Origin of the sequence: Streptomyces sp. NPDC051180, assembly GCF_040689545.1 — a bacterium.
Classification (GTDB): domain Bacteria; phylum Actinomycetota; class Actinomycetes; order Streptomycetales; family Streptomycetaceae; genus Streptomyces.
In genome coordinates, this window is the sequence record NZ_JBFBBC010000001.1 from 279,676 (window position 1) to 395,018 (window position 115,343).

Consider the following 115,343-nt stretch of genomic DNA (forward strand, 5'->3'; position numbering starts at 1 on the left):
ACGAACACCGCCGTCGCCCCGACTACCGCCGACACGAACGGCGGACGGCGGAACAGCCCCAGGTCCATCAGGGGCTCGGCGCGGCGCCGTTCGACCGTCACGAAGCCCGCCACCACCGCCGCGGTGACGGCGTACCCGGCCAGGGCCGCGGGCGAGGTCCAGCCCACGCGGGGGCCCTCGATGAGCAGCCCGACGGCGAGGCACAGGACCACCGTGAGGAGCGCCTGGCCGGGCAGGTCGAGGCGGCGGGCGCGTTCCCCGCGCGACTCCGGCACGAAGACGGCGACCAGGACCAGCGCGGCGACCACGACCGGCGCGTTGATCCAGAACACCGAGCGCCAGCCGAACGCGCCGATCAGCGCACCGCCGGTGACCGGGCCCGCCGCCATGCTGAGCCCGAAGACCGAGGCCCACACCCCGATCGCGCGAGCCCGTTCACGGGGGTCGGGCATGGCGTTCACGACGATGGCCAGGGCCACCGGACTCAGCATCGACGCCCCGATCCCCTGCACCGCGCGGGCGGCGACGAGCACCCCGGGCGACGGGGCGAGCGCACACGCCAGGGACGCCAGGCCGAAGACGAGCAGCCCGCACCGGAAGACCCGCCGGCGCCCGAAGCGGTCCGCGAGCGCGCCGGAGACGATCAGCAGACCGGCCATCACCACGGTGTACGCGTCGACCACCCACTCGAGACCGCGGGTGCCCACCCCGAGCCCCCGTCCGATCTCGGGCAGCCCCACGTTGACGATGGTGGTGTCCACCCCCACCAGGAACATGCTGAGGGCGCAGACCGCCAGCACGGTCCAGCGCCGGCGCGCGCCCAGGGGCGCGGGTGGAGCGGTCAGGGATGTGGTGAGCACGGGAGTTCCCCCTTCGACGGGATCGGTACGCCGTCAACCTCAACTCCGCGGGACACCCGCGACCAGGAACTTTGCGAAGACCGCAAAATGGCCCCATGGACGCCGAACTCGCCGACATCCTCGACAGCATCGGGCCACGCCTGCGCTCCCTGCGGCGCGACCGCGGCCTCACCCTCGAAGCCCTCGCCCAGGACACCGGGATCTCCGTCAGCACCCTCTCGCGCCTGGAGTCCGGCCTCCGGCGCCCCACCCTTGACCTCCTCATCCCGCTCGCCCGGGCCCACCGGGTCGCGCTGGACCAGCTGGTGGCCGCCCCCGCCACCGGCGACCCGCGGGTCCACCTCACCCCCCGGAGCCGCGGGCCCGGCAGCGTCCTCGTCCCGCTCACCCCGTACCCGGGCCGGGTCCAGGTCTTCAAGCAGGTCCTCTCCCACCGGGAACCGAGACTGGTCACCCACGCCGGATACGAGTGGCTCTACGTCCTCGCCGGAGAGCTCCGCCTCATCCTGGGGGAGCGCGACGTCACCCTCCGGCCGGGAGAGGTGGCCGAGTTCGACACCGCCGAACCGCACTGGTTCGGACCCGCCGGCCCCGGAGCGGTCGAGATCCTGCACCTGTTCGGCCCCCACGGCGACCAGGCGGTCGTCCGCACCGGCCCGGCGGCGGACGCCTGAGGACGGAGGGGGTCGGCCCGCCTGCACCGCCCCCGGTGGCGTCGGCGGGGTACCGGCGGCCGCGCCCCGGACCGGGCGCCGGTGCGGGCGTGTTGCCCGGGCGGGTGATCGCGTCGGTCATCCGGCCGAGGCCCCGCGGCCCGGGCCGTGTCTTCCGCGCGCGGACGGCCACAGTGGTCGGTGTGGATGTCGAGAAGGTCACCGACGAGCTGTACGGGCTCACCCCGGCCGCGTTCACGGCCGCGCGCGACGCGTACGCGTCGCGCGCCCGGAAGGAGAAGGACGCCGCCGGGGCCAAGGCGATCGCCGCACTGCGCCGGCCGGCGCTCGCCGCCTGGGCGGCCAACCTGCTCGCCCGTCAGCGCCCGCGGGAGAAAGAGGAGTTCCTCGCCCTGGGGGAGAGCCTCCGCGAGGCCCACCGCACCCTCGACGCCGAGCGACTGCGTACGGAGGGCAGCCGGCAGCACCGACTCGTGGCCGCGCTCGCCCGCATGGCCGCCGACCTCGCCCGGGAGGCCGGACAGCCCGTCGGCGGCACGGTGGCGCACGAGGTCGAGCAGATCCTCCACGGCGTGCTCGCCGACCCGGAGGTCGCGGCCCTGTGGGCAAAGGGGCGGCTGGTGAAGCCGCCCGCGGCCGCCGTCGGCTTCCCGGCCGTCGCCCCGGAGGCGATGGCCGCCCGCCCGACGGCGGGGAGGGAGGAAGGGGGGTCGGAGGCAGCCGTGGGAGGGGCCGCTCCCCGGACCTCGCGAACGCGCGGCGAGGGGAGTTCGGGCAGGCGAGGCGCAGGGACCTCGGGCAAGCGCGGTGGGGAGGCCGCGAGGAGCCCCTCGCCCGAGGCTTCGGGCAAGGCCGGGCGTGACGCCTCCGAAGCGGCCGCCCGCGAGACCGCACAGCGGGCCCGGGACCTCGCACACGCCCGTACGGAGGCCGAGGAAGCCGCGGAGGACGCCGACGGGCGCGAGCGGGAGCTCCGGGCCGCGCGGGACGCCCGGCAAGCCGCCGCCGGGCGCGCCGAGGAGACCGCAGGCCGGGCCCGGCAACTGGAGGAGGAGCTCCGGGATGCTCGGCGTACGGCCCGTGAGGCGGCCACGGCCGCCGGCGAGGCCCGTACGGCGGTCACCGCCGCGGAACGGGCCCTCCGGTCCGCCCGCGCGGTGGCCTCGCGGGCGGCCCGGGCCGTCGAGCGGCTGGAGCGGTAAAGCGGTCAGGGGCCTCGGCCGGCCCGAGGCCGGGTGAGGTCACCATTCCGGCGGCCGTCCCGTCGTACGAGAGGAACGCGCCGTCGACGCACGGGGTGCACCGGACGCGAGGGCGCTCCGAAAACTCCGGGCGCGCGGGCGTGCCGGGCGTACCGGGGTGCGGCGATCGCACGCAGGAGGAGCGGACTCCGCGGCCCGGCCCCCACGCGCGGCCGGCCGTAGGCGTGGGCGAACTGCTCCGGCCGGCCCGGCTCGTCGGCGTACCCGCCCTTCCGGTCGGTCCTGGTCCCGTGGGCCCGCCGACGCGCGTCGCCGGCCGTCGTCGCGCGGAGCCGAACAGGTGAGGTGTGCGGCCGGTCGGCCTCGCAGCCCCGGCCCAGCCCGCCGGGAGAGGCAGGGTGGGACCCGGCGACGGGGGTCCGGGTCCGTCGTCACGAGGGCCGGCCGGAGGTGGAACGTGGGAGTCGCGACGCTCTCGGTGTCCCCGCGCCGCCGCCCGGGTCCGGGCCCGTCGGCGCCCCGCGAGCCCGGCCTGATCGACACGACACCCCTGGGGCCGACGGGGGAGCGGCGGCCTCCCGGCACGGTGCACGACGTGACACGTGATCAAAGCCGTCGACCCTGGGTACAGATGGGAAGCCGCTCCCCGCACCTCACGCCGCCGCAGCAGAGGAAGACCACACATGGACCTGTCACCCCAGCACGACTCGGCGGACGTCATCGTCGTCGGCGCGGGACCCGCCGGCTGCGCCGCCGCGTACCACCTCGCGCGGGCGGGCCACGACGTCCTGCTGATCGAGAAGGCCACCTTCCCGCGCGACAAGATCTGCGGCGACGGGCTCACCCCGCGGGCGGTGCGGGAACTCGTCGGCATGGGCGTCGACATCGCCGGGGACGGCTGGGTCAGAACGCGGGGCCTGCGGGCCCACGGCTCCGGAACCACGGTGGAGATGCCCTGGCCCCGCGTGGCGTCCTACCCGGACTTCGGGCTCGTGCGCAGCCGCATGGACCTCGACCAGCTGCTCGCCGGCAGGGCCGTGGCCGCCGGTGCCCGCCTGCTGGAGGGGACCAAGGTGACCGGCCCCGTCCTCGACCCCGCCACCGGACATGTGACGGGCGTGACCGCCCTGCGGGACGGCGCGTCGCGCACCTACCGGGCGCCGCTGGTGGTCGCCGCCGACGGCGCGTCGAGCCGTCTGGCCGTCGCCCTCGGCCTCCACCAGCGCCAGGACCGGCCCATGGGCGTGGCCGTCCGCCGGTACTACAGGACGCCCGCCCGCGACCAGGACCACCTGGAGGCGTGGCTCGACCTGGAGACCGAGGACGCCAAGGGCAGGCCCTACATGCCGTTCGGCTACGGGTGGGTGTTCCCCGTCGGCGACGGGACGTTCAACGTCGGTCTCGGCACCTTCCACGTCGGCCGGCGGCCCGAGATCGACCACCGGCGGATGTTCGGGGAGTGGACCGCGCGCCTGTCCCCGACCCGGCACTTCGACGACGCCCACGCCACCGGTCCGCTGCGCGGAGCCCCGCTGCCCGCCGGGCTCAACCGGCGGCCCCAGTACACCCGGGGCCTGCTCCTGACCGGCGACGCGGGAGGGATGATCAACCCCCTGAGCGGGGAGGGCATCGACTACGCGATGGAGTCCGGACGCCTCGCCGCGGACACCGTCGGCGACGCCCTCGGCCGGCCCACCGCCCACGCGCGCGAGGAGGCCCTGCTGCGCTACCCCGACGTGGTCCGCGCCTCCTACGGCCGCTACTTCACCGTGGGACGCCTCGTCGTGCACGCCCTCAACCAGCCCCGCGTCATGCGGCTCGTCGCCACGAGGAGCCTGTCCCGGCCCGTGCTGCAACGCTTCATGTTCAAGCTCTGGGCCAATCTCACCGACCCGCACAGCAAGGACGCGCTGGACCGCGTCATCACCGCCATCCAGCGGGCGGTCCCGTCCGCCTGACCCCCCGTCCGCCCCCGTCGCGGGGTTCGCCACCACCCGTCGTGCGCCCTTCCGCCCCTTCCGCCGCCGTGCCGCGGCCGGTCGGCGGGAGGGCGCGGACGCGTTGTCAGTGACCCTGTCTAGTGTTCCCTCCATACCGCGGCTCCGGGGCTCTGCACCCCGTTGTTCGAGCTGCGCGGATTCCGACGGGACCAGGCGGAGGGGCACGGCAGATGGCGTGGCTGACAGCGGGTGAGGGGTACGAGATCACCCTGGAGGACGGGCGTGTGGTGGCACGGCGCACCGGGGGACGGCAGCTGAAGACGCTGCCGAAGGGGCTGCGCGACGACCCCGAGGTCGACCGGCTGCGCCGGCTCTCCGAGTGGCTCGACCGGCACGTGGCCGCATGCGTGGCCCAGGTGGACACCTGGATGGTGTCCTCGCTCCCGGTTCCCACCGAGCTGATCGCCCGCGTGTGGCCGGACGAGGCGTGGCGTTCGGCCCTGCGCGACATGGCCGTCGTGGGCGAGGACCCGGACGAGGTGGGCTTCCTCCGCGACGTCACCGGGGACGGCGAGCTGCGGCTCCTCGACCTCGACGGGGAGACCGTACGGCTCTCGCCGCGGACCGTCACCCTCCCGCACCCCGTCCTCCTGCCCGACCTGGACGACGTCCGGGACTTCGCGGCCGAACTCGGCATCACCCAGCGGGTGGAGCAGATCCACCGCGCCACCTGGGACGGACCCGGCACCGGGCACGCGGAGACGGCCACCGAGGTCCGGCGGTACGCGGGGGGCAAGTTCGCCTCGCGGTTCGGCCTCGCGGCGCGGGCCACGGCCCTCGGCTACCGCGTCTCCGGCGGCTACGCCACCTGCAAGGTCCGCGACGGCGGCCGCGGCACGGAGGCGTCCGTGTGGATCGGCGAACCGTACTGGGACGGGGAGTCGGAGACCGGCGGCCTGACCTGGCACGACGAGGACGGCCGCGCGGTGCGGCTGACCGACGTCGGGCCGGTGGCCTGGTCCGAGGGGATGCGCATGGCCGCTGCGCTGTACGCCGGCCGCACGATCGAAGAGGGTGGGGACGCATGACCAGCACGACCGTTTCCGACAACGCGGAGCTCCTCAAGGCCGGGGCCGTGCTCCCGGCGGACGCCGAGGACGCGGGCGCCTCCGCCGTCCCGATGACCGCGCGCACCTACCGCCACCCGGTCCTCGGCGACGAACGGGTCGTCGTCCGGCTGACCGCGGCCGAACTCGGCCCCGCCGAGGACCTCGCCGCGGGCTTCCTCGGGCTCGCACCGCAGGGCGAGCCGGCCCCGGTGGGCCTCGGCCGGCGCCAGGAGCTCGGCTTCCCCGAGTGGGTCCTCGTGCACCACCCGGAGGACGGGCACCACGCGCTGGCCGTCGTGCCCGAGCTCGACCGCCTCGCCCGGCAGGCCAGGACCAAGCCCAAGGCCGCCCTCGACGCCTGCCACGAACTGGCCGGCCGGCTCGCCTCCGCCGTGCCGCACTTCTTGCCCGTCTTCTACGAGCAGGCCGCGCGGGTCTTCCTCGGCGTCGAGAACGCCACGTACGCAGGCCAGCTCTTCGGCCGCGCCCGCACCAGCGAGGCGCAGCACGGCCTCACCGTCGACGAGGACCGCCTCGACGCCGTCTTCCTGGAGTTCGCCCTCGCCGGCGCGCTGCCGGTGAAGGTCCTCGCGAGCTACGGCAAGGAGCTCTCCGCCCGGCTGACCCCCGGCGAGGCGTACGAGCGCTTCCGGCGCCTGTGCGTCCGCAGGACCGCCGGCGGCCTCGCCCCCTCCGCGCAGGCCGCCACGGAGCTGCGGCGCCTGGCCCGCGCGGCCGGGCTGTCCGGCACCGAGGCGGAGCAGGACTACCTCGGCGAACTGCTGCCGCTGCCGGCCACCCTCCGGGCGGCGACCGGCTGGTGGAAGGCCCACCGCACCGCCCTGATCGCCCTCGCCCGCCGCGTCCCGGCCGTCCGGGGCACGCTGCTGTCGATCACCCCGCCCGGGGACGACGGCGAACTGAGCGCCCTGTGGCTGGACATCCTCGCCGACTCCGGTGCGGACACCGGGCTCACCGACCCGGACGCCGGCCCCGAGGAGCGCTGCCCCGACGGCGCGGCCGCCTGGCTGGAGCGCTTCCACACCGCCCGCCACCGCGGCTGGGGCCCCCGCCCGACGCCGCCCGCCCTCCTCGACCTGGTGCACCGCGCCGCGGAGCGGCTGCGCGCCGACCTGGCGAGCCGCCCCGACGGCGAGGGATCCCTGCGGATCGGCGTCGAGGACGTCGACCTCCTCGACCTCCTGCTCTCCCTGGACATCCCGGTCGCCGACCCGCCGCAGGACCCCCCGGGCCACTACGGCCACGCCCTCGGCATCACGGACTGGGCCCGCGGCGAGCAGCCCCGCGACCTCGCCGCCCTCGCCGCCGACCTCCGCTTCCGCCCCGCCTTCCGGCGCGCCGCCTCGTCCTACGGGAACGCGTCGAGCGGTGCCGACGTGATGCGCCTGCTCGCCGCGTCGGCCGGCGGACGCCCGATGCTCACCGAGTGGATGCGCGACGTCGCCCGCGAGTCGGTGGCGGCGGGCCTGCCCGGCCTGCCGCAGGCCCTCGCCCGCCTGTCGTGGCTGCCCGCCGAGGCCCTCGCCCTCGCTCCCGAGGAGGTCGCGGCCGCGGCCGGCGCCGACCTCGGCGCGACGCTGGCGCGCACCCTGCGCGGCGGCCTGTGGGAGGAGCTCCGCTGGCCGGTGTGGGAGGAGACCCTCGCGGCCCTCGCCCCGACCCGGGACACCACCGACGGCCTCACCGTCGTCGAGGCGTGGCCCCACCTGATCGTGGCCAGCACCACCCAGGTCCGCGTCATCGACGCCGACTCCACCGTGCTCACCCACGACCTGCGCGTCCCCGCCGGGCACTCCTTCCGGTACGGCTTCCACTACGTGGACGGCGCCCTGCTCGTCTTCTGGTCCACCTACGGCCGCGGCGAGGCGCAGGGATACTGGCACACCGCGCCCGACCGGGTCTTCACCCTCGACAGCGGCGCCGACTACTGGTCCCTGCGCACCGACAACCCCAGCCTGCCGCTGCCCGGCGGCGGCCGCACCACCGGCGGCGGGGTCCTCCACCACGGCGACACCACGCTGCCGCAGGAGCGCCCGGTGCTGTCCGACGGCACGTCGTACTGGGTGTGGAGGACGGGCGAGCACCACACGGACGGCGGCTGGGCCGAGTACGACCCCGCCGACGGATCCCACGGCCGGTACTCCCAGCCCGGCTTCCTCGCCGACGCGCTCCGCGCCCACGCCGACGGCACCGAACTCTCCGCCCGCTCCTCCTGGCTGCGGCCCGCGCCGACCGTCGACGGCTCCGTCCTCGGCGCACCCGCGGACGGCCTGCTCGGCTGGCGCGTCGTACGGCTCCCCGGGAACGGCTGGCACGGGGAGGACACCACCGGGCGCGCCGTCGACCTGCCCGAGGGCGCCGACATGCCCGTGGCGGCGCTGACGTTCCCCGGCGACGACCGGCCCCGGGCGCTGACCCGGGAATGGCGCAAGCTCTCGCTGAGCGACCCCGACGGCGTCGTCACGACGACCAGCGACGGCGACCGGAACGAGCTGTACGGCACCGCGAGCGTCACCCTGCCGCCGCTGTCCCACCTGTACACCCTGCGGGCACGGGACACGGAGGGCTCGGCCGCGCTGCGCTCCGCCGACGCCGAGTCGGCCGGGACCCTCCTGAAGGCGGCCGTCCTCGCCGAACGCGCGGCGGACCTCCCGGCCCTCGTCGCCACCTCGCTGCCCTCGATCACCGCGCCCGAGCTCGTCGCCGGAGTGGTGCGGGTCCTCCGCTTCGCCGTCCGGCAGCAGAAGGCCCTCGACGCGGTCGCCGAACGGCTCAACCCCTCCGCCGCGCCCGAGGAGACCCGGGTCCAGGGTCCCGCCGACCGGCTGATCGGCAAGGCCCTGAACGGCATCGCCGGCACCGGCTACTACCGCTCGGGCGTGGACGAGGACGTCGCCCACCGCTTCCTGGAGTCCCTCGCGGCCGCCCGGGCCGACACCGCGGCCACCGCGCAGCCGGGCCGCGTCCACTTCGACCTGCCCTCCCTGCCGTACACCACCCTGCCCTTCACCCCGCTCCTCGACGAGCCCGCCGCGATCGCCTACCGGGCCGTCGCGCCCGGCAGCGGCACCGGCCACCGGGCCGCTCTGCTCGGCCTCCTGCGACGGGTCGACGCCCTCGGACTGGCCTCGGCCGCGGGTTCGTCCGCCCACTGGCGCCGCGTCCTCGTCCACCTCGACACGGCCCACCTGCACACCCCCGACGGCCTGAAGCACAGCTCCGGACACCGCTGCGTCCTCCCGCTGGGCGGCGGAGCGGCGCTCGCGATCACCGAGCACCACTCCGACGTCGACGGCGGACGGGAGTTCGGGGCGCTGCTCCACGACCCGAGCGGAAGCTTCGGCGTGCCCGGGCCCTACACCGTGCGCGGCGACGCGCCGCTCGGCGACCGCACCCGCGGCGCCGGCTGGCTGACCGCCTTCCTCGCGGAGGCCGCGGACCGTCCGGAGGCGCCCTTCCTGCCGGAGCGCGCCGAGGAGTTCGGCCGCCTCACCGGAGTCTCCGCCGCCCTCGCCCGGCTCGTCCTCGCGGGCCTTCCCGAGGTGGACAGCTGGGAGAACAACTTCCTCCCGGCCGAGCTGCGCAAGACCCTCGGCCTCAAGGTGGCCGAGGCCGCGCACGCCCGGGACGAACTGCGCGCCCTGCCCGTCGAGGTGCGGCGGGCCGTGGTCGCCGCCCTGCTGCCCCGGGACCCCGCGCTGCTCTGGAGCGAAGGGCCCGACGTGGCGGCCGCCGCCGCCGTGTGGAACGCGCGGGTGGGCCGTCGCGTCCAGGTCCCCGACTGGCTCGCCGCCGAGGCCGCGCGCGCCGTGCGCGGCGGCTGGCCCGTGCACCGCGCACTCCCGGCGCTCCTCGACCCGGCCGCGGCCCCGGAGCTCAGCGTCGACGTGGCCTGGCACATCGAGCGCGACCGGCCGGCTCCGGTCACCCCGACCGAGGAGCCGTTCACCGACTCCGTCCTCACGGGCTCGATCAGGCTGACGGCGTGGCTCGCCCACCGCCTGCCCGCCGGCGACCCCCTGCGGGCGAAGCTCCCCGAGGCGCTCGCCGCCGTGCGGCAGCGCCTCGCCTCGCCCGAACTCCTCGTCTCCGTCGGGAGCTTCACCTACCTCGCCGACTTCCGGAAGGTGGCCGGGGCCCCGACCGAGACGACCCCCGACCACGAGCGGTACGGCGCGGTGCTCATGGCCACCCACGACAACCAGCCCCAGCCGGCCCTGCGGACCGCCCTGCTCGACTCCACCGGCTCCGACCCGTTCCTCGCGGCGCTGCGCGGCCCGGACCAGCGGCCGAGCTCCGTCGAGGCGGCCCTGCGGCACGCGCACGACCCGGCGTTCGCCCGTCTGCTGGCCGACCCGGGCGCACCCGCGGCCGGGGAGACCGCCGAGGACGGCACCTGGTGGCCGCAGGACCCGTCGCGCTCGGTGCCCGAGCTCGTCGCAGAGGTCGCCCGGGCGCACGAGCTGAGCGCCGACGCGGCCACCCTGTACCTCATGCTGCTCGCCCTGCCCGACCCCACCGACCGCAACACGGCCCGCTGGACCGGCTGGAAGCCCGCCCGCGTCAAGGCCGCCCGAGCCGAGCTGGCCGGCGGCGACCTCGTGGTGACGGCCGCCCGTGCCCGCGCCGGACGCTCCCTCTTCCTCCCCGGTGCCTGGACCGAGCAGAGCTCGCCCAGCCTGCCCGTCGAGCAGTGGAAGCTGTCGCTGTACGCCTCCGAGGGCACCGACCGGCCGTTCCTCGGCGCCCTGGTGCCGACCGAACCCGTCGCGGAGCTCTTCGCCCGGGCCTGGCGCCGCATCCTCGACGGCGACGTGCCGCGCTTCGAGGAGCTGAAGGTCCGGCGCACCCGGCGGCGCCGCTGACGGGAGCGCGGTGCGGCGCCCCGCCTCGGGGCGCCGCACCGCGCCACCCGCGCAGCCCCGTCCCCTCCCGAACTCGCCCCCCGTACCGCCCCCGAGCCGGTACCCGCCCCACGGAGAACCCCTATGACCGTCACCGACCAGACCGTCCACGCCCGGCAGGCCCAGCCGGCCGAGGAGCGGTACGCCGCCGAGCTCGCCTTCCTCGCCGCGCAGGACCCCGGCCCCCGTCCGCCCGGCTGGGCGCTGACGCCGCGCGCGGTCGTCACGTTCGTCTGCGGCAGCGGCGGAGTGGAGCTGGCCCTGCCCGGACGCAAGGCCGGCCTGCCGTCGAAGCGGGAGATCGCGCCCAAGTTCGTCGGCGAACGCGCCCTGGTCGAGCGGTGCGTGGTCACGCTGGCGGGGGAGCGCGGACTCCTCCTCACCGGCGAGCCCGGCACCGCCAAGTCGATGCTCTCCGAGCTCCTCGCGGCGGCCGTCAGCGGCACCAGCGCCCTCACCGTGCAGGGCACGGCGGGCACCACCGAGGATGCCTTCCGCTACGGCTGGAACTACGCCCTGCTGCTCGCCCAGGGCCCCACGCCCCAGGCCCTGGTGGACTCGCCCGTGCTCTCCGCCATGCGCACCGGGCGCGTGGTGCGGGTCGAGGAGATTACCCGCTGCCTGCCCGAGGTCCAGGACGCCCTGGTGTCCGTCCTGTCCGACCGGCGGATCACCGTGCCCGAGCTGACCGCCACCGAGGACGCCGTGGTCGCCGCGGTGCCCGGGTTCACGGTCATCGCCACCGCCAACCTCCGCGACCGGGGCGTGTCGGAGATGTCCGCGGCGCTGAAGCGACGGTTCAACTTCGAGACGGTGGACCCGATCGCCGACGCCGACGCCGAGGCGGTGCTGATCCGACGGCAGGCCGTCGCGGCGGTCCAGCGGGCGGGCGCCGCCTTCGGCGTCGACGACGCCGTCCTCGACGCGCTGGTCACCGTCTTCCGCGACCTGCGCTCCGGCCGCTCCACCGAAGGCTGGGACGTGGAACGGCCCGGCACGGTCATGTCCACCGCGGAGGCGGTCCAGGTGGCGGCGTCCCTGGGCGTCGCGGCCGCGTACCTGCCCGGCGGCGACGTCCTCGACCTGCTGCCCGGCCACCTCCTCGGCGTCGTCCGCAAGGACGACCCCGCCGACCACGCCCGGCTCCTCGGCTACTGGGACGGCCCGGTCCGCCGCCGCGCCGAGAACGGCTCCGCCATGTGGCGCCGCCTCTGGGACCTGCGCGGGAGCCTGCGGTGACGACCCTCGACCCACGGGCCGCCGTCGACGCGCTCGCCGCGTCGCGTGCGCCGTACCTCCTGGGGGTGCGCCACCACAGCCCCGCCCTCGCCGCGGTCGTGCCCGCGCTCCTCGACGACGCCGGGGCCGAGGTCGTCTGCGTGGAACTCCCGGCCGACTTCCAGCCCTGGCTGGAGCACCTGTCCCACCCCGAGACCGTCGCCCCGGTCGCCCTGGCCGGCACGGGCGAGGCCGGCCGGCTGTCGTTCTACCCCTTCGCCGACTTCTCGCCGGAGCTGGCGGCCCTGAGGTGGGCCCGCGACCGCGGGGCCGAGGTCGTCTGCTGCGACCTGCCCCTCTCCGACCCCGGCTGGTCCCCGGCCGGGACGGGCCGTTCCGAGGACGAGGAGACCACCCGCCGCCGCTCCTTCGCCGACGCGCTCTCCGCCTCCGCCACCGGCCGCGACGGCGACGACATGTGGGACCGGGCCGTGGAGGTCCTGGCGCCCGGCAGCTCCCCGGAGGCCGTGCGCCGCGCCGCGCTCGGCGTCGGCTGGGCCCTGCGCGCCGACGCCGCGGTGCCCTCCACCGACCTCGCCCGCGAGGAACGGATGAGGCGCGTGATCGCCGAGGCATCCGCCGGGGGGCGCCGCGTCGCGGCCGTCATCGGCGCGTTCCACGCCCCGGCCCTGGCGGTCGAGGCGGGTGCGGACACCGCGTCGGACGCGCAGACGTACCCGCGCGCCGACCCGGCGGACGCGGCCCCCGTGCCGACGGGTTCCGAACCACCGGTGACCTCCCTGGTGCCCTACTCCTTCGACCTGCTCGACTCGCGGTCCGGCTACCCCGCCGGCATCCGTGACCCGCTCTGGCAGCAGGCCGTGCTCACGGCGGCCGGCGACCCGGAGCGCCTCCGGGAGGCCGCGGCCGCGGCGCTGACCGGACTGTGCCGGGAGATGCGCCGCGCCGGTCACACCGCGGGCACGGGAGAGGCCGCCGAGACACTGCGGCTGGCGTGCGACCTGGCCTCGCTGCGCGGACTGCCCGCACCGGGGCGCGGGGAGATCCTGGAGGCCGTGACAACCGTGCTCGGCCAGGGAGAACCCCTGGGCCGGGGAAGGGCGCTGGCCACCGCCCTGGAGGCCGTGTTCGTCGGCACGACGCGCGGCAGGATCAGCCCGCACGCGCCGCGCTCCGGCCTGGGCCCTTCGGTCGAGGAGGAGCTCGCGGCACTGCGCCTCCCGCGCCCCGAGCAACCCGAGCCGCGCGAGGTGCGCCTCGACCCGCTCCGCTCGGCCCTGGACGGCCGCCGTGAGGTGCTGCTGCAGCGCCTCCTGGTGATCGGCGCCTCCTACGGCGAACCCGTCGCGGTGGCGTCCACCGGCGACGGCACCGCGCTCGGCACCAAGTGGCGGCTGACGTGGACGCCTGCCGTGCCCGCGCGGCTCGACCTCGCCGGAGCCCGCGGCGTGACCGCGGAGCAGGCCGCCGCGGGCACGCTCGCCGACACCGCACGCCGCGAGGCCGCCGAGGGCGGACCGACCCCCGCCCAGATCCTGGCGGGGCTCACCGCCGCCGCCCGCTGCGACCTGCCCGAGCTGGTCGAGGCCCGGCTGCGCGAGGCGTCCGACGTCCTGCCCGCCACCGCAGACCTGCCCGAACTCCTCGCGGCGCTCGATCTCCTGGAGGGCATACGGCGCGGCCACTACCCCGGCGCTTCGGACCACGCCCGCGACCTGGCCGGCGTCCTCACCGGCGAGCTGCTGGAGGCCGCCGTCCGTGCCCTCCCCGGTCTGGCCGGCAGTGACACGGCCGCGGACGCGGGGGCGCTGGTCGCGCTGGCGGACCGGACCGCGGCCCGGCACCTGGGCCTCCGGCTGGACCGGGCCCTCGCCGAACTCGCCGCCGACGCCACACCGTTGATGCAGGGCGCCGCCCTCGCCGTACGCGTGATGCTCGACCTCGACCCCGCGTCCGGACTGGGCGAGCGCGCGGTCGGCTGGATCGACGCGGCGACCGCCCCCGACTCCCGACGCGCCCTCACCAAGCGCCTCGCCGGTCTCCTGACGGCCGCGGGACCGCTGCTCCAGGCATCCCCGGACGCACTCTCCCCCCTGCTCGACCGCGTGGACGAGCTGGACGACCAGGCGTTCCTCGACCGGCTCCCCGCCCTGCGGGGAGGCTTCGACGCGCTCGCCCCGGCGGCCCGCGACCGGCTCCTCGCCACGGTCACCGAACGGCTCGGCGACCGGATCGACCTCTCCCTCGACGCCCCGCCGGAACTCCTCGCCCTCTGGGCGGCGGCCGATGCCGCCGGCATGGCCGCTCTCAAGTCCCTCTCCCTGACCGGCCACGAGGCGTCGGACGCCTCGGACGCCTCGGACGCCTCGCGCCGGATGCCGGACGGCACGGCCCGTGCGGCCGAGCCGTTCGACCAGGGCCCCGCCGCGACGGCCGGAGCGGCCTCGGCGGGTGCCGTGGACACGGTTCCCCGTACTCCGGCGGACCCGCCCCCCGCCGGTGCGCCGGACGGCCACGGCCTCGCCACCGCCGACCGGTGGCGGCTGCTGCTCGGGCGTCACCGCGACCGCCTGACCGCCGACGCCCGCCGGTACGCCCGCGCCCTGGACGAGCTGTACGGCGGCGGGCGCGGAGAAGGCGCGGACGACCCGGACGGGGGATCCGGCCAAGGCGGCGGACAGGACCTGTCGTTCCCCACCGCGCGGGAGTGGTCGGAGGAGCTGGAGGCGCTCTTCGGCGCCGACGTGCGGGAGGAGGTGCTCGCCGAGGCCGCCGACGCCGGGCGCGCCGACGTCCTGGCACAACTGGACCCGGCGGCGGTCCGCCCGTCGGTGGAGCTGCTGCGTTCGGTGCTCTCGCTGGCCGGCGGCATGCCCGAGGCCCGGCTCGCCCGGCTCAGGCCGCTGGTGAAGCGGCTCGTCGACGAGCTCGCCCGGGAGCTGGCCACGCGGCTGCGGCCGACGCTGGCCGGGCTCGCCACCCCGCGCCCCACCCGCCGCCCCGGCGGCCGCCTCGACCTCGCCCGTACCCTGCGCGCCAACCTCGCCCACGCCCGCCGCACCGACGACGGGCGCGTGGTGGTCGTCCCGGAGCGGCCCGTGTTCAGCACCCGGGCGAGCAAGGAGGCGGACTGGCGGCTGATCCTCGTCGTCGACGTCTCCGGCTCCATGGAGGCGTCGGTGATCTGGTCGGCGCTGACCGCCGCCGTCCTCGGCGGGGTGCCCACCCTCTCCACCCACTTCCTGGCCTTCTCCACCCAGGTGGTGGACCTCTCCGACCGGGTCGAGGACCCCCTCTCCCTGCTTCTGGAGGTCCGGGTCGGCGGCGGCACCCACATCGCGGCCGCCCTCGCCCACGCCCGTTCCCTGATCACCGTGCCGAGCCGCACCCTCGTCGTCGTGGTGAGCGACTTCGAGGAGGGAGCCCCCCTCGCCGGGCTCCTCGGCGAGGTCCGGGCCCTGGCCTCCTCCGGCGCCCACCTGCTGGGCTGCGCCGCCCTCGACGACGCCGGAGCGCCGCGCTACTCGGTGCCCGTCGCCCGCCGACTCGTCGCCGCCGGCATGCCGGTGGCCGCCCTCAGCCCCCTCGCCCTCGCCCGCTGGGTCGGCGACCGCCTCCGTGGAGAAGCCCGTTGAACCCCGACGACCTGCCACCCGTCGCCCCCGACGTCCTCGCCGACGCCGTCGAACAGCTCAGCGCCCGGCTGCGCAAGAAGCTCGACGCGGCCACCGCGGCGTGCGCCGAGCACGCCGTCCCCGCCGCCGACGGCTCCGTCACCGTGCGCTTCGGCGAGGACGCCGTCGTCACCCTCCACCCCGACCCCCTCGGTACGGTCACCCGCCCCGAACAGGCCCTCTGCACCTGTCTGCTGGCCCCCCGCTGCCTCCACCGGGCCGCCGTCCTCTGCGCGGCGCCGATCGCGGACGCCGAGCGGGCCGGAGCCGCCGGTGAGGCGGAAGGAACCGACCACGGACCGGTGGCCGCACCCGCCGACGGCGTCTCGACGGCCGCCGCCGGGGAGACGCGCACGGCGGGAGGCGCCCCCGAGCCCGGCACCGCCACCGGTGCGGCCGCGCCCGGCCGGGAGGCTTCCGAGCCGGGCACCGGAGCCGTGACGCCCTCCTCCGCGTCGGCCTCCGAGCCCCCGCTCTCCGACCCCTCCGCTCCGGTCGGGCCGACGGCCGGGCAGGTCCGGGCGGCGGAGGCGCTCTGGGCGGCGGGGGCCGAGGCGCTCGCCGCGGGGGTGACGGCCGGCGGGGCGGTGGTGCAGGCGGAGCTGCTGCGCGCGGCGCACACCGTGCGGCTGGCCGGGCTGCCGCGGGCGGAGGCCGCCGCCCTGCGCGTGGTGCGCGGGCTGCGCTCGGCTCGGCAGCGCGGTCAGGGGCAGCGGCTCGGCGATCTCGCGGACGCCTTCCGGGAACTGCTGGCGGGCGCTGCCCTCCTGATGTCCGGTGCGGCCGGCGCCGCAGCGGCGGGGTCCACGCGCCGGGCCTACGAACAGGGCGGCAGCCTGCGGGTGTTCGGCCTCTGCCGGGAGCCGGTGCTGTCGGCGACCGGCTACGGAGGGGTGGCCACGCATCTGGTGGGGCAGGACGGCTCGCCCTACTCGGTGTCCGACGTGCGACCCGGCGGCCTGGCCCGCGCGAGGGGCGCGGGTACGGCGTCCGTGGCGCTGGGTGGGGCGGTGCTCGACCATGCCGACCTGGCGCGCGGCGGTCTCCGGATCGTCGGCGCCACCGTCTCGGCGGACGGCCGGCTGGGTGCGGGCCGTGGGGTCAGCGCGACGCCGCTGCGCGGGGTGCACTGGTCCGAGGAGCCGGCGGCGGCGCTGTTCGCGCGACCGGTCCGCGAGGCGATGGCGGCCGCGCTCGACGGCCTCGCGCAGGGGCAGGGCGGGGGCGAGGCGGGGCTGCTGGGATGTGACGTGGAGGTGGTCGGCGCGGCGGGGGAGTACGTCGTGGCCCGGGTCGCCGGCGACGGACCCCTGCTGCGGCTCCGTCCGGCCCACCCCCACCCCGAGCTGCCGCACGCGGACAACCTGCGGCGGATCGCCCGGTATCCGGGGGTCCTGCTCCGGGTCCTCGGCCGTCCCGACCCGGACCGGGCCGCGACGCTCCGCCCGCTGGCCGTCGGTTCCGTGCCCGGCGCCGCGCACACGCTACGGCTGCCGGACGCATGGCTGGGCCGGGCCGACCTGGGCTACGACCGCCTCCAGGGCGCTCACTTCCCGCGCGAGTCGCCGGAGTCCGCCCACCGGGGGCCGGTGACCGCGGGGCCCGATCCACTCGCCGACGCGCCGCTGTGGCGGGTGCGCCGGCTGCTGGAGACCGGCGTCGCGGGCGGCCGCCGGGCCGTGGCCGAGGCGGGCCGCGGGGCGGACGCGGCCGGGCTGCCGGCGCCGCTGCACCGTGCGGGGCTCGGCGGTGCCGCCCGGCTCGCTGCCGACCTGGCGGCCGAGGCGGACCGGCGTCCCCGTGACGCCTTCGGCCGTCTCACCGACGCGTCGTCCGACGGCTACGCGCGGGCGTGGCTCGCCTCGGCCGTCCACCTCGCCGCCGCCGAGCGCTCCCTGGTGGTGGCCTCCTGGTCGTGACCACGACGTCCTCGCCCGCGACTCCCGCCATCCGTCCGCGCCATCCGTCCGCGTCATCTGTTCGGGGCCGTCGGCGCGGGGCCGTGAGGACCCGGCCCCGTCCCGCGCGGTCCGGCGCGGACGGTCAGCCCTCCGCCTCCTTGCGGGCCCGGAACGCCGCTGCCTTCGTGCGGTTCTGGCAGGCGGTCGAGCAGAACTGGCGGGCGCCGTTGCGGGAGGTGTCGACGTAGACGCGGTCGCAGCGGGCGGCGTGGCAGACGCCGAGTCGGCTCGCGAGGCTGCCGCCGACGGCCAGGGCGAGGGCGGTGGCGCAGGCGGCGCCGTGGCCGGTGGCGAAGGTGTCGTCGGCCCCGTGGAAGTGCAGCCGCCAGGGCGGGGTTCCGCTCTCCGCAGCGGCCGCGCCGGCGTCGGGGGTCCGGTCGAGGCGGGGCCGGGCGCCGGTGTCGCGCAGGAGGTCGTTGACCGTGGCGGCGGCGGTGTCGGGGTCGCCGTCGTCCATGGCGCGGAAGACCTCGCGCAGGGCGTAGGCCGTGGCGACGAGGGAGGCGGCCTGGTCGGGATCGAGGGTGCGCGGGAGCGCGCCGGAGACGTCGGCGACCGCGGCTTCGACCGCCGGGAGGAGGTCCGGCCCGTGCGGGGCGGGATGCGGACGGCCGCGGGCCTCGCCTGCGGTCAATGCGTTCACGAGCGATACGGCGTACTCCAGCAGTACCGCGACGTGACTGTCGAACATCACTTGACCAGTCACTCCCTCGATGGTTAGCGTGCGTGACTGACGATAGTCGATTAGACAGTCATGTGAGGGGTGCGGGATGCCGCGGACCGTATGGCTTCTGGTGGCGGCGCGGGCGATCAACCGGCTCGGCGCCTTCTCCCTGCCGTTCCTGACCGTCCTGATCAGCGCGGACTTCGGTGCGAGCGTCACGACGGCCGGCCTGCTCTCGGCGGCCTTCGGCCTCGCGACCATCCCGTCGCGGCTCGTCGGGGGCCGACTGGCGACGCGCATCGGACGGCGCCGCACCATCGTCCTGGGGCTCACCGGGTGCGCGGCGGCCCAGCTCGGCATCGCCGCCGCCGGGTCGCTCGTCGCGGTGGCCGTCTTCGCGGTCCTGCTCGGGCTGTTCTTCGAGCTGTACGAGCCGCCGAGCCAGGCACTGATCGCCGACGCGGTCGGCCCCTCCGAACGGGTCCGCGCCTACGGCCTCTTCAACGCCGCCCTCGCCGCGGGCGGCACCGGCGCGGGCCTGATCGCGGCATCCCTGGGCCGGTGGGACCTCCGGTGGCTGTTCGTCGTCGACGCGGCCACCTGCCTCCTGTGCGCGCTGGCCCTCCGCCTCGCGCTGCCCGCCGACCACACCGACCGGTCGGCTCTCCGGACCCCCGGAACGGCGGAGCCCGTACGGCCGTGGAGGGACCGCGCCCTGAGAGCCGTCTTCCTCTCGGGCACCCTGTTCGCCCTGGTCACGACGCAGATCACGATGGGACTGCCGCTGACCCTGGCCCGCCGGGGCCTCGAACCCGCCGACGCCGGGCTGCTGTTCACCGCGTCGGCGGTGACGGTCGTCGCCTCCCAGCCCGCGCTGCGCCTGCGCCGGCTCGCCTCGCTCCCCGACTCCGCGGCCCTCGCGCTCGGCCATGTCCTCCTCGCGATCGGCCTGGCCGGCTACGCCGTCGCGTCCGCCCTTCCCGCGTTCCTGGCGGCCACGCTCGTGTGGACCCTCGGCGACGTCCTGATCCTCGGCCGCGTCCTGACCGTGGTCGCGGACCTGGCGCCGCGCGGCGGCGCCGACCGCTACCTCGCCGCGTACGGCATCAGCTGGGGCATCGCCACCGTCGTCGCCCCCGTCACCTCCACGCAGCTGCTCGCCCACGTCGGCGTCGGCGCCCTGTGGTCCGGCACGGCCGGGCTCTGCCTCGCCCTGGCGGCGGCCCAGCTCCTCGTCGTCGAACCGCTGGTCCGCCCGGTGCGGGAGCGCCGCGCCGCGCCGGGCGGGACCGGCGTCGCGCCGAGGCGAACGGCGCCCCGGTGAGGGCGGGGGACCGGAAGCCCCCGGCCCGCTCCCCCGCCGCATGACGTCGCGGGGGAGCGGGCCCCGGGGGAACCGGGTCAGTGACCCTCGGCGGCCGACGTCGCCACGGTGGTCGGGTTCGCGTCGAGCGGGCGCAGGAAGCGCCGCTCGTACCGCTTGATGCAGCCGGTGGTACGGGCCAGTTCGAAGGCGGCCTGGCACTCCGGGTCCTGGAAGCTGGCCGTGCGGTAGATCTCGTACTCGGCGAGGCCGGGGAAGGAGAACAGGGCGTACGCGATGTCGCTGTCGCCCTCGCCGGGGAGGAAGTAGCCGTGGTGGGTGCCGCCGAAGCGGTTGACGAGGGCGATCCAGCGGCGGCCGTACTCCTCGAAGTCCTCCAGCTTGTCGGCGTCGATCTCGTACTTCAGGTGAATGGTGATCATGCTCCAGTGTCCCCCCGCCCGCCCGGTTTCCGCCGCCTCACGGCGCGCCGGTCCTCACCGGCCGCCGCAGGAGGTAGGCGGCGGCGGAGGCGACGAGCACGAGCATGCACGCGGTGAAGACCAGGCCGGCGCTCTCCAGGCCCAGCGGATCGGCGAGCAGGCCGACGCCGATCACGGGGATCGAGATGCCGGTGTACGCGACCACGAAGAGGGTGGAGATCACCGCCGCGCGCTGGGCGGGGGGCGCCGCGCCGGCGACGGCGGCGAGCGCGGCGCGGAAGGAGAGGCCCTGTCCGACGCCCCCGACGACGGCGGCCATGACCACGAGGGCCAGGAGGTCGGTGGCCAGCGCCCCGGCGAGCAGGGCCAGACCGACGAAGAGCACGGCGCAGCCCAGCGGCAGCGACCGGCGCACCCCCACCCGGCCGACGGCGATCTGCCCGGCGGTGGAGGAGAAGAAGGCCAGCGCGACGATCAGGCCGGTCACCGCGTGGTTGTCCACGTGCAGGAACCGGGAGAGGAAGGCGGGGCTGACCGAGGTGAAGACCCCGAAGAGGGCGAACCCCGCGAAGGAGGCGATGGCCGCCGGGACGAAGACGGGGCGCACCGGGGCGGGGAGCGCGGGGCGCTGCGGCCGCACGGCGCCGAGCGGGCGGCGGTCGCGTACGGTCTCCGGGAGCGCGAGCACGACGACTACGGACACGGCCACCAGCGCCAGGTGCACGGCGAACGGCAGCAGCAGCGGCTCGGCGGCGTACTCGGCGAGGATCCCGGCGAGCAGCGGGCCGCAGCCGAGGCCGCCCATGTTGGCGGCCGTCGCCACCAGCGTGGCGCGGGAGGCGCCGCCGGGCGGCGCCAGGTCCATGACGTAGGCGGTGGCGGCGCCCGTGAAGAGGCCGGCCGACAGGCCCGAGAGGAGCCGGCCCGCGTACAGCCATCCCAGCCCCTCGGCGCTCAGGAAGCAGACGGCGCTCGCCGCCGCGAACCCGAGGCCCCACAGCAGCGTCGTCCGCCTGCCGACGGTGTCCGAGGCGTTGCCGGCGAGCAGCAGCACACCGATGACGCCGAAGGCGTACACGGCGTACACGACGGTCACCGTCAGTTCCGAGAACCCGAACTTCTCCTGGTAGAGCGGGTAGAGCGGGGTCGGCAGCGTCGTACCGGTCATCCCCACCACGAACACGGCCCCGGCGAGCAGGCACCGCAGCCACCCTTGACGATCACCAGCCATGCCGCCGACCGTAACCCCGGCGACCGCGCCCGTCGCGGTGGCGCGAGCCCGCGATCGGGTCGATCCCCGCGGGGGGACGGCCGACGGCCGGTGACGAGCCGGACCGGCCGGAATCCGATCACGCCCCGGGGCGTGAGGGGCCGGCGGCCGGGTAGTCGCGTCACGGACACAGGGAGGGGCCGATCTCCCCGTCGTCTCCTCAGGGAAAGGTGTAGAAAGATCGAAGGGCACGAGGGAGGTTGGGGAGTCGATGCGGGACGATGATCTGGTGGAGGAAGGCTCCGAGGAGGGGCCCGATCGCTTCGGCGTCACGGTGAGGCCCGTGCCCGGCGGCGGCACGTACGTCCTCACGCTCGTCGGCGAACTCGACCGCGACACGGTCGATCCGCTGTGGGAGGCCGTGTGCACGTGCCCGGCGAGCGCCAGGATCGTCGTCGACTGCTCCGGGCTGGCGTTCTGCGACTCCTCGGGGTTGAACGTGCTGCTCAGGGTGCGCCTGCGGATGCAGGAGGGCGGTGGGCACGCCGACCTCGCCGGGCTGCGCCACCCGGTGGTGCGCATGTTCGAGATCACAGGAGCCAAGGGGGTGTTCGCGGTCTACGGGAGTGTGGACGAGGCGCTGTCGGACCGGAGCGACGGAGGCGGCCATGACACAGCGCGCTGACGTCCCCCCGGAGCAGGTCCGCAGGCTCGTCGTGAACGGGACCCGGGGCGTCGTGGCGCGCTGCCGCGACTTCACCGCCGCGGCACTCGCCGACTGGGGCTGGATCCCTCCGGCGACCGAGGAGGAGGAAGAGCGGGTCGAGGACGTGCTGCTGCTGGTCTCCGAGGTCGTCACCAACGCCTGTCTGCACGCCGGCGGCCCCGAGGAGCTGGTCCTGCGCCACGCGGAGGGACGGCTGCGCGTGGAGGTCGCCGACGCCAGCGCCGACCACCCCCGGACGCAGGCGCCCCGCCCGCCCGGGCTGCCCGGGGGTCACGGTCTGATGGTGCTCGACCGGCTGGCCGGAGCCTGGGGCACGGTCGACAAGGGACCCGGGGCCGTGGGCAAGGTGGTCTGGCTGGAGATCAGCCGTCCGTCCCGTCGGCCGGGGTGCCGTCCCTGAGCAGCCCCTCCCTCAGCTCGCCCAGGATCCGGGCGAGCAGTCGCGAGACGTGCATCTGGGAGAGGCCGAGCCGTCGGCCGATCTCCTCCTGGGTGAGTTCCTCGCCGAAGCGGAGCTCCAGGATGTGCCGGTCGCGGTCGTCGAGCCGGGCCAGGAGCGGCCGCAGCGAGGTCAGGTACTCGATGAGCTCGTAGGAGGGCTCCGACGTGGCCAGATGACGCTCATCCGTCCCGGAGACCGCGTCCTCCTCGCCCGCCGGCACGTCCAGCGAGCGGGTGGAGTAGCCGTGGGCCGCGAGCTGGCCCTCCGCCACGCCTTCCTCCGTGAGGTGCAGCTGCTCGGCCAGCTCCGCGCGGCTGGGCCTTCGGCCGAGCCGCTGCTCCAGGGTGTCGGAGTTCTTGGCGAGGTCGATCCGCAGCTCCTGCAGCCGGCGGGGGACCCGGACGGCCCAGCTGGTGTCGCGGAAGAACCGCTTCATCTCGCCGACGATCGTCGGCAGGGCGAAGGCGGAGAAGTCCACGGCGCGGCCCGGGTCGAAGCGGTCGATGGCCTTGATCAGGCCGATCGTGCCGACCTGGACGATGTCCTCGGTGGGCTCGGTCCGGTGCCGGAACCGCCGGGCGGCGAACCTGACCAGGCTGAGGTTGAGCTCGATCAGGGTGTTGCGCACGTACGCGTACTCCGGCGTGCCCTCCTCCAGGACCCGGAGCCGTGCGAAGAGGGCCACGGAGAGTGCGCGCGCGTCGTCGGTGGAGACGGCCCTCGGACTGACCGGCTCGGGCAGCCCGTCCAGCGCCGCCCGCCGCGTGGCCGCTCCCGGGCCGCCGGTGAGGACCGGCACGGGCGCGGTGGGGCCGGCGGAACGCTCTGCGGCGGTGGGCATGGCTGCCGCTCCTTCGACGGTGGCGGTGGGCCTTCGCCGCCTGTCGCGGGGGCGGCGGCGGGGGTCCGTCGGTCGGGCTTCTCCCTCCAGGATGCCCGTTGCCGATACTTTTGACACGATTTATCCCATAGCCCGCACGGTGCGACGTGCCCGCGTCGCTCGTCCCTCGCGTCGCCTCCTGCGCGACGGCGTACGGGAGGAGGTGTCCGGGATGGACGAGGCCCCGCTCACTGCCCGCGAACGGCAGGTCCTCGCGGAGATCGAGGGAGAACTCGACCGCGACGAGCCGCTCGCCCACCGCCTGCGCACGATGGGTCGGGGAGGACGCCTGCGTCCGCTGTCCCGAACCCGCGGGAGGAGCCCTGGCGGTCCGCCCGAGGCCGGCCGGGTTCCCGCATCCGGGGTCGTCGCCCTCCTCGGCGCCCTGACGCTCGTCCTGCTCGTCCTCGCCGTCGTCACCGAGGCGACGGTGCTGATCTGGGCTTTCGCGGCGGTGTGGGTCCTGACCCTGACCGCTCTCGCGCGGCTTCTCTTCCGCCGGGCGAGGCGCAGGGCCGGGGGCCCGGGGAAGACCGGGTGAGACCGCGTCCCGTCACCCTCCGCACGCACGCGGACGCGCCCCGGCCACAGGCCGGGGCGCGTCCGCGTGATCGGGTCGGGCCCTCGGTCTCACCAGCGGTACCAGCGGCCGCTGCCGCTCCGCATCAGGAAGCCGAGCAGCCACAGCACGAGCACCGCGATCGCGACGTACCAGAGCACCTCGACGGCGAACCCCGCGCCGAACAGCACGAGGATCAGCAGGAGTACGAGGAGAAGGGGAACCATGGTGAGCACCTCCCGGGTGTCCGAGGGCCTGCCGGTCGTCCTCGGCGCGAGGGCACTCGGTTACTGCCGCGCGTGCCCCCTCTCCCCGCGATCATGCGCGAGCCCCCGACGTCCGGCCGCGGATCTCCGCCGCCTGAGCGCGAGCCGCCCGTCCGTCCGACCCCGATGCGTTCCGACGATGTTTGAGGCGCCCGGGGGAGGTGAGGCGCAGAGGTGGCGGGGGTTCCGACGGAGGAGAGGAGCACGGCGTGTCGCTCGACGCGAAGTCGACTCCCTCGGCGGACACGGCCACGGGAGTACGCACCGCACCTGACCGGAAAGGAACGGACTGATGGGCAAGAGCGGCATGGACAAGGGCAAGGGGAAGATCAAGGAGACCGTGGGCAAGGCCACGGGCAACGAGCGGCTGCAGGCCGAGGGCCGTGCCGACCGGATGAAGGGCAAGGTCGAGGAGGTCGCCGAGAAGGCGCGCGCACGCGCCGCGAGGGCCCGCGACGACATGAGGTGACGCGCTGCCGGGCGGGGACGACCCGCCCGGTGCCGTGAGCAGGGCCCGGAGATCGAGCCGCCGGGCCCGGGGGTCAGCTGATCGCCTGCTTCACGAGGGCGCCGATGCGCTCCTCGACCTGGGGCGTCACCTCGGTGAGGGCGAATCCGGCCGGCCACATCGTGCCCTCGTCGAGGTTGGCCCGGTCGCTGAAACCGAGGGTCGCGTAGCGGGCCTTGAACTTCTCGGCGCTCTGGAAGAAGCAGACGATCTTGCCGTCGAGGGTGTACGACGGCATGCCGTACCAGAGCTTGGGCGCGAGGTCCGGGGCAGTGGTGGTGACGACGGCGTGGACGCGTTCGGCGAGGACCCGGTCGGCGTCCTGCATCTCGGCGATCTTGGCCAGCACGTCCCGCTCCGCTTCGGCCGCCTTGTCCGCCTGCGAGCTGCGGCGCGCGGCGGCCTTCTGCTCCTTGGCGTGGTCCTTCATCGCGGCACGCTCGTCGGCGGAGAACCCCTCGTACGTTCCGCTTTCGGTCTTGCCCATGGCAGATTCCCCCTTGAGGGTGTGGCGAACGGGATCTTGAGACGGGACTGTAGCCCGGCAGATCACCGACGCCCGTCATAACGCGCTGGTTTCACCACACTTGTCGTATCTGCTGCCGATCGCTTTCGCTTTCTTGTACCGCGCGCCCGCCTCCGTGTCACGGGGACGGGGAGGTGAGGTGATGGTGAACGCGGCGCAGGAGGGAGGCGAGTTGACGGCGTTCGTCCTCGTCGAGGGGGGCGAGGACGTCGTCGTCCGTCGCGGCGATCTCCGCGGTGAGTCCGGCGAGGGAGGCCCTGCCGTGCGGGGTCAGACGGACCACGACGCGGCGCCGGTCGCCGGTGTCGCGGACGCAGACCACGTCCCCGAGGCCGACGAGGTCGTTGACGATCTTCACGAGGTCGCTGACGTTGATGTCGAGCCGGGTGGCGAGGGCCGTCTTCATCTGCGGGCCGAGGTCGTCCAGCAGGGTCAGCACGGTGAGGTGCCAGAGGCGTAACCCCCGTGCGGCGAGCGCGTCCGTGAGTCTGCGGCGGGCGGCCTTCCCGACGGCCGACATCAGGTAGGCGTTGAGGTCGAGCACGCTCGGCGGGGTCGTCCGCACGGGCTTCGGCGGGTGCCACGGGGCGGTGGCGGGGGCGGGCGGCGAGGTCCGTTCCGGCGGAGCGGTGTCGGCGGCCGGGGCCAGGGACAGGTCGGTGCCCGCGAGGGCTCTGAAGACGTCCGCCCAGTCGGTCGGCACGTTCGAGATGCCGACCAGGGTGAAGCGGTTGCCCGACGCGTCGTGCGCCGTACCGGAGACGACCGGCTGTTCCATCAACTCTTCCTTGGGGTTCGGCCGGTGCGTCCGAGACACGCCGGCGACGTGCCCCGGGACCGTCCGGGGCACGTCGGTTCAGGCGGCCGTACGCAGCTCCAGCGTGCAGCACTTGACGCTGCCGCCGGCCTTGAGGAGTTCCGAGAGGTCCACGCCGACGGGGTGGAAGCCCCGTTCGCGCAACTGCTCTGTCAGCGCTGTGGCGTTGTGGGGCAGGACGACGTTGCGGCCGTCCGAGGTGGCGTTGAGGCCGAAGACCGCCGCGTCCTCCTCGGTGGCGATCACGGCGTCCGGGAACAGCCGCCGCAGGACGGCGAGGCTGCCCGGCGAGAAGGCCGCCGGGTAGTACGCGACCGTCGTCTCGTCGAGCACCGCGAGGGCGGTGTCCAGGTGGTAGTAGCGCGGGTCGACCAGGGTCAGCCCGATGACGGGGCGCCCGAAGAACTCCTGCGCCTCGTCGTGGGAGCGGGGGTCGCTGCGGAAGCCCGTTCCCGCGAGCAGCCACTCGCCGGCGAGCAGGTAGTCGCCCTCGCCCTCGTTGACGACCCCGGCGGTGCGCAGGTCGGGGAAGCCGTTGTCCCGCAGCCAGGCGTGGTAGGCCGGGCCCTCCGCGATGCGCTCGGCGTCGCGGAAGCGGGCGACCAGGGCGCGTCCGTCGACGACGGTGGCTCCGTTGGCGGCGAAGACCATGTCGGGGAGGCCGGGGACGGGGTCGATCGTGTCGACGGTGTGCCCGAGGTTCAGGTAGACCTCGCGCAGCTTCTCCCACTGGGCGATGGCCAGGGGGGTGTCGACGGGCTTCGCCGGGTCCATCCAGGGGTTGATGGAGTAGACCACGTCGAAGTGGGTGGGCCGGCACATGAGGTAGTGCCTGGGCCGTGCGGTACGCATGGTGGGTTTCCTCGGGGTCAGGGGCGGCCGGTGAGGTAGCCGCCCATGGACGTGAAGTACTCGGTCGCGGGGAGTTCGCGGCCGTCCTCGGTCCGCACGCGGGTGAGGGCCAGGCCGTGGTTGCGGCCGGTCCGGGCGTCGGCGCCGGCGACGATCACCACCCCGTCGCCCTCGCGGTAGAAGACGCGGCCGGGGGTGCCGCCGTAGCGGCCGGCGGAGACGACGGCGGAGAGGACTTCGAGGCGCTTGCCGCGGTGGTAGGTGAACGCGGCCGGATACGGGGCGGATTGGGCGCGGACCAGGCGTTCGAGGACGTCGGCCGGCCAGTTCCAGTCGATGCGGATGTCCTCCTCGGCGCGCTTGTGGAAGAAGCTGGCCTGCGACCTGTCCTGCGGGGTGAAGTCGGTCCGGCCGGACGCGATCAGGTCGAGGGCGCCGATGGTGACGGGGGCGATGAGGTCGACCGTCTTGTGGAACAGGTCGGTCGCGGTGTCGGTGGGTCCGACGGCGACCGCCTGCTGTCCGACGATGTCGCCCGCGTCGAGGACCTCGTCCATCATGTGGGCCGTCACGCCCACTTCCGACTCGCCGTTGATCAGGGCCCAGATCAGCGGGGAGAAGCCCGCGTACTTGGGCAGCAGCGAGTCGTGGACGTTCAGGGTGCCGTGCCGCGGCAGCGTGTAGATCCGCGGCGGGATCCACGTGCGCCAGTTGTTGGCCACGATGATGTCCGGATCGGCCTCCTTGAGCCGGAGGAACAGCTCCTCGTCGTCGGGCCTGTTGCGGATGACGACGGGGACGTCGTGCTCCGCGGCCAGGTCGGCGACCGAGTCGCTCCAGATCTTCTCGTAGGCGTGCTCGCTCCGGGGGTGCGTGACCACCAGCACGACGTCGTGTTCGGAGTCCAGGAGCGCTTGGAGGGTGCGATGGCCCCAGGTCTGATAGCCGAACATGACGACCCGCATGGGCTTCCTCCTCGGAAGGGCGTGGCAACGGCGATAAGTAAAGCAAGGCTTACCTAAGTTTACAACTGGGCCTCATTTCAAGGCTGTTCACGGCCATTGGCCGATTTTCGACGCCGGTTGCCCTGTCGACAGCCCCCGTCAGATGAGGTTAGCTTTACCTAAGTTCGGGTCGGCCGCCTTCTCGGTGTGCCCGATGTCCCGTTCCCCCACACGCCCCACAGACGGCCCGCACGATGGGAGTGACATGTCGCAGGTCCATCCTGGTGACACCCCTCTGGTCCACGACCTCATTGGCATCGGCTTCGGCCCGTCCAATGTGGCCATGGCGTTGGCGCTCAGCGAGCACAACGCCCGCGTCGGTCGGGAGGAGGCCGTCACCGCCCACTTCTTCGAGCGGCAGGCGTGCTTCGGCTGGCACCGCGGCATGCTGATCGACGACGCGACCATGCAGGTGTCCTTCCTCAAGGACCTGGTGACCCTGCGGAACCCCGCCAGCGAGTACAGCTTCCTCTGCTACCTGCAGAGCAAGGGCCGGCTGATCGACTTCGTCAACCACAAGAACCTCTTCCCGCTCCGCGTCGAGTTCCACGACTACTTCGAGTGGGCGGCGGCCAAGGTCGACGACATGGTGTCGTACGGCCACGAGATCATCGCCGTCGAACCGGTCCTCCAGGACGGGGTCGTGGAGTACCTGGAGGTGACCGCCCGCGCCGGCGACGAACTCGTCGTCCACCGCGCCCGCAACCTCGTCCTCGGCACCGGACTGCGCCCCCGCCTGCCCGACGGCATCGAGCGGAGCGACCGCGTCTGGCACAACTCCGACCTGCTGGCGAAGGTGGACGGCCTGGAGGGCACCGACCCCGAGCGGTTCGTCGTCGTCGGCGCCGGGCAGAGCGCCGCCGAGAACGTCGCCTACCTCCACCGCCGCTTCCCCGGCGCCGAGATCTGCGCCGTCTTCTCCCGCTACGGCTACAGCCCCGCCGACGACAGCAGCTTCGCCAACCGCATCTTCGACCCCGACGCGGTCGACGAGTACTTCACCGCCCCCGACGACATCAAGCGCAAGCTGATGGACTACCACGGCAACACCAACTACTCCGTGGTGGACATCGACCTCATCGACGACCTCTACCGGCAGTCGTACCAGGAGAAGGTCCTCGGCACCGAGCGCCTCCGCTTCCTCAACGTCTCCCGGCTCACCGGCGTCGAGGACGGCCCCGACCGGGTCCGGGCCTCGGTCACCTCCCTGGTCAGCGGCGAGGAGACGGTCCTCGACGCCGACGTGGTCGTCCTCGCCACCGGGTACAGCCCCGCCGACCCCGTCGCGCTCCTCGGCGACGTGGCCGGCCGCTGCCGCCGCGACGCGCACGGCCGCCTCCTCGTCGAGCGCGACTACCGGCTCGCCACCGATCCCGAACTGCGCTGCGGCATCTACCTCCAGGGCGGCACCGAGCACACCCACGGCATCACGTCGTCGCTGCTCTCCAACACCGCCATCAGGGTCGGCGAGATCCTCGGCTCGGTACTCGACCGCCGCCAGGCCCCTGCCGCCGAGCGGGCCCGGCCGGTCCCCGACGGCGTCGCCACCCTCGGCTGACGCCGTTCCGGGCGCCCCGCACCCGCGCGCCCCACCGATCGCCACCCCCCACGCACCACCGCCGCGCCCCGCCGGGCCGCTCCGCCGTGCCCGGCCGACGCGGCACGCACTGTGAATCCCCGTGAAAGGAACGTCCGTGTCCACTGGTGCACGTCCCGTACTGGCGCGGTTCGCCAGATCCGCCCCCCGGCTGGCCGTCGTCGCCGTCGCGGCGCTCGCCCTGGCCGCCTGCGGCGGCGGCAGCGACAAGGCCGACCCCGCCACCCCGTCCTCGGCGCCCGCCCCGGCCGACGGCGCGCCCGCCGCGTTCCCGGTGACCGTCACGCACAAGTACGGCAGCACGACGATCGACAAGGCGCCGAAGACGATCGTCACGCTCGGCCTCTCCGACCAGGACGCGGTCCTCGCGCTCGGCGTCAAGCCGGTCGGGGCCGTCGACTGGTTCAAGGAGGACCCCTACGGCAAGTGGCCGTGGACCAAGGACAAGTGGGGCGACACGAAGCCCGAGATCGTCGGCGAGCGCGACGAGTACAACATCGAGAAGATCGCCGCGCTCAAGCCCGACCTCGTCATCGCCCAGTACTCGGGGATGAAGAAGGAGCAGTACGACACGCTCTCCAAGTTCACCAAGGTCGTCGCCCAGCCCAAGGAGCACCCCGACTACGGGGCGCCGTGGCAGGTCATGACCCGGCAGATCGGCAAGGCGCTCGGCAAGGACGCCGAGACCGAGAAGCTGATCGCGGACATCGACGCCCGCTTCAAGGCCGTCCGGGACAAGCACCCCGAGTTCTCCGGCAAGACCCTCGCCGTCGCCGACAGCTTCGAGGCCGGCAAGTACTCGGCGTTCACCAGGACGGACCCCAAGGCGATCTTCTTCGCCGAGCTCGGCTTCACTCTGAAGCCCGAGATCGACACCCTCGCCAAGCCGGGGTGGAACGCGGCCGAACTCAGCGCCGAGAAGCTGAACGTCCTCGACGTCGACCGCCTCGTCTGGGTCACCTCCAGCACCGAGGCCAACGACCGCATCAAGGCCGAGCCGCTCTACAAGAAGCTGAAGGTCAGCCAGGAGAAGCGCGACCTCTTCGTGCCCTACCAGGGCCCCGACATCGGCGCCGCGTTCTCCTTCAACACCGTCCTGTCGATCCCGTACGCCATCGACGAGATCGAGCCGCTCCTCACGGCGATCAAGTGACGCACGGTCCCGCGGGGCGGCCAGGCCGCCCCGCGGGACCCCCACCGACGCACCACCAGGGAAAGGCCACTTCGTACGATGTTTGACGACGAGTCGGACCGGGTGTCGACCGCCGGAATCGCCCTCACCGGCGGGCAGGCCGGCATCTGGCTGGCCCAGCAGATGGATCCGGACAGCTCCGCCTACAACATCGTCTACACGCTCGACCTCGGACCCGGCACCGCCGACGGCACGGACGGCTCCGCGGTCGACCTCCACCGCCTCGCCGCCGCCGTCCGCCGGGCCGTCGAGGAGACCGAGTGCCTCCGGGTGTCCGTCGTCGCCGGCGACGACGGACCGCGCCAACTGCCCCGCAGTCGGCCCGTCGACGTCCGCGTCGTCGACCTGCGGGAGGCCGCCGACCCCGAGGAGGCCGCCGCCGCGTGGATCGCCGCGGACCGGGACCGGCCCGTCGACCTCGCGGAGGAGCCGCTCACCGCCCACGCGCTGCTCAGGCTCTCCGACGACCGGGTCCGCTGGGCCCAGCGCCACCACCACATCGCCGTCGACGGCATGGGCGTCACCCTCCTCACCCGCCGGGCCGGCGAGCTGTACACCCTGGAGGAGCGGGCCCCCGCCGCCCACGGCCGCTCCCTGGCCCGGCTCGTCGCCGCCGACGCGGAGTACCGCGCATCCGAGCGGTACGCCGAGGACCGGACCTGGTGGGCCGAGCGGATGGCCGGACGCACCGAGCCCGTCCGGCTCGTCGAGCGGGCCGCCGCCCCCATGACCCGCCGGCTGCGGCACACCGCCGAACTCCCCGGCCGGACCCTCGACCGGCTGCGCGCCACCGCCCGCGCCGCCGGCGTCCGGCCGTCCCGCGTCCTGGCCGCGGCCGTCGCCGCCTACCTGCACCGCGTCACCGGCGCCCCCGACCTCGTCCTCGGCCTGCCCGTCACCGCCCGCCACGACGAGGTGTCCGCGACCGTCCCCGGCATGGTGTCGAACATCGTCCCGCTGCGGCTGACCGTCCGTCCCGCCACGACCGTCGGCGACCTCCTCGCGCAGACGGCCACCGCGATCGCCGACGCCGTCGCCCACGGCCGGTACCGCGCCGAGGACCTCGCCAAGGACCTCGGCCTCGTCGACGGCGTGCCGGAGCTCGTCGGGCCCACCGTCAACATCCAGCCCCGCACCGACGGCCTGCGCTTCGCCGACCACGACGCCGTCCTGCGCCCCGAATGGCTCGGCCCGGTCAGCGACCTGGCGTTCGGCTTCGCCGAGACCCCCGACGGCCGGTGCGTCACCCTCCACCTCGACGCGGACGCGGACATCTGCGACGAGGCCGCGCTCGACGACCACGGCCGACGCTTCCTCGCCCTCCTCGACGCCTTCGCCGAGACACCCGACCGCCCCCTCGGCCACATCTACCTCACCACCGAGGGCGAACGCGCCCGCGTACTGCAGGAGTTCGGCGTCTCCCCGCGCGAGGTCGAGGACCTCTCCTGGCCCGCCGCCTTCGAGCGCCAGGCCCGCCGCACGCCCGACGCCGTCGCCCTCGTCTGCGAGGACGAGGAGCTGACCTACGCCGCACTCGACGCCGCCGCCAACCGGCTCGCCCGGCTCCTCGCGGCCCGCGGCACCGGAACCGGCGACGTCGTGGGAGTCGCCCTGCCCCGCACCCCCGAACTCGTCGTCGCGCTCCTCGCCGTGATGAAGACCGGCGCGGCCTACCTGCCACTGGACGCCGACCACCCCGCCGACCGGCTCGCCCACATGCTCACCGACTCCGGCGCCCGCACCGTCCTCACCGTGCGGGCCCTCGCCGGCGAGCTGCCGCCCGCGGACGGCGTCACCCACCTCGTGCTCGACGACCCCGCCACCGCCCGGGCCCGCGCGGCCCAGCAGGACACCGCACCGGCGGTGGACATCCCCCTCGACGGGGCCGCGTACGTCATCTACACCTCTGGCTCCACCGGCCGCCCCAAGGGCGTCGTCGTCCCGCACGACGGCGTCGGCAGTCTCGTCGCCACCGCGACCGACCGCATCGGCATCACCGCCGACAGCAGGGTCGTGCAGTTCGCCTCGGTCGGATTCGACGTGACCGTGTGGGACCTGATCATGTCGCTGTGCGTCGGCGGCCGGCTCGTCCTCGTCCCCGCCGAGCGCCGCGTCGCCGGCCCCGCGCTCACCGACTACATCGCGCGCCACCGTGCCACCCACATGATCCTGCCGCCGTCGCTCGTCTCGGCACTGCCCCCGGAGTGCGAGCTCCCCGAGGGCGCCGTGCTCGTCGTCGGCACCGAGGCGGTGCCCGCCGAGCTGATCGCCCGCTGGGACGGCCGCGTCCGGGTCGTCGTCGCGTACGGACTCACCGAGGCGAGCGTCAACTCCACCCTCTGGCCCGCCGACCCCGCCCGGCCCGGCCCGGCGCCCATCGGCCGCCCCGACCCCAACACCCGCGCCTACGTGCTCGACACGGCCCTGCGCCCCGCCCCCGTCGGCGCCGAGGGCGAGCTGTACGTGGCCGGGCGCGGCCTCGCGCGCGGCTATCTGGGCCGCCCCGGACTGACCTGCGAACGGTTCGTCGCCGATCCCTACGGACCGCCGGGCTCCCGGATGTACCGCACCGGCGACCGGGTCCGCTGGGGCGCCGACGGCAACCTGGAGTTCCTCGGCCGCGCCGACGGCCAGATCAAGATCCGCGGCCACCGCATCGAACCGGGCGAGGTCGAGAGCGCCCTCATGGCCTGCCCAGGCATCGCCCAGGCCGCCGTCCTCGCCCGCGAGGACCACCGCGGCGTCAAGCGCCTCGTCGCCTACCTCGTCGCCGAGGCGGGCGGCACGGACGCCGAGGCGGCGGTGGCCGCCGCGCGCGCCCACGTCGCCGCCACCCTGCCCGACCCCATGGTCCCCTCCGCCGTCGTCGTCCTCGACCGGCCGCTCCCGCTGACGCCCAACGGCAAGCTGGCGACCCGGGACCTGCCCGAGCCCCGGTGGACCGCCGCGGCCGGCACCGACGCCCCCGGCACCCCGGCCGAGACCGCGCTCGCCGCGCTCTTCGCCGCCGTCCTCGGCCTGCCCGCCGTCGGCGTCCACGACAGCTTCTTCGAGCTCGGCGGCGACAGCATCGTCGCCCTCCAGCTGGTCAACCGCGCCCGCGACGCCGGACTCGCGCTCACCCCGCGCGAGGTGTTCCGCCACCGGACCGTGGCGGCCCTCGCCCGCGTCGCCCGCACGGCCGAAGCCGCTCCCGCCCCCGCGCACCGCGCGCCGCTCGACACGGACGCCCTGCCGGTCTCCCCGCTCCAGGAGGGCTTCTACTTCCACGCGCGCTACGACAGCGGCGCCGAGGACCTCTACCTCGTCCAGGAACTGCTCGACCTCGCGGGCCCCGTCGACCCCGGCCGACTGCGCGGCGCACTCCAACTCCTGCTCGACCGGCACCCGTTGCTCCGCGCCTCCTTCCGGCAGCTGCCCGGCGGCGAAGTCGTCCAGCGCTTCGGGGACCACGCGAGGCTTCCGTGGCGCGAGGCCGACACGGCCGTCACCCCGCTCGACGAGCTGCTGCGCGCCGACCGCGCCGAACCGTTCGCCCTCGACCGGCCCCCGCTCATGCGCGCCACCCTCGTCAGGGACGGACAGCGCCACCGGCTGCTCCTGACCCTCCACCACATCGTGGCCGACGGCTGGTCCGTCGCCGTCCTCCTGCGCGAACTCGCCGCCGCCCACCGGGACGTCTCCGACCTGCCGGAGCCCTTCGCCCCCGAGCCGTACCTGTCCTGGCTCGCCGGCCGGGACCGGGACGCCGCGAGAGAGGCGTGGCGCCGGGCCCTGGACGGGCTCGACGGACCCACCCGACTCGCCGGAGCGCCCCCGGAGCACGGGGCCCTCGCCGAGCCGGAGCGCGTGGACACCCGGCTGCCGCGGGAGCTCACCGACGCGCTCACCGCCTACGCACGCCGCCACGGCCTCACCCTCGGCACCGTGCTCCACGGCCTGTGGGGAGTCCTCCTCGGCGCGCTCACCGGCAGCGCCGACGTCGTCTTCGGCACCACCGTCTCCGGGCGGACCACCGAGGTCGCCGGAGTGGACTCCGCCGTGGGCCTGTTCGTCAACACCGTGCCGGCCCGGGTCACCCTGCGGGCCGAGGAGTCCCTCACCGGCCTGCTGCGGCGCGTCCAGGACGAACACGCCGCCCTCCTCGACCACCAGCACCTCGGCCTCGCCGACATCCAGCGGGTCGCGGGCGGCGGCGAGCTCTTCGACACCCTCGTCGTGCTGGAGAACTACCCGGCGGCCACCGCCGCCGGTCCGGAAGCCCCCCCGACGGGCACCGGCGCGGGCTCTCCGGCGGTCGCGCCCCCGCAGGTGGAGCCCGGAGAGCTGCGGATCACCGGCGTCGAGGTGTTCGACGCCGTCCACTACCCCCTCGCGCTCGTCGTCGAGCCCGGCGCCGACGGTCTGCTGCTGCGCTTCAAGCACGACGCCGCCCGGCTCGACCGGGTCGCCGTCGCCGTCCTCGCCGGCCGGTTCGAGTCCCTGCTGCGGACCCTGCTCGCCGAACCCGACCGCGCCGTGGGCCGCACCGACCTGCTCTCCGCCCGCGAGCGCGACCATCTCGCCGAGCTCAACGCCACCGCGCGCCCGCTGCCCGACGCGACGATCGCCTCGCTCTTCGCCGCACGGGTCGCCGACACCCCGCACGCCCCGGCCGTCGTCTTCGACGACACCACCCTGACCTACGCGGAGCTGGACCGCCGGGCCGAACGGCTGGCCCGGCGCCTGCGGGCGCACGGCGCCGGACCCGAGGAGTACGTCGCCGTCGCGGTGCCGCGCTCCGCCGAACTGATGGTGTCCCTCCTCGGCGTCCTCAAGGCGGGCGCCGCCTACCTGCCCGTCGACCTCGACTACCCGGCCGACCGGGTCGCGTTCATGCTCGCCGACTCGGGCGCGAGCACGGTCGTGACGACCGACGCGGCCGCCGGACGACTGCCCGACCTCCCCGGCCTCACCCGCCTCGTCGTCGGACGACCCGGGGAACCGGAGGAGCCGGACGCGACGGCCGCCCCGTACGACACCCCGGAGGCGGCCGCCCCCACGGCGGGACCCGACCACCCCGCCTACCTCATCTACACCTCCGGATCCACCGGCCGCCCCAAGGGCGTCGCCGTCACCCACCGGGCCGTGGTGAACCGACTGGCCTGGATGCAGGGCCAGTACGGGCTGACCGCCGACGACCGGGTCCTGCAGAAGACACCGTCCAGCTTCGACGTGTCCGTGTGGGAGTTCTTCTGGGCCCTCGTCGAAGGCGCCACGGTCGTCCTCGCCCGCCCCGACGCCCACCGCGACCCGGGCCTGCTGGCCCGGCTGATCGAGGAACACGGCGTCACCACCGCGCACTTCGTGCCCTCCATGCTCGCCGCGTTCGTGCAGGCGCGGGAGGCGGTGCCGGGCGACCCCCGGTGGGCGACGAGCCTGCGCCGGGTGTTCTGCAGCGGCGAGGCGCTCGGCGGCACCGACGCACGGCGCTGGTCGGAGCTCACCGCACGCGCCGGCCGGGCTCCCGTCCCGCTGCACAACCTGTACGGCCCCACCGAAGCGGCCGTGGACGTCACGTACTTCCCGTACGAGGGAGCCGACGAGCCGGCGGTCCCCATCGGCCGGCCCGTCTGGAACACCCGGCTGCACGTCCTGGACCCGTTCCTGCGCCCGGTGCCGGACGGCGTGCCCGGCGAGCTGTACCTCGCGGGCGTCCAGCTCGCACGGGGCTACCACGGGCGGCCGGCGCTGACCGCCGAGCGGTTCGTGGCCGACCCGTACGGCGGCCCGGGGGAGCGGATGTACCGCACCGGGGACCTGGTGCGCCGCCGCGCCGACGGCGCGGTCGAGTACCTCGGCCGCACCGACCGCCAGGTCAAGATCCGGGGCAACCGCATCGAGCCGGGCGAGATCGAGGCCGCCCTCGCGGCCCTGCCCGGCGTCGCCCGCGCGGCCGTGACCGTCCGCGACGGAGCCCTCGTCGGCTACGCCGTCCCGGCGCCGGGGACCGCCCCGGACGGCGAGGCGCTGCACGCGGCGCTCGCCGGCGCGCTGCCCGCGCCCCTGGTGCCGGCCGCCGTCGTCGTCCTCGACGCACTGCCCCTGACACCGAGCGGAAAACTGGACCAGAACGCGCTGCCCTCACCCGCACGTGCGCCGCGAGAGGGCGGCCGGGCCCCGTCCGACGCCCGCGAGCACGCCCTGTGCGCGATCCTCGCCGACGTCCTCGGGGTGGACGGGATCGGCGTCGACGACGACTTCTTCGTCCTCGGCGGCGACAGTCTCACCTCGATCGTCGTCGCGACCCGGGCCCGCGAGCACGGGATGACGCTGAGCCCGCGCGACGTGTTCGTCCACCGCACGCCCGCCGCCCTCGCCGAGGCCGCCGCACGCGCGGCCCTGGCCGGGACGCCCCCCGCCCACCGACCGAACCCCCAGACACCCGAGGTACCCGTGAACCAGGACGGCGTGACCGTCTCCGCCTCCGACGCGGGCCAGGCCGCCGCCGCCCTCCAGGCCGTCCTCGCCCTCCAGCAGCAGTCCGGCGCGGCCGTCGACCCCGCACTCCGGGCCCTCCTCGACCAGCTGACCGCCGCCGCGCCCGCCGAACCCCCGGCACCCGCCGCGCTCGGCGGACTCGTCCTCACCGCGGAGGAGCGGGAACGCGTCACGGCCGCCGCCGGGCTCCCGGTGACGGACGTCTGGCCGCTCTCCCCGCTCCAGGAGGGCATGTACTTCCACGCCGGCTACGACGCGGGCGACGCGCTCGACGTCTACCAGTCGCAGGAGACCCTGGACTTCGACCGCCGCGTCGACGCCGACCGCCTGCGGGCCGCGTGCCGGACCCTCCTCGACCGCAACACCGGCCTGCGCGCCGGGTTCACCGGCGACGGACTGCCCCGCCCGGTGCAGTTCATCGCCGACGGCGCCGAGATCCCGCTCGTCGAGGCCGACCTCTCGGGGCTCCCGGCCGACGAGCGGCGCGCCCGCGTCGAGGAGCTGCTCGCCGCCGACCGCAGGCGGCGCTTCGACCTCTCCTCGGTCCCGCTGTGCCGTCTCCTCCTCATCCGCCTCGGCGACGGCCGCGACCGGCTCGTCCTCACCCACCACCTCATCCTGTGGGACGGCTGGTCCGCCTGGCTCTTCCTGGAGGAGCTGTTCACGCTGTACGAGCGGGCCGGCGACGGCACCGGCCTCGCGCTGCCCGGCTCGTACCGCGACTACCTCGCCTGGCTGGACGCCCAGGACACCACGGCCGCCCTGGAGACCTGGCGCGAGGCGCTCGCCGGGTTCGACGAACCCACGCTGGTCGCGCCGGCCGGCCGCGACGCGGGTCCCGTCATCCCGGTGGACCAGGACTCTCTCCTCAGCCGGGAGAGCAGCGACCGGCTGCGCGGTCTCGCCCGCCGCCACGGACTCACCCTGAACACCGTCCTCAACGCCGCCTGGGGCCTCGTCCTCTCGGCCATGACGGGCCGCCCCGACGTCGTCTTCGGCACGGCGGTCGCCGGACGCCCGGCGGACGTGCCGAAGGTCGCCGGCATCATCGGCATGTTCCTCAACACCGTCCCCGCCCGCGTCTCCCTCACCGCCGACGAACCGCTGCTCGACCTGCTCCACCGGACGCAGGCCGCGCGCGCCTCCGTCATGCCGTACGAGTACGTGGGCCTCGGTACCCTCCAGCAGGAGACCGGCCACCGCCGGCTCTTCGACACGCTGTTCGTGCTCCGGTCCGCCGACGGGGAGGACCGGGCGGCGGCGCTCCGGGAGCGGCACGGCATCACGGGCGTGTCCAACGTGGACGGCACCCACTTCCCGCTCACCCTCATCGTCACCCCCGGCGTCCGGCTGAAGGTGACGCTCGCCGCCCGGCCCGACCTGTTCGCCGAGGCGGACGCCGCCACGGTCCTCGCCCGGTTCACCACCGTCCTCGACCGCCTCGGCGAGGCCCTCGACGGCCCGGACGCCGCGTCCGTCCGGGCCGCGGCCGTCGACCTGCTGCTGCCCGAGGAGCAGGCCGCGCTCGCGGCCGCCCGGGAGGCCGGCCGCGAGGAGGTCCCCGACGAGACCGTCGCCGACATGCTCACGGCGCAGGTCGCCCGCACCCCCGACGCCGTGGCACTGGTCTTCGGCGACCGCGCCCTCACGTACGCCGCGTTCGACGCCCAGGTCAACCGGCTCGCCCGGCTGCTGCTCGCCCGCGGCGCCGGCCCCGAGACGGTGGTGGCGCTCGCGCTGCCCCGGTCCATCGAGATGGTGGCCGCGCTCTTCGCCGTGCTGCGGACCGGCGCCGCCTACCTGCCGCTCGACCTCGACCACCCCGCCGACCGGCTCCGGCTGATGGCCGAGGACACCGGACCGCTCTGCCTGGTGTCCACGACCGCCGTCGCCCCGACCCTGCGCGGCGCGGACGGGCCCGTCGCCCCCGAACTGCTCCTCGACGACCCGGCCACGGCCGCCGAGCTCGCCGCGCAGCCCGGCGACGGGATCGCCGACACCGAGCGGCCCGCCTTCGCCCGCGGGGTCCCCGGACGCCTGGAACACCCCGCCTACGTCATCTACACCTCCGGCTCGACCGGCCGCCCCAAGGGCGTCGTCACCCCCTACCGGGGACTGACGAACATGCAGCTCAACCACCAGAAGGAGGTCTTCGACCCGGCCATCGCCTCGGCCGGCGGCCGCCGGCTGCGCATCGCCCACACCGTCTCCTTCGCCTTCGACATGTCGTGGGAGGAGCTGCTCTGGCTCGTCGAGGGCCACGAGGTCCACGTCTGCGACGAGGAGCTGCGCCGCGACGCCGAGGCGCTGGTCGCCTACTGCGACGAGCACCGCGTCGACGTCGTCAACGTCACGCCGACCTATGCCCAGCTGCTCATCGAGGAGGGCCTGCTCGACCGGGACGCGACCGCCGGGAAGCACCGGCCGGCCCTCGTCCTGCTCGGCGGCGAGGCCGTGTCCGACACCGTCTGGTCGCGGCTCGGCCGGACCGAGGACACCTACGGCTACAACCTGTACGGCCCCACCGAGTACACGATCAACACCCTCGGCGGCTCCACCGCCGACAGCGCCACCCCGACCGTCGGCAGGCCCATCCGCAACACCCGCGCCCACATTCTCGACACCCTGCTGCGCCCGGTCCCGCCGGGCTGCCCGGGCGAGCTGTACATCGCCGGCACCGGCCTGGCCCGCGGCTACCACGAGCGGGCCGGCCTGACCGCCGAGCGGTTCGTCGCCGACCCGTTCGGCGAGCCCGGCGAGCGCATGTACCGCACCGGGGACCTCGTGCGTCAGCGGCCCGACGGCCTGCTCGACTTCCTCGGCCGCACCGACGACCAGGTCAAGATCCGCGGCTACCGCGTCGAGCTCGGCGAGATCGCCACCGCCCTCTCCGACCACCCCGAGGTCGCCCACGCCGCCGTCGTCGTGCACGAGCACGCCGGGACCAAGCGCCTGGTCGGCTACGTCGTACGGGAGGACGGCGCACGGTCCGCGCCGGGCGGGGACGCGCCGGGCGACGCCGGGCAGGACGAGGAGACGGCCCGCAGGCTGCGCGACCACCTCAGGTCCCGGCTCCCCGACTACATGGTCCCGGCCGCCCTCGTCACCGTCTCCACCCTGCCGCTGACCGTCAACGGCAAGCTCGACACCAAGGCCCTGCCCGCCCCCGACCTCGCCGGCACCGGCGCGAGCCGCGCCCCCCGCACCCCGCGGGAGGAGACGCTGTGCGCGCTCTTCGCCGAGGTGCTCGGCCTCCCCGAGGGCAGCGTCGGCATCGACGGCGACTTCTTCGACCTCGGCGGCCACTCGCTGCTCGCCACCCGTCTCGTCAGCCGCGCCCGCACCGCGCTCGACGCCGAACTGGCCATCCGGGACCTCTTCGAGGCGCCCACCGTCGCCGAGCTGGTGGAGCGCGCCGACGCCCCGCGCGGCGCCGCCCGCCCCGCCCTGACCGCCCGCACGGCCGCCGACCCGGCCGACGGACTGCCGCTCTCGCACGCCCAGCAGCGGCTCTGGGTCGTCCAGCAGATCGAATGCACCTCGGCCGCGTACAACTTCCCGCTCGTCCTGCGGCTCGGCGGCGCCTTCGACCGCGCCGCCTGGGCCCGCGCGCTCGGCGACGTCGCCGACCGGCACGAGGCCCTGCGCACCCTCGTCGTCGAGCACGACGGCCAGGCCCGCCAGCGCATCCTGCCCGGCGGCTCCGCCCCGGTGCCCGTCGAGCACCTGCGCGCCGACGAGGACGCGCTCCCCGGCATCGTCGACACCGCCGTCCGTCGGCCCTTCGACCTCGCCACCGAACCGCCCGTCCGCGCCACCGTCGTGGAGCTCGCCCCCGACGACCACGTCGTCGTGCTCCTCCTCCACCACATCACCACCGACGAGTGGTCCGACCGCCCGTTCCTGCGGGACCTGACCACCGCCTACACGGCCCGCCTCGCCGGCACCGCCCCCGCCTGGGAGCCGCTGCCCGTCCAGTACGCCGACTACGCGCTCTGGCAGCAGCGCCTCCTGGGCGACCCGGCCGACGGCACCGGCCTCGCGGCCCGCCAGCTCGCCTACTGGCGGACGGCCCTGGCCGGCGCCCCCGAGGAGCTGGACCTGCCCACCGACCGGCCGCGCCCGGCCCGGCCCACGTTCGCCGGGGCCGAGGTCGACATCGCCTTCGACCCCGAGGTCCACGAGGGACTCAGGCGGCTCGCCCGCGACGCCGGCGCCAGCATGTTCATGGTGGTGCACGCGGCCGTGGCCGCCCTCCTCCACCGCCTCGGCGCGGGCACCGACATCCCGCTCGGCGCGCCCATCGCGGGCCGCGGCGACGAAGCCCTCGACGAACTGGTCGGCTTCTTCGTCAACACCCTGGTCCTGCGCACCGACCTCGGCGGCGACCCCACCTTCACCGAACTGCTCGCCCGCGTCCGCGCCACCGACCTGGCCGCGTTCTCCCACGCCGACGTGCCGTTCGAGGCCGTCGTGGAGACCATCAACCCGACCCGCTCCCTCTCCCGCAACCCGCTCTTCCAGGTGATGGTCGGCCACCACGTCCGCACCGACGACGAGCTGCGGCTGCCGGGACTCCGGGCACGGTACGTGCCGTACCGAATCGGCACCGCCAAGTTCGACCTCGTGTTCAGCTTCACCGAGCACACGTCCGCCGACGGCCGGAGCGACTCCCTCGGCTGCCGCCTGGAGTTCGCCGGCGAACTCTTCGACCCGGCGACCGCCCGGCTCATCGGCGACCGCCTCCGCCGACTCGTCACGGCGCTCGTCGCAGCCCCCGACCGGCCGCTGTCCCGGGCCCGCGTCCTCACCGACGAGGAGGAGCGGCAGGTCCTGGAGGGCTTCAACGGGCCGCCCCGCGCCGTCGACGAGGAGACCTTCCCCGCGCTCTTCGCCCGCCGGGTCGCCGAGACCCCCGACGCGATCGCCGTCGTCGAACGCTCCCGTCAGGTCACGTACGCCGCCCTCGACGCCCGAGCCGACCGCATCGCGCATCTCCTCGCCGCCCGCGGAGCCGGCACCGAGAGCGTCGTCGGCGTGGCCGTGCCGCGCTCGGTGGACATGGTCGCCACCGTGCTCGCCGCCCTGAAGCTCGGCGCCGCCTTCCTCCCGCTCGACCTGGTCCACCCCGGCGACCGCCTCACCTACATGATCGAGAACTCGGGCACGGCCGTCGTCGTCGGCACCGAGCCGGTCGCCGGCAAGATCCCGGACGTCCCCGGCGTGCCCGTGGTCCTCCTCGACGCCCCGGAGACCGTCGCCGCGCTCGACGCCTGCCCCGAGACCCCGCCGCCCGCCGCGCCGGCCGTCCTCGACCAGGCCGCGTACGTGATCTACACCTCGGGTTCGACCGGCCGCCCCAAGGGCGTCGTCGTCCCGCACGAGGGCATCGCCAGCCTGGTCGCCACCGCCGTCGACCGCATGGGCCTGCGCCGCGACAGCCACGTCCTCCAGTTCGCCTCGATCGGCTTCGACGTCTTCGCCTTCGAACTGGCCATGGCGCTCTGCCACGGCGGCCGCCTCGTCCTCGTCAGCGACGAGGCCAGGGTCGCCGGACCCGCCCTCACCGACTTCCTCGCCGACCAGCGGATCACCCACATGATCCTGCCGCCGTCGCTGATGTCCGCGCTGCCCCCCGGCTGCGCGCTCCCGGACGGCTCGACCGTCCTCGTCGGCACCGAGACCGTGCCGCCGGACCTCTTCGAGCGGTTCGGCGCCACGGCCCACCTGATCTGCGCCTACGGACTCACCGAGGCGACCGTCAACTCCACCCTGTGGCCCGCCCGCGAGCACGGCGGCCGGGTCCCCGGCCGGGTCCCCATCGGCCGCCCCGACCCCAACACCCGCTGCTACGTCCTCGACGAGCACCTGCGGCCCGTGCCGCCCGGCGTGACCGGCGAGCTGTACGTGGCCGGGCGCGGCCTCGCCCGCGGCTACCTCCGGCAGCCCGGGCTCACCTCGGAACGGTTCGTCGCCGACCCGTTCGGCGCCCCCGGCGGCCGGATGTACCGCACCGGCGACCGCGCCCGCTGGCGCGCCGACGGCAACCTCGACTTCCTCGGCCGGGTCGACACCCAGGTGAAGATCCGCGGCTTCCGCATCGAACTCGGCGAGATCGAGGCGGCGCTCGCCGCCCACCCGTCCGTCGCCCAGGCCGCCGTCCTGCCCGACCGCGACGGCGACATCGTCCGCCTCGTCGGCTACGCCGTCCCCGAGACCGGGCACGGCGCACCGGGCGGGCTCGACCCGAGGGAGCTGCGGGCCCACGTCGCCGGGCGCCTGCCCGAGTACATGGTCCCGGCCCTCGTCGTCCCGCTCGCCGGGCCACTGCCCCTGACACCCAACGGCAAGCTGGACCGCAGGGCGCTGCCCGCCCCCGACTGGTCGGGGATGACCGGCGACGCGCGGCCCGCGACGGCCACCCAGGCACGGATCGCCGCCCTGTTCCGCGAGATCCTCCGGCTCGACGACGTCGGCGTCCACGACAGCTTCTTCGAGCTCGGCGGCCACTCCATGGCCGCGATGCGGCTGCTCGGCCGGATCCGCACCGAGTGCGGCGCCGAACTGAGCATCCGGGACGTCTTCGACGCGCTCACCGTCGCCGGCATCGCCGCCAAGCTCGACGGCGCCGCCGCCGCACGGCCCGCACTGCGGCCCGGGGACACCACGGCCGACGACGGCGGCGTACGCCCCGCGGCGCCCGTCCAGCAGTGGCAGTGGCAGACCCACCGGCGCCGACCCGGCTTCGACCACACCCTGGTGCTGCGGTCGCCCGGCGGACTCGACGCCGAGGCCCTCGCCACCGCCCTCGCCGACGTCACCGCCCGCCACGAACCGCTGCGCACGGCCTTCGCCGAACACGACGGACGGGCGGTCCACCGCGGCGTCCCCGCTCCCGTGCTCACGACCGAGCACTGCGCCGACCCGGACGCCCGCGCCGTCGAACTCGGCGCGCTGACACCGGACCTGGAGCGAGAGGCCCCGCTCCGCGCCCGGCTGCTCACCGACCCCGACGGCGCCCAGGCGGTCGTCCTCACCCTGCACTACCTCGCCGTCGACGAATGGTCGGTCGTCCCGCTCCTGCGCGACCTCACCACGGCCTACGGCGCCCGCACGGCCGGTCGGACCCCCGACTGGCCCCCGCTGCCGGTGAGCTACGCCGACTACACGCGCTGGGCCCACGAGGTCCTCGGCGACCTCGCCGACCCCGACAGCCGGGGCGGTCGCCAACTCGCCTACTGGCGGACGACGCTGCGGGACGCCCCGGGCGAACTCGCCCTGCCCGCCGACGCGCCCGCACCGCCGGGGGACGGCACCGCGGCCGACCGGGAGGCGGGACACGTCGGGTTCGTCCTCGACGAGGCCCTGCACGCGGACGTCGACCGGCTCGCCGCCGCCACCGGCACCAGCATGTTCATGGTCCTCCACTCGGCCCTGGCCGCGCTCCTCACCGCCCACGGCGCCGGCACCGACCTCCCCGTCGGCACGATGGTCGCCGGACGCACCGACGACCGTCTCGGCGACCTCGTCGGCTGCTTCTTCAACACCGTCCTCCTCCGCACCGACACCGCCGGCGACCCCACCTTCACGGAACTCCTGCGCCGTGTGCGGGAGACCACCCTCAGCGCCCTCGACCGTCAGGACGTCCCCTTCGACGAGGTCGTTCGCACGGCCGGACTGCGGCCCGGCGGACCCCAGGTGATGGTGATCCACCACGAACAGGCCGACCTCGACGTGCTGGAGGGCGGTCTCGGGATCCTCCAGGCCCTCCCGACCGGCCCTGCACGCGCCGACCTCACGCTGAGCTTCCACGAGCCCCGCGGCGGAGGAGCCGTGCACTGCGCCCTGATCCACGCGACCGGACGGCTCGGCGCGGCCGAGGCCCGCCGGCTCGCCGACGAACTCCAGGCCCTGCTGCGCACGGTGGCGGCCGATCCCGGACAGCCCCTCTCCCGGCTGTTCCCCGTCACATCCACAAGGAGCGAGAACGCATGACGACCAACCCCTTCGAGGACCCGCAGGCCCGCTTCCTGGTCCTCGTCAACGAGGAGAACCAGCACTCGCTGTGGCCCTCCTTCGCCGCCGTCCCCGCCGGCTGGCGCACGGTCTTCGGCGACGACACCCGTGACGCCTGCCTCGCCTACGTCGAGGCCCACTGGACCGACCTCCGCCCCGCCGGCCTCGTCGCCCGGCAGGGCTGACCCGCCCGCACACCGCGAAGCCGCCCGCCGGGAACGTCCCGGCGGGCGGCTTCGCGGTGTGCGGCGGCCGTCGGATCGGACGGCCGCCGGATCAGAGGGTCGGCGGCGTGAGGGCCGCGGGGTCGCCGGAGGGGTGGGGGATGGCCTCGGCGGGGGTGCGGCGGCTGTCGGACCAGGCGGCCCACAGGTCGGCGTAGCGGCCGCCGGCGGCGACGAGTTCGGCGTGGGTGCCGGTCTCGACGACGCGGCCGCGGTCGAGGACGACGACCCGGTCGGCGGCTGCGGCCTGGGGGAGCCGATGGGCGACGACCAGGCCCGTACGGCCTTCGAGGGTGCGGGCGGCGGCCTCTTCGAGCACGCGGGCGCCGGCGCTGCCCGCGTCGGCGGTGGCCTCGTCGAGCAGGGCGACGGGAGGGTCGGCGAGGACGAGCCGGGCGAGGGCGAGGTGCTGGGCCTGGGTCACGGTGAGGCGGTGCCCGCCCTCTCCGACGACGGTGGCGAGGCCGTCGGGGAGGGCCTCGGCCCATTCGAGGGCGCCGACGTGGTCCAGGGCCGCGCGCAGGGCGGCGTCGTCCGCGTCGGGGCGGGCGAGGCGCAGGTCCTCGGCGAGGGGCCCGGCGAAGACGTGGACCTCCTGGCTGATGAGGCTGACCGCGCGGCGGACGCCGGCGGGTCCCAGCTTCGCGGCGTCGACGCCCCCGAGGGTGATCGAGCCGGCCGTGGGCTCGTGCACCCCCGCGATGACCTTGGCGAGGGTGGTCTTGCCGGCGCCGCTGGCGCCGACCAGGGCGACCCGTTCCCCGTCGCGCACCTGGAGGTCGATCGCGTGGAGGACCGGGGCCCCGGTGCCGTAAGCGTGATCGACCCCGCTGACCCGGACCGAGCCGTCGGCCGGGGCGTCGGTGCCCTGCGGCTCGCGTTCGGCGGGCAGCGCGGAGACGCCGACGAGGCGGGCGAAGCTCGCGCCCGCCGACTGGGCGTCGTCCAGGAGGAACAGGGTGGCGTTGACCGGGTTGAAGAGGCTGTGGAAGTACAGCGCGGCGGCGGTGGCCGTGCCGATGCTGACCGCGCCGCGGTCCACCAGGACGAATCCCGTGGCGAGCATCGCGGCGAGACCGACGAACTCGCCGAGGTTCAGACGGGAGAAGAACCCGGTCACGATGTGGATGCCGCGCAGGCCGAGGTCGCGGGCGGCCTCCGACCGCCGCTCCAGGAGGCCGGTGTGGGGGGCGCCGAGACGGAAGGCGCGGACGGTCCGCACCCCGCCCACGCTGTCGAGCAGCTGGTGCTGCAGCGCGCCGGTGGCGACGCGGTGTTCGCCGTACACGGGAGCGGCGCGCCGCAGGTACCAGCGGACCGACAGGACCTGGACGGGCGTGGCGAGCAGCGCGGCGACGAGGAACCGCCAGTCGAGGACGGCGAGTCCGCCGAAGGTGAGGACGATGGTGAGCGCGGAGCGGCTGAACTCGGGCAGCGCCTGCCGCACCGACTTCGCGATCACGGTCACGTCGCTGGTCACCCGGGAGACGAGGTCGCCGGAGCCGGCCGCCTCGACGCGTTCCAGCGGGAGCCGCAGCGCCCGTTCGATGAACTGCTCGCGCAGCGCGGCGAGGACCGTCTCGCCGAGCCGGGCGACCAGGGTGCCGCCCAGCGCGGCGGCCGCGCCCCGTACCAGCGCGACGGCGATGAGCAGCACGAGCGGCAGGGTCAGGGCCGCGGCGCCGCGCCGCTCCACGACCAGGTCGACGATGTGGCCGAGCAGCGGTGCGGTCAGCAGGCCGATGCCCGTGCCGGCGACCAGCACGGCGAAGGCGCCGCCGGCGAGGAGCCGGTGGCCGTGCAGCATCGTGCGGAGCGCCGCGAGCGACTCGGCGCCGGTGGCGGTGGGCAGGAGCGCGCGGTCCTGGGGGCTGCCGCTCATGGTGTGTTCCGTCTCCTTCATGCGTCGTCCTTCTCGCGTCGTCCCCCGTGCGGGGCGGCGGGGGTCATGCCAGCACCGTCGCCCGGTAGGCCGCGTCGGCGGCGAGGAGTTCGTCGTGGTGGCCGTCGGCCCGCACGGCGCCGTCGTCGAGGACGACCACGCGGTCGGTCACGGCGAGGAGCGCGGGGCTGGTGGTGACGAGGACGGTGGTGCGGTCGCGCCGCAGCTCGCGCAGCCGGCCCGCGATCCGGGACTCGGTGACGGTGTCGACGGCGGTGGTCGGGTCGTGCAGGACGAGGACGGGCCGGTCGGCGGCGAGTGCGCGGGCCAGGGCCACGCGCTGGCGCTGGCCGCCGGAGAGGGACCGGCCGCGCTCGGCGAGGAGGGTGTCCGCGCCGTCGGGGAGCAGCTGGGCGACGTCGTCGGCCGCCGAGGCCGTCAGGGCGCGGTCGACGACCGTGGGGTCGGCGTCGGCCCCGGCCCCGGCCCGGACGTTCTCCAGGAGCGTGGTCTCGAAGAGGTCGGCGTCGTGGTGGGCGACCAGGACCGTCCGGCGCAGCGCGTCGGGGTCGAGCGCGGCGAGGGCCACCCCGTCGAGCGCGACCGTGCCCTCGGCCGGGTCGCGTTCGCGGGCCAGGCAGAGCAGCAGGTCGGCGGCGACGGCGGGGTCGGCGGCGACGACTCCGGTGAGGCTGCCGGCGGGCAGGTCGAGGTCCACGCCCCGCAGGGTGCCGAGGGACACACCGCGCAGGGTGAGGCGGCCGGCGGCCGGGACGGCCGGTTCCGCGTCGCCGCCCTCGACGGTGGCGGGGGAGGCGAGGACCTCGGCGATCCGCCGGGCCGAGGCCCGTCCCTGGGCGAGTTCGGCGTTGACGTAGGTGAGGAGCTGGAAGGGGCCGAGGAGGAACTGGGCCAGGCCGACGGCGGCCACGAGGTCGCCGACGCTGATGCTCCCGTCCATGGCGAGGTAGGCGCCGACCATGCCGATCACGGCGATGAACACCCCGGTCAGCGCGAGGATCGCGCCCTCGTGCCCGGCCCTGCTGCGGGCGGCGCGCAGGGCGGCGGCGAGCGAGTCGCGGCTCGTGGTGCGGTAGCGGGCGACGGCCGCGGACTCGGCGCCCATGCCCTTGAGGACGCGGAGTCCGGCGACGAGGTCGGCGGCGACGCCCGACGCGTGGGCGGCGCGCTCCTGTTCGGTCTCGCTGCGCCGTTCGAGGGGCCGGCTGATGCGGTGGCCGAGCCAGAGGAGCGGGGGGATGCCGAGGAGGACGAGGAGGCCGAGCGGTACGGAGATCCTCAGCAGCGCGACGGCGCTGATCACGAGGGCGGCGACGGCCGACACCCCGTACGCGAGGACGGTGGCCACCGAGCCCACCCGCCGGGCGTCGTTGGTGGCGATGCTGGTCAGGGCGCCGGGCAGCCGGTCGGCGTCGGCGCCGCCCCGGGGGTCGAGGACCCGGGCGGCCAGCTGCATCCTGAGGCGGTGCGCGGCGAGTTCGCCGGTGCCCTCGGTGATCCGGGCGCTCGTGCGGTAGCAGGTGGAGAGGACCAGGAAGAGGCCCGCGAGGACGAGCAGCCAGCGCAGGAGCGCGCCGGAGGACCCGGTCGCCACCGCCGAGTCGATGACGACGCCGATGACCACGGGGACCAGTGCCTCGCAGCCCTGGTGGGTCATGCCGAGCAGGGAGGCGGCGATGACGCGTCCGCGTTGCTCTCTGATCGCCCGTCGGAGGACGAGTCCCCCTGTCGGTGCGCCCGTTGGCATCTGCATCCTCCACGGAGACGTAGCAATTGGTTAGGTAAGCCTACTCTCACCTGAAGCCCTGGAGGGGGAGTCGAGCGGGGGTTCGACAGCCCTCCGCAGGGCCTTCGTCCCTACCTGGGTGCGCGCGTTGACCGGTCGATCGAGTTCGGTTAGCCTCACCTAAGTATCGGCTCGTCTGCTTCCGTGTGCCGGGCCGCGTCCAACGCCTCAACTGCCGTCAGGGGAGCCGTCGTTGTCCGTCCAGTCCCGTTTACCCCGGGTGGCCTCCGGACCCCCCGACGACGACGGCCCGGACGGCAGGCCCGCGCCTCCCCGCGCGAGCCGCGCCGGAACGACCCTGCGCGGCCTGGGCCTCCTCACGGCCGCCGGGGCGCTGGTGCTCGTCGCGCTCCTCAGCGTGTGGGTCGGCACCCGGGGCATCCCCTTCACCGCCACCTGGGATGTCCTGTGGCACCCCGACGGCTCGGAGACGTCGGTGATCATCCACGACTACCGCGTCCCCCGCACGATCCTCGGCACCCTCGTCGGCACCGCCCTCGGCCTCTCCGGCGCCCTCATGCAGGCCCTGACGCGCAACCCGCTCGCCGACCCGGGCATGCTCGGCGTCAACCTGGGAGCCTCCGCGGGCGTGGTCGTGGCCATCGCCTTCTTCGGCGTCGCCGCCCCGCTCGGCTACGTCTGGTTCGCCCTCGCCGGCGCGGCCGCCGCCTCCACCGGCGTCTACCTCCTCGGCTCCTCCGGCCGGACACTCGCCTCGCCCGAGCGGCTCGTCGTCGCCGGAGCCGCCGTCACGGCGGTGCTGTACGCCTTCAACTGGGCGGTCCTGCTGCTCGACCCCAGGGCCTTCGACCAGTTCCGCTTCTGGACCGTCGGCTCCCTCGCCGGCCGCTCCCACGACATCGTCCTCATGGCCCTGCCCTTCGTCGGCGTGGGCGTGCTGATCGCCCTGGTCCTCGCCCCGTCCCTCAACGCCCTGGCCATGGGCGACCAGATGGGCCGGGCCCTCGGCGTGAACGTCGGCCGGACCCGCGCCCTGGGCGCCGTCGCCGTGATGCTGCTGTGCGGCGCCGCCACCGCGGCCGCCGGCCCCATCGGCTTCGTGGGCCTCGCCGTCCCGCACGTCGCCCGCTTCGTCGTCGGCCCCGACCAGCGCTGGGTGTTCGCGTACTCCATGCTGCTCGCGCCCGTCCTCCTGCTCGGCTCGGACGTCCTCGGCCGGGTCCTCGGAGCCCCCGGCGAGGTGCAGGTCGGCATCGTCACCGCCTTCCTCGGCGCCCCCCTCTTCATCGCCCTGTGCCGCCGCCGAAAGCTGGTCATGCTGTGAGTGCCGTACGGGGGCCGAAGACCTCCCCGCCGCAAGGCGCGCCGGGGTCCGCGCCGGCCACGCCCCCGGGACCCGCGCCCGAGGCCGCTCCGGGACCCGCACGGGCCGCGGCCCCGTCCCGGGTCGTCACCGGCCGCCTCGTCCGCACCCGCTCGGGGAACCTCTCCCTGCTGGTGCGGGGCCGCGCCGCCGCCGTGACCGCGGCCCTGCTCGCCGCGCTCGTCGCCGTCATGGGCGTCAGCCTCACCACCGGCGACTTCGACCTCTCCGTGGGCGAGGTCGCCCGGGCGCTCACCGGAGACGGATCAGGGCCCGCCGACTTCGTCGTCAACACCCTGCGCATGCCCCGCCTCGTCACCGCGCTGTGCGTCGGCGCCGCGCTCGCGGTGAGCGGGGCCATCCTGCAGAGCATCACGGGCAACCCGCTCGGCAGCCCCGACATCATCGGCTTCACCAACGGCTCGGCCGTGGGCGCGCTCGTCGTGATCGTGCTCCTCCACGGCAGCATGACCCAGATCGCGATCGGCGCGCTGGCCGGCGGCCTCGCCACCGCCCTCGCCGTCCACCTCCTCATGCTCGGCAGGGGAATCCAGGGCTTCCGGCTGGTCGTCGTCGGAATCGGCGTCAGCGCGCTGCTCCTCGCGGTCAACTCGTACCTCATCACCCGGGCGACCTTCCAGGAGGCGCTGGAGGCGCAGGCATGGCTGATCGGCAGCCTCGGCAACAGGCTGTGGACCCACGCCCAGGCCATCGGCCTCGCCGTCGCCGTCCTGCTGCCGCTCGCCCTGCTGCTCTCCCGGCGGCTCTCCATGGTCGAGATGGGCGACACCACCGCCATGGCCCTCGGCGTCGACGTGACCCGCACCCGCACGGTGCTGCTGGTCGTCGCCGTCGCCCTCGCCGCCTTCGCCACCGCCGTCACGGGCCCCATCTGGTTCGTCGCCCTGGCGGCCCCCCAGGTGGCCCGCCGGCTCACCGGGTCGGCCGGTCCGGCCCTGCTGGCCTCCGCCCTCACGGGCGCCGTCATGCTCGCCGTCAGCGACCTCGCCGTCCAGCGCCTCTTCGCACCCGCGCTCCTCCCGGTGGGCACCGCGACCGGCTGCGTCGGCGGCGTCTACCTCGTCTGTCTCCTCGTCACCGAGTCGCGAAAGAGCCGCGCATGACCCCGACCGACCCTTCGGCCCCCCGCCTGCGCGCCGAGAACCTCACCCTCTCCTACGACCGGCGGACGGTGGCGACCGGCCTCGGCGTCGACATCCCCGACCGCTCCTTCACCGTGATCGTCGGACCGAACGCCTGCGGCAAGTCCACCCTCCTCACGGCCCTCGCCCGCATGCTCCGACCCCGTGCCGGACAGGTCTACCTCGACGGCGCCGCCATCGGCTCCTACCGGTCCCGTGAGGTCGCCCGCAGGCTCGGACTGCTCCCGCAGTCCTCCACCGCGCCCGGCGGCATCACCGTCGGCGACCTGGTGGCCCGCGGCCGCTACCCGCACCAGGGGCTGCTGAAGCAGTGGTCCGCCGACGACGAGGCGGCCGTCGTCGAGGCGATGCGCCAGACCGGCGTCCTCGAACTCGCCGACCGGCCCGTCGACGACCTCTCCGGCGGCCAGCGCCAGCGCGTCTGGCTGTCGATGGTGCTCGCCCAGCAGACCCCGATCCTCCTCCTCGACGAGCCGACCACCTTCCTCGACATCGCCCACCAGGTCGAGGTCCTCGACCTCTGCGCACGGCTGCACGCCCGCGACGGCCACACCGTCGTCGCCGTCCTGCACGACCTCAACCAGGCATGCCGCTACGCCACCCACCTGATCGTCATGCGCCCCGGCGGCTTCATCGCGGCCGAGGGCGACCCGTCCACGATCATGACCGCCGCCCTCGTCGAGGACGTGTTCGGCCTGCCCTGCCGGATCATCGACGACCCGGAGACGGGAACCCCGCTGATGGTGCCGGCGGCCCCCCGGCGGTACGCGGAGGAGCGTGACGGCACCCCCGCCGGCCCGGTGCCGGCCCCGACCCCCTGACGACGACGACCGGACGGACCGACGATGCTCTGCACGCGGCTGACGAACGCGCACATCCTCACCCTGGACCCCGACCATCCCGTCGCCCACGACCTCGGCATCTGGCGGGGCCGCGTCGTCGGCCTCGACGCGGCCGTGGCCTCGCTGCCCGCACGCGAGGTCGTCGACCTCCAGGGCGCCACCGTCCTGCCCGGGTTCATCGACAGCCACGTCCACCTGGCCTGGGCCGGACTCAAGGCCGCCACCCCCACCATCGCCCCCTGCGAGCGCGTCGAGGACGTCCTCGCCGTCGTCGAGGAGGCCGCGCGCGGGCGCGCGCCCGGCGCCTGGGTCGACATCGCCGGATACGACCAGCGGTCGCTGGGGCGCCACCTCACCGCCGCCGAACTCGACCGGGCCGCCCACGGCCGCAAGGTCTTCGTCATGCACGACTCGGGGCACGCCTGCGTCGTCAACAGCGCCGTGCTCGACCTGCTGCCGGCCGAAGTGCCCCACCAGGACGGCTTCCTGGCCGAGAGCGCCATGACCGCCGTACGCCGTCTCCGTCTGCCGTACTCCCAGGAGGAGCTCGCCGACGCGATCGAGCACGCCGGGCGAGCCTGTCTCGCCGAGGGCATCACCGCCTGCGCGGAGGCGGGCATCGGCGGCGGTCTCCTGGGGCACAGCCCGGTGGAACTCGGCGCGTACCAACTTCTCAGGGACCAGGGCCGGTTGCCGCTGCGGGTCCAGCTCATGCCGGCCGGCGACACCCTGCGGCCGCGCGCCGCCCACGCGGACGACGGCATCCCCCGCGCCCTCGACCTCGGCCTGCGGACCGGGTTCGGCGACGACTGGCTGTCCGTGGGCGCCCTCAAGATCTACACGGACGGCGGCATGATGGCCCGCACGGCCGCGCTCACCGCCCCCTACCAGGGCACCGACCACACCGGCCAGCTCCAGGACGACCCCGAGACGCTCACCCGGCTGATCGTGGACGGCCACCTCGCCGGCTGGCAGCTCGCCGTCCACGCCATCGGCGACCGCGCCGCCGACCTCGCCCTCGACGCGCTGGAGCGGGCCCAGGCGCTCCGGCCCCGCCCCGACGCCCGGCACCGCGTCGAGCACGCCGGGCTGGTCCGGCCCGACCAGCTCCCGCGTTTCGCCCGGCTCGGCGTCAGCGCCGTCGTCCAGCCCAACTTCCTGCGGTACTTCGGCGACGACTACGCCGACATCATGGGCGAGGAACGGGCCCCGTGGATGTACCGGGGCCGCGGCTTCCTCGACCACGGCGTCACGCTCGTCGGGAGCTCCGACCGACCCGTCACCGACGGATCCCCCCTGCGCGCCGTCCAGTTCATGGTCGAGCGGGCCTCCCTCTCCGGCCGCCCGATCGGCCCCGACGAGGCCGTCACCGTCGACGAGGCCCTCCGCGCCTACACCGTCGCCGGCGCCTACGCCTGCCGCTGGGACGACAGCGCCGGCGCCCTCGCCCCCGGCAAGCGGGCCGACCTGGTGGTCCTCGGCGACGACCCGCACCGGGTCGACCCCTCGCGCATCGGCGACATCGATGTGGTCGCGACCTACGTGGACGGCCGCCGCGCGGAAGGCGGAAAGCAGTGACGACGGACGACGGCCTCGCCCCCTACGCACCCCTGTGGCAGGCACCGACCTCGCCGCCCCGCTGGGTCATCTGGCACCCCGCCCCCGACCTCATGGTCTTCGACACCGAACTCAACCTCCCCGTCCCCGTCGACGACACCGCCCTCCCCGAGGTCGTCCGCCGCATGCGCCACGCCGGCGCCCCGGAGACCGACGCCTACCCGGGGCGCCCGTGCGGCTGACACGGCAACCCTGTGTCGTGGGTCAGCCAGTGCGTGGTGTTCAGCGGGACGGCCTGCTGCACCGACGGGTCGGGGGAGTTCGCGGGCTTCTGGATCCCGCCGTCTCGCGGATGGCCTTGCCCTGGAGGTCGAGCCGGTCGCTTCGGTCCGGGGTGAACAGCGGTGCCAGGGGCTGGGCCCCCTCCACCACCGTCCGTCATCGTCCGTCCTGCGAAGCGCCATTGGCCGCGTCCGCCTCGCGCAGCAGCGCCGCGCGGTCGATGGCCTCGCTGCCGGTGGCGGGAACGGTGCAGGCGAAGGCGCCGGCGATGGAGCCGTAGAGGGCGCAGCGCTTCAGGGGCCGGCCGGTGAGGCGGCCGAAGAGGAAGCCGGAGGCGAAGGCGTCGCCGGCGCCGTTGGAGTCGACGACCGGTTCGCGGGGCTCCACGGTCGGGACGTGGACGAGCCCGTCCGCGCTCAGCATGTACGCGCCCTCGGCGCCCGCGGTGGCCACCACGACCTCGGCCCGGCCCTTCTCCAGGATTCGGCGCATGGTCTTCTCCCGGTCCGTCAGGGCGGTGGTGGAGACGAAGACGATGTCGGCTCCGTAGGCGAACGGCTCGTGATACGGGTTCTCGCCGTCCCAGTTGTGCAGGTCGGTGGAGACGGTGAGCCCCGCCTCCCGCAGCAGGGGCAGGGTGAAGGCGCAGGGAGGGGTGATGGAGACGTGCGCGTGCCGGCTCACCGCCGCCAGCGCGCCGACGAGCTCCTCGGGCAGCCGGTCCGACTCCCGCGACCGGCTGTCGTCGTAGAGGGAGAGCCGTCGGCCGTCGGGGCCGACGAGGTTGACGGCCCGCTTCGTGCCTCCGGGCAGCGGCACCTCGGTGAACCCGATGCCCCGGTCGCGGTGGAAGGCCCGGAGGAGGTCGCCCGAAGGGTCGTCGCCGATCATGTCGAGGTGGTGCGTCCGCAGCCCCAGCGAACTCAGCCCGAGTGCCACGAAGTCGCCGGTCTGCCCGGCGCGGGTCTCGATGCCCGGCCGGATCATGTAGCTGTCGGCGTACGGAAGCGGGAGCTCGGGAACGTACACGATCGTGTCCACGCCCGACCCTCCTAGGACGAGGACGTCGTACTCGCTGCTCATCGCTGTTCCTCTCGTGGCGAGGGAAGCAGGCCGGCCCCTGCGCGGGTGGCGCGAAGGGGCCGGCAACTGCCTCTGATCGCTGGTGAGTCAAGCAGTCGTCGACCTCGACGGCAAGATCTTGCTGAATGTTTCAGAAAGTTTCTGCGGTGTCAGGCGGTGAGCAGGAGGGGGGCCTCACGGAGGCCCGCGGGTCCGCGGGGGTCGACGTGCGCCGGGCGCCCCCGCCGCCCGGCGGTCGTCAGGCCGTCCGCCGGGGCGGGAAGGTGGTGCGCGGCCGGTACACGCGGAGCCCCGTCACCTCGTACGACATCTCCGACGTCCCCGGTGTGGGCGCCGGGTGGTAACGCCCGGCGCAGACCGAGAGGTTGACGATGAGATGGGCCCGCCAGCCGCGCCCCACCCCGCGGCGGTCGTCGAAGGCCCGCACGCCGTTCACCCACCAGATGACCGAGCGGGCGCCGAACTCGATCCGGAGGTCGACCCACGCCCCCGGCCGGATGGCCGGGTTCCGGTAGTAGTGGTAGCGCCCGCGGACCCGGTTGGAGAGTTCGAGCAGGTCGGGGTTGTCGGGGTGGTACTCGAAGACGTCGATCTCCTGCCCGCCGTCGAGCCAGGTCCAGATCGCCGGCCACGCTCCCGTCTCCACGGGCAGGCGCACCCGCGCCACGAGGATGTCGCCGGTGCGCACGAGGAACCCCTCGGGGCTGCCCTCCGTCGTGAGCAGCCCGGCGTTCCAGTCGCCGTCGGTGCGGCGGGTCGCCCGGAAGACTCCGGTGCGGCTGTACGACGGATCCTCCACCAGGTGGTCGAGTTTGTTGTCGCCGTGGTTGGTCGGTCCGCCGTCGGGATAGGCCCAGGAGTGACCCGCGAGCCACTGGGAGGCGGAGGCGAAGTCCGCGTCGAGCACGAGGTCTCCCGGCTGCTGTTCGGGGATGGCCGCGGCCCCCTCGGGGGCGCGGGCGCCCCGTCGCAGGAGCCGGTCGAAGAGGTCGTTCAGCACGGCACGCTCCTTTCGTGCGGGCGTCCCTCGCCCGCGGGCGATCTGCCCCACCTTGCCCGGTCCGGAAGGCATCCATCCGCATGTGGCGACAAGTCGTCACCGAAGGGGGCCGTGTCGGCGACCCGATTATTTCGGCTACGGTGTATCCGTTATTGGCTCACGGCTCCCCTCCACGGGGACCGGCGAGGGGAGCGGAATGAACGCACAGGCCACCACCGGCATCGACCCCGACAACGACACCGACACCCACACCGACACCGACGTGATCGTCGTCGGCGCCGGGCCCGTCGGACTGGCCCTCACCCTCGACCTGGTACGACGCGGTGTCTCCGTACGGCTCCTGGAACGCGACGGGGCCCGGTTCGAGGGGTCCCGGGCCAAGGGGATCCAGCCCCGCACCCTGGAGGTCCTCGACGACCTCGGCCTCGCCGACGCCGCACTCGCGGCCGGCGGCGCCTACCCGCCCATGGGCCTCCACCTCGGCCCCTGGACCACCGCGTGGCAGATGCACGCCACCGCACCGGAGACCGCGGGCACGCCGTACGCCGACCTCCTCCTGCTCCCGCAGTACGCCACCGCCGACCTCCTGCGCGCCGCCGTCGAACACCTGGGCGCGGGAGTCGAATACGGCGCGCGGGCCGTGGCGGTCACCCAGGAGGACGACTTCTGCGCGGTCCGCCTGCACGACGGCCGGCTGCTCACCGGCCGCTACGTCGTCGGCGCCGACGGCGGCGGGAGCACCGTGCGCAAGGCCGCCGGCATCGCCTTCGAGGGCTCCACCGACGAGACCGACCGGATGATCCTCGTCGACGCCGCCGTCGACGGCCTCGGCCGTGACCACTGGCACGTCTGGCCCCGGGCACGCGGACGCAGCGTCGCGGCCTGCCCGCTGCCCGGCGGCGACCGCTTCCAGGTCATGATCAAGGTGCGGCCGGGGGAGGCCGACACCGCCGAGGACCTCACCGAGACCGCCCTCGCCACCCTCTTCCGCCGCCGCGTCGGCCGCTCCCTCGCCCTGCGCGACGTCAGCTGGAGCTCTGTCTTCCGCCCCAACGTCCGCCTCGCCGCGCGCTACCGCCACGGGCGCCTCCTGCTGTGCGGCGACGCCGCCCACGTCCACACGCCCGCCGGCGCCCAGGGCCTCAACACGGGCGTCCAGGACGCCCACAACCTCGGCTGGAAGCTCCAGCAGGTCCTCGCCGGCGCCGCCGACAGCCTCCTCGACAGCTACGAGGCCGAGCGCCGTCCCGTCGCCGCCCGGGTCCTCGGCCGCTCGACCGAACTGTACGAAGGACTCCGCCGGCCCCGGCCCGGCCGGCTCACCCGCGGCCACGACGAACACCAGCTGGACATCTCCTACTTCGGCGGCCCCCTCGCCCCGGCCGACGCCCCCCGCACCGACGCCCTCCGCTGCGGCGACCGCGCCCCCGACGCGCCCCTGCCCCAGCCCACGCCCACCGCGCAGCGTCTCTTCGACCTCTACCGCGGCCCGCACTTCACCGCCCTCGCCTTCGGCGACCGGGCCGCCACCGCCACCGGACGCCTCCCCTGGCCGGCCGCCGGCGCACCCCTGCGCCGCCACACCGTCCTGAACCGCACCACACCCCGCACACCGGACGAGGAGGCCCTGCTCACCGCCTACGGCATCACCGAGGACACCGTCCTGCTCGTCCGCCCCGACGGCCACGTCGGCGCCGTCGCCCCCGTCGACCGGACCGGAGACGTGCGCCTCCCCGCCCTGTTCGGGCCGCCCGCCGCCGACCGGTAGCGTGTCCACGGCACCCCCGAGGGCGGCCGGCAGCCCCGCACGGCCCCGGGCGTCACCCGCGCAGCGAGAGAGAGCCCCACCGCATGGCCGCCACCACGCCGCCCCCCGGCAGCCCCGCCTGGTGGGCCGCACGCCACGCCGCCGCGCCGGATCCCTCCGCGCCGCGGCGCCGCGGCCGGCCCTCGCTCGACACCGCCCGCATCGTCGACACCGCCCTGCGCCTCGTCGACGAGCACGGCACCCAGGCGTTCTCCCTGCGCCTGCTGGCCGACGCCCTGGACTCCGGCACGGCCACCCTCTACCGCCACTTCGAGGGCAAGGGCGAGCTCCTCGCGTACGTCGTCGACCGCGTCCTCGGCGAACCCGTCCTCGACGACCTCGCCGGGCTGGCCGACTGGCGCGAGACGCTCACCGTCACGGCCCACCGCTTCCACGACGCGCTGCGCCGCCACCCCCACACCCTGCCGCTGCTCATGGCCCAGGTGCCCGTGGGCCCCCACGGCCTGGCCCAGCGCGAGCGCGTCCTCGGCGCGCTCCTCGCCCACGGCCTCCCGGCGGACCTCGCCGCCCGCGCCTTCACCGCCGTCACCCACTACGTCATCGGGTTCACCGCCCAGCAGCACGGTCCCGCCGCCCCCGACGACGGTCCCAGGCTCGCCGCCTTCTACCGGGGGCTCGACCCGGCGGCGTACCCCGCCCTCCTCCAGGCCGCCCGGTCCCTCACCTCGGTATCCGCCGACGAGGAGTTCGCCTTCGGACTCGGCCTCCTCGTCCACGGCCTCACCCGCCTCCACCCCTGACCGAGATGCCCGGGGACGGTCCTGTCGACACCGACCGGACGACCCCCGGCGGTTGTCCCCGGGGCCGACGCCGTGGAGATCCGGATGTCGGGCCTCCGGCGGAGCCTGCGCCGACACGGCGATGCCCGCCGGATCCGGGGGAAGCCGGAGCCGGCGGGCACCTGGTCGTGCCACGGTCAGGCGTACGTCTCGAACTCCGCGACCTGCGGTGTGCCGTTCGAACCGGTGATCTCGAAAGTGAGCTTGCTCAGGGTCGTGCGGGCGAAGGTGATCACCCCCGCCCCGCTGCCCGAGGCGAGGACGCTCCCGGTGCCGGCGTCGACGACGCGCCAGGAACCGATGCGGCCCGTGGCGCCGGACGTCTCCTTGACGACCGCGGAGGAAACGGCCGTGGGGGAGCCCCACTTGATCGATACGGAACCGGTCGTGCCGGGGGGCGACCAGTAGGTGCTCAGGCTGCCGTCCCGGACGTTTCCGTAACTCGTGCCGTCGGCCTTGCCGGAGCCGTCGGACCCGGCGCCGAGGCTGAGGTTGGTCCCGCCGGGCGGGGCGGTGGTGGGCGGGGTGGTGGGAGAGCTCGGGGTCGGTGTGGGCGTGGGGGTGGTCGGTGTGGGTGTCGGAGTGGTCGGCGTCGGGCTCGGTGACTGGGGCGTGCAGGCGCCGTCCGACTCCAGCAGGCCCTTGCCGGCGCCGGCGGTCCTGCTCACGACGGCGGGCACGCAGCTCGCCGCGTCCGCGGTGAAGGCGTAGGGAAGGGCGACGGTCGTGGTGGACTGCGGGTCGGGGCCCGCCGGGTTGTTCCCGGTGCCGCGGGCGGACCAGGTGACGTTGTCGTAGATGTTGCCGCTGACCTGCCAGTATCCGGCGGCGTCGGTGTAGAAGGTGCCCAGGACGTCCTTGGAGTCCTCGAAGTAGTTGGCGTCCACCCTGGCGCGGGCGCCCGCCCGCGCGTTGATGCCGGACTCGTTCAGGCTCAGGTAGTGGTTGTTGTACATGTGGGCGATGCCGCCGCGGAGCAGGGGAGCACGGGAGTCGATGTTCTCGTACAGGTTGTGGTGGTAGGTGATGAAGCTGTTCGACAGGTCGGTCTCGCTGGAGCCGACGAGGCCGCCTCGGCCGGAGTTACGCAGAATGCTGTAGGACAGGGTCACGTACCGGGTGTCGTCCTTCATGTCGAAGAGGCCGTCGAAGCCCTCGGACTCGCCGCCCGACGCCTCGAGGGTGGTGTGGTCGACCCAGACGTTGCGGACGGTGCTCTCCATCCCGATGGCGTCGCCGCCGTTGGACGTGGGGGAGCCGGACTTCTTGACGTTCCTGACGGTCACGTTCCGGATGACGATGTTGCTCGCCTCGCGCAGGTGGATGCCCACCTGGTCGAAGACGGCGCCGCCGCCGACGCCGACGAGGGTCACGTTGCTGACCTGCTTCAGCTCGATCACACCGGCGGCGGTGTTGCAGCTGTCGCCCGACACCTTGGCGGTGTTGGCGTGGTCGATGGTTCCTTCCACCTCGATGGTGATCGGTGTGCCGCTGTCGGCCCGGCCGCACAGGGCCGCGTGGATCGCGGTGCCGGTGGTCGCCCGGACGGTGGTGCCGCCCGCGCCGCCCGTGGTGCCGCCGTTCTGGGTCGCGTAGCCGGTGACGCCTCCGGTCGCCGCCGACGCCTGGGGCATCGTCAGGACCGCACCGGTGGTGACCGCGAGGGCCATCGTCGCCAGTGCCGCGTGGAGCCGCGGCACGACTGGTCGTCTCATCCTCGCCTTCCTTCTCGTGTGGGAACGGAATGGAGAAAGCGCTTTCTGGCCGCGACCCTAGGGCGCCACTTCATGGCTGGCAAGGCTCTGCGATGTGGCGGATGTGTGCCGAAGATCGTCGCGGACGGGCCCGCGACCACCCCTCACCGTCAGGGCGTCGAGTCTCGCGGCCCGGCGTCCGGCCGGGCGGGCAGAGAGACGGCCCCGCCGTCCGCGAGCGCGGACGGCGGGGCCGGAAGGGGTGTCTGGGCCGGGGCGGGATCCGCTCAGCGGCCCTTGCGGATACGCGCGGCCTGCCGCGCCTCGGCGGTCTTGCGGGCTTCCGCGCTGCGGCGCGACTCGTTCTTGGCGCGGCCGGGCTTGCCGGGGACGGTGCCCATGCCGCGGAAGGCCGCGCCGCCGCGCTTGACGCCCTCCTGGCTCGGCGCGCTGCCGTCGACGGGCACACCGGACGGAGTCCGCGCGCCGGTGATCCGGGTCAGCTCGGCCTCGCCGGAGCGGACCTGGGTGACCTGGGGCCTGATGCCCGCGTCGGCCATCAGACGCGCCACGTCGCGGCGCTCGTCGGGGGTGACCAGGGTGACGACGAGACCGGACTCGCCGGCGCGCGCGGTCCGGCCGCCGCGGTGGAGGTAGTCCTTGTGGTCGGCGGGCGGGTCGACGTTGACGACGAGGTCGAGCTCGTCGACGTGGATGCCGCGCGCCGCCACGTTGGTGGCGACCAGCACCGGGACCTCGCCGCTGCGGAAGCGCTCCAGCGTGCGGGTCCGCAGCGGCTGCGACTTGCCGCTGTGCAGCGCCGCGGCCCGGACGCCGCTGCCGAGCAGGTGGCGCGTGAAGCGGTCGACGGCCTGCCTGGTGCGCAGGAACATGATCACCCGCCCGTCGCGCGCGGCGATCTCCGTGGCGGTGGCGAACTTGTCGGCGCCGTGCACGTGAAGGACGTGGTGATCCATGGTGGAGACGGAGGCGGCCGACGGGTCGACGGAGTGGACGACCGGGTCGTCGAGATAGCGCTCGACCACGAGGTCGACGTTGGCGTCGAGGGTGGCGGAGAACAGCATCCGCTGGCCGTCGGCGTTCACCCGGTCGAGCAGCTCGGTGACCTGGGGCATGAACCCCATGTCCGCCATCTGATCGGCCTCGTCCAGGACGGTGATCGTCACCCGCTCCAGACGGCAGTCCTTGCGCTCCACGAGGTCCGTCAGCCGGCCCGGCGTCGCGACGAGGACTTCCGCGCCGTCGCGCAGCGCGGTGGCCTGCCGGCCGATCGACAGGCCGCCGACCACGGTCGCCATGCGCAGCTTCAGGGCGCGGGCGTAGGGCTCCAGCGCCTCCGTGACCTGCTGGGCCAGCTCGCGGGTGGGCACCAGGACCAGGGCGAGCGGCTTGCGGGACTCGGCGCGGCGCCCGGCGGTGCGCACCAGCAAGGGCAGGCCGAAGGCGAGGGTCTTGCCGGAGCCGGTCCGGCCGCGGCCGAGGACGTCGCGGCCCGCGAGGGCGTCGGGCAGGGTCGCGGCCTGGATCGGGAAGGGCGTGTCGACGCCTTCGCGGGCCAGTACGTCGCGCACCTCGGCCGGCAGGTCGAGCTCGGCGAAGCCGGCCACGGCGGGCAGGGCCGGGGTGACCGTCGACGGGGCCGCGAATTCGCCCTCGGGCGCCGGGCCCGAGGGTGTCCTGCCCGTGCGGGGGGTGCTGTTCATGGGGACCTTCCTCGAAAACGGTGCGCTTCGAGGAATTCGACGAGGGGCTGTGGCCCGTGAATCACCAGAACGTACCGAACGCCGATTGCGTACGGATCCGGCCGCGCCGACGGGAATGCGGCGCCCGGTCCGTGAAAAAGCCTGGAAAAACCGACGAGCCGGGGCCCTCACCTCGACGGTGAGAGCCCCGGCTGCGAAGGACGTGTCAACGTCAGGCGGGGAGGATGTTCTCCGCCTGGGGGCCCTTCTGGCCCTGCGTGACGTCGAAGGTCACCTTCTGGCCTTCCTGCAGCTCACGGAAGCCGGAGGTGGCGATGTTGGAGTAGTGGGCGAACACGTCCGGGCCGCCACCCTCCTGCTCGATGAAGCCGAAGCCCTTTTCGCTGTTGAACCACTTCACGGTGCCAGAGGCCATGTCAAATCTCCTTCGGGGCGTAACCCGGAAGTCCACACCGTGTGGACCCCGGCGTCGCCGTGATGATTGCCCCGTCGGAAAACTGCACCGAAAACACATAAAGTGCCTGACGATGTCACCACCGTCGAAGGCACTCATAAGTTCTTTGGGAACCACAACTGCAACTGCCGTCGACTGTAGCACGTCGTCCGGGGCGGTGCACGAAATGACCTATTCCCGGGCCCGTGCGGACGGGAGGAGATTTCCCGCCCGGTGCGCCGTCAGGACGAAGGTGACGGATATGAGGAGGGCCCAGGCGCCGAACTTGGCGGGGGAGACCGGCTGCCAGCCGTCCAGCTGGTCCGGGTAGCTCCACGCGCCGACGTAGGTGGCCGCGTTCTCGGCGATCCACAGGAAGAAGCCGATGAGGACGAACGACAGCGCCAGCGGCATCCGGTGGTCGTCAGGCCCCACCCGGAAGCGCACCCAGGTCCCCGCTGTGGCCGCGAGGAGCAGCGCCGCGAGGACCCAGCGGAGGTCGGGCAGCCAGTGGTGGCTGAAGAAGTTCACGTACACCGCTCCGGCGAGGACCGCCGTCACCCGTGGCCGGTACCCGGTGAGCCGCAGGTCGAAGAGGCGCCAGGCCCGGCAGACGTAGCTGCCCAGGGCCGCGTAGAGGAATCCGCCGTAGAGCGGGACGCCGCCGAACTTGGTCAGCGCGTCCTCGGGATAGCTCCACGAGCCCATCCGCACCTTGATCAGCTCGAAGAGGAGCCCGATCGCGTGGCAGCCGGCGATGACGGCCACGTCCCGGCCGGTGTCCCAGCCGACCCGCCACGCCAGGACGGTCAGCCCGATGCCGTAGAGCAGCAGCAGGTCGTACCGGGCGATCGGCAGTTCGGGGAGCAGGGTGGAGGCGGCGATGCCGCCGACGAGCGCGACGGCGAAGGCGCAGCAGCGCGCCTCCAGCACCGCGAAGCGCAGGAGCTGGCGTATCCCGTACGTGAGCGTCTTCATGGCGGGTGGGACGCCGGTGCGGCCCCGTTCGGTTCGCCGCCGGGAACGGCGGAGCGCCGCACCCCGGACCTGGAGTGCGGCGTTCGACCGTGGCGTGCGGGGATCAGACCGCCGGGACCGGGAAGGTCGGGTACTCGACGCCGGAGACGTGCTGGACGACCCGGATGACCTGGCACGAGTAGCCGAACTCGTTGTCGTACCAGAGGTAGAGGATCGCGTTGTCGCCGTCGACCTTGGTCGCGCCGGCGTCGACGATGGACGCGTGGCGCGAGCCGACGAAGTCCATCGAGACGGCGTCGGGAGCCGTGGTGAAGTCGATCTGGCGCTTCAGCGGCGAGTGCAGCGAGACGTCGCGGAGGTACTCGAGGACCTCCTCGCGGGTGGTCTCGCGGCCCAGGCGCAGGCTCAGGATCGCGATCGAGACGTCCGGGACGGGGACGCGGATCGAGCTGCCGGTGATCGGGGCCTTGAGGTCCGGAAGCGCCTTGGCGACGGCCGAGGCGGCACCGGTCTCGGTGATGACCATGTTGAGCGGCGCGGAACGGCCGCGACGGTCGGCCTTGTGGTAGTTGTCCAGGAGGTTCTGGTCGTTCGTGAACGAGTGGACCGTCTCCACGTGGCCGCGCAGCACGCCGTACTCGTCGTCCATCGCCTTCAGCGGCGGGACGATCGCGTTGGTGGTGCAGGAGGCGCAGGACAGGATCTGCTCGTCCGGCTTGACCGTGTCGTGGTTCACGCCGTGCACGATGTTCGGCACGTCGCCCTTGCCGGGCGCGGTGAGGACGACCTTGTCGATGCCGGGGCGCAGGTGCTTCGAGAGGCCCTCGCGGTCGCGCCACTTGCCGGTGTTGTCGATGAGGATGGCGTTCTCGATGCCGTACGCCGTGTAGTCGACCTCGGAGGGGTCGTTGGCGTAGATCACCTTGATGGTGTTGCCGTTGGCGACGATGGTGCTGTTCGCCTCGTCGACCGTGATCGTGCCCTGGAACTGGCCGTGGATGGAGTCGCGGCGCAGCAGGGAGGCGCGCTTCACCAGATCCTGCTCACCGCCACCGCGGACGACGATCGCGCGCAGGCGCAGACCGTTGCCGGAGCCGGCCTTCTCGATGAGGAGGCGGGCCACGAGGCGGCCGATGCGGCCGAAGCCGTAGAGGACGACGTCGCGTCCGTCACGGCGCTCGATCTTGTTCTCGCCGATGGCGCCGGAGACGGCCTCGGCGGTGAACTCGGCCACGGTGAGACCGCGGTCGTCGGTCTTGTAGTCCGCGGCCAGCACGCCGATGTCGATCTGGCACGGGCCCAGGTCGAGGGTCGTGAGCGTCTGGAGGAAGGGGAGCGTCTCGGTGACCGAGAGCTCCTCGCCGTCGATCTGCCGGGCGAAGCGGTGGGTCTTGAGGATGCTGACCACCGACTTGTTCACCAGGGAGCGGCTGTGGACCAGGACGGTGACGTCCTGCTCCCGGTGCAGCTTCCCGATGATCGGGATCATCGACTCCGCGATCTCCTCGCGGTTCTTCCAACTGGTGAACGAGTCGTCATTGACAGTCACAAGATTATCTTTCGAGCTAGGCGGCGCTCATATGGTAACCCGCGGCCGGTTTGATCAATCAAGGGGTCCCGAACCGTACGATGGGGCCCGTCGGGATCCGCCGCAGGCTGGCGGCCCGCCTACCTGATGCGGGGGCACGGTGGTGAAGTTCGGTCTGCTCGGACCGCTGGTCGTCCACGACGGGACCGGGCCGGGGCCGGTGACCGGCCCCAAGGTCCGGGTCCTCCTCGCCGCGCTGCTGCTCCAGGCGAACCGCACGGTGGCGAGGGACACGCTCAAGGAGGCGCTCTGGGGCGCGTCCGTGCCCGCCAGCGCCGACGCCGCCCTCGCCAACCACCTCACCCGGCTCCGCAGGGTCCTCGCCGCCGCGGACGGCGGCGCCGAGGACCGCCTCCACACCGTGGCCCCCGGCTACCGCCTCCTCGTCCACGACGGCGAGCTGGACTGCGACGTCTTCGAGGGGCGCGTCCGGGCGGTACGCGACGCGCACCGCCGGGAGGACTGGGAGGAGGTCCGGCGGCAGACCGCGCTCGCCCTGCCGCTGTGGCGCGGCACGCCCCTGGCGGACCTGGCCCCCTTCTCCGACACCGAGGCGCCCGCCCTGCGGGTCCACCAGCTCGCCGAGGCCCGCCTCCAGGCCCTGGAGTGGAACTTCGACGCCGAACTCCGCCTCGGCCGGCACCACGAGGCCGTCGGCCCGCTGACCACCCTGGCCGCCGAACACCCCCTGCGCGAGGAGTTCCACGGGCTGCTCATGCAGGCGCTGCACCGGTCGGGCCGCCAGGCCGAGGCGTTCTCCGCCTTCCGGCGGCTGCGCCGGAGCCTCGTCGAGGAGCTCGGCACCGAACCGGGCGCCGCCGTCACCCAGGCCCACCGCGAACTGCTCGCCGGCGAGCCGGACCCCCGCAGGGAACCCCGCCCGGCCCCGCCCGCGGCCCCGCCGGCCCACCGCCCGCCCTTCCAGCTGCCCTGCGACGGCGGGGCGTTCACCGGCCGCGCCACCGAGGCGGCGACCGTGGCCGCCCTCCTCGGCGTCGACCCGGCGGTCGGCGGCGCCGGCCCGGGGGAGGAGCCGTCCGCGCACGACCGGAGCCCCGCCCCCGGCGCGCCCCACGGCTCCGGCGCGACTCCCGTGGTCCCGGCGCGGCGCCGTCCCGGCACCCCGGACGCGCCCGCGTACGTCCGGCCCGTGGTCATCTCCGGCATGGGGGGCGTCGGCAAGACCGCGCTCGCCGTCCACGTGGCCTACCACGTCCGCGAGGCGTTCCCCGACGGCGCCCTCTACGCCGACCTGCGGGGCTACTGCGGCCACGGGGCGCGCACGGCCCACGAGCTGCTCGCCCGCTTCCTGTCCGACCTGGGCGTCCACCACGAGGCGCTCCCGGAGGACATCGACGACCGGGCCCTGCTCCTCCAGGCGGCCCTGGCCGACCGACGCGTCCTCCTGGTCCTCGACAACGCGCGCGACGCCGCCCATGTGGCGCCCCTCCTGCCGGCCGGCGGTCCCAGCGCCGTGCTGATCACCAGCCGGCAGCTCCTCGCCGACCTGCCCGGCGCCGTCAGCGTCCCCCTGGCCCCGCTGCCGCCGGCCGACCAGCACGCGCTCCTCGCCCGGCTGGCCGGAGCCGACCGGGTGCGGAGCGAGCCGGAGGCACTGGCCGACATCATGGCCGCCTGCGGAGGACTGCCGCTCGCCCTGCACATCGTCGGCGGCCGGCTCGCCTCCCGCCCCCACTGGCCCCTGGCGCTCCTCGCCCGCCGGCTCACCCCGCACCAGGGCCGCCTGGAGACCCTCTCCATGGGCACCTTCGACGTCCAGCGGACCTTCGACATGAGCTACGTCGCCATGCGCGACAGCGACCGCCCGCTGGAACGCGAGGCCGCCCGTGCCTTCCGGGTCCTCGGCCGGGTCTGGTCGGCGCACCCCGTCACCCCGCAGTCGGCCGCCGCGCTCCTTGGCCTCCCCGAGGCGCGGGCCGCCGCGGTCCTCGACGTCCTGGCCGACGCCCACCTCGTCCTCAACCCCGAGCCCGACCGGTACGTGCTCCACGACCTGCTCGGCGAGTACGCGGCGCAGCGGGGCGACGAGGAGGACCCGGAGGAGGAGCGGACGGCGGCCCGGCTGCGGATGATCGCCTGGTACGTCGCGGCCCTCGCCTCGGCGACCCGCACGGCCACTCGCGAGACGCAGTCGCCGCCGCCGCTCGACGGCGAACCGGCCACCCCCCTGGCGCTGCCCGTCTTCGCCGACGACCACGAGGCGATCCGCTGGGCCGTCAGGGAACTCCCCGCCGTCCGGGACGCCCTCGGACAGGCGGCGGAGCTCGGCCGCTCCGACATGGCGTGGCGGCTGGCCGTGGGGCTCTTCGGCTACGCCAGTACGCACTGGTGGACGAGGGAGTGGGACGCCTGCCTCGCCCAGGCGATGGAGGTCGCCCGCGCCCACGACGACACCCTCGGACAGGCGTGGCTGCACCGCCGGATGGCCGTCGCCCACGGCATGGCCTTCCGCAACGACGCCTGCCTGGAGCACCTGCGGATCGCCCTCGACCTCTTCACCGCCCGCGGCGACGAGGTGGCCCGCGCGTCCATCCTCGGCAACATCTCGGCGCTCTACATCCAGATCGAGGACGCCGACCAGGCGCTCGTGCACGCCGAGCTCTCCCGTGACCTGTACCAACGCTCCGGGAACACCCGCGGCGAGGCGCTGCTGCTCAGCCGGATCGCCGACATCCACAAGCTCCGCGGCGAACTCGACCTGTCGGCCGCCGACTACCGCAGGGTCATCGAGCTCCTGCAGGGCACCGGGCACGGGGTGTTCCTGGCCACTGCCCTGACCAACCGCGCGGACGTCCTGCGGGCCCTCGGGCGCCGCGACGAGGCGTTCGCCGCGCTCACCGAGGCGCTCGCCATCCGCCATCGGATGGACGACCACGGCGGAACGGCCGACTGCCTCGTCGTCACCGCCCGGACGCACCACCACTTCGGGGAGTGGGCCGAGGCCCGCGCGGCCTGGGAGACGTGTCTGGAGCTCGCGCGCAAGCACCGTCTGGCCAAGCGGATCGAGGAGTGCCTCCAGGGCCTCGCCGAGCTGCCCGGGATGGCGCACGCGGCGCCGGGACCCCAGCCCGCCGTCCCCGTCACGCCCTGCACCTCGGGGACGCGGCCGGGCCGGAGCCGGTGACCCCGGCCCGGCCGCGTCCCCCGGACACCCCCTAGGCGGCCCGTCGCCGGCCGCCGGCCCGGGCCATCGCCGCGGTGAGGACGCCGCCGACCACCATCCCGGCCGCGGAGACCAGGGCCAGGGTGCGGACGTCGGCGGGGGCGAGCCGTCCGGGCGGCGCCGTCCGGACGGCCGGCTCCCGTGCCGCGCCGGTGACCGAGGCGCAGGAGCGGTCGTTCCCCGCGTGGCGCAGGCACCGGTCGAGCTGTTCGAGCAGCGGCCGGGGGTCCTGCCCGGCGGCGTGGGCGAACTGCTCGATCACGAGCCGGGTCGGGAGCTGCTTCCGGTTGAGGAACCGTTCCCACGAGGAGCGGCTGTAGTGGGTGCGCTGGGCCAGGCCCGCGTAACTGAGCTCCGAGGTCTCCTTGATCTGCCGCATCTCCCGGGCGAGCCGATCCCACGGGTCCTGCTCGCCCACCGCACACCGCGTGCCGTGTTCCGTCGCCATGCCCTCTTCCTCCCCGTCACGAGTCGTCCTCGTCGCCGACGATTCTCGGACCGGGCTCCAACGGATCGCCAACAGGCGCCCAACGGCCGTCTCACGCCGCTGTCGGCGCCCGCCGGTGCCGACGCAGAAGCTAGCAACCGCGGGACGGCGGGGGACAGGGCGGCGGGGCCGTCCCGGAGCGGGCGGGACCCCGCGGGACGGCCCGGGCCGCCTCGCCGGGCGGGCCGCGCGGCGGGCGTCCCGACCGTGTCCCGGGAGGTCAGCGCCGGTCGGGCAGGGCCGCCGCCCGCCGCTCCCGGATGCCGGCGAGCCGCCGCTCCAGGGCGGCCCGCCGCTCCGGCCACTCCTCGGCGATGATCGAGAAGACGGCGGAGTCGCGCAGACGGCCGTCCTCGCCGGGCGCCCACGAGCGCGCCGAGCTGCGCAGGACGCCCTCGAAGCTCGCGCCGACGCTCGCGATGGCGGCGCGGGAGCGGGCGTTGCGCGCATCGGTCTTGAGGTCCAGCCGGGCCACGCCCCAGGTCTCGAAGGCGTGCCGGAAGAGGAGGTACTTGGCCTCGGCGTTGACGCCGGTGCCCTGGGCCGAGGCGGCGAGCCAGGTGAAGCCGACCTCGATCGCGCAGAGCCGCTCACCGTCGGGCCACGGGCGCGGCTCCCAGAATGAGGTGGCGCCGACCACCCGCCCGGTCACCGCGTCCACCTGTACGTAGGGGGCGAGCCTTCCGTCGGCGGCCCGGCCGAGCTGGGTGTCGATGTAGTCGCCGACGTCCGCCCGGCGCGGCACCCAGGTGAAGTCGTACGAGTCCCGCTCCTCCTCGGCCGCGTCCGCGAGACCGGCGGCGTGGTGGTGCCCCAGGGGCTCCAGGCGCACGAACGCGCCCTCCAGAAGAGGCCCTTCCAGCGTGAAACCCATCGATCAGCACTCCGTACGTGTCGAACCCGTCAACGATCGTCCAGCCGGTGCAGCGTCGCAGAGCCCGGCCCGCGGGGACACCCGATTTCGTCTCACCGCAGGGCGAGCGACCGGAAGACGTCCCGCACCCGGGTCAGCGGACCGGGGTCGCGGGTCAGGTACAGCCGGTTGGTGAGCAGGACGGCCCAGCGGCCCCGCGCCGGGGAGACCCACAGCGCCGTGCCCGTGAAGCCGAAGTGCGCCCAGACGTCGTCCGAGGGCCCGGTGCCGGGCGCCGGGTGCCAGAAGAGTCCGCGCGGCGGGACGAGCGCCCCCGTGCGCACGCGCAGGGAGGCGGCCGTCCACTCGGCCGAGAGGACACCGGGCACCGGGTCGAGGACGCGGCGGAGGAACAGGCCGACGTCCGCGGCGGTGGTGAAGACCCCGGCGATGCCGCAGGCGCCGCCGAGGAGCCGGGTCGAGAAGTCGTGGACCGTGCCTTTGAGGCGGGTGCCGCTCTCCTCGTCGAACTCGGTGGGCGCGCACCGCGCGCGTGCCTCCTCGGGCAGTGGCCCGTACCGGGTGTCCGTCATGGCGAGCGGCGTCCAGATCCGTTCCGCGGCGAGCCGGGGGAGCGGGGTGCGGGTGAGGTGCTCGGCGAGGTAGCCGAGGATCAGCGCGGCCCGGTCGGTGTAGGCGACGGCCTCGCCGGGGCGGTGCCGCAGCGGTTCGGCGAGGACGCCGTCCCGGACGTCCTGCGGATCGGAGCCGTACAGCGCCCGGAGGTTGGCGCGCAGCGGCAGTCCCGCGGTGTGGGTGAGGAGGTCGTGCGCGGTGAGGGAGGCCGCGGGCCGGCCCACGGCCTCGGGCCAGTACGACCCCAGGGGCGCGGCCGGGTCCAGCTTCCCGGCGTCGACGAGGGTGCCGGTCACCGCCCAGACCGCGAGGATCTTGGTGAGGCTGGCGACGTCGAAGAGCGTGTCGTCGCGCACGGGCTCGTCGGGGTGCGCCGGGTCCAGCAGGCCGGCGCACCCGTGCGCCAGGGTGGTGCGGGCGTCGCCCACGGCCCAGGCGGCGCCGGGGACGACACCCGCGCGGACGGCGTCGTCGAGGAGGCTTTCGAAGGGGTCGCTGCGCTGTGCCAAGGACTGCCTCCGACGGGTCGGGCGGGGCGGGCCTGTCGGACGGGGCTGACGGGCCGCGCTCCGAAGTGATGCCCCGGCCGACCGGGAAGACACCCTTCCGGCCCCGTGGGTCCGGCCCGCGCGGCGCCGCCGGCGGGGACGTCGCCCGGGCGTCCGGGCCGCTTCCCCGGGCCGTCAGACGGAGGTCACGTGCAGGTCACCTCGTCGCGCGGGGTGTAGTGCGTCTTGAAGGTCTCGCGCTTGACCTCGGCGCCGTCGTTCTTGAACACCCGGTCCACCGAGATGTCGAAGCCCTCCAGCGGCGGCTGCACGACGCACTCCTTGCCCGTGCCCTCGCGCTTCTTGGGCTCGGTGAGGTGGGTGCGCGGTCCGGCGACGGCCTCCACCGAGTCGTACTTCCTGGTGCCGAGGAAGCTCACGGTGACCGAGGAGTCCGTCGCACTCGCCTTGATGTAGATCGGCTTGCCGGTGTCGTTGCGGAACTTCAGGTCGAGGCTGCCCCAGGCCACGGTGGCCTCGCGGCCCGCCGGGTAGCGCTCGATGTAGAAGGAGTGGGCGCCGTGCTCGACGGGCTTCACGCCGGCGAAGAACATCGCGTTGTAGACGGTGGTGGCCATGGCCGACACACCGCCGCCCGGGGCCTCGCGGTACTGGCCGTCGAGGATCATCGTGCCGTCCACGAAGCCGTTGTCCGGGGTGCGCTCGCCGACGGTCCTGTTGAAGCTCCACACCTCGCCGGGCTGCACGAGGGAGCCGTTGATGAGCTCGGCCGCGCGCCCGATGTTCGTCGTCCGGTACGGGGCCGTGGGGAAGTTCACGGTGAACGTCGACATCTGCTCAGTGATGCCGAGCCGGGCCAGCGAGTCGCCGGTCAGCTGCGGCTCGGTCACCTTGGTGGCCACCGGAGCCGTGCGGGCCGCGTCGCCCGAGCGGGTGAGCAGCGGGCGCACGGCGTCGCCGAGGGCCTTCGCGGTCACCTCGTGGCCGGCCCGTCCCTCGGACTCCACCACGACCTTGCCGTCCCGCACCGCGAGCCCCGCCTCGACGGGCGCGCCCGTCAGCGCGGCGAGGGGCCGCGCCACGTCGGGGTCGCGGAGCAGCGCGGCGGGGTCGAGGTCGGCGGTGAGACGGCCGCCCTCGTTCTTCACCGTGAGGTGGTCGCCGAGGGTGGCGGCGGAGATCCGGAGCCGCTCACCGCCGGTGGTGAGCGTGACGGGACCGGAGACGGCGGGCTTCGCGTACGTGTCGAGGAAGCGCGACACCTCGTCGGCGGCCAGCTTCGGCTGGGTGACGGCCACCGGGAGGTTCACCGCGGAGGCGCCCGTCGCGGCGGGGTAGGCCGCGCGGAGGGTGTCCACGGCCCGGACGGTGTCCAGCTTCTGTCCCGTCACCGGCCGGGTGGCGACGGCCTCGCCCTCGCGGAAGGCGACGGCGCCCTCGCGGACGTCCCTGTCGTTGCGCTCCGCCAGCCCCGCGACGGCCGCCTTGGCCTTGCCCTCGTCGTAGGCGAGGACCGGGTGGATGTCCCGCTCGCCCGAGGAGAACAGCCGCTTGACGACGGTGACGGGGTCGCGCGCCGGGTCGGCGGCCAGGTCGGCGGTCTTCGCCACGTCCACGGTCAGTCCCGCGGCGGCGGGCGCGACGGTGGTGGCATGGTCGCCGACCCGGACGGGTATCGGCGCGGTCCACGAGGCCGGTGCCTCGGCCGCCAGCTTCGCCCGCGCCTCCGCTCGGCTCATGCCCCCGATGTCCACGCCGCCCACGCGGGTGCCGGCGGATATGTCGTCCCCGGCGGTGAGCAGCCCCGCCGCGTACAGACCCCCCGCGGCGACGGCGACCACGCCCGTCGCGATCGCCGCGTTGCGCAGGCGAGGGCTGAGCCCCTGGCGGGGCGTCGGGGCATGGTCGGTCCTGGAGCGGGGCACACGCTCTCCCGGGGCGTCGAGGGAAGGGGAATCCCCACGACGGTACGCCGAAAGAGTGGCTTATGCACATAAGGCTCGTTTGACCTGCGGAGATACGGAACGGGGCGAAACGGGCACCGAGTGTGTCCGGACCCCCTCTGTCGATCCGCCGCTCCCCGCTCCGCGCCCGATCGACAGGGCACCTCCTGAGCATCGGCAGCCCACTTCCTGAGCATCGGCAGCACACCCCCTGAGCATCGAAAGCCCACCCCCTAAGCTGGGTCGATGCCCGCCACCCCGAGCCCCGGCCCCGGGCCGCAGTCCGTCGACAGGGCCCTCGCCGTCCTCGACGCGGTCGCCGACGCGGACCGGCCCGTGGGCGCGAAGGTGCTGGCCCGGCGGCTCGGCTGCGCCCTCTCGACCGTCTACCACCTCACCGGCCCCCTCCTCGCCCGCGGCTACCTGGTCCGCACCTCGGAGGGGTACGCCCCCGGCCCCCGCGTCCCGGCCCTGCACCGCTCCCACCAGCGCCACCACGGGCTCGGCGCCGGGACGGGCGAGCTCCTCGGCCGACTGCGGCGCGCCACCGGGGCGGAGGCGTACCACACGGCCTACCGGGACGGCCTGATCACCGTCGTCGACACCACCGCGCCCGTCACCGACACGGCCCACCCCTTCACCCCGGGGCCCGAGGACCGCGCGCACGCCACCGCCCACGGCAAGGCGCTGCTCGCCGCGCTGCCGCGACCGCTGCGCCGGCGCTATCTGGCCGAGCACGGCATGGCCCGCCTCACCGAGCGCACGATCACCGACGCCGAACGCTTCGAGGCCGAGGCCGCCCGGGTGCGCGGCCAGGGCTTCGCCGTCTCCGTCGGCGAGGCGGACCTCGCGTACACGTGTCTGGCCGTGGCACTGCCGGAGCGTGGCGACGGGATCGTGCACGCCCTCTCCGTCTCGCTGCCCACGGCCGACTTCGCGAGGCGCCAGGGCGAGCTCAGGGCGGCGCTGACCCGGGCGGTCCCCGCCTTTCCGGCCCTGCCGGAATCCTGACCCCTCCGGCTGGCAGGGCCGGGGGCGCCGCCGCAGAGTGAACGCATGATCTTCATCGCCGTGCGCTTCACCGTCCGCCCCGACCGCGCCGACCACTGGCTCGACCTGGTCGACGACTTCACCCGCGCCACCCGCGACGAGCCGGGCAACCTGTTCTTCGACTGGTCCCGCAGCGTCGACGACCCCCGCGTCTTCGTCCTCCTGGAAGCCTTCGCCGACGCCGAGGCGGGCGCCGCCCACGTGGCCTCCCCGCACTTCACCGCGGGCCTCGCCGCCATGGCCGGAGCCATCGCGACCACCCCCGAGATCATCAACGTCGAGGTCCCGCAGCAGGGCTGGGGGGCCATGGCCGAGCTCGCCCCGACCGGCGCCTGAGGCGTCCCCCGGTCGTCCGGGGAACCCGCCGTCCCGCCTGATAGGTTCGCGTCCACACGCAGGCGGGGCGGCGGGCCCGAGGGGAGAAGCGGCACATGGCGGGGAGCGGACGGCAGACCGGCAGACCCACCCTCGAGGAGGTCGCGGCCAGGGCCGGAGTCGGCCGCGGCACGGTCTCCCGGGTCATCAACGGCTCCCCCAAGGTCAGCGAACAGGCCAAGGCCGCCGTCGAGCGGGCCGTCGCCGAACTCGGGTACGTCCCCAACCGGGCCGCCCGCGCGCTCGCCGGCAGCCGCACCGACGCCGTCGCGCTGGTCATCCCCGAGACCGAGGCCCGGCTCTTCGCCGAGCCGTACTTCCTCGACATCATCCGCGGAGTCAGCAGCGAACTCGCCGACGCGGACAAGCAGTTGCTCCTCACCCTGATCCGCAGCGACCAGGAGCGCCAGCGGTTCGAGCAGTACCTCGCCGCCCAGCGCGTCGACGGCGTCCTCCTCGTCTCCGTGCACGGAGACGACCCGCTGCCCGACCAGGTCAGGGCCCTCGGCCTGCCCGCCGTCCTCAACGGCCGCCGCACCGAGGACGAGCGGGTCGCCTTCGTCGACTCCGACAACACCGGCGCCGGCCGGACCGCCGTCGCCCACCTGGCCGCCCGCGGCCGCCGCTCCATCGCCACCATCACCGGTCCGCCCGACATGTACGTCGCCCGCTGCCGTCTCGACGGCTACCGCGAGGGTCTCGCCGACGCCGGGCTCGCCGAGGACCCCGGGCTCGTCGCGGGCGGCGACTTCACGGAGGAGGGCGGCCGCCGCGCCATGCGCCGACTCCTGGAGCACCGACCGGACCTGGACGCCGTCTTCGCCGCCTCCGACGTCATGGCCGCCGGCGCCCGCGGCGTCCTGCGCGAGGCGGGCCGCCGCGTCCCCGAGGACGTCGCCCTCGTCGGCGTCGACGACTCCGCCGTCGCCCGGCACATGGACCCGCCGCTGACCAGCGTCCGCCAGCCCATCGAGGAGATGGGCCGCACCATGGCCCGCGTCCTCCTCCAGGAGATCGCCGACCCCAGCGGCCCCGACGAGCAGCCGCGCCGGATGCTGCCCACCGAACTCGTGGTCCGCGCCTCCTCCTGACGCCCCCGGCGCGGCCCCCGGGACGCCGAGATGCACCCGCCCCGAGGGCCCCGGAGAATGGACACCGTACGGGGTCCGTACCCGCGACCAGGGCGCTCCCACTCGGCGTCCGACCCGACAAGGGGGCGGTCGACGATGCCGCTGGGCCAGCCCGACCGGCCGCCCACCGCGACCGGGAAACTGCGCTTCTGGACGCTGCTCTACCTGCTGGCCGTGACACTCCTCACCGCCGCGTACCTGAAGTACCCCGAACGGCACACCACCCTGTGGGCGCTCATCGGCCTGAGCGGCGTCGCCGCCATGCTCGTCGGCGTCCACATCCACCGGCCCTCCCGGCGCTGGCCCTGGCTGGTCCTGGCCGGCGCCAACCTCGCCTTCACGGCCGGGGACACCACGTACAACGCCCTGGAGGCGTTCTTCGACCAGACGCGGCCCTTCCCCTCGCTGGCCGATCCCCTGTACCTGGTGACCTACCCCCTGTTCGCCATCGGCCTCTTCGGGTTCATCCGCTACCGGGCCGTCGGTCGCGACCTCGGCGTCGTCCTCGACGCGCTGATCCTCACCTCGGGCCTCGCGCTGCTCTCCTGGGTCAACCTCATCACCCCGCTGGCCCGCAGCGAGGACATGAGCTGGACCGAGAAGGCCATCTCCATCGCCTATCCCCTCGGCGACGTGCTGATGCTCGCCATGCTCGCCCGGCTCCTCGTCCCCGGCGGACTGCGCTCGCGGTCCGTGCAGCTCCTCACCCTGGGCACCTGCGGCATCCTGGCCTCCGACGTCATCTACGGCACCCTCCAGCTCAAGGGCACCTGGCAGGTCGGCACGCCCTGGGACCTCGGCTGGGTCGTCTTCTTCACGGCCTGGGGACTCGCCGCCCTCCACCCCTCGATGACCGGTCTCACCGAGCGCGTCCCCGAACCGCCCACCCGGATCGCCGAGCGGCGGCTGGCCCTGCTGGCCGGCGCCTCGCTCGTCGCCCCCGCACTCCTCCTCTTCCAGTCCCTGCGCCACGACCGGAACCAGGACATCGCCGTCATCGCGATCTTCTCGGCGATCATGTTCCTGCTGGTCCTCACCCGGCTCTGGGGCATGATGAACGAACACGACCGGGCCGAGGCGCGCGAGCGCAGCCTCAGGACCGCCGCCGCCTCGCTCGTCGCCGCCCTCAGCCCCCGCGAGGTCGCCGGCGCCGTGGAGACGGCGTCCGCCACCCTCTTCGGCCAGGACACCGACCACCGGGTCCTGCTCTTCACCCGTGACCGCAAGGACGGCCTCGACGCCGTCGCGACCAGCCGCCACCCCTGGAGCTGCCGCACCGAGGCGCTCACCCGGCCCCCCACCACCGGCTGGCCCGACGTGGTCGCCGACGGCGCCCGGCTCCTCCCCGTCACCCGGCTCGACCCCGCCGTCGCCGCCGAGATCGCCCCCGAGACCCACGCCCTGCTCTGCCCCCTGGAGCTGGAGACCCCCGCCGAACGCGAACCCCTGCTCGGCGTGCTGCTCTTCGCCGGCCCCGAGAAGAAACTCGCCGAGATCGGCGCCTCCGCCCAGTCCCTCGCCTCCCAGGCGGCCCTGGCCCTGGAGCGCTTCGGACTCAGCGAGGAGGTCAACCGCCGGACCAGCGAGGCGTACTTCCGCACCCTCGTGCACAACACCTCGGACGTCATCCTCATCGTCGACGACGACGACACCGTCCGGTACGCGAGCCCCTCCGCGGAGAGCATGTTCGGCCACTCCCTCCTCCCGGGCACGCCGCTCACCGACCTGCTCGCCCCCGCCGACGCCGCCAGCGCCCTGCGCGTCCTGGCCGAGGCGCGCCACCGCGACGCCGTCGACGCCCGCGACAGCTGGAAGCTCCTCCACGGCGACTCCGCCGACCTGGAGGTGGAGGTCCGCTGCAGCAACCTGCGCAACGAACGCACGGTGCACGGGCTCGTCCTCACCCTGCGGGACGTCACCGAGCAGCGGAAGCTGGAGCGCGAGCTGACCCACCGGGCGTTCCACGACTCCCTCACCGGCCTGCCCAACCGGGTCCTGCTCCTCGAACGCATCGAGCGGGCCCTGCTGCGCGGCCGCCGCGAGTCCACCCTCACCTGCATGCTCTTCGTGGACCTCGACGACTTCAAGGTCGTCAACGACACCATGGGCCACTCCGTCGGGGACGAACTCCTGGTCGCCGTCGCCCGCCGCCTGACGGCCGTCCTGCGGCTGACCGACACCGCGGCCCGGCTCGGCGGCGACGAGTTCGCCGTCCTCATCGAGGGAGCCCGCGAACCCCGCGACGCCGAAGCGCTGGCCGCCGAGATCGTGCACACCCTGAGCCAGCCCTTCCACCTCACCGACGGTGCCGTCTCGGTCTCCACCAGCGTCGGCATCGCGACCGTCCTCGACAGCGCCCACGCCGAGGAACTCCTCGGCCACGCCGACCTCGCCCTCTACGCGGCCAAGGCCGCCGGCAAGAAGCGCTGGCGCCTCTTCCACCCCGAGCTCCACTCCCGGCTCGTCGCCCGGCACGAACTCCAGGCCGGCATGGACACGGCCATCGCCGACCACGCCTTCGCCCTGCGCTACCAGCCGATCGTCGAGGTCGGCAGCGGCGTCCCCGCCGGCCTCGAAGCGCTCATCCGCTGGCCGCACGCCCGGCGGGGAATGGTCCCGCCCGACCAGTTCATCACCCTCGCCGAGGAGAGCGGCCACATCATGCCGCTGGGTGCCTGGGTCCTCGAACACGCGGCCCTCGACATCGCCCGATGGCAGCGCGCCCACACCCGCAAGGTCCCGCTCTACGCCAACATCAACGTCTCCGCCCGCCAGTTCCGCGACCCCGGGCTCCTCGAAGAGGTGCGGCGCACCCTCCACTCCTCCGGACTCGCCCCCGGCTCGCTCGTCCTGGAACTCACCGAGACCGTCCTCATGCGGCAGGACGCCCAGATCCGCACGACCATGGCCGCCCTCAAGGACATGGGCGTCTCCATCGCCATCGACGACTTCGGCACCGGCTTCTCCTCGCTCAGCTACCTCCGCGACTTCCCCATCGACATCCTGAAGGTCGACAAGTCGTTCATCGACGACCTCGCCACCGACCCGCAGCAGGTCGCGCTCGTCGAGGGCATCGTGCGCATCGCCGACGTCCTCGGCCTCCAGGTCGTCGCCGAGGGGATCGAGCACGAGGAACAGCGGGCGCTGCTCGCCGACATGGGCTGCCGGTTCGGGCAGGGATACCTCTTCGCCCGGCCGATGACCGCCCACCAGGCCGAGTCCTATCTGCACCGAGCCCCCACCCCGGGCGAGCAGCGCCCGGCCGTCCGGCTCGCCGAGCCCCCCGCGACCGGGCCCACCGCCTCCGTCGCCGGCCCCGCCGCCCGCATCACCGGCCACGGCCCCGAGGGCACGGTGCGCGCCGGCCGGCCTCCGCGCCCGTCGCGTTGGCGGGACCTGGAGCACCTGAAGCGGACCAGCCTCATGTGCGACGCCGTCATCGACGAGATCGACGGCCGGCGCATCCGGGTCGGCGACGACTGGCTCATCGACTTCGCCTCCTGCAACTACCTGGGCCTCGACCTCGACCCCACCGTCATCGACGCGATCGAACCGCAGGTCAGACGGTGGGGTACGCACCCCAGCTGGTCCCGGCTCATCGGCAGCCCCCGGCTCTACCCCCGGATCGAGGAGCGCCTCACCGAACTCCTCGGCGCCTCCGACACGCTCCTGCTGCCCACCATCACCCTCATCCACCAGTCGGTCATCCCGCTGCTCGCCGGCACCGGACAGGTCTTCGTCGAGGCCACCGCACACCGCACGGTGTACGACGGCTGCGTCGTCGCCCGGGGACAGGGCGCCGAGATCCACCGCTTCAGCTCCGAACGCCCCGACGAGCTGGCCACCCTGCTGCGCGGCGCCCCCGCCGACGGCGGACGGCTGGTCTGCATGGACGGCGTCAACAGCATGACCGGGAACTTCCCCGACCTGCCCGCCCTGGCCCGCGTCTGCCGGGAGCACGGCGCCCTGCTGTACGTCGACGACGCCCACGGCTTCGGCGTCATCGGGGAGCGGAGCCCCGACGAGACCAGCCCGTACGGCTCGCGCGGCAACAGCATCGTCCGCCACCTCGGCGAGAGCTACGACGACCTGGTCCTGGTCGGCGGCTTCTCCAAGGCGTACTCCTCGCTGCTCGCCTTCCTCGCCGTGCCCAAGTGGCTCAAGGACCACCTGAAGGTGGCGGCCGCCCCGTACCTCTACTCGGGCCCCTCGCCGACCGCCTCGCTGGCCACCGCCCTCGCCGGGCTCGACGTCAACGAGGCGCGCGGGGACGAGATCAGGGCCGATCTCCACCGCATGACGGCCCGCGTCCTCGACCACGTGCGCGGCCTCGGTATCGCCACCCCCAACACCGACGGGCTGCCGATCGTCGAGATCCCCCTCGCCGACGCCGGCGACCTCGACGCCGTCGCCTCCTTCCTGTGGGACCACGGCATCTACGTGACGCTCGCCTCCTACCCGCTCGTCCCGCGCGACCGGGTGGGCTTCCGCGTCCAGGTCACCGCCGCCAACACCGACGAGGAGATCGGCGAACTGTGCACGGCCCTGACCGAGCTCGCCGGCCGCTTCCGCCTCCAGACCGTCGACGAGGGACCGGTCACCGCCGGCCGGCCCGCGGAGCGGTGATGGACCGCACCGGGCGGCACCCCCGCGTGGAGGAGGCCCGCACCCGTCGCAACCGGGACGCCGACTGGAACGCCTGGCCCGTTGCCGACTACCTCGCCGAGAACTACCGCAGGCTCCACCCGTGCGACGTCGGCGTCATCCACCACCACTCGGCCGTCTACCGGCGCTACGCCCCCGGAGCCCTCGCCCGCACCCTGGAGCTCGGCGCCGGACCCAACCTCTACCCGCTGATGCTGGCGGGCGCCGCCGCCCGCCGCGTCGACGCCCTGGAACCGAGCGCCGCCAGCGTGCGCTACCTCCGGCGGCAGCTCGCCCACGGCGCCGACGTCAGCTGGCGGCCCTTCTACGCCCTCTGCCGCTCGCTCGACCCGGCGCTCCCGGCGAGCAGCGCCGAGGCGCTCTCCCGGGTCCGGGTGCTGCACGGCAGCGCCGACGCGCTCACTCCCGGCGGCTACGACCTCGCCTCGATGAACTTCGTCGCCGAGAGCGTCACCGAGGACTTCGACGAGTTCACCGCCCTGTGCGGGACGTTCGTCGAAGCGGTCCGCCCCGGCGGCCGCCTCCTCGCCTCCTTCATGGAGCGCATGCCGAGCTACCGCATCGGCACGGGCCCCGTCTGGCCCGCCTGCCCGGTCGACGGGACCGTCCTGCACGAGGTGTTCGCGCCCCGCACCACCGGTCTGCGGATCGTCCGACTGGCCAAGGACCTCACCCTGCCCGAGTACGGGGACACCGGCGTCCTGCTCCTCACGGCCGAGCGGCCCGCCGACGCCCCGCCCCCGGTCCACGGTTGACGGCGCCCGCCGCGTCGGGCCTGCCGTGCCGTCAGGCCAGCAGCTCGCGGTAGAGGGCCGCGTACCGGGCGGCGAACCGCTCGGGGCCGAAGTGGTCCTCGGCCAGCGCCCGCCCCCGCGCGGCGAGCATGTCCCAGGAGCGCGGCCGTTCGAGCAGCCAGGCCAGCTGCTGGCCCGTGCGGCGCGCGTCCCCGGCGGGGGCCCGCAGCACCGCGGGGCCGAAGTCGGCGAACTGGGGCAGGTCGCTGAGGATCGCCGGTCTGCCCGAGGCGAGGGCCTGGAGCACGGTGAGGGGGACGTCCGCCTTCCCGCCGAGGTGGACCGGAGGGAACAGCAGCACCTGTACGGAGGCGAGGAGCGCGTGCATGTCCTCGACGTAGCCGCGCACCTCGAAGTCGACGAGGCCCGCCGCCCCCGCCCGCTCCCTCAACGCCTCGTTCAGGGCCTCGGTGTCCTGCCCCGGCCGGCCTCGCATCGCGAGCACCAGCCGGAAGTCGCTCCCCGCCCGCCGTGCCTCCGCCGCCGCGTCGATCGACTCCACCGCGCCGCCGTGCGGATCGTGGTGACCGGAGAAGAGGACGGCGGGGAACCCCTCCGGGCGCGGCAGGTACGGCCACTGGTCCAGGTCGATCATCGGAGGGATCACCCGTACGTCCCCGAAGCGGGCGGCCCGCAGCCGGCGCGCCATCGACTCGGACAGGGCCACGGTCGTCCCCAGCGGCCTGCCGCGCGTCAGGTACCGGGTGTCCACCACCCCCGGGACCGTGTGGACGACCGGCCGCCTGCCGAGCAGCGGCGGGCGCAGCGAGGAGAACACGGGGTAGGCGCGGCCAACCGTCAGGAAGGCGTGCACGAGGTCCACCCGGCGCGCGAGCACCGCCCCGGCCAGCACCGACTGCACCCGCTCCGGCAGGTTCGGGGCCCCGGTCGGGGAGACGATCCGGACGGGTCGCCCGCGCACGGGAGGGTCCCGCCGACGGCCCGGCCGGTGCGAGAACCAGACGAACTCCACGTCCGGCAGCGACTCCAGGACGTCGGCGGCGAGCAGCACGTCCGTCCCCTCCGCCCCGTCCAGCGGACCGCCGGTCAGGAGCAGGACACGGGGCCGCCGCTCGGCGGTGGGCATCACGCACCTCCGCCGCGGTCCCGGCCGGAACCGCCCGGGTCGCGGCCGGTCAGAGGGTCGTCCGCCATGACGCACCCCTCTTCGTCGGCCGCCGCGGGTACGAGGGCGCGTCGAGGAGCCGGTGGGCCAGGGCCAGGTAGCGGCCCGTCGTCTCGTCCCACGTGTAGTGCTGGGCGGCGAGCGCGGAGCGCCGCCCGAGACGGCGCCGCAGCGCCGCGTCACCGGACAGCTCGGTCATCCGCTCGCCCAGGGCGGCCACGTCGAACGGCGCCACGGCCACGTCCCCGCCGTCGCGCATCCAGCGCAGGGCGGGCAGGTCGAAGTGGAGGACGGGCTTGCCGTGCGCCATGGCCTCCAGGGCCACCCGGCCGAAGGCTTCGTGCCGCGACGGCATCACCAGGAACGCGCTGTCGCGGAGGAGCTGGCGCCTGCGGTCCTCGTCGGCGTACCCGACCCAGTGGATCCGGGGCTCCGGTCCCCGCGTGCGGGCGGCGACGAGGGCCGCGAGCCTGCGCTCCTCGGCCGGGGCCCCGGTGCCCGCGAGCAGCAGGTCGAGGGGCGGCCGGGACCGGTCGTACGCGTCGAGCAGCAGGTCGAGTCCCTTGCCCCAGGTGTCGATCCGGCCCAGGTACAGGATGAACTGCCCCGAGCCGAGCCGGGTCTCGTCGACGGCGCGCTGCTCGACCCCGTCGGCGAACACCTGCACGTCGGCCCGCGGGCTGAGACGCCGGACCACCCGACCGTCCGCCGCGTTCATCACCACGATGTGCCGGTAGCAGCGCAGCCCCAGCCGCTCCATCACGGCGAAGGGCACGAGACGGAACCGTCCCGGGGGCCCCGCCCCGCGGCCGTGGTCGATGCCGACGACCGGCGCGGCCGTCGTCAGGGGCAGGAAGCTCGCCGACAGCGGGGGAGTGAAGCTCTCCAGCCACAGATCGTGCCGGATGCGGCGGGACACGAGCGGGAGCAGCGCCAGGAACAGCAGCCGCCCGGCCCGCGGCCCGGCCCGGCGGACCGGCAGCCGTACGTACCGGATGCCGTCCCGCTCCACCGCCCCGCCACGCAGGCCCGCCGTCACGACCGTCACCCGGAAGTCGTCGGCGAGCCGGCGCGCCACCTTCCCGGCCACCAGGGCTCCGCCACCCCGGTGACCGGGATTCTCCACGTCCTCGTACACGGACACCACCACGTGCCGGCGCCCGCCGTCCGGGCCTCGGCGCGTGCCCCGGGGCCCGGCGGGGCTCTCGGCGCGTGCCCGTGCGGCGGCCCGCTCCCGGGTGCGTGCGGCGGCCTCCCGCCGCGCCCGCACGACGGACTCGTCGCGCTCGCGGCCCGCGACGAGGACGCGCTCCAGGGCCGCGGCCGCGACCAGCGAGGGGGGCCGCGTGCCGTCGAGCCGTGCGATGCCCGGCAGCCGTCGCGACCAGCACCGGTACCGGGCCCGCGCGGCGGACCGGGGAGCGTCGGGGGTGTCCGGGCCGCGGCCCCGCAAGGGGTCGGGGCCGCTCTCCACGAGGAGTGTCAGATCGTAGTCCGCGGCGGCCGCGAGGAGCAGGCGCGCCGCCCCGGAGCCGGTCGGCGGGTCACGCCTGGCCAGTCCGTCCAGCGGGCCGCCGTCGGTCAGGACGACCGCGGGACCGCCCCGGGCCCGTCGGCGCGCCACGAGTCCGGCCACCGCGAGGCGGACCGCCGGCTCGGCCGCGTCCAGGAACGCGTGGGCACGGCGCAGCGGGGATCCCCGGCGCTCGGGATCCGTGGCGCGTCGTGCCCACCCGTCCCCACCCGGTTCCCCCGTATCCCTCACCCGTGGCGGAACCGGGAGCCTTCGGCAGAGGAGACAGTCGTGGCCGTGCGCGGTGACGACGGTGAAACCGCGCTCGCGGAGCAGCGGCAGGAGCCTCCGGGCCAGCCGGGACCTGCCGGCGCCGTCGGGGCCGGACACGGCGATGCGCAGGGGACCTCGCGGGGCGCTCACGGCAGCCGCCTCCGGGTCCCGTCGCGGGACGCCCGGGCGCGTGATCCGGGGCTCCGCGGCGGGACGACGGGGACGCGCGCGACGGCGCGCGGCGCGGGCCCGCGCCGGATCCCGACGCAGGTGGGCGGCGGGCACGCGTGCGCCAGCGGCCCGCGACCGTGCGGGCTCCGTGTGCGGGAGGAGACGGTCCGGGCGTGCGGCACCGGGGCGCTGGTCAGGGCGGGCCGCAGCGGCACGGGGCAGTCCGGCGTGGTGGGGTGCCGGTGGGGGAGCGGTGGCGCGGGTGGGCCGTCGGGATCGCCCGGGCCGCCGGAATCCCGTCGGCGCGCGGCGTGCGCGCGGACCGTACGGGCACGTCGGCGGCGGGCGGCGCCGCGCGGCCTGCACGCCCGGCTCAGGGGCGGGGCGGCCGCGGCGTCGAGCCGGTCGGAGATCCGGCGGGCCGGATGGCACCGCGCGGAGTGCGGGGAGGTACGGGCCGGACGGCGGCCGGACTCGGCGAAGGGCCAGTCGGTCACCCGCCGCAGGGGATGCGGCGCGGGTGCCGCCGGCGTTCGGCTGATGGGGAGGGAGGTCACGACGCGCCTCTTCCGGCAACCGACCCAACCGAGGGCCTGATCCTGTCCTGAGCCGTCCGTCCGGACACCCGGCCGGATCGTCTCCCGAATGATGCTGTTTCCAGCGTGGGCTCACCCGGGGGCATTCGTCAACCGGGGGAGCTGCGGGTCCGGCCGTGTCCGTGCGTCAGCCGCGAGAGGGCGTTGTGCGGCCGTTCGTCGAGGAGCGTGCCGAGGATGCGCACGCCGTCGCGGACGGTCCGGGGGTGCGAGGAGCGGTGCGGGCAGGGCAGTTCGCGGCTCGGGACCTCCGCCACCCGCAGGCCGTAGTGGAGCGCGTGCGTGACCAGTTCCGCGCCGAGTTCGACGCCGTCCTCGCGCAGGTCGAGGAGGTCGACGAACGGGCGCCGGAACGCGCAGAACCCGTACCAGAGATCGGTGAGGTGCTGCCCGTAGAGCCGGCGCGCGACCCGCAGCAGTGCCCGGTGTCCCACGCGGCGCGGCAGCCCGTACGCGGCCACTTCCCCGCCCGCGATGAAACGCGATCCCTTGACGAAGTCGTATCCGCTTTCCAGGTAGTGCAGGAAATGCGGAATCTCGTGCGGTGACATGCTGCCGTCGGCGTTCATCAGCACGACGAGATCGCCGGTGGCGGCGAGCAGCCCTGCGTGCGGGATGTCGCCGCGCTCGAAGTCCCAGGTGCCGAGGCCCCGCACGGTCAGACCGGGCCGCGCCCGGAGCTCGCCGGCCGGGCCGCCGACGAGCACCACCTCGCCCACGCCGGCGGGCACCCGGTCGAGGAGCAGGTCGAGCGCGGGCCGTGGGTCCGTGTCACCGGGACGGACCGTGAGCACGAGGCTCACCGTCCGCGTGCCGGGGCCGGGCGCCCGGTCGGTCGAGCGGCGCCGGGGGTGCGCGTCCCGGCTCATCGGTACGGCTCGTCGATCATCGGCACGGCCTTCCGCGCGACGGACCCTGTCTGTCCACAATCCTGCGGTGTGAGGGAGGACGTCAAGAAACGCGGATGGATATGCCGCCGGCCGTGAAGGGATAACGGTCGGTGAGAGCGGCGAAACACCCTTCATCCGGCAGGGAATTCCCCGCTCCTTTCTGCGATCTGCCGCCATTCGGCATAGAATCCGTTCATGGCAGGGCGAATTGAGGACTACGCCCTCGTCGGTGACCTGGAGACCGCCGCGCTCGTCGGGACCGACGGGTCCGTCGACTGGTGGTGCGCGCCGCGCTTCGACTCGCCCGCCTGCCTCGCGGCCCTCCTCGGCGACCCGGGACACGGGCGGTGGCTCCTCGCCCCTGTCGGGGCGGCCCGCTGCACGCGCCGGGGCTACCGCGGCGACACGCTCGTCCTGGACACCGTCTGGGAGGCGCTCTCCGGCTCCGTGCGGGTCACCGACTTCATGCCGGTCCGCTCCCTCGGCGAGAGCACCCCCACGATCGTCCGGGTGGTCGAGGGACTCTCCGGACGGGTCGCGATGCGGGGCGAGTTGAGGGTCCGCTTCCACCACGGCGGCATCGTGCCCTGGACCCGCTCCCTGGACCGCCGCACGGTCGTCTCCATCGCCGGACCCGACGCGGCCTATCTCTCCTGCGGGCCCGGCGCCGACCCGGTCGTCACCCGGGACCGCACGGCCTTCGCCTTCACCGTCCCGGCCGGACGGCGCGTCGCCTTCACCCTCGGCTGGCGCCCCTCGCACGCCGCCGCGCCCCCCGCCGAGTCGCCCGCCCGGATCGACGCGGCCCTCTCGGGCACCCTCGCGTTCTGGAACGACTGGGCAGCCGCGCTCCGTTACGAGGGCCCGCGGCGCGACGCCGTCATCCGCTCCCTGCTCACCCTCAAGGCCCTGACGTACGCCCCCACCGGCGGCGTGGTCGCCGCGGCCACCGCCTCGCTGCCCGAGTCCATCGGCGGGCAGCGGAACTGGGACTACCGCTTCTGCTGGCTGCGGGACTCCACCTTCACGCTGTCCTGCCTGCTGCGCGGCGGCTACCGCAGGGAGGCGCTCGCCTGGACGGAGTGGCTGCTGCGCGCGGTCGCGGGCGATCCCGCCGACCTCCAGCCGCTGTACGGGGTCGAAGGGCAGCGCCGGCTGCCCGAGACCCTCGCCGACTGGCTTCCCGGGTACGAGGACTCACGGCCCGTCAGGTTCGGCAACGCGGCCGTCGACCAGTTCCAGCTCGACATCTACGGCGAGGTGCTCAACACCGTCTACTCCGCGGTCCGCGCCGGCGTCACCCTCGACCCTCCGGCCTGGGCACTGGTGGCCGCGCTCCTGGAGTACCTCGGCGAGCGGTGGCAGGAGCCCGACGAGGGGATCTGGGAGGTCCGGGGCCCGCGCCGCCACTTCGTCCACTCCAAGGTCATGGCCTGGGTAGCGGCCGACCGCGCCGTCCGCCTCGCCCGCGTCGCCGGACTGCGCGGCACCGTGCACCGCTGGCAGGCCCTGCGCCAGGAGCTGCACGCCGAGATCTGCGCCCGCGGGTGGAGCGCCGAGCAGGGGTCGTTCACCCAGTCCTACGGAAGCGGGCAGGTCGACGCCACCGCCCTGCTCATCCCGCGGCTCGGATTCCTCCCCGCCCGCGACCCCCGGGTGCTGGGCACCGTGCGGGCGATGGAACGCCTCGACGACCACGGGTTCCTGCGCCGCTACGGCGACGTGCGGGACGGCGGCACCCACGGCCTCGACGACCTCGGGGGCACCGAAGGCACCTTCGTCGCCTGCACGTTCTGGTACGCCGACGCGCTCGCCATGACCGGTCGCGTCGACGAGGCCCGCGCGGTCTTCGAGCGGGTCCTCGACGTCCGCAACGACGTCGGCCTGCTGGCCGAGGAGTGGGACCCCGTCGCCGGCCGCCAGCTGGGCAACATGCCGCAGGCGCTCAGTCACGTGGCCCTGGTGAACACGGCGTTCACGCTCTACGGCACCCGTCGGCACGACCGCGCCCTCTCCGGTCACCTCGCTGTGGCATGATCGCGCCGACCTCCGGCGCGGCGCCGGAGCCACTGGGGGTGGACCGTGTCCTGGTACCTCGCGCTGCCGAGCCTCGTGCTCGCCGTGCTGCTCGTCCTCGGCGGCGTCGCGGCGCTCCGCACCGGCCGGCTGCTGCCGTGGCAGCGCCGGCACGTGTACCGCACGGAACTCTTCGGCGGCGCGCAGCTGGTCATGGCGGCCGCCTTCACCGTCCAGGCGGCCGCCGCGCTGCTCGACGACCGCGGAGTACGCCGGGCGTGCGCCACCGTCGGCATTCTGGGGATCCTCTGCGGGCTCGTCCTCGTCGTCCTCGCCCAGCGCCCCCGTCAGGACCGCTGAGCCCGGCGCCGCACGCCGGACCTCCGGCGGGAGCCGGCGCCCGTCGCCGCCCCGGCCGGTCCCTCCCCGAGCGTGTCGTTCGGGTGAGTCCAGCGGGCGGCGCGGCCGCGCGTGGGTTCGAATCAGGGCATGGCTCCCTATGACAGGCTCCGCGCGGGTGGTTCCCCGAGGCCGCTGGAGACCGGTGACACCTGGTGGTACGCAGCCGTGGCCGGCGAGGCCGCCGGCTCCTTCAGCGCCCGGGTCCGGACCCGGACCCGACGTGCCTGCCTCGGGGCGGTCCTCCTCCTCACGGTCGCCTACGCGGGCCTCGTCCTCACGGCGACCGGCCGCCGCTGGGGCGACGCCGCCCTGACCGGACGCCGCGCGGACGCCGCGGCCGTCGCCGTGCTGCGCGACCACCCCTCCCTCACCGGTCTCACCACCTTCTCCCTGGCGGCCGGATGCGTCCTGCTCCTCGCCGTCGGCCTGATACGCAGGCGGTACGCGCTCACCGGAGCCGCCGCGGGCGCGGTGGTCACGGCCCTGGCGCTCACCGGCCTGCTCCAGCGGTACGCACCCCGCCCGCGCCTGCTCGACACCGGCGGCGCCCTCGTCCCCAGCGGCTTCCCCAGTACCCAGACCACGCTCGCCGTCGGCATCGCCCTCGGGCTCGTCCTCGTCGTCCCCTACCGACTCCGTGGGCTCGCCGTCGGCGCCGGAACCCTCTGGGCCGCCGGCGTCGGCGCGTACACGATCGCCTCCGGCCGGCACCGGCCCGGCGACGTCATCGCCGCCGCCCTCCTTGCCCTCGCCGTGGAATGCGGGCTCCTGGCCGTCCTCGCCCGCAAGGGCAAGGTCCGCCCCGGCCCCCGGCGCGGCCCCCTGATGCCCGGCCTCCCGGTGACGATCCCGCTCGCCCTGCTCGCCGCCGCCGGCCTCGGCGCCGGCCTCTGGCTGCTCGGCGACACCCTCGCCCTGCCCGCCACCGCCCCCTACGACCCCGCCGAGCTCCGGCTCGCCCACCGCTGCGGCCAGGCCCTCGCCGCCGGTGTGACCGCCGCCACGGGGCTGGTCCTCCTCGGTGTGCTCCGCCGCGTCGACGTGGACGGTGCCCCGGCCCCGTACCGGCTCGGCGGCCCCTTCGTGGAGGCCGCGGGGGTGCCCCGCGAGGGCGAGCTCGTGGGGCCCTTTACGGACGACCTCGATCACGAGATATCTTGATGTCGAGCAATCTCGCATACGCAGACGTGGAGCGGAGCACCCTGGTGACTGACTCGACCATCATCTACACCCACACTGACGAGGCGCCTGCCCTGGCGACGTACTCGTTCCTGCCCGTGATCCAGGCGTATGCCTCGCAGGCCGGCGTCACGGTCGAGACGCGTGACATCTCGCTCGCGGGCCGCATCATCGCCGTCTTCCCGGAGTTCCTGGAGGAGGGCCAGCGCATCGCCGACGCCCTCGCCGAGCTCGGTGACCTGGCCAAGACGCCCGGCGCCAACATCATCAAGCTGCCGAACGTCTCGGCGTCCATCCCGCAGCTCAAGGCCGCCGTCGCCGAGCTCCAGGCCCAGGGCTACGCCCTCCCGGACTACCCGGACGACCCGAAGACGGACCAGGACAAGGACGTCCGCGCCCGCTACGACAAGATCAAGGGCTCGGCCGTCAACCCGGTCCTGCGCGAGGGCAACTCCGACCGCCGCGCGCCCGGCTCGGTCAAGAACTACGCCAAGAACCACCCGCACCGCATGGGCGCCTGGACCCCCGAGTCCAAGACCAACGTCGCCACGATGAGCGAGAACGACTTCGCCTCCACGGAGAAGTCCGTCGTCATCGGCCAGGACGACACCCTCCGCTTCGAGTTCACCGCCGCCGACGGCACCGTCGCCGAGCTGCGCGAGCCGCTGAAGGTCATCGCCGGCGAGGTCGTCGACGCCGCCGTCATGCGCGCCGCCGCGCTCCGCACCTTCCTCGGCGAGCAGGTCGCCCGCGCCAAGGCCGAGGACGTGCTCTTCTCCGTGCACCTCAAGGCCACGATGATGAAGGTCTCCGACCCGATCGTCTTCGGTCACGTCGTGCGCGCCTTCTTCCCGGCCACCTTCGCCAAGTACGGCGAGGCCCTGGTCGCCGCCGGCCTGTCCCCCAACGACGGCCTCGGCACCATCCTCAACGGCCTGGACTCCGTGCCCCACCTCGGCGCCGAGATCAAGGCGTCCTTCGAGGCCGAGCTGGCCGCGGGCCCGGCCCTCGCCATGGTCGACTCCGACAAGGGCATCACCAACCTGCACGTGCCGTCCGACGTCATCGTCGACGCCTCGATGCCGGCCATGATCCGCACCTCCGGTCACATGTGGGGCCCGGACGGCCAGGAGGCCGACACCCTCGCGGTCCTCCCGGACCACAGCTACTCGGGCGTCTACCAGGCCGTCATCGAGGACTGCCGCGCCCACGGCGCCTTCGACCCGTCGACCATGGGCTCCGTCCCGAACGTCGGCCTCATGGCGCAGAAGGCCGAGGAGTACGGCTCCCACGACAAGACCTTCGAGATCGCCGCCGCGGGCACCGTCCGCATCGTCGACTCCTCCGGCACCGTCCTCCTGGAGCAGGAGGTCGCCGAGGGCGACATCTTCCGCGCCTGCCAGACCAAGGACCTGCCCATCCAGGACTGGGTCAAGCTCGCCGTCACCCGCGCCCGCGCCACCGGCGCCCCGGCCGTGTTCTGGCTGGACGAGAACCGCGCCCACGACGCGCGTCTGATCGCCAAGGTCGAGGAGTACCTCCCGCAGCACGACACGGAGGGCCTGGAGATCAAGATCCTGTCCCCGGTCGAGGCGACGAAGTTCTCCCTGGAGCGCATCCGCCGCGGCGAGGACACCATCTCCGTCACCGGCAACGTCCTGCGCGACTACCTGACCGACCTCTTCCCGATCCTGGAGCTGGGCACCAGCGCCAAGATGCTGTCGGTCGTCCCGCTCATGGCGGGCGGCGGCCTCTTCGAGACCGGCGCCGGCGGCTCCGCCCCGAAGCACGTGCAGCAGCTCGTCAAGGAGAACTACCTCCGCTGGGACAGCCTCGGCGAGTTCTTCGCCCTGGCCGCCAGCTTCGAGCACCTCGCGACCACCACGGGCAACGCCCGCGCCCAGGTCCTCGCCGACACCCTCGACCGCGCCACCGGCACCTTCCTCAACGAGGACAAGTCGCCGACCCGTCGCCTCGGTGGTATCGACAACCGCGGCAGCCACTTCTACCTGTCCCTGTACTGGGCCCAGGAGCTGGCCGCCCAGACCGAGGACGCCGAGCTCGCCAAGGCGTTCGCCCCGCTGGCCGAGACCCTCGCGTCCAACGAGCAGAAGATCGTCGACGAGCTGAACGCCGTCCAGGGCTCCCCGGCCGAGATCGGCGGCTACTACCAGCCCGACCCGGCCAAGGCCGCGGCCGTGATGCGCCCGTCCGCCACGTTCAACGAGGCCGTCGCGTCCCTCGCCTGACCGGCGCGGGACACGAGCCGCCCCGGCCGGAAACTCCTCCGGCCGGGGCGGTCCCGTCGGTGGCGCATCCGCCGTCCGGGTGTGAACCTGGATGGATGAGCTGGGCATCTTGGACGACCGCCGGTGTCTACACCGGGCGAGGTGGGGTGCTGACCGACGAGGCCGGAGTCGTCACGGGCGATGTGACCGTCCACACGACCTGGGCCGAGCGCGAGGCACGCGTGGCCGTGCAGTACAGCGGCGCATCCGACTGGTTCACCATGTCGGGCAGTCCCGTCCCGTGCGCGACCGAGGAGGAGAGCCGCGACCTGCACGACGCCGTCGTGGCAGCCGTCCGGGAAGGGCACGGGGCCACCGTCCCGAGCCTGCCCGCCGCACCACCGGTGTAGGGTCCGGCGCCGGGCGCCGGAAGACGTGCTGTCGGCAGAAAAGTGTTATCCCTCCCGCGCCCACGGGTCTCCGGATGACGGGGGACTCGCACCAGGGATGAGGGAGCAGATCCATGCACAGCGACGAGGGCCGCACCACCGCACTGGTGGAGGCGGCCAGGGCCGGTGACGCGCGCGCCAGGGACACGCTGGTACGCGCGTACCTGCCCCTCGTCCACAACATCGTCGGCCGCGCCCTCGACGGCCACGCGGACACCGACGACATCGTCCAGGAGACGATGGTCCGCGCCCTCGACGGCCTCTCCGGCCTCCGCGACCCCGCCCGCTTCCGCTCCTGGCTCGTCGCCATCGCCATGAACGGCATACGGCGCCGCTGGCGGGAGCGCCAGCAGGCCGCCGTTCCCGGCCTCGACCGGGCCGAGGAGCTCGCCGACCCCTCCGGCGACTTCACCGACCTCACCATCCTCCGGCTCGGCCTCTCCGGACAGCGCCGCGACGTGGCCCGCGCCACCCGCTGGCTCGACGAGGAGGACCGCGAACTCCTCGCCCTGTGGTGGCTGGAGGCCGCTGGGGAGCTGACCCGGGCCGAGGTCGCCGAGGGCCTCGGCGGCATCTCGCCGCAGCACGCCGCCGTCCGCATCCAGCGCATGAAGGAACGCCTTGAGACCGGCCGCGCCGTGGTGCGCGCCCTGGACGCCGTGCCGCCGTGCCCGGAACTCGCGGAGATCGTCACCGCCTGGGACGGCCGCCCCTCCCCGCTCTGGCGCAAGCGCATCGCCCGGCACCAGCGGACCTGCGACGGCTGCACCGGCCGGGTGACCGGCCGCCGCGGGCTCGCCCCCGTCGAGAGCCTGCTCGTGGGGATCGGCCTCGTCCCGCCGCTCGCCGTCGGGGCCGCGCCCCGGGGCGCGGAGTCCCTCGCCGCGGACCCCGTAGGCTTCGCCACCCCCACCTCCACCCCCACCCGCTGGACGCCGGTCCGCCGGGCCTGCGTCGCGGGCGCCGCCGCCGTCGTCGTCCTCGGAGCCGCCGCCCTCCTCGTGCCCCGGCAGCCCGACACCCGGCTGACGCCCGCCCGGCCCGCCGCCGCGCCCCCGGTCACCCCGTCCCCGACCACCCCCGTGGCGACCGTCGCCGCGCCGGCGCCGACGACGCGGCCGCCGAAGCCCCCCAGGACCACACCGCCCCCGACCCCCCGCCCCTCCGTCGAGGAGCGGGTGACGGCGCGGGTCAACCGGCTGCGCGAGGCGGCGGGTTGCGCCCCGCTGCGCATCGACCGGCGGCTGGTCTCGGCGGCCCGGGCCTACGCCCGGGACATGGTCGCGCGCGGCTACTACGGGCACAGCAGTCCCGAGGGCGACTTCGCGGACAAGCGGATCACCGCCGCCGGCTACGAGTGGAGCGCCTGGGCCGAGAACCTGGCCCAGGGGGCCCCCGACCCGGAGACCGTCGTCGAGGACTGGCGGGACGGGGCGATGCACGAGGAGAACATGCTCGACTGCCGCTACCGGGACACCGGCGTGGCGGCGGTGCGCGGCCCCGAGGGCCTGATCTGGGTGCAGAAGCTGGCCGCCCCCGCCTCCTGACGGCCCGGCGCCGGTCCGTGGGAGCCCGCCCGGGGCCCGGTGGCCCCGGACCCTCCGTCGCCGGCCGTTCAGCGCCGGGCACCGAAGTCCTGCACCCACCAGGGGCCGTTGGCGGTGAGGGCCACGCCGACCCCGATGTCCTTGAAGGCGCAGTTGAGGATGTTCGCCCGGTGGCCCGGACTGCCCATCCAGTCGTCCATCGCCCGGGCCGGGGTCCTCGGCCCGCGGTGGATGTTCTCCCCCCAGGTCGCCCAGGCGTACCCGGCTCCGCTGATCCGGTCCCCGGCGTCCCGGCCCTCCGGGGTGTGGTGCTCGTAGTAGTCCCGGGCGGCCATGTCGTCGGCGTGCCCCTGCGCAGCCGCCCGCAGCCGCCTCTCCGAGCGGAGCGGACCGCAACCCGCCTTGTCGCGTTCGGTGTTGGCCAGTGCGACGACCTCCTCGGCGAACCGGCCGACCTTGCCGCCGCCCGCCGCCCCACCCGGCTGCCGGGCGGAGTCGGGTGCGGCGGCCGGGGCCGGGGCGGCCACGTACATCCCCAGCGCCACCGTGAGCACGGCCGCCGCCGCTCCGACGAGGGTGACGGCGGTGCGGAAGGAGGGGCGACGCCGGGTCCGCCGGCTCCCCCGGTGGCGGCCGGCCGAGACGGTCACCGGCCACCCGCCTCGCGCGCGTCCCTGCCGCCGCCCGAAGGGTGCCGTTCCCAGGGGCGGTTCGGTACGGGCTTCGTCGTCGGGACGGCCGTCTTCTGTGGTGCGACCTCCGGGGTGGCCGGGGCCACCGGGGTGGCCGGGGCCACCGGGGCGGTCGTGGTGGCCGGGACGGTCGTGGTGCCGCATGGAGCTCCGCTCTTTCGCCGAGGTCGCCGGAGGGGCCGGTGCCGGGGAGGCACCGGGGCGACGGCGGTAACCCTGTCCGGCCCCGGCCGCCCCGACACTCTCCGTCAACCCGACGCGTCAACTCCGTGCGTCAACCCGCGTCCGAGCCTTTCAGTCCTGCGGGACGACCGCCACCGGGCAGGGCGCGAGGTGGAGCGCCGCGTGCGCCACGGAGCCGATCCGCGGTCCGATCGCGCCGCGGCGTGCCCGTCGCCCGACCACCAGGAGCTGGGCGGCCCCCGACGAGGAGAGCAGGACCTGCCCGGCGCTGCCCAGTTCGACGTGCTCCGACACCGGCACGTCCGGGTAGCGCTCCCGCCACGGGGCGAGCGCCTCGCCGAGCGCCTTCTCCTCGTACGGGACGAGCCCGCCGGCCTCGTCCGCGAGCCGCATCGAGGCCGGGCTGTAGGCGTAGAGGGACGGCAGGCTCCAGGCGCGGACCGCCCGCACGGACGCCCCCCGCGCGGCGGCCGTCTCGAAGGCGAAGCCCAGGGCGGCGGCGCTGTCCTCCGCGTCGCCGTGCTGGCCGACCAGGACGGGCCCCGTGGGCGGCTCGGACGGCTCTCCGTCGCGGGAGCGGACGGCCACCACCGGGCGGGTGGCGGCGGCGATGACCTGCTGCCCGTACGAGCCGAGCAGGAAGCCCGCCACGGGGCCGTGGCCGCGCGAGCCGATCACGAGCATCTCCGCCCGCTCCTGGGCGGCGAGCAGCGCGGCGACGGGGGTGTCGGGGAGCACGTCGGCACGGAGTTCGAGTCCCGGGTGCCGTCCCGCGATCGTGGCCTCGGCCTCGCGGAGAAGGGCCTCGGCGGCGCTCTCCTGCGTCGCGCGCTCCTGGACCAGGGGGAGATCGAGGGGTTCCCAGCGCCACGCGTGGGCGAGCCGGAGGGGAACGCCCCGGTGGAGCGCCTCGCGGGCGGCCCAGTCGGCCGCGGCGAGGCTCTCCGGGGAGCCGTCCACTCCGGCGACGATCTCACGACTCATCAGGCTGCCTCCGTCGGTGCGGTGACGGGCCCTGCCGGTCGGCCGGGCCCTGCTGCCTCCAGCTTGGGCCCATCGGCCGTCCCGCGAGAGGGCCGTACGTCCCGACATGCCGGACCGTCCGTCCCCGCGTCCGCCCGGCGGGGTGTGCTCAGGCCGGCAGGGTGAGCCGTGCGTGCGTGCCGTTGAGGTAGTGGTCCCCGATGTCACGGAGCCGGTGGGCCGCCTGGGTGGGGGCGGTCAGCGCACGGGCGTTGCGCCAGAAGCGGTCGAACCCCGGGCCGCCGCCGCGCGCGTCGGCGCCCGCCGTGCCGTCGACGAGTTCCAGGATGCGGGTGGTGATGTGGAGGGCCGCCCGGCCCGTGACCGTCTCGGCCGCCGCCACCAGGACGGCGATGTCGGCCCGTTCCTCCGGTCCGAGCGACCAGCCGGCGAGCAGGCCGCGCGCCAGGGCGTCGGTCGCCCGCTCCACCACCGCGGCGGCGGCGTGCGCGGCCGTCGCCAGCTCCCCGTAGGCGAGCAGCAGGTACGGGTCGTCACCGGCGCCGGCCCCTCCGGCGGCGTGCGCGGCGGCCGGGGTTCCCGGCCGGTCCGCGGGCGCGGGGCCGGCCTGCCCGGCCCGGCTGATGTCCCGGGCCTCGGCCAGCGCGCCCTCGGCGATGCCGAGACCGACCTGGACGAGCAGCAGCCGCAGGGCGAGCGGCGCGAGGGTGGTGAACGGGGCGACCGCGTGCTCGTCGTGGGGGAGCGCTCCGAGGACGTGTCCGGGCTCCACCGGCACGTGGTCGAAGGTGACGGTCCCGGCGCCGGCGAGCCGTTGGCCGACCCGGTCGGTCCCGCCGTCCGTGAAGACCCCCGGGTGGGCCGGGTCCACCAGGACGACCAGCAGGTCGCCCGTGCCGCCGGGGCGGGCCCCGACGACGAGCCGGTCGGCCACCGTGACGCCGGAGGCGAACGAGCGGCGGCCGTCGAGGATCCAGCCGCCGCCGCTGCCCTCGGCCGGTGTGAGGACGAGGTCCGGGCCGCTGCCGGCGCGCGGCGGTTCGATGCCGCCGGCGAGCAGCCAGCGCTCCTCCGCCGTGCGGACGTCGAGGGCCAGGGGGCCGGTTCCGCGCTGTGGATCCGCTTCCGGGGCGGGGCCGAGGAAGCGGCTGCTCCAGGAGAGCGCGTAGTGGTGGGCGAGGAGTTCGCCGACGGAGCTGTCGGCGGCGGAGATCTCGCGGACGACGGAACACGCGGCCCGCCAGTCGGCGCCGCGCCGGGTCGGCCCGGGGGCGGTGAGCAGAGCGGGCAGGCCCGCCTCCTGGAGGCGGGCGACCTCGTCGAACGGCGCCTTGCCGGCCCGGTCCCTGGCGAGCGCGTCGACGGCCAGGTCGTCGGCGAGCTCTCGGGTGACACGGGGCCAGATCTCGTCGTCCGCGGGCCGGTCGACCGGCCGGTCGAGCCGTGGCGCGCCCGCCGCGGGGCCGGTGCGTATCGCTGGTCTCTTCGGCGATTTCCTCGGCGTACTCACGTCACCCCACCCGGTCTCGTCTATCCCCACTGGAACACTAGGGATAGTGGCAGAGGGGTCGGGCCGGACCCAAGGGGTGTCCGCAGACTGGACAGGGGTGTCTTGGTCCGTGAGATCACGTCAAGTCGACGCAGGTCGGCCGAGGTTCGCCCGCCGTCACTGCGCGGTCAGGCCGGGCCGGTCAGGGGTTGGTCCACGCCTCGGGGTCGTCCGCGAGCGCGACGACCCCGGCCGGCAGCTTCGCCGCCGCCACCTCGGCGAGCGAGACGCCGAGCACGTCGCGGACGCCGGCCCGCAGCGCGATCCACAAGGTGAGCAGCGACTCGGCGGGCCCCGTGTAGGACAGGTCCGGTGGCCGCTCGCCGCGGACGGAGACCAGCGGGCCGTCGACGCACCGGATGACGTCCGCGACGGAGATCGTGTCCGCGGACCGGGCCAGCCAGTACCCGCCGTTCCCGCCGCGCTGGCTCTGCACCAGGCCGCCCTTGCGCATGTCGCCGAGGATCCCCTCCAGGAACTTGTGGGAGATCCCCTGGCCCTCGGCGATCGCCTCGGCCTTCAGCGGCCCCGTGTCCTGGGAGGCGGCGAGCTGGAGGGCTGCCCGCACCGCGTAGTCGGCCCTGGCTGAAATGCGCATGCGCGCATTATTCCGTACGGCGGCGACCGGAGCCGCGCGCCCGCCGGGTGAGCCGTACCGCACTCTTGACGCCGTCTCCGGGCGGTCCGACACTCAAGGGGCGGGAAATCCGAGCGAACAGGTAGGGAACCGATGGGACGCAACGGCCGGCGGGACACGTCGCACGCCGCACCCCTCCCGCGCACCCTGCCTCTCACCTCTCGCCGCCACATCGATCTGCTGCGGGTCTGCAGCGCCGCGAGTCGCCCCGCACGCCCGGGCGCGCGTCCCGTCCGCTGACCGCCCGGCAGTCCCGGGCCGATCGGCCCGGGACCGCGCCGCCCGGAACGGCGACGCGCCGAGGTCCCCGCCTGCCCCTTCCCGTACCTCTGCCGCCTCAGGGCCCCGATCCGCCGCCGTCGTCGCGCCCCGCGCGCGCCGCGCCGCCGGACGCCGCCCGGACCCGGCACCGAGCACCCCTGAGGGAGAAGCATGTCCGTCGTCCCGTCCTCGCTCCTGCCCGCCTCCGCCCGGCCCGCGTTCCGGGGCCGCATCGGCCGCGACGCGGCCAGCGGCCACTACGCCGTCCCGCACCGGTACCGCCTCCATGTGGCACCGTCCGGCCCCGGCTGTCTGAGGATCGCCGTCACCCACGGCCTGCTCGGACTCGACGACACGCTGCCGCTCACCGTGCTGCCCGAGACCCCCGACACCCCCGACGGCGGGTACACCGCGCTCCGCCCGCTGTACGACGCCAGTGCCCACCTCTACGACGGGCCCGCCGCCGCACCCGTCCTCAGCGACGGCTGGACCGGACGCATCGTCAGCACCCACGTCCCCGACATCCTGCGCGACCTCGCCCTCAGGTTCCGCGGCGACGGCCCCGACCTGCTGCCGCCGGCGCGGCGCCGCGAGATCGACGCCATCGCCGACCTGTGCGAACGGAGCGTCAACCGGGCCGCCCAGCGCGCGGGCGAGCTCGGCATCGACGGCGAGGCGGCCCACCGCGACCCGCTCACCGTCCTCTTCGCGGCTCTCGGCCGCCTGGAACGGCGGCTCGCCCGCAACCCCTACGTGCTCGGAGACGAGCCGACCGCGGCCGACGTCCACGTCTGGGTCACCCTCGTCCAGCTCGACACCGTCCACCGCTGGCACCTGGACGCCGCCGCCATGGACCGCGTCGCCGGACACCCGGCCCTCTGGGCCTACGCCCAACGCCTGGCCGCCCGGCCCGAGTTCGCCCGCCGGCTCGACATCGAAGCCGTCCTGCGCCGGCACCGCGCCCACTGCCGCGGCCGCGAGGCGGCGGGCGCCGGGATCCGCATCGTCGACTGGTCGGCGGGACCGAGCTGACGGAGCGCCGGCCCGGCCGGCGGAACACCTCCTCCTCGTCCCGGCCCGTGCGCGCGGAGCACGCACGGCCCGGGGCGGCTCACCCGATGCGGTGACCGGCCAACGGGGCCGTCTCGTCGCCCGCACCCTCCCGCACGCCCTTCAGGAACGCGGCGAGCGCGTCCTCCGCGCTCGTCGCCGGCTCCCACTCCAGCTCCCGCCGCGCCCGCTCGGTGGACAGCAGCGGCAGATGCCGCAGCGCCTCGAACAGACCGGGGGAGGCCGGGACCAGCCGCAGCCGCCAGGCCGCCGACAGGGCGCCCCGCACCGCGCCGGCCGGCACCTTCACCGGGCGGGCGTTCAGGAGACGGCCCAGCGTCACCGCGTCGATCGGCGGCTCCGCGGCGAGGTTGAACGCACCGCGCACGTCCCGCAGCAGCGCCCGCCGGTACGCGTCCGCCGCGTCGTCCGTGTGCAGGACCTGGAACCGCAGCCCGTCGAACTCCGGCAGCAGCGGCAGCAGATCGGGCCGCATCAGCTGCCCCGGGAAGAAGCGCCCCGCGAAGATCCGCCGCTGCCCGCTCGCCGACTCCTCCTTGAAGAGGAACGCCGGACGCATCCGGACCACCCGGATCTGCGGATGGTCCCGCTCGAAGGTGTCGAGGACCCGCTCCAGATACGCCTTCTCCCGGGTGTACGCGGCACCCGGCCAGCCGTGCGTGGGCCACGCCTCGGAGACCGGCGCACCGCCCGGAGGCCCGGGGGAGTACGCCCCCACCGAGGAGGCGTGCACGAGCACCGGCACCCGCGCCGCCGCGACGGCGTCGAAGACGCGCACCGAGCCGAGCACGTTCGTCCGCCACGTCTCCACCGGGTCGTGCGTCGGGCCGAACCGCCACGCCAGGTGGACGACCGCGTCCGCGTCCGCCACGTACTGCGCGAGCCGCGGCTCGTCCCCCTCCCGCGCGAGGTCCACCTCGGCCCACTCCACCCCCGGCAGCTCCAGGGCGGGACGGCGGCGCGCGAGGCCGAGGACCGAACCGACCCTCGGCTCGGCGGCCAGCGCCCGCACCAGACTCGTTCCCACGTTGCCGGTGGCACCGGTGACGACGACTCGCTGAAGCGTGCTGGGGTTCATGCCTCCGACCCTCCGCCATGGGCGGCGCGGACGCACCCGGAGGGACCGCCGGACGGCTCCCGTCACGCAGGGTGTCCGCGTCGGTCGCGTGCGTGGCCGCGGGCCTGGAGTATGGAGCGACGCAGGAGACAGGAGAACGCCCATGCTGCTGCCCGACCGGAACACGGTCGACCGGTTGCTCCGGCACTACCGCGCCCAGGAGCGGACCGTCCTGGACAGTCCGTGCGACCCGACGGCGCGCCGTCGCTTCGAGGACACCGTCTACACCCTGTGCGTGCTGATGGGAGTGCGCACGGCCCACGAGGCCGTGCACGCCGCCGAGCGCTACGTCACCGGGGCGCGGCCCGCGCCGGCCGCCCTGGCCGACCGGGTGGCCGGGACGGTCCGGCGCCGACAAGCGCGCCCGCCGGGCCGCGGTTAGCGTGACGGGGTGGCGTCGCGCGCCACCTCCCGCCCGCCGCGGCGGGACGCGCCGGCGCACGCTTCGGCCCCGCCCGGCGGATGGAGACGCGATGACCAAGGCCCGGAGGACGGACGCCCCCAGGACCGCCAGGGGGTCGGCCGCGCCGCACGCCGCCGACCGGCAGAACCTGATCCGGGTGCACGGGGCACGGGTGAACAACCTCAAGGACGTCAGCATCGAGATCCCCAAGCGCCGGCTCACCGTCTTCACCGGCGTCTCCGGCTCGGGCAAGAGCTCCCTGGTGTTCGACACGATCGCCGCCGAGTCGCAGCGGCTCATCAACGAGACCTACAGCGCGTTCGTCCAGGGCTTCATGCCGACCCTGGCCCGCCCCGAGGTCGACGTCCTGGAGGGCCTGACCACCGCCATCATCGTCGACCAGCAGCGCCTGGGCGCGGACCCGCGCTCGACCGTCGGCACCTCCACCGACGCCAACGCGATGCTCCGCATCCTCTTCAGCCGGCTCGGCAGGCCCCACATCGGCCCGCCCGGCGCGTACGCCTTCAACGTCCCCTCGGTCCGGGCCAGCGGCGCCATCACCGTCGAGCGCGGCGCCAAGAAGGCCGTCAAGGCGACGTTCAGCCGCACCGGCGGCATGTGCCCGCGCTGCGAGGGCCGGGGCACGGTCTCCGACATCGACCTCGACCAGCTCTACGACGCCACCAAGTCGCTCGCCGACGGCGCCCTGACCATCCCCGGGTACACCGCGGGCGGCTGGAACTACCGCCTCTACGCCGAGTCCGGCTTCGTCGACCCGGACAAGCCGATCCGCAAGTACACCAAGCGGGAACTCCACGACTTCCTCCACCACGAACCGGAGAGGATGAAGATCGCGGGCATCAACATGACGTACGAGGGCCTGGTCCCGCGGATCCAGAAGTCCTTCCTCGCCAAGGACAAGGAGGGGATGCAGCCGCACATCCGGGCCTTCGTGGAACGGGCCGTCACCTTCACCACCTGCCCCGAGTGCGACGGCACCCGCCTGGCCGAGGGCGCCCGGTCGTCGAAGATCAAGCGCAAGAGCATCGCCGACGTCTGCGCGATGCAGATCAGCGACCTGGCCGAGTGGGTGCGCGGCCTCGACGAGCCGTCCGTGGCCCCGCTCCTCACCGCGCTGCGGGAGACCCTCGACTCGTTCGTCGAGATCGGCCTCGGCTACCTCTCGCTCGACCGCCCGTCGGGCACGCTGTCGGGCGGCGAGGCGCAGCGCGTGAAGATGATCCGCCACCTCGGCTCCTCGCTCACCGACGTCACCTACGTCTTCGACGAACCCACCACCGGCCTGCACCCCCACGACATCAACCGCATGAACGACCTGCTGCTGCGGCTCCGCGACAAGGGCAACACGGTCCTCGTCGTGGAGCACAAGCCGCAGACGATCGCGATCGCGGACCACGTCGTCGACCTGGGTCCGGGCGCGGGCACGGCCGGTGGCGCCGTCTGCTTCGAGGGGACCGTCGAGGGCCTGCGCGGCGGGGACACGGTCACCGGGCGCCACTTCGGCGACCGCGCCGCGCTCAAGGAGACCGTGCGCGAGGCCACCGGCGCGCTGGGGATCAGGGGAGCGACCCTGCACAACCTGCGGAAGGTCGACGTCGACATCCCCCTCGGCGTGCTGTGCGTCGTCACCGGGGTGGCGGGCTCCGGCAAGAGCTCGCTCGTCCACGGCTCCCTGCCCGCGGGCGAGGACGTGGTCTCCGTCGACCAGGGCGCCATCCGCGGGTCGCGCCGCAGCAACCCGGCCACGTACACCGGCCTCCTCGACCCGATCCGGAAGGCGTTCGCCAAGGCCAACGGCGTGAAGCCCGCGCTGTTCAGCGCCAACTCCGAGGGCGCCTGCCCCACCTGCAACGGCGCCGGGGTCATCTACACCGACCTGGCGATGATGGCGGGCGTCGCGACCACCTGCGAGGACTGCGAGGGCAAGCGGTTCCAGGCGTCCGTGCTCGAATACCGTCTCGGCGGCCGTGACATCAGCGAGGTCCTCGCCATGCCGGTCGACGAGGCCGGGGAGTTCTTCGGCGCCGGCGAGGCACGCACCCCGGCGGCGCAGCGCATCCTGGAGCGGCTCTCCGACGTCGGCCTCGGCTACGTCTCCCTCGGCCAGCCCCTCACGACGCTGTCCGGGGGCGAGCGCCAGCGGCTCAAGCTGGCCACCCACATGGCGGAGAAGGGCGGCGTCTACGTCCTGGACGAGCCCACCACCGGCCTCCACCTCGCCGACGTCGAACAGCTCCTCGGCCTCCTCGACCGGCTCGTCGACGCGGGCAAGTCGGTGATCGTCGTCGAGCACCACCCCGCGGTGATGGCGCACGCCGACTGGATCATCGACCTCGGTCCCGGCGCCGGCCACGACGGCGGCCGGGTCGTCTTCCAGGGTACTCCCGCCGACCTCGTCGCCGACCGCTCGACCCTCACCGGCGAGCACCTCGCGCAGTACGTGGGTGCCTGAGCGGCAGACGGCGCCACGCGCGTACGGGCCGGCGCGCCCGCCCGGCCGGTTCACACGCCCGGCCGGTCCACGCGCGCGAGGCTCCCCGGCCCGCCGGGGTCACCGGCCGGCCGGCTCCGGCGGGTAGAGCGCCCGGGGCGCGTCCACGCAGGTGTCCCGCGAGGTGGGACCCCCGAACCGCAGCCGGTCGTACGCCGTGAAGGCCGGCTCCAGGGCGTCGAGCGCGTCCACGCGCGCGTGGAGCGCGGCGCGCCACTCGGGCGACGGATCGGGCCCGGCCGTCGCCAGCGCCTCGGTGATCTCCGCCGTCAGCCGGTCCTTGGCGCGCATGCCCTCCGGGGTGACCGAGCGCAGGCAGACGTACCGGCCGCTCACGTACGCGGCCCACTCCTCCTCGCCCCGGTCGGCGTCCTCCCAGTGCGCGGTGAACCAGGCCCGCAGGCCCTCGGGCCCGCCGGCGGACCCGGCGAGGGCGAACAGGTCCCGCGGCACCATCTGGGCGCCGTCCGAGCGGATGTAGCCGGGGAGCGGCAGCAGGCCGTCCAGCATCAGCCGCCGGGCTCCGTCCGCGTCGCCGCCGAGCGCGGCGCACAGGACCTCCAGCGGGACGAACTGCGCGGTGACGTAGGCGTCGTCGGCCGCCGTCATCGGATGGTCGCCGTTCACCTCGCGGAACCGCTCGGCGATCCGCCGCGCGAGTGCCGGGTCCGTCATCCGTGTCGCCTCCTCGGGTGGAGCCGCCCGGGCCCTCCCGGACGGCGTCCCCGCACCCTACGAGCACGACCGTGCGGCCCTCGCCGAACGGTCGTCGCGTGCCCCGGACCCGGTGGGTCCGGGGCACGCGACACCCCCTGGGGGTTGTCCGGAAGGTCCGGCCCGGCCCGCGGCGGACACCCCCTGGGCGTCACTCGTCCGGCGGCCCGGGATCAAACCTTGCGCGCGGCCCTGAGCCGTCGGCCCCAGAGCAGGAGCGCCGCCGCGCAGGCCGAGGCGATCAGCGTCAGCGGCAGCCCCGCCGACGGGCCCGAGGAGGAGTCCTCCCCGGAGCCGGCCTTCCCGGGCGACGCCACGGCCTCGGCGCCGTGTGCCGCGGGGGCCGTCGGCGCCCCGTCGCCTCGGCCGGCGACCGCGACGGCGCGGGTGTCGGCCGCTCGCGAGGCTTCCGCCGCCTTGCCCGCCTTTGCCGCTTGCGCGGCTTGCACGGCTTCCTCCTCCTTCGGCCGGCCGGCCGACAGCGAGCCCACCGGCCGGACCTCGTCCGCCGCGTCGAAGCCCCAGTCGAGCAGCTCGCGCGCCTCCTCGTACACGGCGAGCCCGCCGCCACCCTGGGGGTTCATCACCGAGACGACCAGCGTCCTGTCACCCCGCCGGGCGGCCGAGACCAGCGTGTTGCCGGCGTTGGTCGTGTAGCCGTTCTTGATCCCCAGCAGCCCCGGATACCGGGCCACCCCGTCCGAGCCGGTCAGGAGCCGGTTGGTGTTGGCGATGCCGTACGACCAGGACCCGGCCGGGAAGTCCGCGTACCGGGTGGAGCAGTAGCGCCGGAAGGCGGGGTCCTGGAGACCGGTCCGGCCGAACAGCGCCAGGTCGTAGGCCGAGGACACCTGCCCGGGGGCGTCGTAGCCGTCCGGGGAGACCACGTGGGTGTCCCGCGCCCCGAGGGACCGCGCCTTGTCCTGCATCTGCCGGGCCATCGACTCCCAGCCGCCGCTCATGGCGGCCAGCACGTGCACCGCGTCGTTCCCGGAGCTGAGGAAGACGCCGTTCCACAGGTCCGAGACCTTGTACGTGTACCCCTCCTTCACCCCGACCAGGCTGCTGCCCGCGCCGATCCCGGTCAGCTCGGAATCGGCCACGGTGTGCTGCTCGTCGGGCTGGTGGTGGGGGAGCGCGGTGAGGGCGAACAGCGTCTTCAGGGTGCTGGCCGGCGGCAGTCTCCGGTGCGCGTTCCGCGCGGCGAGCACCTCGCCCGAGGCCGCGTCCGCCACCACCCAGGAGAGCGCGGACACCGAGGGCAGGTCCGGCGCGCCGGGCAGCGGGTGCACCTGCGTGCCCTGCCGGTCCAGCCGGGCGGGGTCGACGTACTGCCGCACGGGCGGGGTGGGTTCCCCGACCGAGGTGTCCGGGGAGGCCATGGCCGCCGGGACCGGCAGTACGAACAGCAGCGCCGCGGAACCGGCGGCAACATGACGGACAGCTGACATGACGATCATTCAGTCACCGTAGGAAGGGCGTCCGGAACGCGCAGAACGAAGTGCGCCGACCGGCGTAGCGACCGTGCCGGACGGCGGCGCGTCGTGCCGCCGCCCGGGTGGTGCGCGGCCGCCCGACCCGCTGTCGGCGGCGCACGGCATGCTGGTGACGTGCCCTCACACCCGAACCAGAGCAGCCCCGTTCCGCCCGAGAGCGTCGGAGCGCCCCCCGTCGCCCCGGCGGCGCGGCCCCTTCCCGGGCCCGCCCGCGCCCCCGGCGGGCCCCTCGGCGCCCCCGCCTCCCGGACGGACCGCCAGGCCAGGACCGCTCCCTCCGGGCACATGATCGTGTGCGGCGACGACGCCCTCGCCCACCGGCTCGCGCGCGAGCTGCACGAGGTGTACGGGGAACGGGTCACCCTCCTCGTGCCGACGCCGCCCGACGCGCCCCGCGCCCCCACCGCCCGCACCGGCCGCGCCCTCGCCCTCTTCGGCCGGGTCACCGCCGCCGTCATCAGGACCGGCGCCTCCGGCACCCCGGCCGGCCCGCCCGTGGACGGCGACGAACCCGGCGGCGCGCTGCGGGTCGTCGAATCCGCCGAGGCGGACGACCGGGCCCTGACCGACGCCGGGGCGGAGCGAGCCGCCGCGCTCGCCCTCGTCCACGAGGACGACGAGACCAACATCCGGGCCGCGCTCACCGCCCGCCGCCTCAACCCCCGCCTACGACTGGTCATCCGGCTCTACAACCGCAAGCTCGGACAGCACCTGGAGACCCTCCTCGACCAGGCCGCCGCCGTCGCCGAACCGGGACTGGACCCCGAGAAGCTCGACGCCGCCACCACCGTCCTCTCCGACGTCGACACCGCGGCGCCCGGCCTCGCCGCGGCCGCCGTCGCGGGCACCAGCAAGGTCGTGCAGGCCGGCGGACTGCTGCTGCACGCGGTCGAGCGCCCGCCCGCCGCCGGCCGGGCCCCCGACCCCGGACTCTGCACGCTCGCCCTGCTCTCGGCCACGGCCGGCGACCCCGCGGGCTGCGAGGGCTCCGAACGCAGCGGCGACGACGGCCCCCGCCTACTGCCGGACGACCGCACGGTGGCCGCCGCCACCGGCCGCGCCGCCGTCACCCTCGAAGCCGTCACCCCGGCGGGCCCGGCCCTCCCGGCGGCCCGCCTCGCCGCCTCCGCCCTCCCCGTCGCCTCCCTCTTCTCCCGCCGCCTGCGCTGGTCGCTCGCCGGGGCGGCCGCCGCCGTCGTGGCGCTGGCCCTCGCCTCCACCTTCACCACCGGCGACCACCCGCTGCACGCCGCCTATCTGACGCTGCTCGACATCTTCGCCATCGGGGACCCCGCGGTCGGCGAGCCGACCAGCCGTCAGCTGCTCCAGATCCTCGCCGGCTTCGTGGGGCTGCTCCTGCTGCCCGTGATCGTCGCCGCCCTCCTCGAAGGGCTCGGTACCTTCCGCACGGCGACCACCCTGCGCCGGCCGCCGCGCGGCCTCTCCGGCCACGTCGTCCTCCTCGGCCTCGGTAAGGTCGGCACCCGGGTCCTCGCCAGGCTCCGCGGCCTCGGCATCCCGGTGGTCTGCGTCGAGTCCGACCCGGAGGCCCGCGGCATCGCCGTCGCCCGCCGGCTGCGCGTCCCCACCGTCGTCGGCGACGTCACCGAGGAAGGGGTCCTGGAGGCCGCCCGCATCCACCGAGCCCACGCCCTTCTCGCGCTGACCAGCGTCGACATCACCAATCTGGAGGCGGCGCTCTCCGCCCGCGCCGTCAGCCCCGACCTGCGGGTCGTCCTGCGCCTGTTCGACGACGACTTCGCCACCGCCGTCTTCCGCACCCTGCGCACCGCCCACCCCACGGCCGTCACCCGCAGCCGCAGCGTCTCCCACCTCGCCGCGCCCGCCTTCGCCGGCGCGATGATGGGCCGCCGGATCCTGGGCGCCGTGCCCGTCGAGCGCCGGGTGCTGCTCTTCGCCGCCGTGGACGTCGCCGCCCACCCGCTCCTGGACGGCCGCACGGTCGCCGACGCCTTCGTCCCCGGGGCCTGGCGGGTCATCGCCCTGGACGGCGCCGCCGGCACGCCGGGCCACGGCGACACGGACCGGGACGGCGGCTGGCGTCTGCACCCGGACCGGGTCCTCCGGCCGGGCGACCGGGTCGTCGTGGCCGCCACCCGCCGCGGGCTGGCCGGACTCCTCGGCCGCGGCGCCCGCCGGAGCCCGGCGGACGACACCGACGTGACGGACAACTCCGTACGAACGCCGCTGGGTTGACCGTAGGATGCGACCGCTCACCCGCCGCACCGGTCCGCATCCGCAGTCAGGAGTTCCTTCCTTGAACACACCGCACAGCACCGCATCCGGCCGGCCCGCCCACCGCCTGGACCCGGCGGGCGGCTGCCCGCACGCGGCGAACGCCCGACTGCTCGCCCAGGGCGCCGTGACCCCGGTGATCCTGCCCGGCGAGATCGAGGGAATGGCGGTGCTCGGCCACGACGCCCTGCGGGACTTCCTCACCCACCCCGACGTCGCCAAGTCCCCGCACCACTTCACCGCGCTCGCCGAGGGCCGGATACCCGAGGGCTGGCCGCTGCTCACCTTCGCGACCGTGCCCGGCATGACCACCGCCGACGGGGCCGACCACCGCCGGCTGCGGACCCTGGTCAGCAGCGCCTTCACCGCCCGCCGGGTCGAGGAGCTCCGCCCGCGCGTCGAGGCTGTCACCGCCGGACTCCTCGACGGACTCGCCGAGGCCGCGCGCGCCGGCGACGGCGTGGCCGACCTCCGCCGGCACTACGCCCTGCCGCTGCCGCTCGGCGTCATCTGCGAACTCCTCGGCGTCGATCCGGCACATCAGGACCGGCTGCACCACCTCTCCAGCCAGGTCGTCGCCACCGACACCGAGCCCGCGCAGGCCGTCGCCGTCAACCGCGAGCTCGTCGACCTCCTGGCCTCCGTCGCCGCCGCCAGGGCGGCCGACCCCGGCGACGACCTCATCAGCGCCCTCATCGCGGCCCGCGACGAGGGCGGCGACCGGCTGAGCCAGCCCGAGCTGCTCGGCACCCTCGTCCTGATGATCATCGCCGGCCACGAGACCACGCTGAACCTGGTCACCAACGCCGTCCGGGCCCTGTGCTCCCACCGGGACCAGCTCGCCCTCGTCCTGGACGGCCGGGCCTCCTGGGCGGACGTGGTCGAGGAGACCCTGCGCTGGGACAGCCCGGTCAGCTACTTCCCGTTCCGCTACCCCACCCGCGACCTCACCGTCGACGGCACCCTCATCCCGCGCGGGACCCCGGTGCTCGCGGGGTACTCGGCGGCCGGCCGCGACGCGAAGGCGCACGGCCCGGACGCCGACCGCTTCGACCTCACCCGCACCCGGACGGTCAAGCACCTCTCGCTCGGCCACGGCTCCCACTACTGCCTGGGCGCCCCGCTCGCCCGGATGGAGGCGGAGATCGCCCTGGAGTCGCTCTTCACCCGCTTCCCGGACCTCGACCTCGCCCTTCCCGAGCCGGAGCTGACCCGTCACGCCGGCTTCGTCGGCAACAGCGTCCGCGCCCTCCCGGTCCGCCCCGGCGTCTGACGCCCCGTGGGCGGCCCGCCCGGCGGGCGCACCGGCTCAGCCGGTGCGCCCCCACGCGGTCGCCGGGGAGGTCCGCAGCGAGGAGACGAGCCTCAGCAGCCGGTCCTCGTTCCCCGAGAAACCCGCGGCGCGCAGAGCCTCGTCCGCCTCCGCCATCGGATGCGTGAGCATCACCCCCGCGTAGGGGGCGAGCTGCGGGTCGGTCAGCACGGCCTGGGTGGACTCCAGCAGCCGCAGGTACGCCTGGGCGGCGGCGCGCTCGCTTGCGGTGAACGTGGTCATGTCGGGCTCCCTCTCGACAGTTCGGCGCTCACCACCCTCTCCTACGGGTCTGACAATCGGGGTCAGGCCCGCCCGTCGAGCAGGTGGCGGAGCCTGTCGAGGAAGACCCGCTGCCCCGTCACCAGCAGGGGAGAGGCGGCCTCGGGGGCGAACCAGCCCACCCGGTCGATCTCCGGGAACTCCGCCAGGACCCCGGACCCGGGCGGCCATTCCATGGTGAAGGTCCCCGGCTCGACCCGTTCCGGATCGAGGTCGCCCTCGACGGCCCAGATGGTGACGATCTTTCCGCTGCGCTGCCGGGACTCCCCGAGCGCGGACCACTCGCCCTCCGGCGCCGGAAGCCCCAGCTCCTCCTCGAACTCCCGGCGCGCCGCGTCCCGCGCGGTCTCGTCCGGCTCGTACTGGCCCTTGGGGATGGACCAGGACTCCTCCTCGCGGGACTCCCAGTAGGGACCGCCCATGTGACCGATGAGGACCTCGACGCCCTCGCCCGCCGTACGGCGGAAGACCAGGAGACCCGCGCTGCGTTTGTCCGGCATGGGCCCCAGTGTGGCCGAACCGCCCGGCCTCCGCAGCCCCGGACATCCGTCCCGGCCCGCGCCTGCGCTCACTCCCCGGCGTCGACCACGACGGGGCCGCCCGACGGGTCGACCCCCTCGGTCCAGCGGCCGTCGAGCCGCACCGAACGCCACGGGGCCACCGCTCCGCGCAGCCGCTCGGAGCGGAGCACCGCCCCGTCCTGGCGGACGGTCAGGACCGGCCGCACGAGCCCGCGCTCCGGCCGTACGAGGAGGGGGACGGCCCCCGCTCCGAGGAGCCCCGGCGCCACCCACCGCAGGGACCCCGCCGCCGCCACCGGCACCCCGCCGGCCGGCCAGGGCGCGCCGGCGAGCCGGGCCAGGACCGCGCCGGCCACCGCGCGCCCCTCGGCGGCGGCCCGCAGGGCGGGCTCCCCGCCGTGCAGCAGGTTGCCGACGGCGAACACCCCCTCCCCGGCGGTCCGGAACGCCGCATCGGTCACCGGGCCCCGTGTCCCCGCCGCGAGCGGCAGACCGCGGGACCTGACCAGCTCGTGGTCGGGGATCCAGTCGCCGGTGAACACCACGGTGTCGCAGCGCAGCAGGCCCGTCCGGCCGTCCGCTCCCCGGACCGCGATCCCGGTCGGCCGACCGCGGCCGAACAGCTCCGTGACGACCGTGCCGGTGAGCACGGGCACGGTCGCTCCCGCCAGCGGCGCCGCCCCGGGCAGTTCGGTGACGACCGCCGCCACCGCCACGCCCGCCTCCCGCAGCGTCCGGACGGCGGCGCGGGCCACCGGGCCGCCGCCGACGACCACCGCGCGCCGTCCCGGGAGCGCCCGCCGCGCCCCGAACCGCGCCACCGTCCGCTGGAGTTCCCCGGTGGTCAGCACGCCGGCGGGCCGCGTCCCCGGTACGAGCCGGGCGCTGCGCGGCCGTTCGCGGGCACCGGTCGCCAGGACGACCGCCCGGGCCCTGATCCGCTCCGGCCCGGTCGGCGCGGTGACCTCCAGGGTCAGCGGCCCCGCCCAGCCGGTGGCCGAGACGCCGGTGCGGACGGCGGCGCCGGCCCGCAGGGCCGCGCGCACCGCGCGCCGGGCGTACGCCGGTCCGTCCAGCGCCCGCCCCCGCGGGTCCGCGCCGAAGCCGGGCCGGGCGCAGTGCAGCGGGACCCCGCCGGCGCTCGCCTCCCGTTCCAGGACCTCCACCCGTCCGACGCCGGCCGCCGCGACGCCGGCCGCCGCGGCGAGCCCGGCGGGGCCCGCGCCCACCACGAGCACGTCGACCGTCCGGATCACCGGTTCCCCTTCCCGTACTCCTCGCTCATGGCCCGCAGTTCGGCGCCGCAGAAGTGGCCCTGGCAGCGGCCGGCGCGGGCCCGTGTCCTGCGCCGCAGCCCGTCCGGCCCCGCCGGGGGGATCGTGGAGGCGAAGGCGTCCCGCACCTCGCCGCGGGTCACCCGCTCGCAGTGGCAGACGATCGCGCCGAACGCGGGATCGGCGGCGATGCGTGCGGCGTCGCGGTAGGGCCGGGGGAACGCCTCGCCGAGGTTCGGCATGCGGACCGGGGCGAGGGGCCGTTCGGGGCCCGGGTGGAGTCCGCAGTCGGCGAGGAGGCCGAGGACGTGGTCGGCGATGGCCAGGGACGCGGTGAGCCCGGTGGAGCGGATCCCGCCCACCGTCACGTACCGCAGCCCGGGATGCGCGGCGATCCGGTAGTCCTCCTGCCCGGTGGCGGCCCGCAGTCCCGCGTAGACGGCCGTCACCTCCTCGTCGAGCAGCGCCGGCAGAATCCTGCCGCCCTGCTCGCGCAGCCCGGCCAGTCCCTCGGCGGTGGTGCCGGTGGCGGTCTTGTCGTCCAGGTCCTCGGCGGTGGGCCCGAGCATCACGTTGCCGTACACGGTCGGCGAGACGAGCACGCCCTTGCCGAGCGGTCCGGGGACGGGGAGCAGTATGTGGCGGACCAGGTCGCGGGCGAACTTGTCGAAGACGAGCAGCTGTCCCCTGCGCGGGGTGACGGTGAAGTCGTCGCGGCCGACCAGCGCGTCGAAGCCGTCGGCGTGGAGGCCGCAGGCGTTGACGAGGTACCGGGTCCGCAGGATCCCGCGCGGGGTGACGAGCCGGTGGTGCGGATCGCCCCGACCCACGCTCTCCACCCGGCAGCCCAGGTGCAGGTCCGCGCCGGAGCGGACCGCCTGCGTGGCGTACGCCAGGGTCGTCGTCCACGGGCAGACGACGGACTCGCCGGGCACTTCGAGTGCTGCGAGCGCCCCCGGCCCCAAGTGGGGCTCTCGCGCGCCCAGTTCCGCGGCGGTCAGGATGCGGGTCGTCCGGTGGCCGTTGCGCCCGGCCTTCGCCGCGAGCCGGGGGAGGGCGGCGCGCTGCTCCTCGTCCCAGGCGACGAGAAGGGCGCCGAGCGGCTCCACGGGGATGCCGGCCTCCCGCGCGTACGCGCCGAGCAGCCGGTGGCCCGTGCGGACGAGCCCCGCCTCCAGGGTGCCGGGGGTGGCGTCGAAACCGGTGTGCAGGATCGCGGTGTTGGCCTTCGAGGTGCCGTCGCCGACGTCGTCCGCCGCCTCCACCAGGGCGATCCGCAGCGGATGCCGGGCGAGCGCGCGGGCGATCGCCGAGCCGACCACCCCCGCGCCGACGACCACCACGTCGTACGCGGAGTCCGCGCCGGACGGCAGCGGACCTCTCCGCGTGACGCTCATCCGGCGGCCCCCGCCCCGTCCGCGTCGCCGGCCCGCTCGACCAGGGCCGCCACCTCGGCGCGGAACCGGGCGAGCCGCGCGGCCGCCTCGTCGCCCGTGATCCGCGGCTCGTATACGGCCGAGGGCTTCCACCCCGGCACGGCCTCGCGGAGGGAGAGGCCCGGATCGTGGCCCAGCGCGGCCGCGGCGCCCACCCCGAGGGCGGTGGCGTCCGGCGACGCGGAGACCTCGACGGGGAGCTGGAGCAGGTCGGCCTGGGTCTGCATCAGCAGGGCGGACCGGGTCAGGCCCCCGTCGACGCGCAGGGCGGACGCCGAGGCGCCCCGCTCCGTCGCGGCGGCCGCGGCCAGCTCCACGACCTGGGCGGCGATCCCCTCGCAGAGCGCCCTGACGAGCTGGCCGGGTCCGGTGTCCAGGCCGAGCCCGGTGAGCGAACCGCGCACGTCGCCCCGCCACCAGGGTGCGGCGAGCCCCGCGAAGGCGGGCACGAAGGTCACCCCGCCGCTGTCCGGTACGGCCCCGCCGACGGAGTCGAGCTGCTCGGCGCCGGCGATCACCCCGAGGTCGGTGAGCCAGCGGACGGCCGAGGCGACCGTGTACACCTGGCCGTCGAGGCAGTGGGTCACCCGTCCGCCCAGCCGCCAGGCGACGCAGCTCACCAGACCGGAGACGGTGCGCCGCGGCTCGGTGCCGGTCTGCGCGAGGAGGAAGGCCCCGGTCCCGTAGGTGCACTTGACGGCGGACGGGTCGTCGGCGCTCTGTGCCAGCAGGGCCGCCTGCTGGTCGACCAGGAGGCCGGTGAGCGGCAGCGGCGGGCCGAACGCGGTCGTGGTGCCGACGGGGGTGTCGCCGTCCACCACCCGGGGCAGTCGCTCGCCGCCGAGTCCGTACAGGTCGAGGGCGGTCTCCGACCAGGAGACCGTGTCCAGGTCGAGGAGGCCGGTCCGTCCGGCGGTCGACGCGTCGGTGACGAACGCGCCCGTCAGCCGGTGCACGAGCCAGGAGTCGCTCGTGGTGACGACGCCCGCGCCGGTGGAGTGGCGGCGGATCCAGGCCATCTTGGGCGCCGCGAAGTAGGGGTCCACGGGAAGGCCCGTCAGACGGCGCAGCCGCTCGGCGTGCGGGTCGAGACCGGCGCAGACGTCGGCGGCCCTGCGGTCCTGCCACACGAGGGCGTCGGTGAGCGGCTCGCCGCTCCGCGGGTCCCAGGCGAGCACCGTCTCGCCCTGGTTGGCCAGGCCCACCGCCCCGACCGGCGTGCCCGCCTCGGCGAGGGCCGCCCGCCCGGCGGCGACGACGGAGTCGTACAGCTCACGCGGGTCGACCTCCACGAGACCGCCCGGCAGGTAGCGGGGCCGGACGGGCGCCGTGCCGCTGCCGATGACGCCGCGCTCGGGACAGAGGACGAGGGCCTTGGTGCCCGAGGTCCCCTGGTCGACGGCGAGTACCGGGCCGCCTGTCATCGTGCTGCTCCCGTCCCTGGACCGGACGGTGATCATCCGATCACCGAAAGGGGTCAGGGTGCCGCCGGGGCGGGCCCGCGTCAAGCCCCGCCGGACGATCCCGTCAGGTCCGCCCACATAACTGACGGGCAGTCAAATTTGGTCGTTGGCCTGATAGTTACCGTCACAAAAGAAAGTGGACCGGTCGCATCCATCGCCCTCTATAGTGATCGCCGATCAACGGCCGGTGACACCCGCCGGGGGACAGGCCACCCTCTCCATCCACCGAGGACCCATGTCGACCACAGCTTGGCCCGCCCCCTGATGGCCGCACACGGCTTCCGGCCCGTCTACCACCCCGCGGGCCACGACCACGCCCTGCGCAACGCCGTCCAGGACTTACGCACCGGCCGCTGGGTGGCCATGGCCCGGCTGCTCGACGAGACGACGGGCTGGGACGGCTGGACCCGCCGCACCCAGGTCCTCGCCGCCGTCGCCGCCGGCACCGACGTCGTCCACACCTGGCGGACCGAGCAGCCCGACAGCCCCGCCGCCGCGGTCATGCACAGCCGCGTCACCGTCGAACGCGCCGTCCGCGCCCACCGGGCCGGACACGCCCGCACCCGGGAGCTCTGGCAGGAGGCGTGGACCGCCTGCCGGGACGCCTCCGAGCGGTCCCCCGCCGACCCCGTGCCCTGGGTGGGCCTCATCGCCCTCGCGGCCCTCGACGAGCGCCAGCGCATGGCCGAGCACCGGCTCAGCCCGCCCGCCCCCATGCTGCCCCCGGGGCCCTGGGGCCTGCTCGCCGAGGCCGAGAAGCGCGATCCGTACAACCGCGAAGCGCACCACCGCATGCTCCAGTTCGTCTACGCCCGCCGCTCCGGACCGCTCTCCGAGGCCGTCAACTACTCCCACTGGGCCGCCTCCGCCGCCCCCGTCGGCTCGGCTCTCCACGCGCTGCCGCTCTACGTGCGCGTCGAGCGCTACCGCCGCGAACGCGGTCACGAGCGCGCCCTCGACCTCCACTGGGTCGCCGAGGACGCCGTGCGCGACGCCCGGCGCGCGCTCGACGACTGGTTCCTCTTCTGCGCCACCGACGAAGCCTCGCTGCTCGACCTCAACCACCTCGCGCACGCCCTCTTCGGCGCCCTCCGCTTCCCCGACGCGGCCCGGGTCTTCGAGGCCCTCGGCCCGTACTACACCACGCTGCCCTGGGCCTACCGCACCGCGCGCCCGGACGACCGCGCCCTCGCCGAAGAGGTGTTCCTGCGGGCCCGCGCCCGCTGTCTCGGCGACTGAGGCCCCGGCTCCACCGAACGCCCCCGCTCCGTCCCCCCCCGTCCCCCGGAGGTACCCATGTCCCGCACCGAAGCCCCCAGCGACGCGATACGCAAGCCACCACCGGCCCAGGACGAGGAGGCGCGGCTGAGAGAGCTCGGCTACCAGCCCGTCCTCGCCCGCCGCATGGGCGGCTTCGGCAACTTCGCCATCAGCTTCTCGGTCATCTCCGTCCTCTCGGGCTGCATGACCCTCTACGGCTTCGGCCTGGGCACCGGCGGCCCGGCCGTCATGCTCTGGGGCTGGGCCGGTGTCGGACTCTTCGTCCTCTGCGTGGGCCTCGCCCTCGCCGAGGTGACCAGTGCCTACCCGACCTCCGGCGCCCTGTACTACATGGCGGACCGGCTCGGCGGGCGCCGCTGGGGCTGGTACACCGGCTGGCTGAATCTGCTCGGTCTCCTCGGAGCCATCGCCGGCATCGACTACGGCGCCGCGCTCTTCACCGGCGCCTTCCTCAACCTCCAGTGGGGCTTCACTCCCACCCCCGGCTCCACCTTCCTCATCTTCCTGGCGATCCTGCTGCTGCACGCCGTGCTCAACCTCTACGGCGTCCGCCTCGTCAGCGTCCTCAACTCGATCAGCGTCTGGTGGCACCTCGCCGGCGTGGCGGCCATCGTCGGCGCCCTCG

General features: G+C 75.0%; 81 protein-coding genes (2 of these 81 only partly in view). 43 read left to right on the forward strand and 38 right to left on the reverse strand.

What is annotated here, in order from left to right; all coding sequences use genetic code 11:
* A protein-coding gene (locus AB0424_RS01345) for an MFS transporter (RefSeq protein ID WP_366301253.1) crosses the window boundary here: on the reverse strand, positions 1-860 show its 5' portion. It extends 547 nt beyond the left edge of the window; the window shows 860 of its 1,407 coding nt (coding positions 1-860); its start codon is at positions 858-860; its stop codon lies beyond the left edge, outside the window.
* Positions 861-955: 95 nt separating this feature from the next.
* On the opposite strand from AB0424_RS01345, the gene AB0424_RS01350 reads away from it, so the two are divergent.
* The 8 genes from AB0424_RS01350 to AB0424_RS01385 all read left to right on the forward strand — a co-directional run bounded on the left by AB0424_RS01350 (position 956) and on the right by AB0424_RS01385 (position 17,542).
* Entirely contained in the window at positions 956-1,534 is a 579-nt protein-coding gene (locus AB0424_RS01350) for a helix-turn-helix transcriptional regulator (protein WP_366301255.1), read from the forward strand.
* A 182-nt stretch (positions 1,535-1,716) separates the two neighbouring features.
* Positions 1,717-2,736 (forward strand): hypothetical protein, encoded by a 1,020-nt coding sequence (locus tag AB0424_RS01355; protein WP_366301257.1) that lies wholly within the window; start codon positions 1,717-1,719, stop codon positions 2,734-2,736.
* A 683-nt stretch (positions 2,737-3,419) separates the two neighbouring features.
* Complete coding sequence (locus tag AB0424_RS01360) at positions 3,420-4,694, forward strand: geranylgeranyl reductase family protein (protein ID WP_366301259.1); 1,275 nt, start codon at positions 3,420-3,422, stop codon at positions 4,692-4,694.
* A 212-nt stretch (positions 4,695-4,906) separates the two neighbouring features.
* On the forward strand, positions 4,907-5,764 hold the full coding sequence (locus tag AB0424_RS01365; RefSeq protein WP_366301260.1) for a DUF4132 domain-containing protein: 858 nt from the start codon (positions 4,907-4,909) through the stop codon (positions 5,762-5,764).
* Positions 5,761-10,671: a DNA-binding protein gene (locus tag AB0424_RS01370; protein WP_366301261.1), complete on the forward strand. Its 4,911-nt coding sequence runs from the start codon at positions 5,761-5,763 to the stop codon at positions 10,669-10,671. Before AB0424_RS01365 ends, AB0424_RS01370 begins: the two co-directional genes overlap by 4 nt.
* 123 nt (positions 10,672-10,794) lie before the next feature.
* On the forward strand, positions 10,795-11,949 hold the full coding sequence (locus AB0424_RS01375) for an AAA family ATPase (RefSeq protein ID WP_366301263.1): 1,155 nt from the start codon (positions 10,795-10,797) through the stop codon (positions 11,947-11,949).
* Positions 11,946-15,584 (forward strand): DUF5682 family protein, encoded by a 3,639-nt coding sequence (locus tag AB0424_RS01380; protein ID WP_366301265.1) that lies wholly within the window; start codon positions 11,946-11,948, stop codon positions 15,582-15,584. Before AB0424_RS01375 ends, AB0424_RS01380 begins: the two co-directional genes overlap by 4 nt.
* On the forward strand, positions 15,581-17,542 hold the full coding sequence (locus AB0424_RS01385) for a hypothetical protein (protein WP_366301266.1): 1,962 nt from the start codon (positions 15,581-15,583) through the stop codon (positions 17,540-17,542). Before AB0424_RS01380 ends, AB0424_RS01385 begins: the two co-directional genes overlap by 4 nt.
* Before the next feature lie 124 nt (positions 17,543-17,666).
* Here AB0424_RS01385 and AB0424_RS01390 read toward each other — a convergent pair whose 3' ends face one another.
* Positions 17,667-18,290, reverse strand: a complete 624-nt coding sequence (locus AB0424_RS01390; RefSeq protein WP_366301268.1) for a CGNR zinc finger domain-containing protein — start codon at positions 18,288-18,290, stop codon at positions 17,667-17,669.
* A gap of 64 nt (positions 18,291-18,354) precedes the next feature.
* On the opposite strand from AB0424_RS01390, the gene AB0424_RS01395 reads away from it, so the two are divergent.
* Complete coding sequence (locus AB0424_RS01395; protein ID WP_366301270.1) at positions 18,355-19,572, forward strand: MFS transporter; 1,218 nt, start codon at positions 18,355-18,357, stop codon at positions 19,570-19,572.
* 77 nt (positions 19,573-19,649) lie between these two features.
* On the opposite strand, the gene AB0424_RS01400 is transcribed toward AB0424_RS01395, so the two are convergent.
* Both AB0424_RS01400 and AB0424_RS01405 read right to left on the reverse strand, forming a co-directional pair.
* Entirely contained in the window at positions 19,650-19,994 is a 345-nt protein-coding gene (locus AB0424_RS01400; protein ID WP_366301271.1) for an NIPSNAP family protein, read from the reverse strand.
* A gap of 37 nt (positions 19,995-20,031) precedes the next feature.
* On the reverse strand, positions 20,032-21,225 hold the full coding sequence (locus tag AB0424_RS01405; protein ID WP_366301273.1) for an MFS transporter: 1,194 nt from the start codon (positions 21,223-21,225) through the stop codon (positions 20,032-20,034).
* 250 nt (positions 21,226-21,475) lie between these two features.
* Between AB0424_RS01405 and AB0424_RS01410 the strand changes: the two genes are divergently transcribed.
* Positions 21,476-21,889, forward strand: coding sequence for an STAS domain-containing protein (locus AB0424_RS01410; RefSeq protein WP_366301274.1), 414 nt, complete (start codon positions 21,476-21,478; stop codon positions 21,887-21,889).
* The gene (locus AB0424_RS01415) at positions 21,873-22,331 is read left to right on the forward strand and encodes an ATP-binding protein (RefSeq protein WP_366301276.1); all 459 of its coding nucleotides are present in this window, start codon (positions 21,873-21,875) and stop codon (positions 22,329-22,331) included. The genes AB0424_RS01410 and AB0424_RS01415 overlap by 17 nt, the downstream gene beginning before the upstream one ends.
* On the opposite strand, the gene AB0424_RS01420 is transcribed toward AB0424_RS01415, so the two are convergent.
* Complete coding sequence (locus AB0424_RS01420; RefSeq protein ID WP_366301277.1) at positions 22,294-23,214, reverse strand: SigB/SigF/SigG family RNA polymerase sigma factor; 921 nt, start codon at positions 23,212-23,214, stop codon at positions 22,294-22,296. The two genes, AB0424_RS01415 and AB0424_RS01420, sit on opposite strands and share 38 nt — an antisense overlap.
* A gap of 211 nt (positions 23,215-23,425) precedes the next feature.
* On the opposite strand from AB0424_RS01420, the gene AB0424_RS01425 reads away from it, so the two are divergent.
* The gene (locus AB0424_RS01425; protein WP_366301278.1) at positions 23,426-23,794 is read left to right on the forward strand and encodes a hypothetical protein; all 369 of its coding nucleotides are present in this window, start codon (positions 23,426-23,428) and stop codon (positions 23,792-23,794) included.
* 89 nt (positions 23,795-23,883) lie between these two features.
* Here AB0424_RS01425 and AB0424_RS01430 read toward each other — a convergent pair whose 3' ends face one another.
* Complete coding sequence (locus AB0424_RS01430) at positions 23,884-24,039, reverse strand: hypothetical protein (RefSeq protein ID WP_017237571.1); 156 nt, start codon at positions 24,037-24,039, stop codon at positions 23,884-23,886.
* Positions 24,040-24,370: 331 nt separating this feature from the next.
* On the opposite strand from AB0424_RS01430, the gene AB0424_RS01435 reads away from it, so the two are divergent.
* Entirely contained in the window at positions 24,371-24,547 is a 177-nt protein-coding gene (locus AB0424_RS01435; protein WP_366301280.1) for a CsbD family protein, read from the forward strand.
* A gap of 73 nt (positions 24,548-24,620) precedes the next feature.
* Here AB0424_RS01435 and AB0424_RS01440 read toward each other — a convergent pair whose 3' ends face one another.
* From AB0424_RS01440 to AB0424_RS01455, 4 genes are all read right to left on the reverse strand, one after another.
* Entirely contained in the window at positions 24,621-25,073 is a 453-nt protein-coding gene (locus AB0424_RS01440) for a DUF1801 domain-containing protein (RefSeq protein WP_366301281.1), read from the reverse strand.
* A 157-nt stretch (positions 25,074-25,230) separates the two neighbouring features.
* Positions 25,231-25,890 carry a MarR family transcriptional regulator gene (locus AB0424_RS01445; protein WP_366301282.1) on the reverse strand — a complete coding sequence of 220 codons (660 nt, stop codon included), beginning with the start codon at positions 25,888-25,890 and terminating at the stop codon, positions 25,231-25,233.
* Positions 25,891-25,968: 78 nt separating this feature from the next.
* Complete coding sequence (gene ddaH / locus AB0424_RS01450) at positions 25,969-26,781, reverse strand: dimethylargininase (RefSeq protein WP_366301283.1); 813 nt, start codon at positions 26,779-26,781, stop codon at positions 25,969-25,971.
* 17 nt (positions 26,782-26,798) lie between these two features.
* Positions 26,799-27,746, reverse strand: a complete 948-nt coding sequence (locus tag AB0424_RS01455; protein WP_366301285.1) for a methionyl-tRNA formyltransferase — start codon at positions 27,744-27,746, stop codon at positions 26,799-26,801.
* A 244-nt stretch (positions 27,747-27,990) separates the two neighbouring features.
* Between AB0424_RS01455 and AB0424_RS01460 the strand changes: the two genes are divergently transcribed.
* The 4 genes from AB0424_RS01460 to AB0424_RS01475 all read left to right on the forward strand — a co-directional run bounded on the left by AB0424_RS01460 (position 27,991) and on the right by AB0424_RS01475 (position 45,255).
* Positions 27,991-29,343: a SidA/IucD/PvdA family monooxygenase gene (locus AB0424_RS01460; protein WP_366301287.1), complete on the forward strand. Its 1,353-nt coding sequence runs from the start codon at positions 27,991-27,993 to the stop codon at positions 29,341-29,343.
* Between the two features lie 136 nt (positions 29,344-29,479).
* Positions 29,480-30,535 (forward strand): iron-siderophore ABC transporter substrate-binding protein, encoded by a 1,056-nt coding sequence (locus tag AB0424_RS01465; RefSeq protein WP_366301289.1) that lies wholly within the window; start codon positions 29,480-29,482, stop codon positions 30,533-30,535.
* Between the two features lie 78 nt (positions 30,536-30,613).
* Positions 30,614-45,049, forward strand: a complete 14,436-nt coding sequence (locus AB0424_RS01470; protein WP_366301290.1) for an amino acid adenylation domain-containing protein — start codon at positions 30,614-30,616, stop codon at positions 45,047-45,049.
* On the forward strand, positions 45,046-45,255 hold the full coding sequence (locus AB0424_RS01475) for an MbtH family protein (protein WP_366301291.1): 210 nt from the start codon (positions 45,046-45,048) through the stop codon (positions 45,253-45,255). The genes AB0424_RS01470 and AB0424_RS01475 overlap by 4 nt, the downstream gene beginning before the upstream one ends.
* 91 nt (positions 45,256-45,346) lie before the next feature.
* Here AB0424_RS01475 and AB0424_RS01480 read toward each other — a convergent pair whose 3' ends face one another.
* Positions 45,347-47,197, reverse strand: a complete 1,851-nt coding sequence (locus AB0424_RS01480) for an ABC transporter ATP-binding protein (protein WP_366301292.1) — start codon at positions 47,195-47,197, stop codon at positions 45,347-45,349.
* A gap of 43 nt (positions 47,198-47,240) precedes the next feature.
* Positions 47,241-48,944 carry an ABC transporter ATP-binding protein gene (locus tag AB0424_RS01485; RefSeq protein ID WP_366301293.1) on the reverse strand — a complete coding sequence of 568 codons (1,704 nt, stop codon included), beginning with the start codon at positions 48,942-48,944 and terminating at the stop codon, positions 47,241-47,243.
* A gap of 259 nt (positions 48,945-49,203) precedes the next feature.
* Between AB0424_RS01485 and AB0424_RS01490 the strand changes: the two genes are divergently transcribed.
* Genes AB0424_RS01490 through AB0424_RS01510 form a run of 5 tightly spaced genes read left to right on the forward strand, consistent with a single transcriptional unit; the run spans position 49,204 to position 54,111 of the window.
* Entirely contained in the window at positions 49,204-50,268 is a 1,065-nt protein-coding gene (locus AB0424_RS01490) for an iron chelate uptake ABC transporter family permease subunit (RefSeq protein ID WP_366301294.1), read from the forward strand.
* A complete protein-coding gene (locus AB0424_RS01495) occupies positions 50,265-51,431 on the forward strand; it encodes an iron chelate uptake ABC transporter family permease subunit (RefSeq protein WP_366301295.1) in 1,167 nt (388 codons plus the stop codon). The genes AB0424_RS01490 and AB0424_RS01495 overlap by 4 nt, the downstream gene beginning before the upstream one ends.
* Positions 51,428-52,291: an ABC transporter ATP-binding protein gene (locus AB0424_RS01500; RefSeq protein ID WP_366301296.1), complete on the forward strand. Its 864-nt coding sequence runs from the start codon at positions 51,428-51,430 to the stop codon at positions 52,289-52,291. The genes AB0424_RS01495 and AB0424_RS01500 overlap by 4 nt, the downstream gene beginning before the upstream one ends.
* 24 nt (positions 52,292-52,315) lie before the next feature.
* The gene (locus AB0424_RS01505) at positions 52,316-53,890 is read left to right on the forward strand and encodes an amidohydrolase (RefSeq protein WP_366301297.1); all 1,575 of its coding nucleotides are present in this window, start codon (positions 52,316-52,318) and stop codon (positions 53,888-53,890) included.
* The gene (locus AB0424_RS01510) at positions 53,887-54,111 is read left to right on the forward strand and encodes a hypothetical protein (RefSeq protein ID WP_366301298.1); all 225 of its coding nucleotides are present in this window, start codon (positions 53,887-53,889) and stop codon (positions 54,109-54,111) included. Before AB0424_RS01505 ends, AB0424_RS01510 begins: the two co-directional genes overlap by 4 nt.
* Positions 54,112-54,307: 196 nt before the next feature.
* Here AB0424_RS01510 and AB0424_RS01515 read toward each other — a convergent pair whose 3' ends face one another.
* Together AB0424_RS01515 and AB0424_RS01520 are read right to left on the reverse strand one after the other, a co-directional pair.
* Positions 54,308-55,234 carry an adenosine kinase gene (locus AB0424_RS01515; protein ID WP_366301300.1) on the reverse strand — a complete coding sequence of 309 codons (927 nt, stop codon included), beginning with the start codon at positions 55,232-55,234 and terminating at the stop codon, positions 54,308-54,310.
* A 238-nt stretch (positions 55,235-55,472) separates the two neighbouring features.
* Positions 55,473-56,168 (reverse strand): beta-glucanase, encoded by a 696-nt coding sequence (locus AB0424_RS01520; protein ID WP_366301850.1) that lies wholly within the window; start codon positions 56,166-56,168, stop codon positions 55,473-55,475.
* Between the two features lie 262 nt (positions 56,169-56,430).
* Between AB0424_RS01520 and AB0424_RS01525 the strand changes: the two genes are divergently transcribed.
* Complete coding sequence (locus AB0424_RS01525; protein WP_366301301.1) at positions 56,431-58,002, forward strand: FAD-dependent monooxygenase; 1,572 nt, start codon at positions 56,431-56,433, stop codon at positions 58,000-58,002.
* 83 nt (positions 58,003-58,085) lie between these two features.
* Positions 58,086-58,802, forward strand: coding sequence for a TetR/AcrR family transcriptional regulator (locus tag AB0424_RS01530; protein WP_366301303.1), 717 nt, complete (start codon positions 58,086-58,088; stop codon positions 58,800-58,802).
* A gap of 176 nt (positions 58,803-58,978) precedes the next feature.
* On the opposite strand, the gene AB0424_RS01535 is transcribed toward AB0424_RS01530, so the two are convergent.
* From AB0424_RS01535 to AB0424_RS01555, 5 genes are all read right to left on the reverse strand, one after another.
* On the reverse strand, positions 58,979-60,556 hold the full coding sequence (locus AB0424_RS01535; protein ID WP_366301305.1) for a pectate lyase: 1,578 nt from the start codon (positions 60,554-60,556) through the stop codon (positions 58,979-58,981).
* A gap of 266 nt (positions 60,557-60,822) precedes the next feature.
* On the reverse strand, positions 60,823-62,259 hold the full coding sequence (locus AB0424_RS01540; RefSeq protein WP_366301306.1) for a DEAD/DEAH box helicase: 1,437 nt from the start codon (positions 62,257-62,259) through the stop codon (positions 60,823-60,825).
* Positions 62,260-62,470: 211 nt separating this feature from the next.
* On the reverse strand, positions 62,471-62,674 hold the full coding sequence (locus AB0424_RS01545) for a cold-shock protein (protein WP_057577999.1): 204 nt from the start codon (positions 62,672-62,674) through the stop codon (positions 62,471-62,473).
* 210 nt (positions 62,675-62,884) lie between these two features.
* A complete protein-coding gene (locus AB0424_RS01550; protein WP_366301308.1) occupies positions 62,885-63,670 on the reverse strand; it encodes a DUF817 domain-containing protein in 786 nt (261 codons plus the stop codon).
* A 103-nt stretch (positions 63,671-63,773) separates the two neighbouring features.
* A complete protein-coding gene (locus AB0424_RS01555; RefSeq protein ID WP_366301310.1) occupies positions 63,774-65,219 on the reverse strand; it encodes a glyceraldehyde-3-phosphate dehydrogenase in 1,446 nt (481 codons plus the stop codon).
* A 139-nt stretch (positions 65,220-65,358) separates the two neighbouring features.
* Between AB0424_RS01555 and AB0424_RS01560 the strand changes: the two genes are divergently transcribed.
* Positions 65,359-68,403, forward strand: a complete 3,045-nt coding sequence (locus tag AB0424_RS01560; protein ID WP_366301312.1) for a BTAD domain-containing putative transcriptional regulator — start codon at positions 65,359-65,361, stop codon at positions 68,401-68,403.
* A 31-nt stretch (positions 68,404-68,434) separates the two neighbouring features.
* Here the strand turns inward: AB0424_RS01560 and AB0424_RS01565 are convergent, their stop codons facing one another.
* The 4 genes from AB0424_RS01565 to AB0424_RS01580 form a co-directional block, all read right to left on the reverse strand.
* Positions 68,435-68,890, reverse strand: a complete 456-nt coding sequence (locus tag AB0424_RS01565; RefSeq protein ID WP_366301313.1) for a helix-turn-helix transcriptional regulator — start codon at positions 68,888-68,890, stop codon at positions 68,435-68,437.
* Between the two features lie 259 nt (positions 68,891-69,149).
* A complete protein-coding gene (locus AB0424_RS01570; protein WP_366301315.1) occupies positions 69,150-69,803 on the reverse strand; it encodes a GNAT family protein in 654 nt (217 codons plus the stop codon).
* A 92-nt stretch (positions 69,804-69,895) separates the two neighbouring features.
* The gene (locus AB0424_RS01575) at positions 69,896-70,927 is read right to left on the reverse strand and encodes a serine hydrolase domain-containing protein (protein WP_366301317.1); all 1,032 of its coding nucleotides are present in this window, start codon (positions 70,925-70,927) and stop codon (positions 69,896-69,898) included.
* Positions 70,928-71,112: 185 nt separating this feature from the next.
* A complete protein-coding gene (locus AB0424_RS01580) occupies positions 71,113-72,852 on the reverse strand; it encodes a VanW family protein (RefSeq protein ID WP_366301318.1) in 1,740 nt (579 codons plus the stop codon).
* 264 nt (positions 72,853-73,116) lie between these two features.
* Between AB0424_RS01580 and AB0424_RS01585 the strand changes: the two genes are divergently transcribed.
* The 5 genes from AB0424_RS01585 (at position 73,117) to AB0424_RS01605 (ending at position 80,845) form a co-directional block, all read left to right on the forward strand.
* Positions 73,117-73,881: an IclR family transcriptional regulator C-terminal domain-containing protein gene (locus AB0424_RS01585; RefSeq protein WP_366301319.1), complete on the forward strand. Its 765-nt coding sequence runs from the start codon at positions 73,117-73,119 to the stop codon at positions 73,879-73,881.
* Positions 73,882-73,926: 45 nt separating this feature from the next.
* A complete protein-coding gene (locus AB0424_RS01590; protein ID WP_366301320.1) occupies positions 73,927-74,256 on the forward strand; it encodes a putative quinol monooxygenase in 330 nt (109 codons plus the stop codon).
* Positions 74,257-74,351: 95 nt separating this feature from the next.
* The gene (locus tag AB0424_RS01595; RefSeq protein ID WP_366301322.1) at positions 74,352-75,386 is read left to right on the forward strand and encodes a LacI family DNA-binding transcriptional regulator; all 1,035 of its coding nucleotides are present in this window, start codon (positions 74,352-74,354) and stop codon (positions 75,384-75,386) included.
* A 135-nt stretch (positions 75,387-75,521) separates the two neighbouring features.
* The gene (locus AB0424_RS01600) at positions 75,522-80,051 is read left to right on the forward strand and encodes an aminotransferase class I/II-fold pyridoxal phosphate-dependent enzyme (RefSeq protein WP_366301323.1); all 4,530 of its coding nucleotides are present in this window, start codon (positions 75,522-75,524) and stop codon (positions 80,049-80,051) included.
* On the forward strand, positions 80,051-80,845 hold the full coding sequence (locus tag AB0424_RS01605) for a class I SAM-dependent methyltransferase (protein ID WP_366301325.1): 795 nt from the start codon (positions 80,051-80,053) through the stop codon (positions 80,843-80,845). Before AB0424_RS01600 ends, AB0424_RS01605 begins: the two co-directional genes overlap by 1 nt.
* A 31-nt stretch (positions 80,846-80,876) precedes the next feature.
* Here AB0424_RS01605 and AB0424_RS01610 read toward each other — a convergent pair whose 3' ends face one another.
* From AB0424_RS01610 to AB0424_RS01620, 3 genes are all read right to left on the reverse strand, one after another.
* The gene (locus AB0424_RS01610) at positions 80,877-81,971 is read right to left on the reverse strand and encodes a glycosyltransferase (RefSeq protein ID WP_366301326.1); all 1,095 of its coding nucleotides are present in this window, start codon (positions 81,969-81,971) and stop codon (positions 80,877-80,879) included.
* A 49-nt stretch (positions 81,972-82,020) separates the two neighbouring features.
* Positions 82,021-83,946 (reverse strand): glycosyltransferase, encoded by a 1,926-nt coding sequence (locus AB0424_RS01615; RefSeq protein ID WP_366301328.1) that lies wholly within the window; start codon positions 83,944-83,946, stop codon positions 82,021-82,023.
* A gap of 706 nt (positions 83,947-84,652) precedes the next feature.
* Entirely contained in the window at positions 84,653-85,432 is a 780-nt protein-coding gene (locus AB0424_RS01620; protein ID WP_366301330.1) for a glycosyltransferase family 2 protein, read from the reverse strand.
* 216 nt (positions 85,433-85,648) lie between these two features.
* Here AB0424_RS01620 and AB0424_RS01625 point away from each other — a divergent pair, with 216 nt between their 5' ends.
* From AB0424_RS01625 to AB0424_RS01650, 6 genes are all read left to right on the forward strand, one after another.
* The gene (locus AB0424_RS01625) at positions 85,649-87,490 is read left to right on the forward strand and encodes a glycoside hydrolase family 15 protein (RefSeq protein WP_366301332.1); all 1,842 of its coding nucleotides are present in this window, start codon (positions 85,649-85,651) and stop codon (positions 87,488-87,490) included.
* 45 nt (positions 87,491-87,535) lie between these two features.
* Positions 87,536-87,829, forward strand: coding sequence for a hypothetical protein (locus tag AB0424_RS01630; RefSeq protein ID WP_366301333.1), 294 nt, complete (start codon positions 87,536-87,538; stop codon positions 87,827-87,829).
* A gap of 129 nt (positions 87,830-87,958) precedes the next feature.
* Positions 87,959-89,032, forward strand: a complete 1,074-nt coding sequence (locus AB0424_RS01635; RefSeq protein ID WP_366301335.1) for a phosphatase PAP2 family protein — start codon at positions 87,959-87,961, stop codon at positions 89,030-89,032.
* Positions 89,033-89,076: 44 nt separating this feature from the next.
* Positions 89,077-91,299, forward strand: a complete 2,223-nt coding sequence (locus AB0424_RS01640) for an NADP-dependent isocitrate dehydrogenase (protein WP_366301336.1) — start codon at positions 89,077-89,079, stop codon at positions 91,297-91,299.
* A gap of 95 nt (positions 91,300-91,394) precedes the next feature.
* Complete coding sequence (locus tag AB0424_RS01645; protein ID WP_366301337.1) at positions 91,395-91,688, forward strand: hypothetical protein; 294 nt, start codon at positions 91,395-91,397, stop codon at positions 91,686-91,688.
* A 113-nt stretch (positions 91,689-91,801) separates the two neighbouring features.
* Positions 91,802-93,274 carry a sigma-70 family RNA polymerase sigma factor gene (locus AB0424_RS01650; RefSeq protein ID WP_366301338.1) on the forward strand — a complete coding sequence of 491 codons (1,473 nt, stop codon included), beginning with the start codon at positions 91,802-91,804 and terminating at the stop codon, positions 93,272-93,274.
* Positions 93,275-93,342: 68 nt separating this feature from the next.
* Here AB0424_RS01650 and AB0424_RS01655 read toward each other — a convergent pair whose 3' ends face one another.
* The 4 genes from AB0424_RS01655 to AB0424_RS01670 all read right to left on the reverse strand — a co-directional run bounded on the left by AB0424_RS01655 (position 93,343) and on the right by AB0424_RS01670 (position 97,280).
* Positions 93,343-93,924 carry a CAP domain-containing protein gene (locus AB0424_RS01655; RefSeq protein ID WP_366301340.1) on the reverse strand — a complete coding sequence of 194 codons (582 nt, stop codon included), beginning with the start codon at positions 93,922-93,924 and terminating at the stop codon, positions 93,343-93,345.
* Between the two features lie 336 nt (positions 93,925-94,260).
* Complete coding sequence (locus AB0424_RS01660; RefSeq protein WP_366301342.1) at positions 94,261-95,133, reverse strand: universal stress protein; 873 nt, start codon at positions 95,131-95,133, stop codon at positions 94,261-94,263.
* Between the two features lie 148 nt (positions 95,134-95,281).
* Positions 95,282-96,643, reverse strand: coding sequence for an acyl-CoA dehydrogenase (locus tag AB0424_RS01665; RefSeq protein ID WP_366301343.1), 1,362 nt, complete (start codon positions 96,641-96,643; stop codon positions 95,282-95,284).
* A gap of 181 nt (positions 96,644-96,824) precedes the next feature.
* Positions 96,825-97,280, reverse strand: coding sequence for an Rrf2 family transcriptional regulator (locus AB0424_RS01670; RefSeq protein ID WP_366301344.1), 456 nt, complete (start codon positions 97,278-97,280; stop codon positions 96,825-96,827).
* Positions 97,281-97,751: 471 nt separating this feature from the next.
* On the opposite strand from AB0424_RS01670, the gene AB0424_RS01675 reads away from it, so the two are divergent.
* Positions 97,752-98,612, forward strand: a complete 861-nt coding sequence (locus AB0424_RS01675; RefSeq protein WP_366301346.1) for a glutathione S-transferase C-terminal domain-containing protein — start codon at positions 97,752-97,754, stop codon at positions 98,610-98,612.
* A gap of 79 nt (positions 98,613-98,691) precedes the next feature.
* Here the strand turns inward: AB0424_RS01675 and AB0424_RS01680 are convergent, their stop codons facing one another.
* Positions 98,692-99,729 carry an NAD-dependent epimerase/dehydratase family protein gene (locus AB0424_RS01680; protein WP_366301348.1) on the reverse strand — a complete coding sequence of 346 codons (1,038 nt, stop codon included), beginning with the start codon at positions 99,727-99,729 and terminating at the stop codon, positions 98,692-98,694.
* Positions 99,730-99,871: 142 nt separating this feature from the next.
* On the opposite strand from AB0424_RS01680, the gene AB0424_RS01685 reads away from it, so the two are divergent.
* Positions 99,872-100,150, forward strand: coding sequence for a DUF5133 domain-containing protein (locus AB0424_RS01685; RefSeq protein ID WP_366301349.1), 279 nt, complete (start codon positions 99,872-99,874; stop codon positions 100,148-100,150).
* Positions 100,151-100,241: 91 nt separating this feature from the next.
* On the forward strand, positions 100,242-102,644 hold the full coding sequence (locus AB0424_RS01690) for an excinuclease ABC subunit UvrA (protein ID WP_366301351.1): 2,403 nt from the start codon (positions 100,242-100,244) through the stop codon (positions 102,642-102,644).
* A gap of 99 nt (positions 102,645-102,743) precedes the next feature.
* Here the strand turns inward: AB0424_RS01690 and AB0424_RS01695 are convergent, their stop codons facing one another.
* Positions 102,744-103,358 carry a DUF6058 family natural product biosynthesis protein gene (locus tag AB0424_RS01695; protein ID WP_366301353.1) on the reverse strand — a complete coding sequence of 205 codons (615 nt, stop codon included), beginning with the start codon at positions 103,356-103,358 and terminating at the stop codon, positions 102,744-102,746.
* Positions 103,359-103,570: 212 nt separating this feature from the next.
* A complete protein-coding gene (locus AB0424_RS01700) occupies positions 103,571-104,857 on the reverse strand; it encodes a serine hydrolase (RefSeq protein WP_366301354.1) in 1,287 nt (428 codons plus the stop codon).
* Positions 104,858-105,178: 321 nt separating this feature from the next.
* On the opposite strand from AB0424_RS01700, the gene AB0424_RS01705 reads away from it, so the two are divergent.
* Positions 105,179-107,110: an NAD-binding protein gene (locus AB0424_RS01705; RefSeq protein WP_366301852.1), complete on the forward strand. Its 1,932-nt coding sequence runs from the start codon at positions 105,179-105,181 to the stop codon at positions 107,108-107,110.
* A gap of 61 nt (positions 107,111-107,171) precedes the next feature.
* Entirely contained in the window at positions 107,172-108,422 is a 1,251-nt protein-coding gene (locus AB0424_RS01710; protein WP_366301355.1) for a cytochrome P450, read from the forward strand.
* Between the two features lie 36 nt (positions 108,423-108,458).
* Here AB0424_RS01710 and AB0424_RS01715 read toward each other — a convergent pair whose 3' ends face one another.
* The 5 genes from AB0424_RS01715 to AB0424_RS01735 all read right to left on the reverse strand — a co-directional run bounded on the left by AB0424_RS01715 (position 108,459) and on the right by AB0424_RS01735 (position 113,398).
* A complete protein-coding gene (locus tag AB0424_RS01715) occupies positions 108,459-108,704 on the reverse strand; it encodes a hypothetical protein (protein WP_366301357.1) in 246 nt (81 codons plus the stop codon).
* A 62-nt stretch (positions 108,705-108,766) separates the two neighbouring features.
* A complete protein-coding gene (locus tag AB0424_RS01720; RefSeq protein ID WP_366301359.1) occupies positions 108,767-109,243 on the reverse strand; it encodes an NUDIX domain-containing protein in 477 nt (158 codons plus the stop codon).
* Positions 109,244-109,311: 68 nt separating this feature from the next.
* Complete coding sequence (locus AB0424_RS01725; protein WP_366301360.1) at positions 109,312-110,520, reverse strand: FAD-dependent oxidoreductase; 1,209 nt, start codon at positions 110,518-110,520, stop codon at positions 109,312-109,314.
* Positions 110,517-111,935, reverse strand: a complete 1,419-nt coding sequence (locus AB0424_RS01730; protein ID WP_366301361.1) for an FAD-dependent oxidoreductase — start codon at positions 111,933-111,935, stop codon at positions 110,517-110,519. Before AB0424_RS01730 ends, AB0424_RS01725 begins: the two co-directional genes overlap by 4 nt.
* A complete protein-coding gene (locus AB0424_RS01735) occupies positions 111,932-113,398 on the reverse strand; it encodes an FGGY family carbohydrate kinase (RefSeq protein WP_366301362.1) in 1,467 nt (488 codons plus the stop codon). The genes AB0424_RS01730 and AB0424_RS01735 overlap by 4 nt, the downstream gene beginning before the upstream one ends.
* A 303-nt stretch (positions 113,399-113,701) precedes the next feature.
* Here AB0424_RS01735 and AB0424_RS01740 point away from each other — a divergent pair, with 303 nt between their 5' ends.
* Positions 113,702-114,676 carry a hypothetical protein gene (locus tag AB0424_RS01740; protein ID WP_366301363.1) on the forward strand — a complete coding sequence of 325 codons (975 nt, stop codon included), beginning with the start codon at positions 113,702-113,704 and terminating at the stop codon, positions 114,674-114,676.
* A gap of 57 nt (positions 114,677-114,733) precedes the next feature.
* Positions 114,734-115,343, forward strand: partial view of an amino acid permease gene (locus AB0424_RS01745; RefSeq protein WP_366301365.1) — the 5' end (the start) only. 923 nt of this gene lie beyond the right edge of the window; only the first 610 of its 1,533 coding nucleotides appear in the window; its start codon is at positions 114,734-114,736; its stop codon lies beyond the right edge, outside the window.

Bases quoted from the DNA above. Each gene is read 5' to 3' on its own strand.
- AB0424_RS01350 (WP_366301255.1), top strand. From the start codon at position 956: ATGGACGCCGAACTCGCCGACATCCTCGACAGCATCGGGCCACGCCTG.
- AB0424_RS01360 (WP_366301259.1), top strand. From the start codon at position 3,420: ATGGACCTGTCACCCCAGCACGACTCGGCGGACGTCATCGTCGTCGGC.
- AB0424_RS01365 (WP_366301260.1), top strand. From the start codon at position 4,907: ATGGCGTGGCTGACAGCGGGTGAGGGGTACGAGATCACCCTGGAGGAC.
- AB0424_RS01370 (WP_366301261.1), top strand. From the start codon at position 5,761: ATGACCAGCACGACCGTTTCCGACAACGCGGAGCTCCTCAAGGCCGGG.
- AB0424_RS01375 (WP_366301263.1), top strand. From the start codon at position 10,795: ATGACCGTCACCGACCAGACCGTCCACGCCCGGCAGGCCCAGCCGGCC.
- AB0424_RS01395 (WP_366301270.1), top strand. From the start codon at position 18,355: ATGCCGCGGACCGTATGGCTTCTGGTGGCGGCGCGGGCGATCAACCGG.
- AB0424_RS01400 (WP_366301271.1), bottom strand. From the start codon at position 19,994: ATGATCACCATTCACCTGAAGTACGAGATCGACGCCGACAAGCTGGAG.
- AB0424_RS01405 (WP_366301273.1), bottom strand. From the start codon at position 21,225: ATGGCTGGTGATCGTCAAGGGTGGCTGCGGTGCCTGCTCGCCGGGGCC.
- AB0424_RS01410 (WP_366301274.1), top strand. From the start codon at position 21,476: ATGCGGGACGATGATCTGGTGGAGGAAGGCTCCGAGGAGGGGCCCGAT.
- AB0424_RS01415 (WP_366301276.1), top strand. From the start codon at position 21,873: ATGACACAGCGCGCTGACGTCCCCCCGGAGCAGGTCCGCAGGCTCGTC.
- AB0424_RS01420 (WP_366301277.1), bottom strand. From the start codon at position 23,214: ATGCCCACCGCCGCAGAGCGTTCCGCCGGCCCCACCGCGCCCGTGCCG.
- AB0424_RS01425 (WP_366301278.1), top strand. From the start codon at position 23,426: ATGGACGAGGCCCCGCTCACTGCCCGCGAACGGCAGGTCCTCGCGGAG.
- AB0424_RS01430 (WP_017237571.1), bottom strand. From the start codon at position 24,039: ATGGTTCCCCTTCTCCTCGTACTCCTGCTGATCCTCGTGCTGTTCGGC.
- AB0424_RS01435 (WP_366301280.1), top strand. From the start codon at position 24,371: ATGGGCAAGAGCGGCATGGACAAGGGCAAGGGGAAGATCAAGGAGACC.
- AB0424_RS01440 (WP_366301281.1), bottom strand. From the start codon at position 25,073: ATGGGCAAGACCGAAAGCGGAACGTACGAGGGGTTCTCCGCCGACGAG.
- AB0424_RS01445 (WP_366301282.1), bottom strand. From the start codon at position 25,890: ATGGAACAGCCGGTCGTCTCCGGTACGGCGCACGACGCGTCGGGCAAC.
- ddaH (WP_366301283.1), bottom strand. From the start codon at position 26,781: ATGCGTACCGCACGGCCCAGGCACTACCTCATGTGCCGGCCCACCCAC.
- AB0424_RS01455 (WP_366301285.1), bottom strand. From the start codon at position 27,746: ATGCGGGTCGTCATGTTCGGCTATCAGACCTGGGGCCATCGCACCCTC.
- AB0424_RS01460 (WP_366301287.1), top strand. From the start codon at position 27,991: ATGTCGCAGGTCCATCCTGGTGACACCCCTCTGGTCCACGACCTCATT.
- AB0424_RS01470 (WP_366301290.1), top strand. From the start codon at position 30,614: ATGTTTGACGACGAGTCGGACCGGGTGTCGACCGCCGGAATCGCCCTC.
- AB0424_RS01475 (WP_366301291.1), top strand. From the start codon at position 45,046: ATGACGACCAACCCCTTCGAGGACCCGCAGGCCCGCTTCCTGGTCCTC.
- AB0424_RS01480 (WP_366301292.1), bottom strand. From the start codon at position 47,197: ATGAAGGAGACGGAACACACCATGAGCGGCAGCCCCCAGGACCGCGCG.
- AB0424_RS01485 (WP_366301293.1), bottom strand. From the start codon at position 48,944: ATGCCAACGGGCGCACCGACAGGGGGACTCGTCCTCCGACGGGCGATC.
- AB0424_RS01500 (WP_366301296.1), top strand. From the start codon at position 51,428: ATGACCCCGACCGACCCTTCGGCCCCCCGCCTGCGCGCCGAGAACCTC.
- AB0424_RS01505 (WP_366301297.1), top strand. From the start codon at position 52,316: ATGCTCTGCACGCGGCTGACGAACGCGCACATCCTCACCCTGGACCCC.
- AB0424_RS01515 (WP_366301300.1), bottom strand. From the start codon at position 55,234: ATGAGCAGCGAGTACGACGTCCTCGTCCTAGGAGGGTCGGGCGTGGAC.
- AB0424_RS01525 (WP_366301301.1), top strand. From the start codon at position 56,431: ATGAACGCACAGGCCACCACCGGCATCGACCCCGACAACGACACCGAC.
- AB0424_RS01530 (WP_366301303.1), top strand. From the start codon at position 58,086: ATGGCCGCCACCACGCCGCCCCCCGGCAGCCCCGCCTGGTGGGCCGCA.
- AB0424_RS01535 (WP_366301305.1), bottom strand. From the start codon at position 60,556: ATGAGACGACCAGTCGTGCCGCGGCTCCACGCGGCACTGGCGACGATG.
- AB0424_RS01540 (WP_366301306.1), bottom strand. From the start codon at position 62,259: ATGAACAGCACCCCCCGCACGGGCAGGACACCCTCGGGCCCGGCGCCC.
- AB0424_RS01545 (WP_057577999.1), bottom strand. From the start codon at position 62,674: ATGGCCTCTGGCACCGTGAAGTGGTTCAACAGCGAAAAGGGCTTCGGC.
- AB0424_RS01550 (WP_366301308.1), bottom strand. From the start codon at position 63,670: ATGAAGACGCTCACGTACGGGATACGCCAGCTCCTGCGCTTCGCGGTG.
- AB0424_RS01565 (WP_366301313.1), bottom strand. From the start codon at position 68,890: ATGGCGACGGAACACGGCACGCGGTGTGCGGTGGGCGAGCAGGACCCG.
- AB0424_RS01570 (WP_366301315.1), bottom strand. From the start codon at position 69,803: ATGGGTTTCACGCTGGAAGGGCCTCTTCTGGAGGGCGCGTTCGTGCGC.
- AB0424_RS01585 (WP_366301319.1), top strand. From the start codon at position 73,117: ATGCCCGCCACCCCGAGCCCCGGCCCCGGGCCGCAGTCCGTCGACAGG.
- AB0424_RS01590 (WP_366301320.1), top strand. From the start codon at position 73,927: ATGATCTTCATCGCCGTGCGCTTCACCGTCCGCCCCGACCGCGCCGAC.
- AB0424_RS01595 (WP_366301322.1), top strand. From the start codon at position 74,352: ATGGCGGGGAGCGGACGGCAGACCGGCAGACCCACCCTCGAGGAGGTC.
- AB0424_RS01600 (WP_366301323.1), top strand. From the start codon at position 75,522: ATGCCGCTGGGCCAGCCCGACCGGCCGCCCACCGCGACCGGGAAACTG.
- AB0424_RS01605 (WP_366301325.1), top strand. From the start codon at position 80,051: ATGGACCGCACCGGGCGGCACCCCCGCGTGGAGGAGGCCCGCACCCGT.
- AB0424_RS01610 (WP_366301326.1), bottom strand. From the start codon at position 81,971: ATGCCCACCGCCGAGCGGCGGCCCCGTGTCCTGCTCCTGACCGGCGGT.
- AB0424_RS01620 (WP_366301330.1), bottom strand. From the start codon at position 85,432: ATGAGCCGGGACGCGCACCCCCGGCGCCGCTCGACCGACCGGGCGCCC.
- AB0424_RS01625 (WP_366301332.1), top strand. From the start codon at position 85,649: ATGGCAGGGCGAATTGAGGACTACGCCCTCGTCGGTGACCTGGAGACC.
- AB0424_RS01635 (WP_366301335.1), top strand. From the start codon at position 87,959: ATGGCTCCCTATGACAGGCTCCGCGCGGGTGGTTCCCCGAGGCCGCTG.
- AB0424_RS01645 (WP_366301337.1), top strand. From the start codon at position 91,395: ATGAGCTGGGCATCTTGGACGACCGCCGGTGTCTACACCGGGCGAGGT.
- AB0424_RS01650 (WP_366301338.1), top strand. From the start codon at position 91,802: ATGCACAGCGACGAGGGCCGCACCACCGCACTGGTGGAGGCGGCCAGG.
- AB0424_RS01660 (WP_366301342.1), bottom strand. From the start codon at position 95,133: ATGAGTCGTGAGATCGTCGCCGGAGTGGACGGCTCCCCGGAGAGCCTC.
- AB0424_RS01670 (WP_366301344.1), bottom strand. From the start codon at position 97,280: ATGCGCATTTCAGCCAGGGCCGACTACGCGGTGCGGGCAGCCCTCCAG.
- AB0424_RS01675 (WP_366301346.1), top strand. From the start codon at position 97,752: ATGTCCGTCGTCCCGTCCTCGCTCCTGCCCGCCTCCGCCCGGCCCGCG.
- AB0424_RS01680 (WP_366301348.1), bottom strand. From the start codon at position 99,729: ATGAACCCCAGCACGCTTCAGCGAGTCGTCGTCACCGGTGCCACCGGC.
- AB0424_RS01685 (WP_366301349.1), top strand. From the start codon at position 99,872: ATGCTGCTGCCCGACCGGAACACGGTCGACCGGTTGCTCCGGCACTAC.
- AB0424_RS01690 (WP_366301351.1), top strand. From the start codon at position 100,242: ATGACCAAGGCCCGGAGGACGGACGCCCCCAGGACCGCCAGGGGGTCG.
- AB0424_RS01695 (WP_366301353.1), bottom strand. From the start codon at position 103,358: ATGACGGACCCGGCACTCGCGCGGCGGATCGCCGAGCGGTTCCGCGAG.
- AB0424_RS01700 (WP_366301354.1), bottom strand. From the start codon at position 104,857: ATGATCGTCATGTCAGCTGTCCGTCATGTTGCCGCCGGTTCCGCGGCG.
- AB0424_RS01705 (WP_366301852.1), top strand. From the start codon at position 105,179: ATGATCGTGTGCGGCGACGACGCCCTCGCCCACCGGCTCGCGCGCGAG.
- AB0424_RS01715 (WP_366301357.1), bottom strand. From the start codon at position 108,704: ATGACCACGTTCACCGCAAGCGAGCGCGCCGCCGCCCAGGCGTACCTG.
- AB0424_RS01720 (WP_366301359.1), bottom strand. From the start codon at position 109,243: ATGCCGGACAAACGCAGCGCGGGTCTCCTGGTCTTCCGCCGTACGGCG.
- AB0424_RS01730 (WP_366301361.1), bottom strand. From the start codon at position 111,935: ATGAGCGTCACGCGGAGAGGTCCGCTGCCGTCCGGCGCGGACTCCGCG.
- AB0424_RS01735 (WP_366301362.1), bottom strand. From the start codon at position 113,398: ATGACAGGCGGCCCGGTACTCGCCGTCGACCAGGGGACCTCGGGCACC.
- AB0424_RS01740 (WP_366301363.1), top strand. From the start codon at position 113,702: ATGGCCGCACACGGCTTCCGGCCCGTCTACCACCCCGCGGGCCACGAC.